The 115,343-nt window shown below is 70.5% G+C and carries 93 protein-coding genes, 4 tRNA genes, 1 rRNA gene and 2 pseudogenes; 34 read left to right on the forward strand and 66 right to left on the reverse strand.

Features of this window, described 5'->3' with window-relative positions:
• Positions 1–105: ribosomal RNA gene (locus QP089_RS33690) — 16S ribosomal RNA — on the reverse strand; the annotation flags it as partial.
• A 757-nt stretch (positions 106–862) separates the two neighbouring features.
• On the opposite strand from QP089_RS33690, the gene QP089_RS33695 reads away from it, so the two are divergent.
• Positions 863–1,840 carry an ATP-binding cassette domain-containing protein gene (locus tag QP089_RS33695; RefSeq protein WP_285917209.1) on the forward strand — a complete coding sequence of 326 codons (978 nt, stop codon included), beginning with the start codon at positions 863–865 and terminating at the stop codon, positions 1,838–1,840.
• On the forward strand, positions 1,837–2,655 hold the full coding sequence (locus QP089_RS33700) for an ABC transporter permease (RefSeq protein WP_285917210.1): 819 nt from the start codon (positions 1,837–1,839) through the stop codon (positions 2,653–2,655). The genes QP089_RS33695 and QP089_RS33700 overlap by 4 nt, the downstream gene beginning before the upstream one ends.
• Before the next feature lie 152 nt (positions 2,656–2,807).
• Here QP089_RS33700 and QP089_RS33705 read toward each other — a convergent pair whose 3' ends face one another.
• The gene (locus tag QP089_RS33705; RefSeq protein WP_285917211.1) at positions 2,808–6,053 is read right to left on the reverse strand and encodes an AfsR/SARP family transcriptional regulator; all 3,246 of its coding nucleotides are present in this window, start codon (positions 6,051–6,053) and stop codon (positions 2,808–2,810) included.
• Between the two features lie 78 nt (positions 6,054–6,131).
• On the opposite strand from QP089_RS33705, the gene QP089_RS33710 reads away from it, so the two are divergent.
• The 4 genes from QP089_RS33710 to QP089_RS33725 are packed head-to-tail and all read left to right on the forward strand — an operon-like array spanning position 6,132 to position 8,414.
• A complete protein-coding gene (locus QP089_RS33710; RefSeq protein WP_285917213.1) occupies positions 6,132–6,389 on the forward strand; it encodes a DUF7218 family protein in 258 nt (85 codons plus the stop codon).
• A complete protein-coding gene (locus QP089_RS33715; protein ID WP_285917215.1) occupies positions 6,389–6,748 on the forward strand; it encodes a VOC family protein in 360 nt (119 codons plus the stop codon). The genes QP089_RS33710 and QP089_RS33715 overlap by 1 nt, the downstream gene beginning before the upstream one ends.
• The gene (locus tag QP089_RS33720) at positions 6,745–7,254 is read left to right on the forward strand and encodes a DUF1360 domain-containing protein (RefSeq protein ID WP_285917216.1); all 510 of its coding nucleotides are present in this window, start codon (positions 6,745–6,747) and stop codon (positions 7,252–7,254) included. The genes QP089_RS33715 and QP089_RS33720 overlap by 4 nt, the downstream gene beginning before the upstream one ends.
• Positions 7,255–7,313: 59 nt before the next feature.
• The gene (locus tag QP089_RS33725) at positions 7,314–8,414 is read left to right on the forward strand and encodes a baeRF2 domain-containing protein (protein ID WP_285917218.1); all 1,101 of its coding nucleotides are present in this window, start codon (positions 7,314–7,316) and stop codon (positions 8,412–8,414) included.
• 177 nt (positions 8,415–8,591) lie between these two features.
• Here QP089_RS33725 and QP089_RS33730 read toward each other — a convergent pair.
• The 9 genes and pseudogenes from QP089_RS33730 to QP089_RS33770 form a co-directional block, all read right to left on the reverse strand.
• Positions 8,592–8,664 (reverse strand) — tRNA-Ala (locus QP089_RS33730).
• An 87-nt stretch (positions 8,665–8,751) separates the two neighbouring features.
• A complete protein-coding gene (locus tag QP089_RS33735) occupies positions 8,752–9,201 on the reverse strand; it encodes a hypothetical protein (protein ID WP_285917219.1) in 450 nt (149 codons plus the stop codon).
• Between the two features lie 225 nt (positions 9,202–9,426).
• On the reverse strand, positions 9,427–9,657 hold the full coding sequence (locus QP089_RS33740; RefSeq protein WP_285917221.1) for a hypothetical protein: 231 nt from the start codon (positions 9,655–9,657) through the stop codon (positions 9,427–9,429).
• Between the two features lie 276 nt (positions 9,658–9,933).
• Positions 9,934–10,006 (reverse strand) — tRNA-Ala (locus QP089_RS33745).
• Positions 10,007–10,086: 80 nt separating this feature from the next.
• On the reverse strand, positions 10,087–10,749 hold the full coding sequence (locus tag QP089_RS33750; RefSeq protein ID WP_285917222.1) for a histidine phosphatase family protein: 663 nt from the start codon (positions 10,747–10,749) through the stop codon (positions 10,087–10,089).
• Positions 10,742–11,155 (reverse strand): ribosome silencing factor, encoded by a 414-nt coding sequence (rsfS, locus tag QP089_RS33755; RefSeq protein WP_285917224.1) that lies wholly within the window; start codon positions 11,153–11,155, stop codon positions 10,742–10,744. Before rsfS ends, QP089_RS33750 begins: the two co-directional genes overlap by 8 nt.
• Positions 11,156–11,312: 157 nt before the next feature.
• Positions 11,313–11,909: a nicotinate-nucleotide adenylyltransferase gene (gene nadD, locus QP089_RS33760; protein WP_285917226.1), complete on the reverse strand. Its 597-nt coding sequence runs from the start codon at positions 11,907–11,909 to the stop codon at positions 11,313–11,315.
• A gap of 58 nt (positions 11,910–11,967) precedes the next feature.
• Positions 11,968–13,254: a phenylacetate--CoA ligase family protein gene (locus QP089_RS33765; protein ID WP_285917227.1), complete on the reverse strand. Its 1,287-nt coding sequence runs from the start codon at positions 13,252–13,254 to the stop codon at positions 11,968–11,970.
• 101 nt (positions 13,255–13,355) lie between these two features.
• A pseudogene (locus QP089_RS33770) lies at positions 13,356–14,573 on the reverse strand (RNA-guided endonuclease InsQ/TnpB family protein); the annotation flags it as partial.
• A gap of 119 nt (positions 14,574–14,692) precedes the next feature.
• On the opposite strand from QP089_RS33770, the gene QP089_RS33775 reads away from it, so the two are divergent.
• Positions 14,693–15,712 (forward strand): M48 family metallopeptidase, encoded by a 1,020-nt coding sequence (locus QP089_RS33775; RefSeq protein WP_285917229.1) that lies wholly within the window; start codon positions 14,693–14,695, stop codon positions 15,710–15,712.
• A gap of 178 nt (positions 15,713–15,890) precedes the next feature.
• On the opposite strand, the gene QP089_RS33780 is transcribed toward QP089_RS33775, so the two are convergent.
• The 18 genes from QP089_RS33780 to QP089_RS33865 form a co-directional block, all read right to left on the reverse strand.
• Positions 15,891–17,648, reverse strand: a complete 1,758-nt coding sequence (locus QP089_RS33780) for a TIGR03767 family metallophosphoesterase (protein ID WP_285917230.1) — start codon at positions 17,646–17,648, stop codon at positions 15,891–15,893.
• 70 nt (positions 17,649–17,718) lie between these two features.
• Positions 17,719–18,990, reverse strand: a complete 1,272-nt coding sequence (locus tag QP089_RS33785) for a glutamate-5-semialdehyde dehydrogenase (protein ID WP_285917231.1) — start codon at positions 18,988–18,990, stop codon at positions 17,719–17,721.
• A gap of 13 nt (positions 18,991–19,003) precedes the next feature.
• Positions 19,004–20,116 carry a glutamate 5-kinase gene (gene proB, locus QP089_RS33790; protein ID WP_285917233.1) on the reverse strand — a complete coding sequence of 371 codons (1,113 nt, stop codon included), beginning with the start codon at positions 20,114–20,116 and terminating at the stop codon, positions 19,004–19,006.
• 31 nt (positions 20,117–20,147) lie between these two features.
• Complete coding sequence (gene obgE, locus QP089_RS33795) at positions 20,148–21,545, reverse strand: GTPase ObgE (RefSeq protein ID WP_285917235.1); 1,398 nt, start codon at positions 21,543–21,545, stop codon at positions 20,148–20,150.
• 109 nt (positions 21,546–21,654) lie between these two features.
• Positions 21,655–21,912 (reverse strand): 50S ribosomal protein L27, encoded by a 258-nt coding sequence (gene rpmA / locus QP089_RS33800; protein WP_151544591.1) that lies wholly within the window; start codon positions 21,910–21,912, stop codon positions 21,655–21,657.
• Positions 21,913–21,926: 14 nt separating this feature from the next.
• Positions 21,927–22,241, reverse strand: a complete 315-nt coding sequence (gene rplU, locus QP089_RS33805; protein ID WP_285917237.1) for a 50S ribosomal protein L21 — start codon at positions 22,239–22,241, stop codon at positions 21,927–21,929.
• 306 nt (positions 22,242–22,547) lie between these two features.
• Positions 22,548–25,706, reverse strand: a complete 3,159-nt coding sequence (locus QP089_RS33810; RefSeq protein WP_285917239.1) for an Rne/Rng family ribonuclease — start codon at positions 25,704–25,706, stop codon at positions 22,548–22,550.
• A gap of 205 nt (positions 25,707–25,911) precedes the next feature.
• Complete coding sequence (locus QP089_RS33815; RefSeq protein WP_285917240.1) at positions 25,912–26,769, reverse strand: TIGR03936 family radical SAM-associated protein; 858 nt, start codon at positions 26,767–26,769, stop codon at positions 25,912–25,914.
• Between the two features lie 178 nt (positions 26,770–26,947).
• Positions 26,948–28,870, reverse strand: a complete 1,923-nt coding sequence (locus tag QP089_RS33820; RefSeq protein WP_285917242.1) for a TIGR03960 family B12-binding radical SAM protein — start codon at positions 28,868–28,870, stop codon at positions 26,948–26,950.
• A 56-nt stretch (positions 28,871–28,926) separates the two neighbouring features.
• Complete coding sequence (gene rodA / locus QP089_RS33825; RefSeq protein ID WP_285917244.1) at positions 28,927–30,111, reverse strand: rod shape-determining protein RodA; 1,185 nt, start codon at positions 30,109–30,111, stop codon at positions 28,927–28,929.
• A gap of 46 nt (positions 30,112–30,157) precedes the next feature.
• On the reverse strand, positions 30,158–32,230 hold the full coding sequence (mrdA, locus tag QP089_RS33830; protein WP_285917245.1) for a penicillin-binding protein 2: 2,073 nt from the start codon (positions 32,228–32,230) through the stop codon (positions 30,158–30,160).
• The gene (gene mreD, locus QP089_RS33835; RefSeq protein WP_285917247.1) at positions 32,227–32,826 is read right to left on the reverse strand and encodes a rod shape-determining protein MreD; all 600 of its coding nucleotides are present in this window, start codon (positions 32,824–32,826) and stop codon (positions 32,227–32,229) included. Before mreD ends, mrdA begins: the two co-directional genes overlap by 4 nt.
• Before the next feature lies 1 nt (position 32,827).
• Positions 32,828–33,838, reverse strand: coding sequence for a rod shape-determining protein MreC (gene mreC / locus QP089_RS33840; RefSeq protein ID WP_285917249.1), 1,011 nt, complete (start codon positions 33,836–33,838; stop codon positions 32,828–32,830).
• Between the two features lie 37 nt (positions 33,839–33,875).
• Entirely contained in the window at positions 33,876–34,910 is a 1,035-nt protein-coding gene (locus QP089_RS33845) for a rod shape-determining protein (RefSeq protein WP_285917250.1), read from the reverse strand.
• A 210-nt stretch (positions 34,911–35,120) separates the two neighbouring features.
• Complete coding sequence (ndk, locus tag QP089_RS33850) at positions 35,121–35,531, reverse strand: nucleoside-diphosphate kinase (RefSeq protein WP_285917252.1); 411 nt, start codon at positions 35,529–35,531, stop codon at positions 35,121–35,123.
• Between the two features lie 45 nt (positions 35,532–35,576).
• On the reverse strand, positions 35,577–37,070 hold the full coding sequence (locus QP089_RS33855) for a hypothetical protein (protein ID WP_285917254.1): 1,494 nt from the start codon (positions 37,068–37,070) through the stop codon (positions 35,577–35,579).
• Between the two features lie 121 nt (positions 37,071–37,191).
• Positions 37,192–37,569: a DUF4233 domain-containing protein gene (locus QP089_RS33860; RefSeq protein WP_285917256.1), complete on the reverse strand. Its 378-nt coding sequence runs from the start codon at positions 37,567–37,569 to the stop codon at positions 37,192–37,194.
• Positions 37,570–37,574: 5 nt separating this feature from the next.
• Complete coding sequence (locus QP089_RS33865) at positions 37,575–38,996, reverse strand: bifunctional folylpolyglutamate synthase/dihydrofolate synthase (RefSeq protein ID WP_446474108.1); 1,422 nt, start codon at positions 38,994–38,996, stop codon at positions 37,575–37,577.
• 78 nt (positions 38,997–39,074) lie between these two features.
• Here QP089_RS33865 and QP089_RS33870 point away from each other — a divergent pair, with 78 nt between their 5' ends.
• Positions 39,075–40,298, forward strand: coding sequence for a folylpolyglutamate synthase family protein (locus QP089_RS33870; protein ID WP_285917257.1), 1,224 nt, complete (start codon positions 39,075–39,077; stop codon positions 40,296–40,298).
• On the opposite strand, the gene QP089_RS33875 is transcribed toward QP089_RS33870, so the two are convergent.
• Together QP089_RS33875 and QP089_RS33880 are read right to left on the reverse strand one after the other, a co-directional pair.
• Entirely contained in the window at positions 40,255–41,289 is a 1,035-nt protein-coding gene (locus QP089_RS33875) for a hypothetical protein (RefSeq protein WP_285917259.1), read from the reverse strand. The two genes, QP089_RS33870 and QP089_RS33875, sit on opposite strands and share 44 nt — an antisense overlap.
• 136 nt (positions 41,290–41,425) lie before the next feature.
• Positions 41,426–44,047 carry a valine--tRNA ligase gene (locus tag QP089_RS33880; protein ID WP_285917260.1) on the reverse strand — a complete coding sequence of 874 codons (2,622 nt, stop codon included), beginning with the start codon at positions 44,045–44,047 and terminating at the stop codon, positions 41,426–41,428.
• Between the two features lie 185 nt (positions 44,048–44,232).
• Between QP089_RS33880 and QP089_RS33885 the strand changes: the two genes are divergently transcribed.
• Together QP089_RS33885 and QP089_RS33890 are read left to right on the forward strand one after the other, a co-directional pair.
• Complete coding sequence (locus tag QP089_RS33885; RefSeq protein WP_285917261.1) at positions 44,233–45,030, forward strand: sensor histidine kinase; 798 nt, start codon at positions 44,233–44,235, stop codon at positions 45,028–45,030.
• A 21-nt stretch (positions 45,031–45,051) separates the two neighbouring features.
• The gene (locus QP089_RS33890; RefSeq protein WP_285917263.1) at positions 45,052–45,702 is read left to right on the forward strand and encodes a response regulator transcription factor; all 651 of its coding nucleotides are present in this window, start codon (positions 45,052–45,054) and stop codon (positions 45,700–45,702) included.
• Positions 45,703–45,853: 151 nt separating this feature from the next.
• Here the strand turns inward: QP089_RS33890 and clpX are convergent, their stop codons facing one another.
• From clpX to tig, 4 genes are all read right to left on the reverse strand, one after another.
• Positions 45,854–47,128: an ATP-dependent Clp protease ATP-binding subunit ClpX gene (gene clpX / locus QP089_RS33895; RefSeq protein WP_285917265.1), complete on the reverse strand. Its 1,275-nt coding sequence runs from the start codon at positions 47,126–47,128 to the stop codon at positions 45,854–45,856.
• A gap of 171 nt (positions 47,129–47,299) precedes the next feature.
• Positions 47,300–47,962 (reverse strand): ATP-dependent Clp protease proteolytic subunit, encoded by a 663-nt coding sequence (locus tag QP089_RS33900; RefSeq protein ID WP_285917543.1) that lies wholly within the window; start codon positions 47,960–47,962, stop codon positions 47,300–47,302.
• A 61-nt stretch (positions 47,963–48,023) separates the two neighbouring features.
• Positions 48,024–48,656, reverse strand: coding sequence for a ClpP family protease (locus QP089_RS33905; protein ID WP_285917545.1), 633 nt, complete (start codon positions 48,654–48,656; stop codon positions 48,024–48,026).
• Between the two features lie 219 nt (positions 48,657–48,875).
• Positions 48,876–50,393, reverse strand: coding sequence for a trigger factor (tig, locus tag QP089_RS33910; RefSeq protein WP_285917267.1), 1,518 nt, complete (start codon positions 50,391–50,393; stop codon positions 48,876–48,878).
• Between the two features lie 304 nt (positions 50,394–50,697).
• On the opposite strand from tig, the gene QP089_RS33915 reads away from it, so the two are divergent.
• On the forward strand, positions 50,698–51,906 hold the full coding sequence (locus tag QP089_RS33915) for a DMT family transporter (protein WP_285917269.1): 1,209 nt from the start codon (positions 50,698–50,700) through the stop codon (positions 51,904–51,906).
• Between the two features lie 102 nt (positions 51,907–52,008).
• On the opposite strand, the gene QP089_RS33920 is transcribed toward QP089_RS33915, so the two are convergent.
• Positions 52,009–54,570, reverse strand: a complete 2,562-nt coding sequence (locus QP089_RS33920) for a Tex family protein (RefSeq protein ID WP_446474111.1) — start codon at positions 54,568–54,570, stop codon at positions 52,009–52,011.
• 214 nt (positions 54,571–54,784) lie between these two features.
• Here QP089_RS33920 and QP089_RS33925 point away from each other — a divergent pair, with 214 nt between their 5' ends.
• Both QP089_RS33925 and QP089_RS33930 read left to right on the forward strand, forming a co-directional pair.
• On the forward strand, positions 54,785–56,074 hold the full coding sequence (locus QP089_RS33925; RefSeq protein WP_285917271.1) for a sensor histidine kinase: 1,290 nt from the start codon (positions 54,785–54,787) through the stop codon (positions 56,072–56,074).
• Positions 56,026–56,670 carry a LuxR C-terminal-related transcriptional regulator gene (locus QP089_RS33930; protein WP_285917273.1) on the forward strand — a complete coding sequence of 215 codons (645 nt, stop codon included), beginning with the start codon at positions 56,026–56,028 and terminating at the stop codon, positions 56,668–56,670. The genes QP089_RS33925 and QP089_RS33930 overlap by 49 nt, the downstream gene beginning before the upstream one ends.
• A 7-nt stretch (positions 56,671–56,677) precedes the next feature.
• Here QP089_RS33930 and QP089_RS33935 read toward each other — a convergent pair whose 3' ends face one another.
• A complete protein-coding gene (locus QP089_RS33935; RefSeq protein WP_285917275.1) occupies positions 56,678–57,094 on the reverse strand; it encodes a cupin domain-containing protein in 417 nt (138 codons plus the stop codon).
• 61 nt (positions 57,095–57,155) lie between these two features.
• Here QP089_RS33935 and QP089_RS33940 point away from each other — a divergent pair, with 61 nt between their 5' ends.
• On the forward strand, positions 57,156–57,635 hold the full coding sequence (locus QP089_RS33940; protein ID WP_285917278.1) for a MarR family winged helix-turn-helix transcriptional regulator: 480 nt from the start codon (positions 57,156–57,158) through the stop codon (positions 57,633–57,635).
• A gap of 206 nt (positions 57,636–57,841) precedes the next feature.
• The gene (locus QP089_RS33945; RefSeq protein WP_285917281.1) at positions 57,842–59,677 is read left to right on the forward strand and encodes a glycosyl hydrolase family 18 protein; all 1,836 of its coding nucleotides are present in this window, start codon (positions 57,842–57,844) and stop codon (positions 59,675–59,677) included.
• A 104-nt stretch (positions 59,678–59,781) separates the two neighbouring features.
• On the opposite strand, the gene QP089_RS33950 is transcribed toward QP089_RS33945, so the two are convergent.
• From QP089_RS33950 to QP089_RS33960, 3 genes are all read right to left on the reverse strand, one after another.
• Complete coding sequence (locus QP089_RS33950; RefSeq protein ID WP_285917282.1) at positions 59,782–60,651, reverse strand: nucleotidyl transferase AbiEii/AbiGii toxin family protein; 870 nt, start codon at positions 60,649–60,651, stop codon at positions 59,782–59,784.
• A complete protein-coding gene (locus QP089_RS33955) occupies positions 60,648–61,268 on the reverse strand; it encodes a hypothetical protein (RefSeq protein WP_285917284.1) in 621 nt (206 codons plus the stop codon). Before QP089_RS33955 ends, QP089_RS33950 begins: the two co-directional genes overlap by 4 nt.
• Before the next feature lie 64 nt (positions 61,269–61,332).
• Complete coding sequence (locus tag QP089_RS33960; protein WP_285917285.1) at positions 61,333–62,127, reverse strand: SDR family NAD(P)-dependent oxidoreductase; 795 nt, start codon at positions 62,125–62,127, stop codon at positions 61,333–61,335.
• A gap of 84 nt (positions 62,128–62,211) precedes the next feature.
• On the opposite strand from QP089_RS33960, the gene QP089_RS33965 reads away from it, so the two are divergent.
• The gene (locus QP089_RS33965; protein WP_285917286.1) at positions 62,212–62,811 is read left to right on the forward strand and encodes a TetR/AcrR family transcriptional regulator; all 600 of its coding nucleotides are present in this window, start codon (positions 62,212–62,214) and stop codon (positions 62,809–62,811) included.
• Complete coding sequence (locus QP089_RS33970; protein WP_285917287.1) at positions 62,808–63,500, forward strand: HAD family hydrolase; 693 nt, start codon at positions 62,808–62,810, stop codon at positions 63,498–63,500. Before QP089_RS33965 ends, QP089_RS33970 begins: the two co-directional genes overlap by 4 nt.
• On the opposite strand, the gene QP089_RS33975 is transcribed toward QP089_RS33970, so the two are convergent.
• The 3 genes from QP089_RS33975 to QP089_RS33985 form a co-directional block, all read right to left on the reverse strand.
• Positions 63,460–63,843 (reverse strand): helix-turn-helix domain-containing protein, encoded by a 384-nt coding sequence (locus tag QP089_RS33975; RefSeq protein WP_285917289.1) that lies wholly within the window; start codon positions 63,841–63,843, stop codon positions 63,460–63,462. The two genes, QP089_RS33970 and QP089_RS33975, sit on opposite strands and share 41 nt — an antisense overlap.
• Before the next feature lie 26 nt (positions 63,844–63,869).
• Complete coding sequence (locus QP089_RS33980; RefSeq protein ID WP_285917292.1) at positions 63,870–66,428, reverse strand: ATP-binding protein; 2,559 nt, start codon at positions 66,426–66,428, stop codon at positions 63,870–63,872.
• 87 nt (positions 66,429–66,515) lie between these two features.
• Complete coding sequence (locus tag QP089_RS33985; RefSeq protein ID WP_285917293.1) at positions 66,516–67,094, reverse strand: YceI family protein; 579 nt, start codon at positions 67,092–67,094, stop codon at positions 66,516–66,518.
• A gap of 121 nt (positions 67,095–67,215) precedes the next feature.
• On the opposite strand from QP089_RS33985, the gene QP089_RS33990 reads away from it, so the two are divergent.
• Both QP089_RS33990 and alaS read left to right on the forward strand, forming a co-directional pair.
• Positions 67,216–67,596, forward strand: coding sequence for a winged helix-turn-helix transcriptional regulator (locus QP089_RS33990; RefSeq protein WP_285917295.1), 381 nt, complete (start codon positions 67,216–67,218; stop codon positions 67,594–67,596).
• A gap of 236 nt (positions 67,597–67,832) precedes the next feature.
• Complete coding sequence (gene alaS, locus QP089_RS33995; RefSeq protein ID WP_285917297.1) at positions 67,833–70,451, forward strand: alanine--tRNA ligase; 2,619 nt, start codon at positions 67,833–67,835, stop codon at positions 70,449–70,451.
• Positions 70,452–70,496: 45 nt separating this feature from the next.
• Here alaS and QP089_RS34000 read toward each other — a convergent pair whose 3' ends face one another.
• Together QP089_RS34000 and QP089_RS34005 are read right to left on the reverse strand one after the other, a co-directional pair.
• A complete protein-coding gene (locus tag QP089_RS34000; RefSeq protein ID WP_285917299.1) occupies positions 70,497–71,537 on the reverse strand; it encodes an NAD(P)-dependent alcohol dehydrogenase in 1,041 nt (346 codons plus the stop codon).
• A 66-nt stretch (positions 71,538–71,603) separates the two neighbouring features.
• Positions 71,604–73,901 (reverse strand): Orn/Lys/Arg family decarboxylase, encoded by a 2,298-nt coding sequence (locus QP089_RS34005; protein WP_285917301.1) that lies wholly within the window; start codon positions 73,899–73,901, stop codon positions 71,604–71,606.
• Between the two features lie 346 nt (positions 73,902–74,247).
• Here QP089_RS34005 and QP089_RS34010 point away from each other — a divergent pair, with 346 nt between their 5' ends.
• Positions 74,248–74,589, forward strand: a complete 342-nt coding sequence (locus QP089_RS34010) for a hypothetical protein (RefSeq protein ID WP_285917303.1) — start codon at positions 74,248–74,250, stop codon at positions 74,587–74,589.
• Positions 74,590–74,611: 22 nt separating this feature from the next.
• Here QP089_RS34010 and QP089_RS34015 read toward each other — a convergent pair whose 3' ends face one another.
• Positions 74,612–74,902 (reverse strand): hypothetical protein, encoded by a 291-nt coding sequence (locus QP089_RS34015; protein ID WP_285917305.1) that lies wholly within the window; start codon positions 74,900–74,902, stop codon positions 74,612–74,614.
• Here QP089_RS34015 and QP089_RS34020 point away from each other — a divergent pair.
• On the forward strand, positions 74,855–76,045 hold the full coding sequence (locus QP089_RS34020) for a radical SAM/SPASM domain-containing protein (protein WP_285917548.1): 1,191 nt from the start codon (positions 74,855–74,857) through the stop codon (positions 76,043–76,045). The two genes, QP089_RS34015 and QP089_RS34020, sit on opposite strands and share 48 nt — an antisense overlap.
• Positions 76,045–76,614: a Cys-every-fifth RiPP peptide CefA gene (locus tag QP089_RS34025; protein WP_285917307.1), complete on the forward strand. Its 570-nt coding sequence runs from the start codon at positions 76,045–76,047 to the stop codon at positions 76,612–76,614. Before QP089_RS34020 ends, QP089_RS34025 begins: the two co-directional genes overlap by 1 nt.
• 72 nt (positions 76,615–76,686) lie before the next feature.
• Here QP089_RS34025 and QP089_RS34030 read toward each other — a convergent pair.
• Positions 76,687–76,760 (reverse strand) — tRNA-Pro (locus QP089_RS34030).
• Positions 76,761–76,927: 167 nt separating this feature from the next.
• Here QP089_RS34030 and QP089_RS34035 point away from each other — a divergent pair.
• Positions 76,928–76,998: transfer RNA gene (locus tag QP089_RS34035), tRNA-Gly, on the forward strand.
• Positions 76,999–77,054: 56 nt separating this feature from the next.
• On the opposite strand, the gene QP089_RS34040 is transcribed toward QP089_RS34035, so the two are convergent.
• From QP089_RS34040 to QP089_RS34075, 8 genes are all read right to left on the reverse strand, one after another.
• A complete protein-coding gene (locus QP089_RS34040) occupies positions 77,055–78,221 on the reverse strand; it encodes a tyrosine-type recombinase/integrase (RefSeq protein ID WP_285917308.1) in 1,167 nt (388 codons plus the stop codon).
• Entirely contained in the window at positions 78,221–78,469 is a 249-nt protein-coding gene (locus QP089_RS34045) for an excisionase family DNA-binding protein (protein ID WP_285917310.1), read from the reverse strand. Before QP089_RS34045 ends, QP089_RS34040 begins: the two co-directional genes overlap by 1 nt.
• Positions 78,466–80,151 (reverse strand): replication initiator, encoded by a 1,686-nt coding sequence (locus tag QP089_RS34050; protein WP_285917312.1) that lies wholly within the window; start codon positions 80,149–80,151, stop codon positions 78,466–78,468. The genes QP089_RS34045 and QP089_RS34050 overlap by 4 nt, the downstream gene beginning before the upstream one ends.
• Positions 80,148–81,614 (reverse strand): FtsK/SpoIIIE domain-containing protein, encoded by a 1,467-nt coding sequence (locus QP089_RS34055; protein WP_285917313.1) that lies wholly within the window; start codon positions 81,612–81,614, stop codon positions 80,148–80,150. The genes QP089_RS34050 and QP089_RS34055 overlap by 4 nt, the downstream gene beginning before the upstream one ends.
• 91 nt (positions 81,615–81,705) lie before the next feature.
• Positions 81,706–82,131: a plasmid replication, integration and excision activator gene (locus tag QP089_RS34060; RefSeq protein WP_285917315.1), complete on the reverse strand. Its 426-nt coding sequence runs from the start codon at positions 82,129–82,131 to the stop codon at positions 81,706–81,708.
• 129 nt (positions 82,132–82,260) lie between these two features.
• Entirely contained in the window at positions 82,261–82,995 is a 735-nt protein-coding gene (locus tag QP089_RS34065) for a GntR family transcriptional regulator (protein WP_285917550.1), read from the reverse strand.
• Positions 82,996–83,212: 217 nt separating this feature from the next.
• On the reverse strand, positions 83,213–83,437 hold the full coding sequence (locus QP089_RS34070) for a hypothetical protein (RefSeq protein ID WP_285917317.1): 225 nt from the start codon (positions 83,435–83,437) through the stop codon (positions 83,213–83,215).
• Positions 83,437–83,814 carry a hypothetical protein gene (locus QP089_RS34075; protein WP_285917319.1) on the reverse strand — a complete coding sequence of 126 codons (378 nt, stop codon included), beginning with the start codon at positions 83,812–83,814 and terminating at the stop codon, positions 83,437–83,439. The genes QP089_RS34070 and QP089_RS34075 overlap by 1 nt, the downstream gene beginning before the upstream one ends.
• Positions 83,815–84,232: 418 nt before the next feature.
• Between QP089_RS34075 and QP089_RS34080 the strand changes: the two genes are divergently transcribed.
• The 3 genes from QP089_RS34080 to QP089_RS34090 are packed head-to-tail and all read left to right on the forward strand — an operon-like array spanning position 84,233 to position 87,596.
• A complete protein-coding gene (locus QP089_RS34080; RefSeq protein WP_285917320.1) occupies positions 84,233–85,714 on the forward strand; it encodes a helix-turn-helix domain-containing protein in 1,482 nt (493 codons plus the stop codon).
• Positions 85,711–86,298 (forward strand): flavoprotein, encoded by a 588-nt coding sequence (locus tag QP089_RS34085; RefSeq protein ID WP_285917322.1) that lies wholly within the window; start codon positions 85,711–85,713, stop codon positions 86,296–86,298. Before QP089_RS34080 ends, QP089_RS34085 begins: the two co-directional genes overlap by 4 nt.
• Positions 86,295–87,596, forward strand: a complete 1,302-nt coding sequence (locus tag QP089_RS34090) for an ApeA N-terminal domain 1-containing protein (RefSeq protein WP_285917324.1) — start codon at positions 86,295–86,297, stop codon at positions 87,594–87,596. Before QP089_RS34085 ends, QP089_RS34090 begins: the two co-directional genes overlap by 4 nt.
• A gap of 343 nt (positions 87,597–87,939) precedes the next feature.
• Here the strand turns inward: QP089_RS34090 and QP089_RS34095 are convergent, their stop codons facing one another.
• Positions 87,940–88,233 carry a MafI family immunity protein gene (locus QP089_RS34095; protein ID WP_285917326.1) on the reverse strand — a complete coding sequence of 98 codons (294 nt, stop codon included), beginning with the start codon at positions 88,231–88,233 and terminating at the stop codon, positions 87,940–87,942.
• 1,412 nt (positions 88,234–89,645) lie between these two features.
• Between QP089_RS34095 and QP089_RS34100 the strand changes: the two genes are divergently transcribed.
• Complete coding sequence (locus QP089_RS34100; RefSeq protein ID WP_285917328.1) at positions 89,646–90,140, forward strand: hypothetical protein; 495 nt, start codon at positions 89,646–89,648, stop codon at positions 90,138–90,140.
• Here the strand turns inward: QP089_RS34100 and QP089_RS34105 are convergent.
• A complete protein-coding gene (locus QP089_RS34105) occupies positions 90,137–90,910 on the reverse strand; it encodes an integrase core domain-containing protein (protein ID WP_285917330.1) in 774 nt (257 codons plus the stop codon). The genes QP089_RS34100 and QP089_RS34105 overlap by 4 nt on opposite strands.
• Positions 90,911–91,202: 292 nt before the next feature.
• Between QP089_RS34105 and QP089_RS34110 the strand changes: the two genes are divergently transcribed.
• Positions 91,203–91,742, forward strand: a complete 540-nt coding sequence (locus QP089_RS34110; protein WP_285917331.1) for a hypothetical protein — start codon at positions 91,203–91,205, stop codon at positions 91,740–91,742.
• A gap of 141 nt (positions 91,743–91,883) precedes the next feature.
• On the opposite strand, the gene QP089_RS34115 is transcribed toward QP089_RS34110, so the two are convergent.
• Positions 91,884–92,333, reverse strand: coding sequence for a hypothetical protein (locus QP089_RS34115; RefSeq protein WP_285917332.1), 450 nt, complete (start codon positions 92,331–92,333; stop codon positions 91,884–91,886).
• A 439-nt stretch (positions 92,334–92,772) separates the two neighbouring features.
• Here QP089_RS34115 and QP089_RS34120 point away from each other — a divergent pair, with 439 nt between their 5' ends.
• Positions 92,773–93,138 (forward strand): transposase, encoded by a 366-nt coding sequence (locus QP089_RS34120; protein ID WP_353070661.1) that lies wholly within the window; start codon positions 92,773–92,775, stop codon positions 93,136–93,138.
• Positions 93,139–93,411: 273 nt separating this feature from the next.
• On the opposite strand, the gene QP089_RS34125 is transcribed toward QP089_RS34120, so the two are convergent.
• Both QP089_RS34125 and QP089_RS34130 read right to left on the reverse strand, forming a co-directional pair.
• Positions 93,412–100,428, reverse strand: coding sequence for an RHS repeat-associated core domain-containing protein (locus QP089_RS34125; RefSeq protein ID WP_285917337.1), 7,017 nt, complete (start codon positions 100,426–100,428; stop codon positions 93,412–93,414).
• Positions 100,429–100,533: 105 nt separating this feature from the next.
• Complete coding sequence (locus tag QP089_RS34130) at positions 100,534–104,034, reverse strand: LamG domain-containing protein (protein WP_285917339.1); 3,501 nt, start codon at positions 104,032–104,034, stop codon at positions 100,534–100,536.
• Between the two features lie 539 nt (positions 104,035–104,573).
• Between QP089_RS34130 and QP089_RS34135 the strand changes: the two genes are divergently transcribed.
• Positions 104,574–105,391 (forward strand): IS5 family transposase gene (locus QP089_RS34135; RefSeq protein WP_446474109.1). Its coding sequence is split into 2 segments (ribosomal slippage): positions 104,574–104,921 and positions 104,924–105,391, totalling 816 coding nucleotides; the frame shifts between segments, so codons are not numbered across the junction.
• On the opposite strand, the gene QP089_RS34140 is transcribed toward QP089_RS34135, so the two are convergent.
• The 3 genes from QP089_RS34140 to QP089_RS34150 all read right to left on the reverse strand — a co-directional run bounded on the left by QP089_RS34140 (position 105,380) and on the right by QP089_RS34150 (position 108,352).
• Positions 105,380–105,928, reverse strand: coding sequence for an ATP-binding protein (locus tag QP089_RS34140; protein ID WP_285917341.1), 549 nt, complete (start codon positions 105,926–105,928; stop codon positions 105,380–105,382). The genes QP089_RS34135 and QP089_RS34140 overlap by 12 nt on opposite strands.
• 450 nt (positions 105,929–106,378) lie before the next feature.
• On the reverse strand, positions 106,379–106,621 hold the full coding sequence (locus QP089_RS34145; RefSeq protein ID WP_285917343.1) for a hypothetical protein: 243 nt from the start codon (positions 106,619–106,621) through the stop codon (positions 106,379–106,381).
• Positions 106,622–107,587: 966 nt separating this feature from the next.
• Positions 107,588–108,352 (reverse strand): TetR/AcrR family transcriptional regulator, encoded by a 765-nt coding sequence (locus QP089_RS34150; protein WP_285917345.1) that lies wholly within the window; start codon positions 108,350–108,352, stop codon positions 107,588–107,590.
• Positions 108,353–108,544: 192 nt separating this feature from the next.
• Here QP089_RS34150 and QP089_RS34155 point away from each other — a divergent pair, with 192 nt between their 5' ends.
• Positions 108,545–110,131, forward strand: a complete 1,587-nt coding sequence (locus tag QP089_RS34155) for a carboxylesterase/lipase family protein (RefSeq protein ID WP_285917347.1) — start codon at positions 108,545–108,547, stop codon at positions 110,129–110,131.
• Between the two features lie 182 nt (positions 110,132–110,313).
• On the opposite strand, the pseudogene QP089_RS34160 reads toward QP089_RS34155, so the two are convergent.
• From QP089_RS34160 to QP089_RS34170, 3 genes and pseudogenes are all read right to left on the reverse strand, one after another.
• A pseudogene (locus QP089_RS34160) lies at positions 110,314–110,936 on the reverse strand (IS1634 family transposase); the annotation flags it as partial.
• 105 nt (positions 110,937–111,041) lie between these two features.
• The gene (locus QP089_RS34165; RefSeq protein ID WP_285917349.1) at positions 111,042–111,605 is read right to left on the reverse strand and encodes a dihydrofolate reductase family protein; all 564 of its coding nucleotides are present in this window, start codon (positions 111,603–111,605) and stop codon (positions 111,042–111,044) included.
• 188 nt (positions 111,606–111,793) lie between these two features.
• Positions 111,794–112,105: a helix-hairpin-helix domain-containing protein gene (locus QP089_RS34170; RefSeq protein WP_285917351.1), complete on the reverse strand. Its 312-nt coding sequence runs from the start codon at positions 112,103–112,105 to the stop codon at positions 111,794–111,796.
• Positions 112,106–112,573: 468 nt separating this feature from the next.
• On the opposite strand from QP089_RS34170, the gene QP089_RS34175 reads away from it, so the two are divergent.
• From QP089_RS34175 to QP089_RS34185, 3 genes are all read left to right on the forward strand, one after another.
• Entirely contained in the window at positions 112,574–112,945 is a 372-nt protein-coding gene (locus tag QP089_RS34175) for a hypothetical protein (RefSeq protein ID WP_285917352.1), read from the forward strand.
• A gap of 110 nt (positions 112,946–113,055) precedes the next feature.
• The gene (locus tag QP089_RS34180) at positions 113,056–114,132 is read left to right on the forward strand and encodes a hypothetical protein (protein ID WP_285917353.1); all 1,077 of its coding nucleotides are present in this window, start codon (positions 113,056–113,058) and stop codon (positions 114,130–114,132) included.
• A gap of 75 nt (positions 114,133–114,207) precedes the next feature.
• Entirely contained in the window at positions 114,208–115,305 is a 1,098-nt protein-coding gene (locus QP089_RS34185; RefSeq protein WP_285917355.1) for a serine hydrolase domain-containing protein, read from the forward strand.
• The last annotated feature ends 38 nt before the right edge of the window (positions 115,306–115,343 follow it).

Consider the following 115,343-nt stretch of genomic DNA (forward strand, 5'->3'; position numbering starts at 1 on the left):
CCCGTTCGCCGCTCGAGTACCCCCGAAGGGGCCTTTCCGCTCGACTTGCATGTGTTAAGCACGCCGCCAGCGTTCGTCCTGAGCCAGGATCAAACTCTCCATCAAGGCCCAACGACCACCCCAAGGGGCGAACCCCAGAGCAGCCAAACCTCAGAAGAAAATCCCAGCAAACGATCCCGAAGGACCGTATTGCCTCAAAGAAATCCCCACCATCCCCGAAAAACGAGAACGGCCACGGGGCGATCCGACCAAAAAGCCGGATCGATAAAGGCACTGGCTTTTAACACGCTGTTAAGTTCTCAAGAAACGGACACCCACCGCGCCAGACCCGCTTCCGCGGCCCTCGCTCCGGGGCAACCCTACTAACTTACCGGAACTTTCGATCCTGTCAACCGGCTCGCTGGAGTCAATCTTCAGGCTCTCGGCCCGTCCCCCGCGCGCCATCACAGGCGATGATCATCGCCTGTGGGTGATCGTGCGGTGGAGTCCCCAGGGCCGGCCACCTTGCGGCGTCCTGCATCCCTTCTCGGGCCATCCACTCAAGAGTACCTCGCTCCGAAGCAGGCTTCGAACCGTTTTTTCTCTCGGTGGGTTCCCCGGGGCCGTCCGCCTCTCGGCGTCCCGCATCCCCTTGGGGCAGGAAGAACATTAGGCAGGCTCGTACGGTCCGTCAAATCGACGGCGCCACCGCCCGGACACTTGGCGGCCGTCTCCAGGAAACCCGCTGGTCACGGGGCTTGCGGGCCGTCGGCGTCAGTGGCGCGTCAGCCCGGCGTCAGCGTCCGGGCGCCGATGTGCGCGCCGTGTCAGGGCCCTCACGGACGCTGGCGATGTCAGCACGACGACCTGTGAGGAACGACCGATGGACTATGTGATCCAGGCCGAGGGCCTGCGTAAGAGGTTCGGGGAGACGCTGGCCCTGGACGGGGTGGACATCGCGGCGAAGCGCGGCACCGTCCTGGGGGTGCTCGGTCCCAACGGGGCCGGGAAGACGACCGCCGTCCGGGTGCTCGCGACACTGCTCAAGCCGGACGCGGGGCACGCTTCGGTGTCCGGCTACGACGTGGTCAAGGACCCGGCGCGGGTGCGGGCGATGATCGGGCTGACCGGGCAGTACGCGTCGGTAGACGAGGAGCTGACCGGCGGCGAGAACCTGGTGATGATCGCGCGGCTGCTCGACTTCGGGCGGGCCGACGCGAAGGCGCGGGCGCGGGAGCTGCTGGCCCGGTTCCGGCTCACCGAGGCGGGGTCGCGCGCGGTGAAGACCTATTCGGGCGGGATGCGCCGCCGGCTGGACCTGGCGGCGAGCCTGATCAACCGTCCCGACGTCATCTTCCTGGACGAGCCGACGACGGGCCTGGACCCGCGGGCCCGCAACGAGGTGTGGGACACGGTCCGCGAGGTGGTCGCCGAAGGCGCGACCGTGCTGCTGACCACGCAGTACCTGGACGAGGCCGACGCGCTCGCCGAGCGGATCGCGGTGTTCGACCACGGCCGGGTGATCGCGGAGGGGACGTCCGACGACCTGAAGTCGCGGATCGGGCGGCAGACGCTCGCGGTCCGGGCGACCGAGATGTTCCGGACGGCGCAGCTCGGCGCGATCGTGGCGGAACTCACCGGGGAGCGGCCCGAGGTGCAGGACGCGACGGGCCTGGTCACCGCGCCGGTGCAGGACCCGAAGCTGCTGTCGGCGCTGGTCCGGCGGCTGGACGAGGCGTCCATCGTGGCGGCGGAGCTGTCGCTGCGGCTGCCGAGCCTGGACGAGGTCTTCCTCACACTGACCGGCCACGTCGCCGAGGAGCGGCCGGCCGACCTGATCTCCGAGGGGAGCATGGCATGACCACGATGACCGTCGACGCGCCCGCCACGTCCGAGCCGCCCGCGCGGATCAGCCCGAGAAGGACGCTGCGGCACGGGCTGACGCTGGCGTGGCGCAACATCTCGCAGTTGAAGCACTCGCCGGAGAAGCTGCTGGACACGACGCTGATGCCGATCGTGTTCCTGCTGCTGTTCCTGTACGTGTTCGGCGGCGCGCTCGCCGGCGACACGCACACCTATCTGCAGCAGCTGCTTCCCGGGCTGGTGGCGCAGATGGCGATGTTCGCCACGATGGGCCTCGGAACGGCGCTGAACGAGGACATCCACAAGGGGGTGTTCGACCGGTTCCGGAGCCTGCCGATCGCCCGGTCGGCGCCGCTGATCGGGACGGTGCTCGGCGACACGGTGCGATTCCTGACCGTGATGGTGGTGCTGGTGGGCTTCGGCTCGATCCTGGGGTTCCGATTCCACACCGACCCGCTGTCGGTGCTGGGCGCGTTCGCGCTGGCGTACGTGTTCTACCTGGCGGTGTGCTGGATCTCGGTGCTGGTCGGGCTGGTGGCGCCGTCGCCGGAGACGGTCCAGGGCCTGGCGTTCATCTGGGTGATGCCGCTGACGTTCGGCAGCAGCATCCTGGTGCCGAACACCTCCACGATGCCGGGCTGGCTGGAGGCGTGGACGAAGGTGAACCCGGTCACGCACCTGGCCGACGCGGTGCGGGCGCTGACCGTGGGCGGGCCGGTCGGCAACCACGTCTGGTACACGCTGGCGTGGGCGGCGGGGATCGTCATCGTCACGTTCCCGCTGGCCATGCGGATGTACTCGCGCCGCACCTGAGCACGATGGCGGGCGTCAGCGCGCGTCGGGGACGTCGGTCCGGAAGCGGAGCTCCGGGCCGGCGTCCTCGGCGTCTCGTCGGTGGGGACGGCGGCGGGGTCGGCAAGGGTGGGCCGCTGCGGTTCCGGGCGCCGGGAGTGTGGCGGGGCCGCTCAGACCGAGTCGACGAGGTCCGGCACCACCGCGAAGACCTCGTCGCGGGTGACGCGGCGGCCGCGCTCGTAGGCCTCCGCGAAGCCGTCCTCGCCGATCTCGCGCTTCACCGCCGGCTCGACGCGGCGGACCTCGTGCGAGCCCTCGTGCCGGAAGCCGAGCAGGCCGTGCGCGGTGCCGAGCAGCTCCGCGGCCCGGACGTGGTGGCCGCGCGCCGCCGCGAGCGCCGCGAGGCCCTCCAGCAGCGACGCCAGCAGCGGGTTGCCCATGATCCAGTCGTTGGGGAGGTCGTCCCAGGCGCGGGCGTGCCAGGCGGCGGCCTCGTCCAGGTCGCCCTCCTCCTCGGCGAGGCAGCCGAGCCTGCAGTAGGTCAGGCGCACCTCCCGGCTGAAGTCGGGACGGCGCCGGCGCGGCTCGACCCACTTGTGGGCGCGGTCGGCGTAGTCGCGAGCGGACGCCAGGTCGCCGTCCCACAGCGCCAGCTCGCTGCGCAGCAGCAGGGCGGACGCGGCGTCGGCGAACTCGCCGACGCGTTCCATCGCCGCGGTCGCGGTGTCCAGGTCGCGGCGGGCCTGCTCCAGGTCGCCCAGCATCGCGCGCACCCGCGCGAGCCCGGTGAGCATCCCGGCGCTCGCCTCGGGGCTCATGCCCTCGCGGGCGTACCCGAGCGCCTCCTCGCCGTACCGGACCGCCTCGGCGAGCTCGCCCCGCGCGACGGCGACCTGCATCATGCCGCCGAGTCCGATGATCAGGCCCCACCGGTCGCCGAGCCCGCGGAACTCGGCGCAGCCCTCGGAGGCGTCGGCGGCGGCGCGGTCGATCTCGCCGGCGTTCAGCGCGATGTGCCCGAGGACCACCCGGACGATGGCGTGCACCCACGGGTCGGGGTGGTCCTCCACGGCGCGCAGCCGGCGCCGGGTGTCCTCCAGGTCGCCGGCGAAGATGCTGCTCGCCGGGCCGGCCAGGGCGAGGGCGGGGTGGCGCGGCGACTCCGGGACGTGGCGAATCACGCGGTCGAGGGCCGCGCGCAGCGACTCCTTCGTCGTCCCCTCGCCGGAGGCCATCTCGGTGACGAGGTCGGCGGAGATGACGCACATGGCGTACTCCTCCTCCATCCCCGGCGGCGCGGTGTCGCCCGCGATCTCGCGGACGGACCGGGCCCAGCCGCCGGCCTCCAGTTCCATGTCGCGCATCATCCAGAACCACACGAGGGACGCGAGGAGGCGCAGCGCCCCCGGCACGTCGCGGACGGTGGTCAGGTGGCGGAACGCGGCGGTGCAGTTGTCGCGTTCGGCGGTCAGCCGCGCGGCCCAGCGGAGCTGGTCGGCGCGGCGCAGTTCGGGTTCGGCGCGCTCGGCGAGGTCGACGCACCACGCGGCGTGCTCGGAGCGGACGCGGCCGGCCTCGCCCGCCTCGTCCAGCCTCTCCGCCGCGTAGACCCGGACGGTCTCCAGCAGCCGGTACCGCACCTCGGCGTCGCCGTCGGCCATCACCAGCGACTTGTCGACCAGCGCGGCGATGACGTCGATGACGTCGTCGGGGTGGGGGGCGTCCGGCGCGTCCAGGCCGCACACCCGCACGGCGCCGTCCGGGGTGGCGCCGCCCGCGAACACCGACAGCCGGCGCAGCACGGTGCGCTCCGCGCCGTCCAGCAGGTCCCAGCTCCAGTCGACGACGGCGCGCAGCGTCCGGTGCCGGGGCAGCGCGGCGCGGCTGCCGGCGGTGAGCAGCCGGAACCGGTCGCCGAGCCGGTCGGCGACCTGCCGCGGCGTGAGCGAGCGCAGCCGGGCGGCGGCCAGTTCGATGGCGAGCGGGATGCCGTCGAGCGCGCGGCAGATCGCCACGACGTCGCCGACGGTGTCGGCGTCGACCGCGAAGCCCGGGCGCACCGCCGCGGCCCGGTCGGCGAACAGCCGGACCGCGGCGTATCCGAGCGCGTCCGGCGGCTCGGGCTCGCCGTCCTCGGGCGGCAGCGGCAGCGACGGGACGGGGCACAGCGACTCGCCGGTGATGCCGAGCGGTTCGCGGCTCGTGGCGAGGACCCGCACGCCGGGGGCCTGGGCGAGGATGTGGGCGGTGAGCTCGGCGACCGCGTCGACGAGGTGCTCGCAGTTGTCGAGGACGATCAGCATCCGCTTGGCGGTCAGGAAGTCGGTGAGCCGTTCGAGGGGGCGCGGGACGGTGCGGGCCTCCCCCTTGCGGACGGTGTCGGGGACGCCGAGGGCGGTGAGCAGGGTCTGCACGAGGTCGCCGGGATCGCTGACCGGGGCGAGCGCGACGAACCACACGCCGTCCGGCATGCCGTCCAGCAGCCCGGCGGCGGTCTCGCCGGCGAGCCGGGTCTTGCCCGCGCCGCCCGGCCCGGTCAGGGTGACGAGCCTGGTCTCGCGCAGCAGCTTGCCGATCCGGCGCGATTCCTCCTCCCGCCCGACGAAGCTGGTGAGCTGCGCCGCCAGGTTCGTGCGCGGCAGCTCCGGAGGCTCCGGCGGGCCCGCGGGCGCCTCGGCTGCGGCCGGAGCCGCGGCGTCGCGGCGCAGGATCGACAGGTGGACGGCGGCCAGTTCCGGCGACGGGTCGACGCCGAGCTGGTCGGCGAGCGCGTGCCGCGTCTCCTCGTACACCCGCAGGGCGTCGGCCTGCCGTCCCGCCGCGTACAGCGCCCGCATGAGCTGGCCGCGCAGCCGTTCGCGCAGCGGGTGCGCGGCGGCCAGCGGCTCCAGCTCGGCGACCGGCGGGACGGGCCGCCCGGCGGCGGCCTCCGCGTCCACCCGGTCCTCGACGGCGGCGAGGCGCAGCCCGTCCAGCCGGCCGATCGCGGCCTGGGCGTAGTCGGCGTCGGCGACGTCCGCCAGCGCGGGGCCGCGCCACAGGTCCAGGGCGCGGCGCAGCCCGTCCGCGCGGCGCGCCGGGTCGCCCTCGCGGCGGGCGGCGGCGACGGCGCGCTCGAACGCGACCGCGTCGACCTCGCCCGGGTCGATCCCCAGCCGGTAGCCGCCCGGGCCGTGCTCGACCAGGTCGCGGCCCGCGACGCCGCGCAGCCGCGACACCAGCGCCTGCAGCGCGTTTCCGCCACCGGCGGGCGGCGCGCCGTCCCACAGGTCGTCCAGCAGGCGCTCGGCCGACACCGGCCGCCCGGCCTCGGCCGCCAGCCGGACCAGCAGCGCGCGCAGCCGCGGGCCGCTGACCTCGACCGGCCGCGCGGCCTCGTCCCGCACGGACAGCGGGCCCAGGATGCCGATGCGCACGTGTCCCCTTTCCGGCTGCCATTGTCCCCGATCGCGGGAGTCCATGTGTGGACGGCGCATACCGGGTAGTCACCTCGTATGCCCAGAGCACAGATCAAGGACGAGAAGAAGTACCAGAAGCTCCGCGACAAGGGCGAGAGCAAGGAGAAGGCGGCCCGCATCGCCAACGCGTCGGCGAACCAGGGCGGCGAGAAGGTCGGCCGCAAGGGCGGCAAGAACCCCTCCTACGACGACTGGACCAAGGAAGACCTGATGAAGCGGGCCCGCGAGCTCGGCATCGAAGGCCGCTCGTCGATGAACAAGTCGCAGCTCGTGAAGGCGCTGCGCGACCACTGATGGAGCTCGTCTTCGTCCTGGACTGCGCGGACCCCGACGCGCTGGCGGACTTCTGGTCCGCCGCCCTCGGCTACGAACGCGGCGGCTACGACCCCCCGTACGTCGTGCTCACCGACCCCCGCGGCCAGAACCCGCGCCTGCTGCTGCAGCGGGTCCCCGAACCGAAGGTCGCCAAGAACCGCATGCACCCGGACCTGCGGGTCGCCGACATGGACGCCGAGCTGGCCCGGGTCACGGCGCTCGGCGCCACCGTCGTGCGCGGCCCGTTCGACGACGACGGCTGGCTCACCACGGTGTGCGCCGACCCGGAGGGCAACGAGTTCTGCGTGATCGTCCCGCCCGGAAAGGAACAGGCATGAACACCGTCGTCGACACCGCCCGCAAGCAGAAGGACGAGTACGCCGGAGACGCCGACCGCCCGCTCGGCTCCTACCTCGGCACCATGGCGGTGTACGCGGTGACCACCGGCGCGGTGGCACTGCTGGCCTGGCGGCGGCGCGGCCGCGCCCCCGCCGTCGGGCTCGGCGACCTCGCGCTGATGACGATCACCACGCACAAGCTGTCCCGGCTGATCGCCAAGGACCCGGTGACGAGCCCGCTGCGCGCCCCGTTCACCCGCTACTCCGGCACGTCCGGGCCCGCCGAGCTCGCCGAGGAGGCCCGCGGGCACGGCGTCCGGCACGCCGTCGGCGAGCTGGTCACCTGCCCGTTCTGCACCGGCCAGTGGGTCGCGACGGCCTACGCGGCGGGGCTGGTCTTCGCCCCCGACGCCACCCGGCTGGCCGGCGCCACCATGACGGCCGTCGCGGGCTCCGACTGGCTCCAGCTCGCTTACGCCCGCCTGCAGCAGGCCGCCGAGGGTTAGAACGCCCCAACCGCCACATTCTTTACGTTTGCCCCTACGGGATCGGGTACGGCGACCCTATGGAGCTGTCATTCCTCAAGACGCTGTACCAGCACCCCGGCCCCTACGCGTCGGTGTACGCCGATCTCACGCGGACGACCGAGGACGCGTCCAAGGCCGCCGAACTGCGGTGGCGGGCGCTGCGCGCGGACCTGGAGGCCCAGCACGCCCCGGAGGCCACGCTCCGCGCCGTCGAGGAGGTCGTCCTGGGGGAGATGGCGCGGCGCCGCTCCGAGGGCCTGGTGGTCTTCGCGGCGGACGGCGAGGTGCTGCACATCGACCGGCTCCCCGACCCGCCCCGCGTCTCGCAGGCCCGCGTCTCCCCGCTCCCCCACGTGCTGCCGTACCTGGCCGACCGCGGTGAGCGGTTCCCGCACCTGCTGGCCGTCGTGGACCGCCGCGGCGGCACCATCGACTGCGTCCGCGCCGACGGACGCCACGAGCACATCGACGTCCAGGGCGACGAGGAGTACCCGATCCGCAAGACGAAGGCGGGCGACTGGAACCAGTCCCGCTTCCAGCGCTCCTCCGAGAACGTCTGGAAGCACAACGCCAAGAAGGTCGCGCACGCGATCGACCGGGCCGCCGAGCGCTGCGGCGTCGAGGCCGTCCTGATCGCCGGGGACACCCGGGCCCGCAACGCCGTCCTGGAGGAGGTCTCGGAGGGCGTCCTGGAACACACGGTCGAGACCGACAAGAACACCAATGTCGGCGACCCCGACCTCGACGCCGAGCTGCGCCGCATCCTGGAGCTGAAGACGACCGAGCGCGTGATGGCCGTCGCGGAGCGCTTCGACCGCGAGCTCGCCAACGGCCAGCGCGCCGTCGCGGGCCTCCCGGCGACGGTCGAGGCCGTCCGCCAGGGGCAGGTGGAGACGCTCCTGCTCGACGACGACCCGGACTCCCCCGCGCGCCTGTGGGTCGGCCCCGAGCCGGGCCAGGTCGCGGCGGACCCCGACGAGCTCCGCACCGAGTTCGGCGTCACCGACCCCACCCCCGACCGCGCGGACGCCGCCCTGGTCAGAGCCCTCACCGCCACCGACGGCGACCTGGTCGTCCTCCCGTCGGACGGCCCCAACGCCAACCTCCACGTAGGCGCCGTCCTCCGCTACACCGCCTGACCAACAAAGGCCCAGCCCCAAGGGGTGTGGGGGGCGGGAGCCCCCCACACCGGGGGGCACGGGGTGTGGGGGCGGAGCCCCCACAGCCGGGGGGCACGGGGGGTCGCCCCCCCGATAAAAAAACAGCGGGCCACCGGAAAGACGCCCGAAGGGCGTCGAACACGATGGCCCGACTCGTGGAGCTATGGGGATTCGAACCCCAGACCTCCTCCATGCCATGGAGGCGCGCTACCAACTGCGCCATAGCCCCGCGGTTGAGGAAAAGCTTAGTGCACGTTGGGAGCACTTCGGACGCCGCGGGCCACGGAGGGAGCACCTCCGTGGCCCGCGGTGGGCGTCACTGCTTCGACTGGAAGACGTACCAGTGGTCGTTGATGGTCGGGACGTGCACGGTGAGGCTTTTCGGCCACTCGATGGGCAGGCCGAGGAGGTTGTACTCCTGCGGCTTCTGCGCGGACTCGGCGGAGGCGTCGGCGGCGGGCCGCTGGGCGCTGCCGGCGGCGGGCGCCTGCTCCTTGCCTGCGGCGGGCGCCGCCTGCTCCTTGCCGCCGGTGTTCACCGAGCACAGGACCTTGCTCAGGTCCGGGGTGCCCGGGAGGAGCTTCAGCACCGACAGGACGCGGACGGCCTTGGCGCAGTCGTCGTTGTCCGCGGGCGTCGAGGTCGTCGTGGTCGCAGGGCCGGGCGGCGGCGCCGCCAGGGCCGACGCGGGGGCCGCGACGGCCACGACCGAGGCCGCCGCCAGCGCGGTGGGCAGCAGCCTTCTTCCGGAGATCCGGCTTCGCATAGGTACAACCCTCATCTCGATCACATCGCCACTACGTGGCGTGTTCCCGCGTGATCGAGGCGGCGAAGCGCGGCCCGGGGAAAGGTAGCCGCCGCCATGGCCAAGCCTTTGCGCTCGGCGCCGGGCGGGCACCGACGCAGCGCCTCATTCCAAGAGAAGACCCCCTGGCGCCCGCATCCCTCTCAACCATGGGTAGATCGCCGCGAACACCCCGACTCCGGCATCTCACGTCCAGCCGAGCCGGTCGCCGACCTCGTCGGGCGCGTAGCCGCGCTGCCCGGCCTCGCCGATCCACACCATCCCGTCGGCCTCGGTCACGGCGCCGACGGCGTGCTCCTGCGGCATCCGCGGCTGGATCGCCAGCCGCACCTCGAGCCGCGGATCGAACCGGCGCAGCTCGTCGATGAGGTCGGCCACGGTGACCTCGCGCTTCACTCCCCTGCGGTGTCTGCCCATACCCCGCATGAAACCATCCCCGCCCCACCACCCAGACCATTCGTCCCACAATGTCCGTTTGAACTTTACGAACCAAGAGAGAGCCACAAACCCCGGAGGGGGCAAGGGGGCGAAGCCCCCAAGGGGGCAAGGGGCGAAGCCCCAAAAAGCGGGCGAAGCCCGCAGGGGGCGTGGGGGCGGAGCCCCCACATCGGGGGTCCGGGGGTCGCCCCCCGGGGGAAATGACGAGGAGAGGCGGCCCGCGCTTTCCGCGGGCACACCTCTCCCATCTCCGAGTGGAGCTATGGGGATTCGAACCCCAGACCTCCTCCATGCCATGGAGGCGCGCTACCAACTGCGCCATAGCCCCGTGCGTCTGCGTGGACGTTCATCCCGCAGCGCTCCGCCAGTGTATAGGACGGCGGGGGTGGGTCTCGAATCGTTTGGGCGTCAGGCTCCGTTGTCGGTGCGGTCGTCGCCGAGGACGGGTTCGGGGAGGGTGCCGGCGTTGTGCTCGGCGAGGCGCCAGCCGCCGTCGCGCATCTCGGTGATGACGGACCAGCAGCAGTTGGACAGGCCGCCGAGGCGTTCCCAGACCTCTTCGGGGAGGCCGAGGAGGTGGGACATGCCGAGGCGGAGGGCGGCGCCGTGGGAGGCGACGACGAGCCTGCCGGTGGGGGGCAGCTCGTCGAGGGCGCGTTCGAGGGCGGCGCCGACGCGCTTGGCGACCTGGGCGCTGGTCTCGCCGCCGGGCGGCTGCCAGGCGGCGTGCTCGGCGGGGTAGCGTTCGCGGATCTCGCGGGCGGTGAGGCCCTCCCATGCGCCGCCGTCGCGTTCGATCAGGTCCTTGTCGTACTGGACGGGGAGTCCGGTGACGTCGGCGAGGGCCTGGGCGGTGTCGGCGGCCCTGCGCAGCGGTGAGGCGAGCAGGGCGGTGGGGCGGAGCCCGGCGAGGAGCCGGGCCGCGCGGTGCGCCTGGGCCACGCCGGTGTCGTCCAGCGGGATGTCGGTCTTGCCCTGGAAGCGGCGTTCGACGTTCCAGGCGGTCTGCCCGTGCCGCCAGAGCAGGAGGGTGCGCTTGCCCGGCTCGCGGGCGGGGCGGGCGTCACTCACTCGGGCTCCCGACGGCGCGGGCGCGCTGCCGCATGTGGGCGTTGACGTCGTCGGGCAGGTCGATGAGGGGGCAGTCCTTCCACAGCCGCTCGAGGGCGTAGAAGAGCCGGTCCTCCTCGTGCTGGATGTGCACGATGACGTCGGCGTAGTCGAGCAGGACCCAGCGTCCCTCGCGTTCGCCCTCGCGGCGGACGGGCTTGGCGCCGGCCTCTTCGCGCAGGCGCTTTTCGACCTCGTCGACGATGGCGCGGACCTGGCGGTCGTTGGGCGCCGAGCAGAGCACGAACGCGTCGGTGATGACGAGCTGCTCGCTCACGTCGTAGGCAAGAATGTCGTCGGCCAGCTTGTCGCCCGCCGCCTCGGCGGCGATCCGGACGAGCTGCGCCGCCCTGTCGGATGCGGTCACGATGCGCTCGCGATCCTCCCTGTAGGGGTCGTCTCGGCTAACACCTTCTCATGGGTGGCGGCCGGCGTCCCTGTTCGTCGGTGTGCGGGCCGGTACGGGCGTCCAGCCCCCTGTTCCAGGGTATGCGGCGCTCCGGACCGATCGGCCGCGCCGGCGATCAGGCCGCGCGGTAGAGGTCGCGCTTGTTGATGTACTGGACGATGCCGTCGGGCACCAGGTACCAGATCGGTTCGCCGGAGTGGACGCGCTCGCGGCATTCGGTGGAGGAGATCGACAGGGCGGGGACCTCCATCAGCGAGACGCGGCCGTCGGGCAGGCCGGGGTCGGCGAGGCGGTGCCCGGGGCGGGTGACGCCGACGAAGTGCGCGAGTTCGAACAGCTCGTCGGTGTCGTGCCAGGTGAGCATCTTCTCCAGGGCGTCGGCGCCGGTGATGAAGAACAGCTCGGCGTCGGGGCCGTGGATCTGCCGCATGTCGCGGAGGGTGTCGACGGTGTAGGTGGGGCCGGGGCGGTCGATGTCGACGCGGCTGACCGAGAACCGCGGGTTGGACGCGGTGGCGATCACGGCCATGAGGTAGCGGTCCTCGGCGGCGGCGACCTTGCTGCCCTCCTTGTGGGAGGACAGCCCGGTGGGGACGAACACGACCTCGTCGAGGGAGTAGAAGTGGGCGACCTCGCTGGCGGCCACCAGGTGGCCGTGGTGGATCGGGTCGAACGTCCCGCCCATGATCCCCAACCGGCGCTTTTGCGTCATGGCGACGAGAATAGCCAGCCGGGTGGGGGCCCTGAACGTCCGGCCCCCGGCCGCGCGCTCAGCCCAGGCCGGGCAGCGGCGGGTGCCCGCCGTCCCAGGACACGACGCGGACGGCCTTGCCGACCTCCACCCGCGGAACGGTCCCCTCGGGGAGGACGGCGACCTCGGCGGTGAGGCCGAGCGCCTCGTGCAGCTCGTGGACGAGGCGCTCGCGGGGGTCGCCGGAGACCGCCTCGCAGGCGACCAGGAGCCGGACGGCGGGGCTGCGGCGGTCCACGACGAGCTGGTAGTGCGGGCGGACGAGCCCGGATCCGAGCAGCACCCGCTCGACCTCGCTGGGGTACACGTTGACGCCCCGCACCACGATCATGTCGTCGGCCCGCCCCACGACCTTGCTCATCCGGACGAGCGTCCGGCCGCAGGGGCATGCGCCGCGGGTAAGGGAGGCGATGTCGCCGGTGCGGTAGCGCAGCAGTGGCAGCGCCTGCTTGGTCGGCGTGGTGAAGACGAGCTCGCCGGGAGTGCCGTCCTCAACGGGCTCGCCGGTGGACGGGTCGACGGCCTCGACGATGAAATGGTCCTCGTTGACGTGCAGGCCGTCCTGCTGGAGGCATTCGGCGGCGACGCCGGGGCCGATGACCTCCGACAGCCCGTAGACGTCCATCGCCTTGATCGGAAGCACGGCCTCGATCGCGGTGCGCAACTCGTCCGACCACGGCTCGGCGCCGAACAGCCCGGCCTTCAACGCCGGCAGTTCGACGCCCGCCTCGGCGACGGCCTCACCGAGCCGCAGCGCGTAGGCGGGGGTGCAGGTCAGGAGGTCGGGGCGCAGGTCGGCGAGCATCCGGACCTGCCGGTCGGTCATCCCGCCCGACATCGGCACCACGGTCGCGCCGAGCGCGACGGCGCCCTGGTGGATGCCGATCCCACCGGTGAACAGCCCGTACCCATAGGCGTTGTGCACGATGCTGCCCGGCCCGGCGCCCGCGCACGCCAGCGACCGCGCGCACATCGCGGCCCACAGTTCGAGGTCGGCCTTGGTGTAGGCGACGAGGGTGGGCCGCCCGCGCGTCCCGCTGGACCCGTGCACGGCCGCGACCTGGTCGCGCGACACGCTGAGCATCCCGAACGGATAGCCGTCCCAGAGGTCCTGCTTGGTGGTGAACGGAAGGCGGCGCAGATCGGCGAGCGTGACGTCCGCGCCGCCGCCGACACCGGCCTCCTTCAGCCGCCGCCCCTGCACGCCGTCCGCCGCGATGAGCCGGTCGACCAGCCCCCACAGCCGGTGCCGCTGCAGCGCGGCCCGCTCGTCGGTCGACATCGCCTCGGCATGGGGATCGAACACGCGCGCCTCCCGGGCAGGCCACAGCCGGACGCGGGCTCCGCACCGGGGAACCCTCCGGCGAAGTGGTTCGTCGGAACTACCATGCCAGACTTGGCATCTCCCCCATGGGAAGGAGATTCCTGCTTCGTCGCCGATCGCCCGCCCGGAAAGAATCTCCGTTGAGGTCTGACATCAGCTCCACAGGCGTTTCACCTCTCCGCCAGCCCGGCGGCGAGGATGTTGCGTGCCGCGTTGACGTCCCGATCATGGTTCGCCCCGCACGGACATGTCCAGGTGCGCGCTCTCAACGGCAGGCTCTCCCGGACGGCGCCGCAGGACGAGCACCGTTTGGACGAGGGGAACCATCGGTCGATCACTACGAGCTCACGCCCGTACCAGGCGCACTTGTACTGCAGCATCGACCGCATCTCGGACCACGCCGCGTCCGATATCGCGCGGGCGAGGCGATGGTTGCGCATCATGCCGCTGCAGTTGAGGTCCTCGATCACGACCGTTTGGTTATCGCGGACGAGACCGGTGGTGAGCTTGTGCAGAAAGTCGCGGCGCCGGTCGGCGACCTTGGCGTGGACGCGCGCGAGCCGCTGCCGCGCCTTGTGATGATTCGACGAACCAGGGGCCTTGCGGGACAGGGCGCGCTGCGCCGCCCTCATTCTCCGGCGCTCCGCCTCCTCGTGCCGCGGATTGCCGACCTTCTCCCCCGTCGACAGCACGGCGAGTGCGGCGATCCCGGCGTCCACTCCGACAACGTCCCGCGTCGGTTCGAACGGCCGGACCTCGACCCGGCAGAGCAGGCACACGAACCAGCGTCCGGCGGCGTCCCGGCTGACCGTCACCGTGGAAGGCGTCACGCCGGCCGGCAGCGGCCGGGACCACACGATGTCGAGCGGCTCGCCCACCTTGGCAAGGCTGAGGACCCCATCCGTGTACCGGAACGCCGACCGGGTGTACTCGGCCGACGCGCGCGATCGTCTCCGCGATTTGTACCGAGGGTGTTCGGCCCGCTTGGCGAAGAAGTTCCCGAAGGCGGTTTGCAGGTGCCGCAATGCCTGCTGAAGAGGCACGCAGGACACCTCGTTCAGAAACGCGAGTTCAGCACTGCGTTTCCAGGCGGTAAGGGCAGCGGACGAATCCCTGTAGGTCATCGAGCGCCCGCTCCGCCGAGCCCGAGTGCGCTCCTCCAGCGCCTTGTTATAGACAAAACGGACGCAACCGAAGGTCCGGTTCAGCTGCTCCGCCTGCGCCGGCGTCGGGTAGAAGCGATACCCGAACGACCGCTGCACACTCTGCGTCACGGCAAGGACGCTATACGAACACACCATCGACTGCCGGGCAATCGTTCATTTCCAGTCGTTCGAGGTCGCCGCCTCCTTCCGGGGCGCGTGGCAACGCCGTTCCTCCCTCGTAGCCGCGGGGGCATGCACGCTTCAGGAGGTCAGTCATGACGGAGAACACACCGGATCGGGCACGGACGCGCTTTCCCGGGATCAGTTCCCGGGCCTACGAACACCCGGCGGATCGTTCGGCGCTGGTCGCGCTGCGCTCGCTGTCCGGGTTCGACGTCGTCCTGCGCAAGCTGTCGGGGCTGGTCAACGAGCGGTCGCTGCGGCTGATGTTCCTCGGCGGGACGGTCCGCGTCGGCGACGACCAGTTCCACCACCTGAACGACATGGTGCGCGACGCCTGCTACATCCTGGACATGCCGGAGGTCCCGGAGGTCTACGTCCGGCAGGACCCGACGCCGAACGCGATGGCGCTCGGTTCCGACCACCCGTTCATCGTGGTCAACACCGGGCTGCTGGACCTGCTCGACGACGAGGAGCTGCGGTTCGTCGTCGGGCACGAGGTCGGGCACATCCTGTCCGGGCACGCGGTGTACCAGACGATGATGCAGATCCTGCTGCAGCTCGGGTCGCGGCTGGCGTGGCTGCCGCTCGGCAACATCGGCATCGCGGCGATCATCATCGGGCTGCGCGAGTGGTTCCGGAAGGCGGAGCTGTCGTCGGACCGGGCGGGCCTGCTGGCGGGCCAGGACGTGGACGCGGCCAAGCGGGTCAACATGAAGCTCGCCGGCGGGACGCGGCTGCACGAGATGAGCAGCGAGGCGTTCCTGCAGCAGGCGCGCGAGTACGACGCGGCCGGCGACGTGCGGGACGGGCTGCTGAAGTTCCTGAACCTGCTCGGCCAGTCGCACCCGTTCGCGGTCATCCGGTTCGCCGAAATCGACCGGTGGGCGCGCAGCGGCGAGTACGAGCGGATCCTCGCGGGCGACTACCCGCGCCGCGACGACGACGGCAGCGCGTCGGTCACCGACGAGATGAAGAACGCGGCGAAGTCGTACCGCGAGTCGTGGGAGCGGACCGCGGACCCGTTCGTCGGGAAGGTGCGCGACATGGCGGACGCGGCGGCGAACGCGGCGGGCGGCCTGTTCGACCGGATCAACCGCCGCAACGGTTCCTGACGACAGGACCCGCTGGGAAGACCAGGGCCGCCGTGACACGGACACGGCGGCCCTGTTTATCGGGCTCGACTCACGGTGCTGGGCGAACGCGGCATCGCTTCGCGATCTTCGCGGGGAGGCTCGCCTTCGGCGTCGCCTCCCCGCTCATGTCACGCGTTCGCGTGCCGGTTGAGGTCGTTTAGAACGGGGCGGGGACCAGGAGTTCGACGTTGCGGTCGGCGGGCTCGCCCCGGCGGTTCTCGGTGCGGTCCTGCCAGTCGTTGCCCGCCAGCTCGCGCGACAGCGACGCCAGATGGACGGGGTCGGCGAGGCGTCCGCCGTAGGAGGCGGGGCCGGCGGAGTCCAGGATCGTCGCGAAGATCGACAGGGTGCCGTCGCGGTTGTCGGCGAGTTCGACGATGCGGCTCTGCTGCGGGAAGTCGATGTGCGCGGCCGTGTTGACCTCCCAGAACCCGCCGCCGGCCTTGCGGGCGTGCGGGATGACCTGGTTGCGGTGCGTGTGCCCGTTCACCCACAGCACGACGTTCGGGTAGCGCAGCAGGAGTGCCTCGACCTCGTCGCCGAGGACGCGCCCGCCGCCGAGCGGGTTCGTCAGCGAGGCGATCGGGTGGTGGCTGAACAGGACGAACAGCCGGTCCTTGGCGGCGTGCCGGACGGTCGAGCCGTCGGGAGACAGGTAGCGGCTGCTGCCCGCTTTGAGCTGGGCTTCGAGCCACGCGAGCTGGGCCTTGTCGAGGGAGCCCTCGGAGTAGCCGTTCGGGTTGACGGTGTCGAGGACGAGCCCGCGGACGACGCCGCGGTCGAAGGCGTAGTAGGCCGTCCCGTCGCGGAGGTTGGCCTGGGTGAAGCCGTGGCCGTGCAGCGACGCCGACGTGCGGAAGTGCTCGGCGACGACCTCGGCGCGCGACAGCATCCGCCGGTTCGGGTCGGGGGTGACCTGGCGGAACAGGCCGCCCGCTCCGCCTTGCTCGCGGCTGAGCCGGACGAGTTCGGCGGCGTCGGCCTTCTGCATCATGCGGGCGAGGCGCTGCGCCTGCGCGTCGTCCGCCGGGGCGCCGATCTTGATGCCGCCGGTCGCGAGACCGGAGACGAGCGGGTTCACCGGCAGGTTGCCCTGGACGAGGCCGTCGTGGTTGCCGAAGGCGGCGAGCCACGGCATGGTCAGGCCGGTCGCCTGGAACGGGCGGCGCGCGGCGTCGATCAGGCCCTTGACGCGCGGGAACCCGTACTTCGCCATGGGGACGTCGGGCTGCGCGCCCGGCGGCGGTCCGTCCGGGTGCCAGAAGGCGCGGTCGTAGGACGCGAGGTCCATGACGCCCTCGTACCGGTTCGGGTCGCCGGAGTCGGGGCGGATCCGGCCGCCGTCGAGCAGGTCGATGATCCAGCGCAGCTCGTTGTACTGGACGTTGTCGGCGGCGTCGCCGGTGTTGATGGTGAACGACAGGCCGAGCCCGGTGGCGGGGCCGCGCCCGACCTTGTTGATCGCGCGGACCATCGCCTCGGCGACCTGGGTGGTGAGGATCTCCTGCGGCCGGTAGGCGCCCTCGACGGGCAGCATGCCGACCGCGTCCTTGAGCCGGTCGGCGAACTCCACCCGCGCCGGGGACTGCGCGTCGACGATGTGCACGTCGGTGAGCTGCCCGAACGCCAGGACGCCGCGCCGGGCGGCGGCCCGTCCCGGGGAGGCGGTGCCGCCGAGGTCGCGGCGGAGCAGGTGCGGCTCACCCGGCCCGGCGGTCACCGGCCGGTAGCCGCCGGCGCCCGGCCTCCCGAGCACGTAGGTGCGGTCGAGGGTGGTGCCGGCGGCGGGGCCGCGCAGCGGGGGCGCCGCGGCGGCGGCCGGGCGCGCGGGGAACGCGGCGAGTCCGGTGGTGGCGATCCCCGCGCCGAGGGCGGCGCCCTTCAGGACGCGGCGGCGGCTGATCTCAGGAGTCACACGCCGCATCAGACCATGCCGGCCAACGTGACATCAAGGGTCAGAGTGTCACAATCCGGCGCCCGTCCGGTCAGCCGCGGGTGTGGCCCTCCCCCGTCACGACGTACTTGGTCGAGGTCAGCTCCGGCAGCCCCATCGGCCCGCGCGCGTGCAGCTTCTGCGTGGAGATGCCGATCTCCGCGCCGAACCCGAACTCCTCGCCGTCGGTGAACCGCGTCGAGGCGTTCACCATCACCGCGGCCGAGTCGACCAGCGCGACGAACCGCTTCGCGGCCGGCTGCGACGTGGTCACGATCGCCTCGGTGTGGCCGGACCCGTACGTGCGGATGTGCGCGACGGCGTCCTCGAGGGAGTCGACGACGCGGGCCGCGATGTCCAGCGACAGGTACTCGGCGAACCAGTCGTCCTCGGTCGCCTCCACCACGTCGCCGCCGTACGAGCGGATCCGCTCGTCGCCGTGGACCGTGACCCCGGCCTCCTTGAGCGCTTCGAGCGCGCGCGGGACGAACGCGTCGGCGATGCCGGCGTGCACCAGGAACGTCTCGGCGGCGTTGCACACCGACGGGCGCTGCGTCTTGGCGTTCAGCAGGATGTCGACGGCCATGTCCACGTCGGCGGCGGCGTCCACGTACACCGCGCAGTTCCCGACGCCCGTCTCGATCACCGGGACGGTCGACTCCTCCACCACCGAGTTGATCAGCGACGCGCCGCCGCGCGGGATCAGCACGTCCACCAGCCCGCGCGCCCGCATCAGGTGCTTCACCGACTCCCGCGACGTGCCCGGGACGAGCTGCACCGCGTCCGCCGGCACCTCGGTCCGCGCCAGCGCCGCCTGCATCACCTGGACCAGCACCGTGTTGGAGTCGTGCGCCGACGACGAGCCGCGCAGCATCGCCACGTTCCCGCTCTTCAGGCAGAGCGCCGCGGCGTCGACCGTCACGTTCGGGCGGCCCTCGTAGATGATCCCGACCACGCCGAGCGGCACCCGGATCTGCCGCAGCTCCAGCCCGTTCGGCAGCACGCTCCCGCGCACCGACTCGCCCACCGGGTCGGGCAGCACCGCGACCTTGCGGACCGCGTCGGCGATCCTGCCGATGCGGTCCTCGTCCAGGCTCAGCCGGTCGATCATGTACTCCGACGTGCCGTTCTCGCGGGCCCGGGCGACGTCCGACTCGTTCGCCTTGACGATCTCCGGGGCCGCGGCGACCAGCGCGTCCGCGATCGTGTGCAGCGCCGCGTCCTTCGCCGCCCGCGGCAGCGGCGCCAGCCCGGACGCCGCCTCCCGGGCGCGCCGCGCCACCCGCAGGAACTCCTCGCGCTCGCTCATCGGCGCACTCCTCACTGCTCGGTCAGCATCACTGCTCGGTCAGGACGACCAGGTGGTCGCGATGGATGATCTCCCGCTCGTACTCGGCGCCCAGCTCGCGCGCCAGCCAGCGGGTCGAGCGCCCCATCAGCTCGGGGATCTCGGACGCGTCGTAGTGCACCAGGCCGCGCGCCACGACCCGGCCGGCGGGGTCGCACAGGTCGACGGGGTCGCCCGCCGCGAAGTCGCCCTCGACGCCCGTCACGCCGGCGGGCAGCAGCGACTTGCCGCGCAGCACCACCGCGTCCACGGCGCCGGCGTCGAGCGTGACGCGTCCCTGGCCGGTGGTGGCGTGCGCGAGCCATAGCTGCCGGGTGGACATCCGGCGGCCGTCCGCCGGGTGGAACAGCGTGCCGACCCCGTCGCCCGACAGCGCGTGCGCGGCGGACGCGGCGTTCGTCAGCACCACCGGGATCCCCGCGATCCGGGCCGCCTCCACCTTGGTGATCATCCCGCCGGTGCCGACCCGCCCGGACCCGCCGAGCTCGACCCGCGCGAGGTCGTCCGGGCCGTGCACGTCGGTGATGCGGCGGACGCCGGGACGGCGCGGGTCGCCGGTGTAGAGCGCGTCCACGTCCGAGAGCAGGACCAGCGCGTCCGCGCGGACCAGGTGCGCGACCAGCGCCGCGAGCCGGTCGTTGTCGCCGAACCGGATCTCGTCGGTCGCGACGGTGTCGTTCTCGTTCACGATCGGCAGGATCCCGAGCGTGATCAGCTGCTCAAGCGTGCGCTGCGCGTTGCGGTGGTGCGAGCGGCGGATCATGTCGTCGGCGGTGAGCAGCACCTGCCCGACCGTCACCCCGTACCGGGCGAACGAGGAGGTGTAGCGGGCGAACAGCAGGCCCTGCCCGACGCTCGCCGCGGCCTGCTGCGTCGCGAGGTCGCGCGGCCGTCGGACCAGCCCGAGCGGGCCGAGCCCCGCCGCGATCGCGCCGGACGACACGAACACGATCTCCGCGCCCCCGGCGCGGCGCGCGGCGAGCACGTCCACCAGCGCGTCGATGCGGTCCGCGTCGATCGTGCCCTGCGGGGTGGTCAGCGACGACGACCCCGCCTTCACCACGATCCGGCGGGCCTTGGCGATCGCCTCGCGCTCGCTCATGGACGCCTCTCTCCTCGGGGGTGCTGCGGTACTACAGGTAGCCGTCGAGACGGCGATCGGTGCCGCGGGGGCCGAGACCGGCCTCGCCTGCGGGGATCTCCGGCTCCCAGTCGAACACGATCGAGTCGTCCGGCGTGCCGATCAGCACCGTCGCGCCCGCGCTCGCCCCGGCCTCGGTCAGCGCGTTCTCCACGCCGAGCCGCGCCAGCCGGTCGGCCAGGTACCCGACGGCCTCCTCGTTGGCGAAGTCGGTCTGCCGCAGCCACCGCACCGGCTTCGCGCCGGTGATCAGGTAGGTGTTGTCGCCGAGGTCCTTCACCTCGAAGTCGGCGTCCCCGCCGACCGGCTCCGGCCGGATCACGATCCGGGTCGGCTCCGCCGGCGGCAGCGACGCCCGGTGCTCCTCGACCATCGCCGCCATCGCGAACGACAGCTCCCGCAGCCCCTCGTGGGAGGCCGCGGACACCTCGAACACCTTCAGCCCGCGCGCCTCGAACTCGGGACGGATCATCTCGGCGAGGTCGCGCGCGTCCGGCACGTCCACCTTGTTCAGCACCACGATGCGGGGGCGGTCCGACAGCGGCCGGTCGCCGAGGACCCGGTCGTAGGCCTGCAGCTCGCGCTCGATGACCTCGAAGTCGCTGACCGGGTCGCGGCCCGGCTCGGGCGTCGCGCAGTCCAGCACGTGCGCGAGCGTCGAGGACCGCTCGATGTGGCGCAGGAACTCCAGGCCGAGGCCGCGGCCCTCGCTGGCGCCCTCGATCAGCCCCGGCACGTCCGCGACGGTGAACGTGGTGTCCCCCGCCGAGACCACCCCGAGGTTCGGGACCAGCGTGGTGAACGGGTAGTCGGCGATCTTCGGCTTGGCCGCCGACAGCGCCGCGATCAGCGACGACTTGCCGGCGCTGGGGAAGCCGACGAGCGCGACGTCCGCGACGCTCTTCAGCTCCAGCACCACGTCGCGCTCCTCGCCCGGCTCGCCGAGCAGCGCGAAGCCGGGCGCCTTGCGCTTGGCCGAGGCCAGCGCCGCGTTGCCGAGCCCGCCGTGCCCGCCGCGCGCGATGACGAACCGGGTGCCCTCCCCGACCAGGTCGGCGAGGATCGTGTCGCCCTCCTTCACCACGGTGCCGTCCGGGACGGGCAGCACCACGTCCGCGCCGTCCGCGCCCGTGCGGTGCCCGCCCTGCCCGGGACGCCCGTTCGCCGCCTTGCGGTGCGGGCGCCGGTGGTACTCCAGCAGGCTCGCCGCGTTGGAGTCGACGACCAGCACGACGCTGCCGCCGCGCCCGCCGTTGGCCCCGTCCGGACCGCCGAGCGGCTTGAACTTCTCCCGGTGGATCGACGCGCAGCCGTTGCCCCCGGCGCCCGCGGCGACGTGCAGCACCACCCGGTCGACGAACTGCGCGCCCGAACCCGCTCCAGCGGCCACGGTGGATCCTCCTCGGTGTACGGCCCTGAACAGGGCGGCGGCCCATGAACAGGGCAAAGGGGCGGACCATCAGCGGTCCGCCCCTTGGAAAACGTCTGATGCAGGCGGACTACTCCGCCGGCGGGACGATGCTCACGGCGTTGCGGCCGCGGTACCGGCCGAACTGCACCGCGCCCGCGACCAGCGCGAACAGCGTGTCGTCGCCGCCGCGGCCGACGCCCGGGCCGGGGTGGAAGTGGGTGCCGCGCTGGCGGACGATGATCTCGCCGGCGTTGACGACCTGGCCGCCGAACCGCTTCACGCCCAGCCGCTGGGCGTTGGAGTCGCGACCGTTACGGCTGGACGATGCGCCCTTCTTGTGTGCCATGTGACCGCTCTCCCTTACTTCCCGGAGCCGATGCCGGTGATCTTGACCTCGGTGTACGGCTGACGGTGCCCCATCCGCCGCTTGTACCCGGTCTTGTTCCGGTAGTGCATGATGTTGATCTTCGGGCCCTTGACCGCGCCGAGGATCTCGGCGGTCACCTCGTACCCGGCGAGGTCGGCCGCCTTGCTGACGACGTTGTCGCCGTCCACGACCAGCAGGGCCTGAAGCTTGACGGTCGAGCCGACCTCGCCGGTCAGCTTGTCGACGGTCAGCACGTCGTCGACGGCGACCTTCTCCTGCCGACCGCCTGCGCGGACAATCGCGTACACCGCGGAAACCTCTCGTCTGCGCGCGCTTCCGGACTGAACCGGTCCCGCGCGTGGCTTACACCAGCCCCCGGATGGGGGCCTACCCCCGGCACCGGGCCGAGGGCGGCACGCCGGGGGCGGGCCCCTGGCGCTCTCTGCTCGTCCTCACCGGATCGGCGAGGTGCGCGCCGGACGAACCCCGGACGGTGCTCGCGGCGCTGTATCGGGTGGCGCGTCGTCAAACGCGCCGACCTCCGAGTGTACTGGACGCCCGGACCCCAAAGCGAACCTGCGCCGGCCCGGGGCCTCCCCCGGGCCGGCGCGGGATCACTCGCTGTCCGCCTGCGCCGTCGCGCGGCGGCGGGTGCGGCGGCGGCGCGGGGCCTCCTCGTCGCCGGACGCCGCGTCGGGACCGGCGCCGTTCTCGGACGCGGCCGGCACCGGGGCGGCGCCGTTCGCATCGGCCGGGACGTCGGCCGGCTCGTCGGCCAGCTCGTCGGCCGGAACGTCGACCGGCTCGTCGTCGAGGATGCCGGGCGAGGTGCCGGCGACCTCCTCGGCGGCGTCCGCCGCCTCGACCGCGGCCTGCGCCGGCGGCTCCTCGCCGTCGACCTCGGGCGGCGGGCCGGCGGGGCGCTTGGCGGGGCGGGACCTCTTCGGCCGCGACCGTGCCGGCTCGGGCCGCGCGGCCTCCGGCTCCTCGGCCGGGACGTCGGCCGGCTCGGCCGGCTCCTTCTTCGCCTCGTGCCGGGCCAGCTTGTCCTCGACGGCCTTCTCGACCTCGCCCTTGCGCTTGCGGCGGCGGCCGGACTCCTTGCCCGCGGCCTTCTCGGGCTTCAGCTCGACCGGGCTGAGGTGGACGTGGATGCCGCGGCCGTTGCACGACTCGCAGGTCTCCGAGAACGCCTCGACCAGGCCCTGGCCGACGCGCTTGCGCGTCATCTGGACCAGCCCGAGCGAGGTCACCTCGGCGACCTGGTGCTTGGTACGGTCCCGCGACAGGCACTCGACGAGGCGGCGCAGCACCAGGTCGCGGTTGCTCTCCAGCACCATGTCGATGAAGTCGATCACGATGATGCCGCCGATGTCGCGCAGCCGGAGCTGGCGGACGATCTCCTCGGCCGCCTCCAGGTTGTTGCGGGTGACGGTCTCCTCGAGGTTGCCGCCCTGCCCGGTGAACTTGCCGGTGTTGACGTCGATGACCGTCATCGCCTCGGTCTTGTCGATCACCAGCGAGCCGCCGGACGGCAGCCACACCTTGCGGTCGAGGGCCTTGGCGATCTGCTCGTCGATCCGGAACGCGCCCAGCACGTCCTGGTCGCCGGTCCAGCGCTCGACGCGGTCGGCGAGGTGCGGCGCGACGTACTCGACGTAGTCCGAGACGGTGTCCCAGGCGCCGTCGCCGGAGACGACGAGCTTGGCGAAGTCCTCGTTGAAGATGTCGCGGACGACCCGGATCGTCAGGTCGGGCTCGCCGTACAGCAGCGACGGCGCCGAGGCGGTCTTGACCTTCTTCTGGATGGTCTCCCACTGGGCGGCCAGGCGCGAGACGTCGCGGCCGAGCTCCTCCTCGGTGGCGCCCTCGGCGGCGGTGCGGACGATCACGCCCGCGTGCTCCGGCATGACCTTCTTCAGGATCGACTTCAGCCGGCTGCGCTCCTTGTCGGGCAGCTTGCGGCTGATGCCGGTCATCGAGCCGTCCGGCACGTACACCAGGTAGCGGCCGGGCAGCGAGACCTGGCTGGTCAGCCGGGCGCCCTTGTGGCCGAGCGGGTCCTTGGTGACCTGCACCAGCACCGACTGGCCGGACTTCAGCGCCGACTCGATCCGGCGCGGCTGGCCCACCAGGCCGGCGACGTCCCAGTTGACCTCGCCCGCGTACAGCACGGCGTTGCGGCCCTTGCCGATGTCGACGAACGCCGCCTCCATCGAGGGCAGCACGTTCTGCACCTTGCCGAGGTAGACGTTGCCCACGTACGACTGGTGCGTCGCGCGGTTGACGTAGTGCTCGACGAGGACGTCGTCCTCCAGGACGGCGATCTGCGTGCGGTCGCCCTCCTGCCGCACGACCATGACCCGCTCGACGGCCTCGCGGCGCGCCAGGAACTCGGCCTCGGTGATCACCGGCGGGCGGCGGCGGCCCTGCTCGCGGCCCTCGCGGCGGCGCTGCTTCTTGGCCTCCAGCCGGGTCGAGCCGCGCACGGACTGGACCTCGTCCTCGGCGGCGGCGCGCTCCTCGCGGGCGGTGCGCACGTGCACGACGGTGTTCGGCGGGTCGTCGGGGGTGCCGGCCTCGGTCTCGACGCCCGACCGGCGCCTGCGGCGGCGGCGCCGGCGGCTGCCGGCCGGGCCGCCCTCGCCGTCGTCGTCCTCGTCGTCGTGGTCGGCCTCGGCGGCCTGCTCTTCCTTGTCCTTTTCCTTGTCCTTGGCCTTGGCGGACTTGGACCGGCCCCTGGCGGGCTTGGCGGCCTCGGCGTCCTTGTCGGCCTCCTTGTCCGCGCCCTTGGCGGTGTCCTTGCCGGTGTCCTTGGAGGCGTCCTTGTCCCGGGCCTCGGGGGCCTCGGTCTCGTCGGCCTCGTCCTCGCCGCCCTCCTTGCCGCCGCGGCCGCGGCCCCGGCCGCCCCTGCGGCGGCGCCGGCGCGAGGGCCGGTCGTCGGAGTCGTCCTCGTCGGACGGGCCGTGGTCGCCCTCGTCCTCGCCGGTGTCCTGGTCCTGGTCGGCGGGTTCGGCCTTCGGCTCGGCGGCGCCCGGCGCCGGCGGCTCGGCCTTCGGCTGCGGCGGCTGGAACACGACCATGGGCGGCTGGAACGTCACGCCCGGGACGCCGACGCCGCTGGCGGGCTCGGCCTCCGACACCTGGCCGGCGTCCGGCTCGGCGCCGGCGACCGGGACGGAGGGCACCTCCGGAACCGACGGCACCGCCGGGACCCTCGGCGCCGCGGGCGGCGCGGAGGCGTCCTCCGCGGCGGCCTTCTCACTGGCGGCCGTGGTGCGGCGGGCGCGGGTACGGGTGCGGCGTGCGGGCTCGGCGGGGGCCTCGGCGGCGGGCTCACCGGCGGGCTCGGCGGCCGTGGGCTCGGCGTCCTGCGCGGGCTCGGCGGCGATCTCCGGGGACGTCTCGGCGCCCGTCGGAGGCACGGGCTCGGCGGTCTCGGCGGCCTTCGCGGCGCGGGTCCTGGTGCGGGTCCGGGTCGCCTTCTTCGCGGGCGGCTCGGCCGCGGGCTCCGGCTCGGCCGCCGGCTCCGAGGCCTCCGCGGGGGCCGCGGCGGCGGGGGACTCGGCCGCGGGCGCCTCCTCGACGTCGGGCGGCGGGCCGGCCGGGCGGCTCGCCCGGCGGCGCGGGCGCGACGTCACGCCCGAGGCCCTGCCATTGCGCGGACCCGTCTCCTGCGGGCCGCTCTCGGTGGCCGCGCTCCCAGGCGCGGCGCCGTCGGTCTGTTCATCGGTGCCTTCGGCGCTGGCCGCATCGGCTTCGTTATCAAGCATCCGGGCAATCTCCCGTCAGGCTCCCGGGCGCGACCGCTCGTTCCGCCAGGGGGCGGACCGGGCGGTGCGCCGCGCGGGAGCGCTCCGTCAGTCATCGGCGTCGTCACCGCCGGACGGTGGTCCGGTCGTGACGACGAAGTCGTCGGGGGTGCGCCCGTCGTCCCCTGCGGACCGGTTCCGTGTCGCCACGGCTTCGGTCTCACGATCAGGCGCTGACGGCATCCGCGCTCGCGGGGTCCCCGGGCCGCGGCCGCACGCCGCCGGCCGTTCCGGCGTCGTCGCCGGACGGCAGGCCGGTCTCCCGGTCCGGATCCAGAGGATCCGCGAGGCCACCGGTGGCCGCGTCCAGGGGCCCCTGCGCCAGCCTGGTCACCAGTGGCGGTGACGGCGGCGCGAGGTCGGCGACCTGGCGCAGTCCGGTGAGGATGTCGTCGGGTCGTACGGCGGGTGTGGAATGCCGAACAACCATTCGAAGTATCGCACAAGGGGCATCCGCCGCCTCCGCGGCGCGCCGGTCCAGCTCGCAGGAGGACACGGCAGCGCGCACGTCGAACCTGCGCCGCCCCTTCTTGGTGAGGCGCTCGACCTCGATCTCGCCGGCGGCCATGAAGGCGGCCACGGCAGCGGCCACGGCGTCGCGTGACACCCCGTCCAGCCGGATCCGCCATTCGGACGCCTCGAGCCGATCGGCGAACGCGGCGGGCCTGACCGCCGCGTCCCCGGCGCGTCCCGTCCCGGCCGGCACGACATCCAGGATGTCGAGCCCGGGGGGCAGGGCCGCGTCGAGATCGGCCCGTACCCGCGCAGGGTCGCGGGTCTCGGTGAGCCCGATCTCGAGGTATTCCGCCTCGCTGGCCACCCCTGTCGCCGCCGCACCCGCGTACGAGATCTTCGGGTGCGGGGTGAATCCGCCGCTGAACGCGACCGGGATCCCGGCGCGCCGTACGGCGCGTTCCACGGCCCGGGAAATGTCGCGGTGGCTCGTGAACCGCAGCCTGCCGCGCTTGGCATAGCGCACGCGCAGTCGCTGGATCACGGGGGCCGGCGCCGGACCCTCCGGCATGGGTGCCAGGGTTCTGGTCCTTCCTACTCGTGCCGAGTCGAAAAACAACGTCTCTCTATAGAGTACGGGTCGGCGGGCATCGTTGCGCCGGGCCCCGCCCCCGGAGCGGCCGCGCCCGCGCAGGCCACAAGCCCGAAAAGCCCGGTTTCACCGGGGGTTCGGGGCCGTCCGGGCCCGGTCAGACGACCGAAAGCGGCAACAGTTTCTTGCCCGTCGGACCAATCTGGATCTCCGTGCCCATGGTGGGGCACACACCGCAGTCATAGCAGGGGGTCCAGCGGCAGTCCTCGACCTCGGTCTCGTCGACGGCGTCCTGCCAGTCCTGCCAGAGCCACTCGCGGTCCAGGCCCGCGTCGAGGTGGTCCCAGGGCAGGACCTCGACCTCGTCGCGCTCCCGCACGGTGTACCAGTCCAGGTCGACGGGCTCGCCGGCCAGGGCCTCGCCGGCGCAGGCCGTCCAGCGCTCGTAGGAGAAGTGCTCGCTCCAGCCGTCGAACCGGCCGCCGTCCTCCCAGACGGCCCGGATGACCTTGCCGACGCGGCGGTCGCCGCGCGACAGCAGGCCCTCGACGATCGACGGCTGCCCGTCGTGGTAGCGCAGCCCGATCGCGCGGCCGTACTCCTTGTCGCCGCGCAGCTCGTCCTTGAGGGCCTTGAGGCGGCGGTCGACGGTCTCGTGGTCGCACTGCGCGGCCCACTGGAACGGGGTGTGCGGCTTCGGCACGAACCCGCCGATCGACACGGTGCAGCGGATGTCCCTGCGGCCGGTCGCCTCGCGGCCCGCCTGGATGACCCGCTTGGCCATGCCCGCGATCGCCAGGACGTCCTCGTCCTCCTCGGTGGGCAGCCCGCACATGAAGTACAGCTTGACCTGCCGCCAGCCGTTCTCGTAGGCGGTGGTGACGGTGCGGATCAGGTCGTCCTCGGTGACCATCTTGTTGATCACCTTGCGCATCCGCTCGGAGCCGCCCTCCGGCGCGAACGTCAGGCCGGACCGCCGGCCGCCGCGGGAGAACTCGTTGGCGAGCGTGATGTTGAAGGCGTCCACGCGGGTGGACGGCAGCGACAGCGAGGTGTTGGTGCCCTCGTAGCGGTCGGCGAGGCCCTTGGCGACCTCGCCGATCTCGCTGTGGTCGGCGCTGGACAGGCTGAGCAGCCCGACCTCCTGGAAGCCCGACTCCTTCAGCCCCTGGTCGACCATCGCGCCGATCGTGGTGATCGACCGCTCCCGCACCGGACGGGTGATCATCCCGGCCTGGCAGAACCGGCAGCCGCGGGTGCAGCCCCGGAAGATCTCCACGCTGAACCGCTCGTGCACCGTCTCGGCCAGCGGCACCAGCGGCTTCTTCGGGTACGGCCACTGGTCGAGGTCCATCACGGTGTGCTTCTCGACCCGCCACGGGACGCCCGGGCGGTTCGGCGCGACCCGCTGGATCCGGCCGTCGGGCAGGTACGTCACGTCGTAGAAGCGCGGCACGTACACCCCGCCGGACGCCGCGAGCCGCAGGAGCAGCTCGTCGCGGCCGCCGGGCGACCCCTCGCCCTTCCACTCGCGGATCACCTCGGTGATCGCCAGCGCGATCTCCTCGCCGTCGCCGAGCACGGCGGCGTCGACGAAGTCGGCGATCGGCTCGGGGTTGAACGCCGCGTGGCCGCCCGCGATCACGATCGGGTGCTGGTCGCCGCGGTCGGCCGCCTCCAGCGGGATGCCCGCGAGGTCCAGCGCCGTCAGCAGGTTGGTGTAGCCGAGCTCGGTGGAGAACGACACGCCGAACACGTCGAACGCGGCGACCGGGCGGTGCGCGTCCACGGTGAACTGCGGGATGCCGTGCTCGCGCATGACGGCCTCCATGTCGGGCCAGACCGAGTAGGTCCGCTCCGCCAGCACGCCGTCGCGCTCGTTCAGGATCTCGTAGAGGATCTGGACGCCCTGGTTGGGCAGCCCCACCTCGTAGGCGTCCGGGTACATCAGCGCCCACCGGACGTCCGCGCCGTCCCAGTCCTTGATCTGCGAGTTCAGCTCGCCGCCGACGTACTGAATCGGCTTCTGCACGCTCGGGAGCAGCGGCTCCAGGCGCGGGAAGAGCGACTCGACAGGCATGGCGATGTCCTCCGTGCTGCAGACGTGGGATGAACGCCCAGCCTACCGCCGCACCGCTAGTCGAACGGGCGGCGGCGGATGTGCACGGCCTGCAGCAGGCCGAAGGCGATCATGTTGGCGAACGTCGCGGAGCCGCCGTAGGACACGAACGGCAGCGGCAGCCCGGTGATCGGCATGATGCCGAGCGTCATGCCGACGTTCTCGAACGTCTGGAACGCCAGCCAGCACACCACGCCGGTCGCCACCAGCGTGCCGAACAGGTCGGCGGCCTGGGAGGCGATCCGCAGCCCGCGCCACAGCACGACGCCGAGCAGCAGGACGATCACGGCGGCGCCGACGAACCCCAGTTCCTCCCCCGCGACCGTGAAGATGAAGTCGGTCTGCTGCTCCGGCACGAAGTGCCCGCCGGTCTGCTGGCCCTCGAACAGGCCCTTGCCGAACGGCCCGCCCGAGCCGATCGCGATCCGCGCCTGCTGGGCGTTGTAGCCGGCGCCGCGCGGGTCCGCGGTCGGGTCCAGGAAGGCGGTGAACCGGTCGATCTGGTACTTCTTCAGCAGCCCGAGGAAGAACACCGCGGCCCCGGCCGCCGCCCCGCCGGCGACGAGCCCGACCAGCCAGCGCTTCTGCGCGCCGGAGACCGCCAGCATGCCGAGCACCACCGCGATGAACACCAGCGTGGTGCCGAGGTCGGGCTGCAGCATGATCAGCAGGCCGGGCACCCCGGCGAGCGCCAGCGCGAGCAGCACGTCCCGGCGGCCCGGGCCGATCTCCCCGTCCCGCGGCTCGCCGAGGATCATCGCCAGCAGCACCACCAGGCCGACCTTGGCGAACTCCGACGGCTGGATCTGGAACCCGCCGCCGAGGACGATCCACGAGTGCGAGCCGTTGATCGTCGAGCCGAGCGGGGTCAGCACGGCCAGCAGGCCGACGCAGGCCAGCGCGTACAGGATCGGGACGTAGGCGCGCAGCAGCCGGTAGTCCAGCACGGTGACGACGCCGCCCAGCACGAACCCGATGATCAGGTTGAGGACGTGCCGCTTCAGGAAGCCCTCGGGGTCGTCGCCGTGCTCGGCCGCGAGCTGGAACGTCGCCGAGCGCACCAGCAGCGCGCCGACCACCGACAGCACCAGCACGGTGATCGTCAGCGGCCAGTCCAGCTTGCGCAGGCCGGCGAGCCGGCCCTGCCAGAGGCTCCGGTCGCCGTAGCCGCCGACGGATCCGACTCCGGTGCTGTTCAGCATCGTCCCGCCCCGCTCCCCCGCTCACGGCTCCCCGCCACCGCGGCGATCACGGCGCCGCTCCCTCGACGGGGGCCTTCGGCAGCTCCGAGGGGAGCTTGCCGTCCTTGAGCAGCGGCTTCTGCTTCTTCGTGCCGTACATGGCCTCCCAGATCTCCCGGACGGCCGGGGCCGCCGTCACGGCGCCCTGCCCGCCCTGGGCGACCATCACGATCACCGCGAAGCGCGGGTGCTTCACCGGGCCGAACGAGGCGAACCACGAGTTGTCGTCCTTGCCGTAGACCTCGGCGGTACCGGTCTTGCCGGCCACGTCGACCGTCTTGAAGTCGAAGCCGTTGAAGGCCCCCGCGGCGGTACCGCTCTTGGTGACCCCGGCCAGGCCGCTGCGGATGTAGGCCAGCACCTTCGGGTCGACCGGCAGCTTGGCCGGCGGCGGTGCGGTGATCCGGCGCTCGACGGTGCCGTCCGGGCGCAGCACCGCGACGCCGAGGCGCGGCGTGAACAGCTTGCCGCCGTTGGCGACCGCCGCGTACGCGCGGACGAGCTGCAGCGGCGTGACCAGCACGTCGCCCTGCCCGACCGAGAAGTTCGCTGCGTCACCGGCGCGCCACACGTAGCCGTCGACGCAGTTTTCCGCCGCGACCGCCTTCAGGTACGCAGCCCGCGCCGGGTCGGTCTTCTGCACGTCGGGGTAGCCGGCCTTGGCGGCCTTGCAGTCGGCCTTCTTGGTGGCGTTCCAGTAGTCCCGCTTCCAGCCGCGGTCGGGAATGCGCCCGGTCGACTCGTTCGGCAGGTCGAGGCCGGTGGCCTTCCCGAACCCGAAGTTGCGGGCCATCCGCACCATGGGGTCCGACGGGTTCTTCTTCGGGTGCATGCCGCCGTCGCGCAGCCACTCCTCGTAGGCGAACTTGTAGAACACCGTGTCGCACGACTTCACCAGCGCCGTGTGCAGGTTCATCGAGCCGAGCGCTTCGCCCTCGAAGTTGTGGAACGCGCGGCTGCCGACGTCGAACGAGCCGGGGCACTGGTAGGTGCCGTTCAGCGGGTAGCCGTCCTTCACCGCCGCCGACACCGACGAGATCTTGAAGGTGGAGCCGGGCGCGAACTGGCCCTGGGTGACCCGCGAGATCAGCGGCTCGCCCTTCTTCTTGCCGAGCAGCGCGTCGTACTCGTCCTGGGAGATGCCGCCGGTCCAGATGCTCGGGTCGTAGGTCGGGTAGCTCGCCATCGCGACCATCCGGCCGGTCTGCACGTCCATCACCACGGCGGCGCCCGCGTCGGACGGGTGGCCGGCCTTGCGGCCGTTCTCGACGGCGTGCTTGAGCGCCTTCTCCGCCGCGCCCTGCACGCCCGCGTCGAGGCTGGTGACGAGGTTGCCGCCCGGCTCGGCCGCCTTCTCCTCGGCGGTGCCGGTGACGCGGCCCTGGCTGTCGACCAGCACCCGGCGGAACCCGGGCTCGCCGCGCAGCGCCGCGTCGTACTGGGCCTCCAGCCCGTCCCGGCCGATGAGGTCGACGCCGCTGTAGCCGGTGACCTTCAGGCCCTTGCGCTTGTCGAGCTCCTCCTGGGTGATCGGCTGCAGGTAGCCGAGCGCCTGCGCGGCGGTCGCCCCGTCCGGCCGCGGATACTCGCGGACGGCCTGGACCTGCGCGGTCACGCCGGGGAAGTCCTCCTGCCGCTCCATGATCTGCAGGGCGCGCTTGGGGTCGACGTGGTCCTCGACGGGGATCGGCTGGTACGGCGAGCCGGGCCAGCACGGGCGCTTGACGTCGGGGCCGCACAGCCGGGTCCGGTTCGCCACGTCCTGGTAGGTGGTGCCGAGGACGCCGGCGAGGCGCTGCAAGACGGCCCTGCCGCCGTCCTTCTGCCGCGACAGCGTGGTCCGGTCGACCGACACCACGAGCGCGCTGCGGTTGCGGACCAGCGGGACGCCCCGGTCGTCGAGGATCATGCCGCGGACGGCGGGGACGACGATGTCGCGGGTGCGGTTCTGGTCGGCGAGCTGCTGGTAGTGCGAGCCGTCGAGGATCTGCATCGTCCACAGCCGGCCCATCAGGACCAGCAGCAGCAGCCCGACGAGGACGTACAGGACGACGAGGCGGAAGTGCGTTCTGGGGTTCACAGGCCGCCGCCCCGCCCCGACATCGCGCGGTAGCGGGCGGCGGGCACCGACAGGCGGTCCCCGCGCGAGCGCTCGCCGCGCTCGTACCTGCGGGTCACGCGCAGCACCGCCCACACCACGAACGGGCTGGCGACCACGTCGTAGCCGACCTGGAGCGGCACCATGCTGGACACGGTGTCCCACTGGGCGCGCGGGTCGCCGAGGATCATGCCGGTCACCGCGTACAGCACGGTGCCCGCCAGGGCGCCGGCGGCGACCGCGAAGAACGGCACGAGCGTCTGCCGGTCCATCTCGGCGGACGCGATGCCGCACAGGTACCCGATCAGGCAGTAGACGAGCGCGTAGCGGCCGATGGTGTGGTCGGCGGGCGGGACGATGTCGGCGGCGAGGCCCGCCAGGAACCCGGTGACCATGCCGGTCATCGAGCCGAACACCAGCGCGAGCGCCACCACCGCCAGCAGCACCAGGTCGGGCTGGACGCCGCCGGGCAGCGGCAGCCGGTTGGCGACCGACACCTGCAGGATCAGCGCCACCACGATCACCACCGCGGTGGTGAGGGTGCGGCCGGTCTGTGACGCCTCCGGTGGGTTCAGCACGTCATCCCCCCGAGCTCGGGTTCGCGGACGGGGTGGCGGTGCCGTCCGCTTCGGTCTTGGGTCCCTTCTTGCCCTTCTTCTTCTTTTTGTCGCCGGGCGAACCGCTGGGGGACGGCGTCGGGCTCGGCGGCGGCGCGGGCTTGGCCGGCAGCACCGCGTCGCGCGGGTCGGTCTTCGGCGGGGCCACCACGACGGCGACCACGTCCAGGCTGGTGAAGTGCACGAAGGGCTTGACGTAGGCGGTGCGGGTCAGCCCGCCGGTGGCGGCGTCGATGCGCTCGACGGTGCCGATCGGCACGCCCGGCACGTACGGCCGCTCGCCCTGCGAGCCGAGCGTGACCAGCCGCTGCCCGACCCGCATCGGCGCGCTCGCGTCCAGCAGCTGGAACTTCAGCGGGGTGTTGCCGCCGCCGAGGCCGCGCCGGCCCGAGCCCTGCACGATCCCGATCTCCTTGGAGTCCTCCAGGCGGGACCCGACGGTGGAGGTCTGGTCGGTGGCCAGCAGCACGGTCGCGGTCGCGGGCCCGACCCGGGTGACCCGGCCGACCAGCCCGTCGGCGCTCATCACGGTCATGTCGGCCCGGACGCCGCTGCCGCTGCCCACGTCGATGGTGACGGTGTCCTCGAAGCCCTGGCCGGCGGAGATCACCTGCGCGGCGAGGATCTTGTAGCCGCCCATCCCGGCGGAGCCGAGCAGCCGCTGCAGCTGCGCGGCGCGGTCCTGGTCCAGCCGGGTGGAGCGCAGCTGCTCGCGCAGCCGCTGGTTGTCGCGGGCGAGCCGGTCGGCGCGGCGCTTCTCGCCCGGCGCGTCGGTGATCGCGCCGAAGGTGTTGCCGACCGGCCGCACCACCGCCGCCGACGCCCGCTCGACCGGCCCGAACACGGCCGCGCCGAGGCTTCTCAGCCCGCCCAGCGGCGAGTGGTCGCCGCCGCGGTAGTCCACGGTGATCATCGCGAGTGCCGCGACGAGCAGCACGCCGAGGACCGTGCGGGTGCGCCGGGTGTCCTTCACCCACCGACCTCCGGATTCTCTGGTCGCCGCCCGTGGTTCAGTGCCGCGACTCCGGTACGAGGACCTGCCGGAGCGACTCGAAGTCCTCCACGCACTTGCCGGTGCCGAGCACCACCGAGTCGAGCGGGTTGTCGACCAGATGGATCGGCATCCCGGTCTCCTCGCGGAGCCGCTCGTCGAGGTTCTTCAGCAGCGCGCCGCCGCCCGTCAGGGCGATCCCGCGGTCCATGATGTCGCCCGAGAGCTCGGGCGGGCACTTGTCGAGCGTGGTCTTCACCGCGTCCACCACGGCGTTGACCGGCTCCTCGATCGCCCGCCTGACCTCCTCGGCGGAGATCACGACGGTCTTCGGCAGGCCGCTGACCAGGTCGCGGCCGCGGATCTCGGCGTGCGGCTCGTCCTCGCCGCCGGGATAGGCCGACCCGATCGCCATCTTGATCTCCTCGGCCGTCCTTTCCCCGAGCATCAGCGAGTACTCCTTCTTGGAGAAGGAGATGATCGCCTGGTCGAGCTCGTCGCCGCCGACCCGCACCGACTGGCTGGTGACGATGCCGCCGAGCGAGATGATCGCCACCTCGGTGGTGCCGCCGCCGATGTCGACGACCATGTTGCCGGTCGGCTCGTAGACGGGCAGCCCGGCGCCGATCGCGGCGGCCATCGGCTCCTCGATGATGTAGACGCGGCGGGCGCCGGCCTGGTAGCCCGCGTCCTTGACGGCGCGCTGCTCCACCCCGGTGATCCCGCTCGGCACCGCCACCACGATGCGCGGCTTGGCGAAGTGCCGCCGTTTGTGGACCTTTTGGATGAAGTAGCGCAGCATCCGCTCGGTGACGTCGAAGTCGGCGATGACACCGTCCTTGAGCGGGCGGACGGCCACGATGTTGCCGGGCGTGCGGCCGATCATGCGCTTGGCCTCGATGCCCACCGCGACGATCTTGCCGGTGTTGGTGTTGATCGCCACCACGGAGGGCTCATTGAGGACGATGCCGCGTCCCCGGACGTACACGAGCGTGTTCGCGGTGCCAAGGTCGACCGCCATGTCACGGCCGAGAAACGACAGCTTGTTACCCATGAAGAAAGGGAGCCCTTCATGATTGTCGGGCGTGTGCAGCGGCGTGTCCATCGTAACGTGCGGGCCCGCTCGCAGGCAGTGGCGCCCGCTCCGCGCGTCGTCCAAAAAACGGGTCCTGAGCAGCCCGCTTTTGGCTAAAGCAACGCGGGCCGGATCGCTCCGGCCCGCGTGTCGGCCGTGACGGGGTCCCCGGGGTCGCCCCCGGGCGGTTCAGCCGAGCTCGGGGAAGAACAGCTTGATCTCGCGCTCGGCGGAGTCGGGCGCGTCCGAGCCGTGCACGATGTTCTCGCCGATCTCCAGCGCGAAGTCGCCGCGGACGGTGCCGGGCGTGGCGGCGACCGGGTCGGTCGCGCCGGCCAGCGCGCGGAACGCCTCGATGGCGCGCGGGCCCTCGACGACCATCGCGACCAGCGGCCCGCCGGTGATGAACTCGACCAGCTCGCCGAAGAACGGCTTGCTGGAGTGCTCGGCGTAGTGCGCCTCGGCGGTCTCCCGCGACAGGGTGCGCAGTTCCAGCGCGACGAGCGTCAGGCCCTTGCGCTCGATCCGGGAGATGACCTCGCCGACGACTCCGCGGCGAACGCCGTCGGGCTTGACCAGGACGAGAGTGCGCTCGGACACGTGTGTTTCTCCTTGCGGAATTCAGATTGGGTGAGCGCGCGAATCCTACCCGGCTTCGGGCACCGGAACGGATTCGGCGGCGCGGCCGTGCCGGGCGGTGAGGCGCAGGGTGAGGACGGCCAGCAGCACGGCCGCCGTCCCGGCGACGAGGAGCCAGGCGCGGTAGCCGTCGGCGAGCGCGTCCAGCCGCTGCTGGTCGGAGTGCGCCGGACGCAGCCGCGCCGCCTGCAGCGAGAGCACGGCCAGCTGCCCGGCGAGGACGGCGGGGAAGCACAGCGAGAGGCCGAACAGGGCCGCGCCGACGTGCGCGTCCCGCAGCGAGGCGGCGAGCGCGAGCCCGGCTCCCATGCCGACGGGGACGAGCAGGAGCAGCGGCGTCCAGGGTCCGGCGGTCCCGTCGGCGGGGCCGAGGCCGAGGCCCAGCCCGATGCCGGCGGTCATGAGGGCGTATCCGGCTCCCACGGCGGCGCGGGGACGGGCGCGGGCGGCGACGAGCGCGCCGGCCACGGCGGCGAGCGCGGCGGTGGCGAAGGGCGGCAGCGGGGCGCCGGGCGCGCTCGCGGCGGTGAGGCCGGACATCGGCGCAGCGAGCGGGTAGGTGAGCAGGCCGGCGGCGACCATGACGACCGCGCAGCCGAACGGGCCGTCCTCCGGGCCGCCGGCCAGCGCGAGGCCGGCGAGCGCGGCGAGCGCCGACCCGGCCACCACCAGGCGGGCCCCCGGCGACCAGCCGTCCGCCGCGACGACGGCGAGGAACGCGAAGGCCGCCACCGGCGCGAACGGCAGGGCGAGCCGTCCCCGTTCGGCGAGGCGCGGCGGCGGCAGCGTCCACGGGGCGCGCCCGCGCAGCAGGACGCCGAAGACGGCGGCGGCCGCGGCGGCCCCGGCGAGCCACGGGAACGGGGCGAGCGCCGCGTGCCAGTCGCGCGCCGCCGCGCCCGGACGCGGCGCCGGGACGGCATGCATCGCCAGCGGCATGGCGAGCAGGAGGGCCCCGGCGAGTACGCCCGCCCAGACCGCGGAGAGCGCCGCGTTCCGCCGCTCCCACACCAGGACGAGCGAGGCGGGCAGCGCGAGCCCGGCGCCGGCGCCCTGCGCGATGCGGATCGCGGCGACCTGGGGCACCGAGCCGGCGAACCGGACGGCGCCGAGCCCGCCGAGCAGGACGACGAGGCCGGTCGCCAGCACCGTCCACGCGGGGAAGCGGCGCGCGGCGACGCCCGCGAGCGGGACGGCGAGCGCGAGCGCGGGCAGCGACAGGCCGGTGGCGCGCAGCAGCGCGGGGACCCGGCCGCCGCCGAGGCCGAGCGCGTGCGCGGCGGCGGGCAGCACGCCGGCGGTGGTGTCCGGCACGACGAGCACGACCGCGGGGAGCACGGTGACCGCCGTCAGCAGCGCGCCCAGCGCCGGGCTCCACCGGCGCGCGCCGGCGCCGTCCAAGGCGGTGCCGGCGGCGGTGCCGTCCGGGGCCGGGAGCGGGACGCCCGGGTCGTGCGCGTGGGAGGACTGCGCGTGGGAGGACTGGGCGTAGGAGGACACGGTGCGCTCCTTCGGAGGTCGCCCCCGCCGGACGCGCTATTTCCCAATAAAGAAGAATGTCGGAATTGGCGGTTCACCGGCACGCGGGAATCGGCGGAGGAATGGTGCCGTCCCCGCGAACTTAGCGCGCCGCGAGCCGCTCCACCTTGCGTCCCATCCAAAAGGCCGTCCCCCAGAGCGCCCCGAAAAGGACGCCGAGGAAGAACATGGCCGGCACCATGAACCCGGTCGCGATGATCGCGACCTGCAGCACGGTGCCCGCCGCGAACGCCCACGGGAACCGCAGCAGCCCGGCCATGAGCAGGCACAGCACCGCCAGCCCGCCGCACACCAGCCCGGCCGTCGCGCCGGACACGTCCAGCACCGAGATCGCCACCGGGATCGCGAGCGCGATCACGATCGCCTCGCAGGTCAGCACGGTGGCGTACAGCCGCCGCACCGGATCGGGGGCCCGGCGCCCGGCCGGCTGCGGCGCGTCCTCCGTGGCTTCACCGGTCATGGCGCTCACCTGCCCTCCCCTACCCGTAGCAGCGTCCTGGCGTCCCCGACGGTGACCACCGATCCGGTGATCAGCACGCCGGCGCCCTGGTACTCACCGGTCTCCTCGGCCAGCCCGATGGCGCGGTCGATGGCGTCGTCCAGCCGCGCCACGATGTGCACCCGCTCCGGCCCGAAGATCCCCTCAGCGATCTCCGCGAGCTCCTCGGGGGGCAGCGAGCGCGGCGAGGAGTTGCGCGTCACGACCAGCTCCTCCAGGACCGGTTCGAGCTGGTCCAGGATCCCGGCGACGTCCTTGTCGGCGGCGACCGCGAGGACGCCGGCCAGCCGGGTGAAGCCGAACGACTCGGTGATCGTGGCGACGGTCGCCGCCATCCCCGCCGGGTTGTGCGCGGCGTCCAGCAGCACGGTCGGGCCCGTCCGGACGACCTCCAGCCGCCCCGGCGACGCCGACTTGGCGAACCCGCTGCGCACCAGCGCCGGGTCGAGTTGGCCCTCGGAGCCGCCGAGGAACGCCTCGCCGGGCGCGATCCGGGTCGCGGCCTCCAGGTTGGGCTCCCCGCGGGTCGGAGCGCCGCTGGCGAACGCCTCGACGGCCGCCAGCGCGGTCGCGGCGTTGCTCGCGTGGTGCTCGCCGAACAGCGGCAGGAAGACCTCCTCGTAGTCGCCGTGCAGGCCGCGCAGGCCGATCCGCTGGCCGCCCACCGCCACGTCGCGGTCCAGCACGCCGTACTCGATGCCCTCGCGCACCACCGCGGCGCCGGTCTCCACGACCCGCCGCAGCAGCACCTCGGCCGCCTCGACGGGCTGCTGGGACAGCACCGCGACGGCGCCCGGCTTGATGATCCCGGCCTTCTCGCCGGCGATCTCCTCGACGGTGTCGCCCAGGTAGCGGGTGTGGTCCAGGCCGACGGGGGTCACGACGGCGACCGTCCCGTCGGCGACGTTCGTGGCGTCCCACGTCCCGCCCATGCCGACCTCGACCACGGCCACGTCGACCGGCGCGTCGGCGAACGCGGCGAACGCCATCGCGGTCAGCACCTCGAAGAACGACAGCCGCGTCTCGTGCTTGCCGTCGATCAGCTGCACGTAGGGCAGCACGTCCTGGAACGCCTCGGTGAACCGCTCCTCGCTGATCGGCTCCCCGTCGATCGCGATTCGCTCGCGCAGCGTGGTCATCTCCGGGCTGGTGTAGAGCCCGGTGCGCAGGCCGCGCTCGCGCAACAGCGACTCGATCAGCCGCGCGGTGCTGGACTTGCCGTTGGTGCCCGCGACGTGGATCACCGGGTACGTGCGCTGCGGCTCGCCCAGGACGTCCACGAGGTCGCGGATCCGGTCGAGGGTCGGGTCGATCTCCCACTCGACGCCCCGGCTCATGATCGCGCTCACGGCGCCGCGGTAGTCGAGCGGCTCGGATGCCTGGCTCACGCTGAGAGCCTACTCGGCGCGACCGGGCGCCCCGTCCCTACCCGGTCGCCCGGACGCGGACGGTGGAAGCATGGGGGTATGCGGGCTGACGAGGTTTTCTTCCGCGAATGGGAGCGGCGCCGTCCGGGCGAGACGCGCAGCCTGGCCCGCGCGCGCGAGCTGGCCCGGATGCTGGACGTCCTGCCCCCCGGCGCGCCGGTGCTGACCGTCGTCGGGTCCAAGGGGAAGGGCACGGCGGCCACGTACGCGTCGGCGTTCCTCGTCGCGGCGGGACTGCGCGTGTGCACCGTCACCAGCCCCGGCCTGCGCACCAACCGGGACCGGATCAGGATCGACGGCCGGGCGGTCACCGAGGCGGAGCTGGCGTCGCTCGGCAGGCTGCTCGACGGCGCGATGGCGGAACTCGACCCGCCGGCGGACGGCTACCTGTCGCCCTCCGGGCTGTTCACGCTCGCGGGCGTGCTGCACGCGCGGCGGGCGGGCGCCGAGGCGCTCGTGCTGGAGGCCGGAATGGGCGGACGGTCGGACGAGGTCTCGCTCTTCCCGCCGGACGTGGCCGCGATCACGCCGATCTTCCTGGAGCACGCCGGGGTCCTCGGCGACACCCCGGCGGAGATCGCCGAGGAGAAGCGGGGCGTGGCCGGCCCCGCCACCCGGCTCGTGTCGGCGCCCCAGACCCCGGAGGTCGCCGAGGTGCTCGGGCCGGTCGAGTACGTCCGCGACGGCGGCGTCCCCGCCGACCTGCTGCCCGCCGGGCTCGGACGCGCCGCCGCCGCGGTCGGCGTCGCCGCAGGGCGCCTCATCGGGGGTGAGGTGCCCGAGGGCCAGTTGCGCGAGGTGCTGTCCACGGTCGTCCTGCCCGGCCGCATGTCCTGGCACACGGTGCCCGGGACGGCCACGACGCTGCTCGTCGACTCCGCCATCGACGGGACGGGCATCGCCGCCGCGCTCGCCGCCGCCCGGGACCGCTGGGGCGAGGTCGACCACGCCGTCGTGTGCCTGCCCGACCACAAGGACCTCGACGGCGCGGTCCGGGCGCTCGGCGACCTGCCGGTCACCTACGTCCGGCTGCCGCAGCCGCACCTGCGCTTCACCCGTCCCCTGCCGCCCGCCTGGGACGTGGTCGGCTCCGCCGCCATCACCCCGGAGGCCTTGGCCACCCTCGGGTACCGCGTGGCCGTCCTCGGCACCGTCTACTTCACCGGGCTCGTCCTCGACCGGATCGACGCCGCCACCGACCGGCTGTTCCTGCCGCCGGCTAGCGTGCCGGCTTCTCGACGTCCTTCCGGATCCGGCGCATGACGTCGTCCATCAGCGAGAAGTCCGGGTTCCGGGTCGGGACGTCGGAGGCGACGACGCCGTAGGAGTCGCGGGTCGCCCAGGCGCAGTAGGTGTGCGTCCCGGCGAGCACCGCGAACGTCCCGCACTCGGCCTTGCCGCCGTTCTTGCCGGGATTGCCCTCCTCGCCGGCCAGGAACGTGCTGGGCCGCAGCCTGCGCAGGAACCCGCCCGGATCCCCGGCCGGACGCGTCCCGCCCACGAACAGCACGCTCACCCGCCCGGCGGGCCGGTCGGTGTAGACGGCCATGCCGTTCCCGGCGGCCGCGACCCCGGCCGTTTCCACCGCCGCCATGACGAACGGATAGGCCGCGCTGGCCGCGGGCGCCGTCGCGTCCTTGACCATCCCGCCGGCGCGCGGCACGGCGGTGATCCTCCGGGTGGACTCGGCGGCGGCCGTGGCGTTCTTCGCCCGCTTCCCGGCGGAGTCGTCCGGCCGGAACGCCAGGACGCCGACCATCAGCACCGCGACCAGCGCCGCGCCGATCCCGGCGCCGAGCAGCAGCCCGGAGACCTGCCGGCGCTCCCGCTCCGGCGGCGCCCCGCCGGGCGTCGCCGCTCCCAGCGGCGCCCGCGTCCCCTGCGGGCCGGACCCGTCCGGCAGCGCGAGCGGGCCGGTCCCGTTCGGCAGCGGATGCCCGCCCGTGCCGCCGGGCAGGGCGTGCCCGCCGGTGCCGCCGGGCAGCGGATGGCCGCCGGTACCGTTCGCCGGGGCGGGCAGGCGATGCCCGCCCGTCCCGCCCGCGAGCGGCTGCGGCCCGGTGCCGGTCACGATGATCTGCGGACCCGTCCCGTCCCTGGCGTCCGCCGACCACCACGGCGGCGAGGTGCCCCAGGGCGCCGGGGCGGCGGTGAAGCCCCCGGACGGCCCGCCGTCCTCGACGACCTGCTGGCGGCCCGGATCGTCGTCCGGCACCGCCCCGGGCGCGTCGGGGCGAGAAGGTGATTCGGCCATTGCACTCCCGAGGATTCCATACCGCCTGAAAGCCCGCGGATCACCCGGATCGTAACCGGGTGGCCGGGCCCGCGCCGACCGTTCGCGTCAGGCCGGGCCCGCGCGGCCCGGCCGGGCGCCGCCGGCACGCCGCACGTCAGGCCGGCGGCAGCGCGGCGAGCTGTGCCTCCAGCCGCCCGATGGCGGCCTCCGCCTGCGCCAGCCGGTCGCGGTTCTTGGCGACGACCGCCTCGGGCGCCTTCGCCATGAACGCCTCGTTGCCGAGCTTGCGCCACGCCTGGTCGGCCTCCTTGCGGGCCGCCGCGAGGTCCTTGTCGAGCCGCTTGCGCTCGGCCGCAACGTCGATCACCCCGGCGGTGTCGAGCCGGACGGTGACGCCCTCGACGGGCAGCGACGCGGTGGCGGCGAACCCGTCGCCCGGCGCGGTCAGCCGCAGCAGGGCGCGGACGCCCTCCTCGTGCGCGGCGAGCGGCGAGCCGCCCCACTCCAGCGCGGCGGCGACCTTCTGGCCCGGCTTGAGCCCCTGGTCGGCGCGGAACCGGCGGACCTCGGTGACGAGCCGCTGCAGCGACTCCACGGCCGCCTCGGCGTCGCGGTCGGCGCGCGCGGCGTCGGCCGACGGCCAGGACGCGGTCACGATCGTGTCGGCGCCGGTCAGGGACGTCCACAGCTCCTCGGTGACGAACGGGATGACCGGGTGCAGCAGCTTGAGGAGGTTGTCGAGCACCTCGCCGAGCACCCGGCGCGTCGCGTCGGCACGCTCGTCGGCAAGCTGGACCTTCGCCAGCTCCACGTACCAGTCGCACACCTCGTCCCACGCGAAGTGGTACAGCGTCTCGCACGCCTTGGCGAAGTCGTAGGACTCCAGCTGCGCGTCCACCTCGGCGATGACCGCGTGCAGGCGCGACAGGATCCACGCGTCGACCCTCGACGGCTCCGCCGGGACGTCGCCGCGCACGTGCGCGCCGTTGATCAGCGCGAACCGCGTCGCGTTCCACAGCTTGTTGCAGAAGTTGCGCGACCCCTGCGCCCACTCCTCGGCCACCGGGACGTCGCCGCCCGGGTTCGCGCCGCGCAGCAGCGTGAACCGCGTCGCGTCGGCGCCGTACCGCTCGATCCAGTCGAGCGGGTCGACGACGTTGCCGAACGACTTCGACATCTTCTTGCCGTGCTGGTCGCGGACCATCCCGTGCAGCGCGATGGTCTGGAACGGCTCGGCGCCGTCCATCGCGTACAGCCCGAACATCATCATCCGGGCGACCCAGAAGAACAGGATGTCGTAGCCGGTGACCAGCACCGACGTCGGGTAGAAGCGCTCCAGCTCCGGGGTCTTGTCGGGCCAGCCGAGGGTGGAGAACGGCCACAGCGCCGAGGAGAACCAGGTGTCGAGGACGTCGGCGTCCTGCGTCCACCCGGCGGGCGGCTCCTCGCCCGGGCCGGGGCAGGCGGTCTCGCCGTCCGGGCCGTACCAGACCGGGATGCGGTGCCCCCACCACAGCTGCCGGCTGATGCACCAGTCGTGCATGTTGTCGACCCACTCGAAGTAGCGGGACGCCATCTCCGGCGGGTGGATCGCCACCCGGCCGTCGCGGACCGCGTCGCCCGCCGCCTTCGCCAGCGGCTCGACCTTCACGAACCACTGCAGCGACACCCGCGGCTCCACCACCGTGGAGCAGCGCTGGCAGTGCCCGACCGAGTGCTCGTACGGGCGGATCTCCTTGACGATCCGGCCCTGCTCGCGCAGCGCCGCGACGACCGCCGGACGCGCCTCGAACCGGTCCAAACCCTCGAACGGGCCGGGCGCGGTGACCACGCCCCGCTCGTCCATCACCGACAGCGACGGCAGCGAGTGCCGGCGGCCGATCTCGAAGTCGTTCGGGTCGTGCGCCGGGGTCACCTTGACCGCGCCGGTGCCGAACGCCGGGTCGACGTGCTCGTCCGCCACGACCGGGATGCGGCGGCCGGTCAGCGGCAGCTCGATCTCGCGGCCGACCATGTGCGCGTACCGCTCGTCGTCCGGGTGGACGGCCACGGCGGTGTCGCCGAGCATCGTCTCCGCCCGCGTGGTCGCCACGACGATCTCGTCGTCGCCCGACCCGTACCGGATCGACACCAGCTCGCCGTCGACGTCCTCGTGCTCGACCTCGATGTCCGACAGCGCCGTCAGGCAGCGCGGGCACCAGTTGATGATGCGCTCGGCGCGGTAGATCAGGCCGTCGTCGAACAGCCGCTTGAAGATCGTGCGGACGGCGCGGGCGCGCCGGTCGTCCATCGTGAACGCCTCGCGCGTCCAGTCGACGGAGTCGCCGAGGCGGCGCATCTGGCCGAGGATCCGGCCGCCGGACTCGGCCTTCCACTTCCACACCCGGTCGACGAACGCCTCGCGGCCGAGGTCGTGCCGGGACAGGCCCTCCTTGGCCAGCTCCCGCTCCACGACGTTCTGCGTGGCGATGCCCGCGTGGTCCATGCCGGGGATCCACGCCGTCTCGTACCCCTGCATCCGGCGCCGCCGGATCAGGGTGTCCTGGATCGAGTGGTCCAGGGCGTGCCCCATGTGCAGCGAACCGGTCACGTTCGGCGGCGGGATAACGATCGAGTACGCGGGGCGGGACGGGTCGCGGGAGGCGTCGGCGGTGAACAGCCCCGCCGATACCCACCGCTCGTAGAGCCGGCCCTCGACATCGGCCGGTCGGTACTGGGTGGGCAGGTCGACGTCCGCGGCGGCCCCCTGGCCGCGCTCACTGCTGGGCTGTGTCACGGCCAACGATTCTACGGGGACCGCGGCGGTCCCACGGCCCGTCCCGCGAGGTCCGCCGGGCCGGGCGGCGTCCCAGAGAGCGTTTTCCCGCCGCGGACGGGACACAGGTCACCTGACACCGGGTCGCCCCCGCGGAAAGGGTGATGCCGGACGGCCTCGGCGCGGGGCGAAAGGAGTGGGACGGGATGCGAGCGGTACTGGCGCGGACCGCCGTGCTGGCCGGCGCTTTCGCCGCGGGGGCCGTGGCCGCGCAGGCGGCGGCGATTCCGCACCTGCTGCGCATCACCCGCGACCTGCAACGCTCCCGCGAGCGCATCCTCGCCAGCCGGGAGGAGGAGCGCCGCCGGCTCCGGCACGACCTGCACGACGGGCTCGGCCCGACGCTCGCCAGCCTCGCCATGTCGCTGGACGCCGCCCGCATCACCCTCGCCGGCGAGCCCGAGCGGATGGACCCCGTGCTCGCCGACGTCCGGGACCGGCTCGCCACCGCCGTCGGGGAGATCCGCGACCTCGCGCACGGGCTGCGCCCGCCCGCCCTCGACGACCTCGGGCTCGTCGCGGCGATCGAGTCGTTCGCCGAGGGCTGCGCCGAGCGGGTGGACGTGCGGTTCGACGGCGGCGCCGCCGACCTGCCCGCCGCTGTCGAGGTCGCCGCCTACCGGATCGCCCAGGAGGCGCTGACGAACGTCCGGCTGCACGCGCCCGGCAGCACCGCGATGGTGCTGCTGCGCCGCGACGCCGACCTGCACCTGATGGTCGCCGACAGCGGGCCCGGCCTGCCGGACTCCGCGCGCAACGGCGACCGGCCGCGCCCGCGCCGCGGCCTCGCCGCGATGAAGGAGTGGGCGGCGGAGATCGGCGGCGGCTGCACGGTCACCTCGCGGCCCGGCGGCGGCACCGTGGTGTCGGCCCGGCTGCCGCTGCCCGCGCCCGGCGCCGCCGGGTACCATCATGCTCCGCCCGGACGAAGCGGGCGCTCCTGAGCGCGTGAGCGGAGGCCGCCGATGACCGACGCGATCCGGGTCCTCATCACCGACGACCACCCGGTGTTCCGGCAGGGTCTGAAGGGCCTGCTGCAGGCGCTGGGCGTGGAGGTCGTCGGCGAGGCCGAGTGCGGGCCCGACGCCGTCCGGATGGCGGCCGAACTGCAGCCCGACGTCGTCGTGATGGACCTGCACATGCCGGGCGGCAACGGGATCGAGGCCACCCGCACCATCACCCGCACCAGCCCGCGCATCGGCGTGCTGGTGCTGACGATGTTCCGCGACGACGACTCGGTGTTCAACGCGATGCGCGCCGGCGCCCGCGGCTACCTGCTGAAGGAGTCCGGCGCCGAGGAGATCGCGCGGGCGGTGCGGGCCGTCGCGGCCGGCGAGGCCATCTACGGGCCGGAGATCGCCCGCCGCGTCCTCACCTACTTCAGCGACATGCCCGACCCCCGGCGCGCCGCGTTCCCGGAGCTGACCGACCGGGAACGGGAGGTCCTGGAGCTGATCGCGCAGGGCCGCAGCAACGCCGAGATCGCCGGCACGCTGTTCCTCAGCCAGAAGACCGTCCGCAACCACGTGTCGAACATCTTCATGAAGCTCCACGTCGCCGACCGCGCCCAAGCCATCGTCCTCGCCCGCGAAGCGGGTCTCGGCGAATCACGCTGAGTTCCCACTACCCCGGCCCAAGAACTGGCTCGCCTTCGGCTTCGCCCCCACCGGTCAGACAACGCGCTCGCGTGACGGCTCAGGCGCGTTGAGACGAGCGGTGACGCGAGAACACCCCGGACCCGAAGGGCCGGGGCGTTCTCGAGCGGACTCAGGCGCTCTTCTCGCGCGGTTCGCGTTTGGGGCGGTCGCGCGGGACGAGGGTCGGGTTGACGTGCTCCAGGACGGCCTCGCGGGTGATGACCACGCGTGCGACGTCCTGGCGGCTCGGCACCTCGTACATCACCGAGAGCAGGACCTCCTCCATGATCGCGCGGAGGCCGCGGGCGCCGGTGCCGCGCAGGATGGCCTGGTCGGCGATCGCCTCCAGGGCGTCGGAGGTGAACTCCAGGTCGACCCCGTCCAGCTCGAAGAGCCGGTGGTACTGGCGGACCAGCGCGTTCTTCGGCTCGGTGAGGATGTTGATCAGCGCTTCCCGGTCCAGGTTGTGCACCGAGGTGATCACCGGGAGCCGGCCGACGAACTCGGGGATCATGCCGAACTTCAGCAGGTCCTCGGGCATCACGTCGCCGAGCACGGCCGAGGACACCTCGAAGTCGGCCTTGGAGCGGATCTGGGCGCCGAAGCCCATGCCCTGCTTGCCCACCCGGGACTCGACGATCTTCTCCAGGCCGGCGAACGCGCCGCCGCAGATGAACAGCACGTTCGTGGTGTCGATCTGGATGAACTCCTGGTGCGGGTGCTTGCGGCCGCCCTGCGGCGGGACGCTCGCGGTGGTGCCCTCCAGGATCTTCAGCAGCGCCTGCTGGACGCCCTCCCCGGAGACGTCCCTGGTGATCGACGGGTTCTCGCTCTTGCGGGCGATCTTGTCGACCTCGTCGATGTAGATGATCCCGGTCTCGGCCTTCTTGACGTCGTAGTCGGCCGCCTGGATCAGTTTGAGGAGGATGTTCTCGACGTCCTCCCCGACGTATCCGGCCTCCGTCAGCGCCGTGGCGTCCGCGATGGCGAACGGGACGTTGAGGAGTTTGGCGAGCGTCTGCGCGAGCAGCGTCTTGCCGGATCCGGTCGGGCCGAGCAGCAGGATGTTGGACTTGCCCAGTTCCACCTGGTCGTCCCGGCCCACGTCACCCGACTGGATCCGCTTGTAGTGGTTGTAGACGGCGACCGACAGGGCCTTCTTCGCCGTCTCCTGCCCGATGACGTAGGAGTCCAGGAACTCGTAGATCTCCCGCGGCTTGGGCAGGTTGTCCCACTTCAGGTCGGAGGTCTCGGAGAGCTCCTCCTCGATGATCTCGTTGCAGAGATCGATGCACTCGTCGCAGATGTACACGCCCGGACCCGCGATGAGCTTCTTGACCTGCTTCTGGCTCTTCCCGCAGAACGAGCACTTGAGCAGATCACCACCGTCGCCGATGCGTGCCACCCAACTGTCTCCTTTTCGTGGGGCCGCCCGTCTGAGAGGGTGCGGCGCGGCCTGCTGGCGTCCCGAGGGCTCTCGACGTAGGACTCGACGTTACCGCCTCCAACGGACTTGGTAAGCCCCTCGCCCGGAAGTGTGGCGACCGGGCTCGGGGACTCCCGCGTCCTGCCGTCCTCAGGACGACACTACCTCGGCCTTGCGCTTCCTGCTGGCGAAGACATCGTCGATGAGACCGTACTCCTTGGCCTCGGCGGCGGTGAGGATCTTGTCGCGCTCGATGTCGTGCTGGACTTCTTCCATGCTCTTGCCGCTGTGCTCGGCCAGGATCGACTCCAGCAGCTCGCGGATCCGCATGATCTCGCGCGCCTGGATCTCGATGTCGCTGGACTGGCCGTAGGTGCCCTCGGTCGCGGGCTGGTGGATCAGGATCCGCGAGTTCGGCAGCGCCGCCCGCTTGCCCTTCGTGCCCGCCGCGAGCAGCACGGCGGCGGCCGAGGCCGCCTGGCCGATGCAGACCGTCTGGACGTCGGGCTTGACGAACTGCATCGTGTCGTAGATCGCCGTCATGGCGGTGAACGAGCCGCCGGGCGAGTTGATGTAGATGCTGATGTCGCGGTCGGGGTCGATCGACTCCAGCGTGATCAGCTGGGCCATCACGTCGTTGGCGGACGCGTCGTCGATCTGCACGCCGAGGAAGATGATCCGCTCCTCGAAGAGCTTGTTGTACGGGTTCATCTCCTTGACCCCGTACGTGGTGCGCTCGACGAAGGACGGGATGATGTAGCGGTTGTCGACCGGCAGCGCCGATCCGCCCGCCTGGACGCCGGGCCGGGCCAGATCGCTGAAACCGGGTCGGATGAGGTCGCTCACTGTGTGCCTCCGATAGGTGTTCAGGTCGTCAGGAGACGGTGCCCTCGGAGGGCACCTGGGTGGCACTCAGCACCACGTGGTCGACGAACCCGTAGTCCTTCGCCTCGTCGGCGGTGAACCAGCGGTCCCGGTCGGAGTCGCGCTCGATCTGGTCGAGGGACTGGCCGGTGTGCTCGGCGATCTTCTCGGCCAGCGTCTTCTTGACGTACAGCATCTGCTCGGCCTGGATCTTGATGTCGGAGGCGGTGCCGCCGATGCCGCCGGACGGCTGGTGCATCATGATCCGGGCGTGCGGCAGGGCGTAGCGCTTGCCCGTGGTGCCCGCGCACAGCAGGAACTGGCCCATCGAGGCGGCCAGCCCCATCCCGACCGTCACGATGTCGTTCGGGACGTACTGCATGATGTCGTAGATCGCCATGCCGGCGGTGACCGAGCCGCCTGGCGAGTTGATGTAGATCGTGATGTCGCGGCGGCCGTCCTCGGCCGACAGCAGCAGGAGCTCGGCGCAGATGCGGTTGGCGATGTCGTCGTCGACCTGCTGGCCGAGGAAGACGATGCGTTCGCGCAGCAGCCGCTGGAACAGCTGGTCGCCCAGGGGCAGCAGGGGCGCCTCGGCCACCCGCGCCTGGATCCGCGACGACTCGTCGAAAGTCGGAGGCATGCTCACCGGGTGTTCCTCCGGTCCTTTTAATCGGTTCGGATGATTGGACAGTAACGCGCTCACGACCCCGGTTAAGCCCGGGGGGCCGCCTTTTCGCCAGGGGCGTACCCACGCCTCCGCGAGGTATGGACGATCTCCGCGAACGCGACACGCCCCGCACCCGGGGCGCGGGTGCGGGGCGTGTCGGGAACGCTCAGAACGTCCTGGAACGCGGTGGGCCTACTTGGCGTCGCCGTCCTTGGCCTCGGCGGCCGGGGCCTCCTCAGCGGCGGCCTCCGCCGCCGGGGCGGGGGTCTCCTCCGCGGCCTCGTCGCCGGGGGCGTCCCCGGCGGTCTCGGCCTCGGTGCTCTCGGCGGTCTCCGCCTCGGTGCTCTCGGCGGTCTCGCCCTCGGTCCCGGCGTCGGCGGTCTCGCCGTTCAGCTCGCGCTGGACGGCCTCGACGTCGATCACGTTGCCGGACTCGTCCTTGATCGTGACGTGCTCGACCACGAGGTTCAGCGCCTTGCTGCGCAGCACCTCCGACACGATCGCCGGGAGCTGGTTGTTCTGGGTGAGGTACTCGGCGAGCTGCTGCGGCGCCACGCCCATCTGCATGGCCTGCGTGACGACGTACTCGCTGAGCTCCTCGTTCTCGACGTTCAGCTCCTCCTGGACGGCGAGCTGGTCGAGGACGAAGCCGCCCTTGACGGCGAGCCGGGCCGCGTCGGCGACCTCGGTGTCGAACTCCTCCTCGGACTTCTCCTCGTCGGAGAGGTAGTCCTCCTTGGACATCCCCGCCATCTGGAGCTGCTGCTCCAGCTGCTGGTTGCGGCGGCTGATCTCCTCCTCCACCACCTTCTCGGGCAGCGGGATGTCGATCTTCTCCAGCAGCGCCTCGAGGGCCTTGTCGCGGGCCTCGGACAGCTGCTGCAGCTTCACCTGCCGGCCGAGCCGGGCGCGGACGTCCTCGCGCAGCTCGTCGATGGTGTCGAACTCGCTGGCCAGCTGGGCGAAGTCGTCGTCCAGCTCGGGCAGGTTCTTCACCTTGACGCTCTGCACCGTGACGGTGATCTCGGCCTCCTCGCCGGCGTGCTCGCCGCCGACCAGGGTGCCGGTGAAGGTCTTGTCCTCGCCGGCCGACAGGCCGACCAGCGCCTCGTCCAGCCCCTCGATGGCGGACTTGCTGCCGACCTCGTAGGAGTAGCCGGTGGTGGAGGCGTCCTCGACCTCCTCGCCGTCGATCCGGGCGACCAGGTCGACGGTGGCGAAGTCGCCCTCCTCGACGGGGCGCTCGGCGGCGGTCAGCGAGGCGAACCGCTCGCGCAGGTTGCCGACGGTCTCCTCGACCTGCTCGTCGGTGACCTCGGCGTCGTCGACGACGACCTCGATGCCGTCGTAGTCGGGCACCTCGAACTTCGGCCGGATGTCGACCTCGGCGGTGAAGGCGAACTGGGTGCCGTCGTCCAGCTCGGTCACCTCCACCTCCGGCTGGCCGAGCACGAAGATCTCGGTCTCCTCGACGGCGCGGCCGTACAGCTCGGGAAGCGCGTCGTTGACCGCCTCCTGAAGGACCGCACCCCGGCCGACGTACTTGTCGATCAGCGGGGCGGGGACCTTGCCGGGCCGGAAGCCCTTGATCCGCACCTGCTGCGAGATCTCCTTGTACGCCTTGTCGAGGTTCGGCTTGAGCTCGTCGAACGGAACCTCGACGGTGAGCTTGACCCGGGTGGGGGTCAGCTCCTCGACATCGGTCTTCACTGGGGTAGGTCTCCTTGATCGGGCGCTGTCTCGGCCGCGGCGTTCGACGCGTGCTCTCTTCTGCCTGCGAGCGCCCGGCCTCGACGCACACGGCCGTCGTGCCGCTGCCCGTCTGCGTCTTCTCAGCCGGTCGGTCTTCGCGGGCGCGGGCATGCCGAGATGCGGCTCCGCGCCCTCGCGCGCCAAGTCTATGGGGTAGCGGCGGCGGCTGCGGACATCGCGGTGGGCTTGGACCGGCGAATCGCTGTCAACAATCCCGTACAGGCAGTGACATTTGGCACCCGACCCCCCATACTCGTCCGGGATGAACGGGATAGCCGCGGCCTTCAGCGCGACCGGTCTGTACTACCTGGGGTTCGCCGTCTTCAAACTGGCGGCGGACCGGATGGCCCCTGTCCGGGGCAACCGCATCCTGCACATGATCTGGACGATCGTGAGCAACTGGATATTCCTCATCGGCCTGGCCTTCGTGCTCGGCGGCCTCAGCCTGCAGATCGTGGCGCTGGGGAAGCTCCCCCTGTCCACCGCGGTGCCGATCTTCATGTCCGGGGTCGTGCCGCTGCTGCTGATCGCGATGGTGTTCTTCGGCGAGCGGCTCACCGCCCGCGAGTGGCTCAGCCTGCTGCTGATCGCCGCCGCGATCCTGCTGCTCACCACCTCCATCAGCGGCCACGAGCCGATCGGCTCGGCGGACGTGCCGCTGTGGAAGATCGCGGTGGTGGTGGCGCCGGCGGTGCTGGTGCCGGTGCTGATCCTCGTGCTGGGCGACTACCGGCCGGACGGCCGGCACGCCCGCCCGGTGACCGGCATCGCCTACGGGCTGAGCTCGGGGTTCCCGGTCGGCACCGCCGAGCTGGCGATCAAGGGGTGGAGCGACGACGCGCACGCCACCAGCCTGCGGATCACCGCGACGCCCTGGCCGTACCTGACGGTGTTCGCAGCGGCGATCGGCTTCGGGATCATGGTGATGGCGTTCCAGCGCTGCCGGGTGTCGATCGTGTCGACGGTCATGACGGTGAGCGCCAAGTCCTACCTGCTGACCATGGGCACCTTCATGTACGCCGAGGCGTGGCCCAAGGACATGGGGCACTCGGCGATGCGGTTCGGCGCGCTGCTGCTCGGCGCGGTCGCCGTCGTGCAGTTCCCCCGGCACCGGCCGGTCGAGGAGGACGAGCGCCCGCACGAGGAGGTCTCGCCTGCGCAGGACCCGTTCGGCGGTCCTGCCCTGGGCGGGCCGGTGCTCGGCGGGCCCCAGTTCGGCCGGCAGGCGTCCCACCCGCCGGTACCGCAGCAGCCCGGTCCGCCTCAGCAGGGCGTTCCGCCGCAGCCGCCCGTTCCGCCGCAGCGCAGCCCGTACGCCCAGGATCCGCTGGGCACGGGCCCCTACAACCGGCCGGGTGTGCCGCCGACCGGTCCGCAGGGCGCTCCCCCGCAGGATCCCCGTCAGTCCTCCGCGCCCGACCGGCACACCGAGAGCGGATCGGACGGCCGCTGGCGCGGGTCCGGTCGCTGACCGGAACGGGCCACGCGCCGGCGCACTGCGTTCAGCGTCGGCGTGCCATTCCCATGGAGGAGTCCATGGGAATGGCACGCGCGCGTTCGTCGGGTCCGGGCGTCAGCGGGACTTGCGGTCGCCGCCGGGCAGGCCCTTGTCGAGCCCGGCGCGGCGAAGCGCGTCGGCCATGGCGCCGCTGCCGGAGCCGCCCTGACCTGAGCGGTCACGGCCGCGCCCCTCGCCCCGGCCGCCGCGTCCGCCGCCGGCCTGGTTGCGCCCGCCCTGGTTGCGCCCGGACTGGCCGCGTCCGCCCTGTCCGCCGCCCTGGCGGCCGCTCTGTCCACCGCCCTGGCCAGCGCCTTGGCCGCCGCCCTGTCCGCCGCGGGCGGCCTTGCCGCCGCGTCCCGGGCGGCGCTGGTCGCGGTCGCGGGCGTCGCCGCCGCGGCCGCCCCGCTGGTCGCGGCCCGGCTCGTCGTCCAGCCGCAGCGTCAGCGAGATCCGCTTGCGCTGCAGGTCGACGTCCAGCACCTTCACCCGGACGATGTCGCCGGGCTTGACGACCTCGCGCGGGTCCTCGACGTACTTGTCCGACATCGCGGAGATGTGGACGAGCCCGTCCTGGTGGACGCCGACGTCCACGAACGCCCCGAACGCGGCGACGTTGGTGACGACGCCCTCCAGCAGCATCCCTGCCTCGAGGTCGGAGATCTTGTCGACGCCCTCCTTGAAGGTGGCGGTCTTGAACGCCGGACGAGGGTCGCGGCCGGGCTTCTCCAGCTCGGCGAGGATGTCGGTGACGGTCGGCAGCCCGAAGGTGTCGTCGACGAACGCGGCCGGCTTCAGCGACCGCAGCACGGCGGTGTTGCCGATGAGGCCCTTGATGTCGCTGCCGGCCGCGTCCAGGATGCGGCGGACGACCGGGTAGGACTCGGGGTGCACGCTGGAGGCGTCCAGCGGGTCGTCGCCGCCCGGGATGCGCAGGAAGCCCGCGCACTGCTCGAACGCCTTCGGGCCGAGCCGCGGGACCTCCTTGAGGCCGGTGCGGCTGCGGAACGGGCCGTTGGCGTCGCGGTGGGCGACGATGTTCTCCGCGAGCCCCTCGCCGATGCCGGACACCCGGGTGAGCAGCGGCGCGGACGCGGTGTTGACGTCCACCCCGACCGCGTTCACGCAGTCCTCGACGACGGCGTCGAGGGAGCGCGACAGCTTCACCTCGGACACGTCGTGCTGGTACTGGCCGACGCCGATCGACTTGGGGTCGATCTTGACGAGCTCGGCGAGCGGGTCCTGCAGCCGGCGGGCGATGGAGACGGCGCCGCGCAGCGAGACGTCCATACCGGGCAGCTCGCGGCCCGCGTACTCCGAGGCCGAGTACACCGAGGCGCCCGCCTCCGACACCATGATCTTGGTGAGCTTGAGGTCGGGGTACCGGGCGATCAGGTCGGCGGCGAGCTTGTCGGTCTCGCGCGAGGCGGTGCCGTTGCCGATCGAGACCAGGTCGACCTTGTGCTCGCGGGCGAGCTTGGCGAGCGTCTCGATCGACTCGTCCCACTTCCGCCGCGGCTCGTGCGGGTAGATCGTGTCGGTGGCGACGACCTTGCCGGTGGCGTCGACGACGGCGACCTTCACGCCGGTGCGCAGGCCCGGGTCCAGGCCCATGGTGGCGCGGGTGCCGGCGGGCGCGGCGAGCAGCAGGTCGCGCAGGTTGGCGGCGAACACCCGGACGGCCTCGTCCTCGGCCTCCTGGCGCAGCCGGGTGCGCAGGTCGATGCCGAGGTGCACGAGGATGCGGGTGCGCCAGGCCCAGCGGACGGCGTCGGCCAGCCACCTGTCGGCCGGGCGGCCCTGGTCGGCGATGCCGAAGCGGCGCGCGATCTCCGCCTCGTAGGAGCTGCGGGCGGACGGGTCCTCGGGCTCGTCCTCCGGCTCGAGGTCGAGGTCGAGGACTTCTTCCTTCTCGCCGCGGAACAGGGCGAGGACGCGGTGCGAGGGCAGCTTGGTGAACGGCTCGGAGAACTCGAAGTAGTCGGAGAACTTCGCGCCGCTCTCCTGCTTGCCGTCGCGGACGCGCGAAACGATCCGGCCGCTGTTCCACATGCGCTCGCGCAGCGCGCCGATCAGGTCGGCGTCCTCGGCGAACCGTTCGACCAGGATGGCGCGGGCGCCCTCCAGCGCGGCGGTGGCGTCGGCGACCCCCTTCTCGGCGTCCACGTACGCGGCAGCCTCGGCCTGCGGGTCGCGGGACGGGTCGTCCAGCAGCAGCTCGGCGAGCGGTTCGAGGCCGGCCTCGCGGGCGATCTGCGCCTTGGTACGCCGCTTGGGCTTGTACGGGAGGTAGATGTCCTCCAGCCGGGCCTTGGAGTCGGCCGCCATGATCCGGGCGCGCAGCTCGCCCGTGAGCTTGCCCTGCGACTCGATCGACTCCAGGATCGCGGCGCGGCGCTCGTCCAGCTCGCGCAGGTAGCGCAGCCGCTCCTCCAGCGCGCGCAGCTGCGCGTCGTCGAGGGCGCCGGTCGCCTCCTTGCGGTAGCGGGCGATGAACGGGACGGTCGCCCCGCCGTCGAGCAGGTCCACCGCGACCCGCACCTGGCCCTCGCGGACGCCGATCTCCTCGGCGATGCGCTCGGTGATGGGCCGGATCGGGGGCTCGGCGCCCTCGGGCCCGGCGGACGTCTGGCTGATGGTCGCTGTCACAGCTTGGATTCGCTTTCTCCCCTGGGTGTCGCCTGTGCATTGTCCAGGGATCGGGGCCGCTTGTCTTCTCACCGCTCGAATGACGGTAGGTCCAGCACTACCGGCTCGGCCGCGAAGAGTGGGCCTAGCACCACCGAGCCGTCGAGTGCGACCGCCCACAATGGTGGAGATCCACCGCTATGGCGATCCCTTGGAGGAAAAGGTGAGCGAGCTAGTGCGCGAATACGGGCGGAGAGCCCTCACCGGCCTGCTCCGCGGGGTCGTCCAGATCGTCGTGGCGTTCGCGGTGAACCTGCCGCTGTTCATCCTGGCCGTGCTGTCGATCGCGTTCATCCCACTGGGCGCGGGCGTCGTGCTCGTCCCGGTGGTCTTCCAGGCGATCCGGGCGATCGCCGACCAGCAGCGCACGTGGGCGGCCGAGTGGTCCGGCGTGAAGATCCCCGTCCCCTACCGGGCGGAGCCGCCGGGCGGGCTCGGTCCGTTCGGGCGGCTGCGGTGGCTGCTGGCCGATCCGGCGTCCTGGCGCGATCTGCTGTGGACGGTCCTGAACGTGCCGGTCGCGCTCGTCCTCGGCGTCCTGTCGGGCGGTCTGGCGCTCTACGGGCTGGAAGGGATCTTCGTCGCGCCCTGGCTGTCGCTGATCACCGACTACGGGTGGGGCCCGTTCTGGCCGTTGAGCGACTGGGGCGTGGCCGGGTTCGCCGGGTCCATCGTGCTGGGCGCCGTGCTGGTGGTGGTGTCCGGCCCGGTGGGGCCGGCGTTCATGAAGGCGCACGCGGTGTTCTGCCGGTCGCTGCTGGCGCCGACGCGGGCCGCGCTGGCCGAGCGGGTCGAGCAGCTCACCGAGACCCGGTCGCAGACCGTGGACGCCTCGGCGGCGGAGCTGCGCCGCATCGAGCGCGACCTGCACGACGGGGCGCAGGCCCGGCTGGTCGCGCTGAGCATGAACATCGGGCTGGCCGAGGAGATGATGAAACACGACCCGGAGATGGCGCAGAAGCTCCTCGCCGAGGCCCGCGAGTCCAGCGGGACGGCGCTGACGGAGCTGCGCGACCTCGTCCGGGGCATCCATCCGCCGGTGCTGGCCGAACGCGGCCTCGACGGCGCGGTCCGCGCGCTCGCGCTGACCCTGCCGCTGCCCGTGGACGTCCACATCGACCTGCCCGGACGTCCCGAGGCTCCGGTGGAGTCGGCGGCGTACTTCGCGGTGGCGGAGATGCTGGCGAACGTGGTCAAGCACTCCGCTGCGCAGCGGGCGTGGCTGCAGATCGAGCACTCCGGCGGCCGGCTGCTCATGATCATCGGTGACGACGGGACGGGCGGCGCCGACCCCGCGGCGGGCGGCGGAATGCGCGGGATCGAACGCAGGCTCGCGGCGTTCGATGGGACGATGGCGGTGACGAGCCCGCCCGGAGGGCCGACCGTCGTGACCATGGAGCTGCCGTGCGCGTTGTCATCGCCGAAGACCTGGCCCTCCTCAGGGACGGCCTGATCAGGCTGCTCGGGGCGTTCGGCTTCGAGGTCGTGGAGGCGGTCGACAACGGCCCGTCGCTGCTGCGGGCGCTGACGACGCACCGTCCGGACGTCGCGGTGGTGGACGTCCGGCTGCCGCCGACGTTCACCGACGAGGGGCTGCGGGCGGCGCTGGACGCGCGCAAGCAGGTGCCGGGGCTGCCGGTGCTGGTGCTGTCGCAGCACGTGGAGCAGCTGTACGCGCGGGAGCTGCTGTCCGACAGCTCGGGCGGCATCGGCTACCTGCTGAAGGACCGGGTGTCGGACGTCAAGCAGTTCGTGGAGGCCGTGCGGCGGGTCGCGGGCGGCGGCACCGCGCTGGATCCGGACGTGGTCGCCCAGCTGCTCACCCGGCACGCCCGCGAGGAGCCGCTGCAGCAGCTGACCCCCCGCGAGCGCGAGGTGCTCGGGCTGATGGCCGAGGGCCGTTCGAACGCGGCGATCGCCGCGCAGCTGTTCGTGACCGAGAAGGCGATCAGCAAGCACACGAACAACATCTTCGGCAAGCTCGGGCTGCCGCCGTCGGAGGACGACAACCGCCGCGTCCTGGCGGTCCTGGCCTATCTGGGCGCCTGAGCGTCCCTCATCGGGCCCAGGGCGGGACGATGCGCTCGTCGCCCTGCGGCGCCAGCTCGCACTTGTCCGCGCTGACCACCGCGTCCGGATCGAAGACCAGGCAGCCGGCGTGGCCTGCGACGACGGCGGTGAAGCCCGTGTCCGCGCCGGTCATCTGGCGGGGCAGGCCGGGCGGCAGGACGACGGTGTCGCCGGGCCCGGCCTCGATCTTGCGGCCGTCGAGGTCGATGGTGACGGCACCGTCCAGGAACGTCCACACCTGCTCGGTGTCGAAGGCGTGCAGCGGGCCGGTCCTGCCGGGCACCCAGTCGACGCGCCAGACGGCGATGCCCTCGGTGCCGCCCTGGGTGGGCGTGGCCAGGGTGGTCATCACGCCGTTCGGAGTCTCGGTGCGGCGGTTGTCGGCGTTGCGCAGCAGTGTCATGGTTCCCCATCCCGTAAATTCGTCAATGTGGTTGTCCATATAGTCAACGAGGTTGTCTTTCATGTCAAGCGCTCCCACCGACCCGCCCGGCTTCGAGCTGCCGCTGCGCCTGTTGCTGGCCTTCCAGGCGATCGTCGATGAGCTGCACGCCGAGCTGGCCCGCGAGGGCCATGCCGCCATGCGGCCCATGCACGGCTTCGTCTTCCAGGCGATCGGCCCGGACGGCACCACCGCCGTCGAGCTGGGCCGCCGGCTCGGGGTGTCCAAGCAGGCGGCGGGCAAGATGGTCGAGTCGCTGGAGCGCGCCGGGTACGTCGAGCGCGCCGCCGATCCGGCGGACGCGCGGCGCAAGATCGTCCGGCTGACCGCGCAGGGCGTCGACGCGCTGGCCCGGTCCGCGCGCATCTTCGACCGGATCCGCGGCGACTGGGTCCGGCGGCTCGGCGCCGAGCGGGTGCGGGCGCTGGAGGGCACCCTGCGCGCGATGACGCCGGAGGACCCGTGGCGCCTGGACGTGCCGGGCTGGTTCGGGACGTCCTGAACCGCCTTTGCGGTCTTTCTCCGGCGGGCCGTCCCGTACGACCCCAGGCAGGCGCCCGGACCACCGGACGCCCGCCGCCCCGGCCGCCCGGAAGGGCTTGAACGGCCCTGTCCGCGCGGTTACCATCACCCCAATTTCTTAGGAAACTTTCCTAAGAGAAGAGCGGGGATTCCTGTTGGTTCGGGGGCACGGACGAACGGAGAATCATGACCGGACAGAGCGGAAGGCGGGCCGCCGCGCTCGCCGCCGCGGCCACCCTCGCACTCGCGACGGCCCTGCTCGCGGCGCCACCGGCGCCGGCCGCCGGGACCGTCACCGCGACGTGCGCCAAGACCTCGGACTGGGGCACCGGCTTCGAGGGCAACTGCACGATCAGCAACGGGACGGGCGCCGCCATCAGCGGCTGGAAGGTCGAGGCCGACCTGCCGTCCGGCACGTCCGTCACCTCGGTGTGGAACGCGACGAAGACCGTCTCCGGCGACCACTACACCTTCGCCAACGCCGGCTGGAACGGGACGGTCGCCGCCGGGGCGACCACGAGTTTCGGCTTCGACGGCACCGGCTCCGGCTGGTTCACCGGCTGCACCGTCAACGGCGCCGCCTGCGACGGGTCCGGCACGCCGCAGAAGGACACCGAGGCCCCCTCGGCTCCCGCGAACCTGCACTCGACGTCCAAGACCGCCACCAGCGTCTCGCTGGCGTGGAACGCGTCGACCGACAACGTCGGCGTCACCGGCTACGACGTCTACAACGGCACCGCCAAGGCGGCCACGGTCAGCGGCACCAGCGCGACCGTTTCCGGCCTGTCCGCCAAGACCGCCTACAGCTTCACCGTCAAGGCGCGCGACGCCGCCGGCAACGTGTCCGCGGCGTCCGGCGCCGTGTCGGTCACCACCGACGAGAGCGGCGGCGGCGACCCGAGCGGCGGCGGGAACAAGGTCGTCGGCTACTTCACCGACTGGGGCGTCTACCAGCGGGCCTACTACGTCAAGAACGTCGACACCAGCGGGTCCGCCGCCAAGCTCACCCACCTCAACTACGCGTTCGGCAACGTCACCAACGGCCAGTGCGCCATCGGCGACGCCTACGCCGACTACCAGCAGACCTACACCGCCGCGAACAGCGTCGACGGCGCCGCCGACACCTGGGACCAGCCCGTGGCCGGCAACTTCAACCAGCTGCGCAAGCTGAAGAAGAAGTACCCGAACCTGAAGATCATCTGGTCGTTCGGCGGCTGGACCTGGTCGGGCGGGTTCGGGCAGGCCGCCGCCAACCCCGCCGCGTTCGCCGACTCCTGCTACAAGCTGGTCGAGGACCCGCGCTGGGCGGACGTCTTCGACGGCATCGACATCGACTGGGAGTACCCGAACGCCTGCGGGCTCTCCTGCGACACCAGCGGCCCCGACGCGTTCAAGAAGCTGATGGCCGCGCTGCGCGCGAAGTTCGGGTCGAGCAACCTCGTGACCGCCGCGATCACCGCCGACGCCAGCGACGGCGGCAAGATGGACGCGACGGACTACGCGGGCGCCGCCCAGTACGTCGACTGGTTCAACCCGATGACCTACGACTACTTCGGCGCCTGGGACGCCCAGGGCCCGACGGCGCCGCACTCGCCGCTGACCTCCTACCCCGGCATCCCGCACGCGGGCTTCAACACCAGCGACACCATCGCCAAGCTCAAGGCCAAGGGCGTGCCGGCAAGCAAGCTGCTGATCGGCATCGGCTTCTACGGGCGGGGCTGGACGGGCGTCACCCAGTCCGAACCGGGCGGCACCGCGACCGGCGCCGCGCCCGGCACCTACGAGGCCGGCATCGAGGACTACCGGGTCCTCAAGGGCAAGTGCCCGCCCACCGGAACCGTCGGCGGGACCGCCTACGCCAAGTGCGGCAGCGAGTGGTGGAGCTACGACACCCCGTCCACCATCGGCGGGAAGATGGCCTACGCCAAGGGCCAGGGCCTCGGCGGCGCCTTCTTCTGGGAGCTGAGCGGCGACACCACGGGCGGCGAGCTGATCTCCGCCATCAGGAACGGCCTCGGCTGACGCGGCTCCCCGGGGCGCGACCTCCCAGCGTCCCCTGAAGCGCGGCCGAGCCCGATGGGGCCCCTGACCGAAACCGGACGCCGGTCAGGGGCCCCACCACGCGCTCACTCCGCGGCCGGCCGGGGCGTCTCCGGCGAGCCGAACGCCGGCCGGAGCACCTCGTCCATGACGGCCGCCGCATAGTCCTCCGCCGAGCCGCGGACCATCGGGTACCGAGCACGGAACCCGTCCCAGTCGACCTTGTCGGCCGAGATCCACGAGGCGCAGAGGGCGGGGCCCATGTCGTCGGTGCCGGACGTCTTGTCCAGCAGGTGCGGGGACGGTTTCGCGTTCCTGAGCAGCCACGCGTCGTACAGGTCCTTGCCTTGCGGCTGCGAGTCGATCCACAGCCAGTACAGCTTCCAGCACAGCGCCTGTTCCGGCAGGACGGCATTCACGAACAGCGGCGCGTCCCCCGACGGGCGCGGGACGGCGGTACGGCGCGGCGGGACGTGAAGGCGCTCGTCGAAGGCGAAGTCGACCTGGACCTGCCCGCTCGCCCCGTCGCAGTGCCAGGGCAGCGCCAGCCGGAACCCCCAGCGGTCGTCCTCGCGGTCGCGGATCATGGTCTCGCGCGGGCCGTAGGCGCCGATCGACGACCGCTCGGCCCGGCTGGGGACGAAGCGCAGGCCGTCCATCAGCCCGGTGCACGGCCAGGCGTCGACGGCGAGGAAGAGGTCCTCGAAGATCTCGTCGGTCTGGTTCTCGTCGTCCTTCCAGACCCGCGAGTCGACCACGAAGTCGAGGTCGTGCGGCCGGCGGGCGTCCTGCCCGTACCAGGCGCGCATCAGCGCGCTCCCGCGCAGCACCAGATGGTCCCGCCACCTGGACCGGGAGATCGCCGCGAGGACGTGGTCGAGCGCGCCCTCGTGCGCCAGCTCCTCGAACGTGGGCTCGTGCGGCTCCATGCCCAGGAGCGGCGGTCGCGGCGTCATCGCACCTCCTCCTCGATCCAGCCGTCGTCCAGGAACGGGGCGCCGTCGTGCACGACGAACTCGCGGTCCACCGAGACGATCTCGTGGCCGCGCGCCCGCAGCGCGGCGGCCAGCGCGTCCAGGCGGCGGCCCGCCGTGCGGGAGCCGACGCACCGGCAGCGCTGCGTGACGAACCGCTCCTGCCGTCCGTCGGAGCGGACGCGGCGGGCGTTGCGCGAGACGTGCGCGGCGTGCGGGCGCGCGGCGCCGGCCAGCGCGCCCGCGTCGAAACCGGGGTCGAGCAGCAGCTTGAGGTGGTGCTCGAAGTAGTACTCGGGGCCCAGCGCGTCGGCGTCGCCGGCGGGGACGCCCGCGTTCCAGGGCGCCGCCTCGACCTTGACGCGCACCGGCTGGAGACCGTCCCCGCGCAGGTCGGCGGCGGTGCGCGCGGCGTCGGCGAGCGCGTCGTCCAGCGTGCCGCGGGTGCGCAGCGTCAGCATCGGCTGCGAGGCGGTCCGGCCGCGCGCCAGGACGATGTGGGCGAACTCCAGGCCGCGCGCCTCCGCCCACCCCGCGAGCCGCTCGGCGGCCGCGGGGCGGGCGGTCAGGTGCGTCTCGAAATCTCCGGAGAAGTCCACACACGGATGGTCGCAAAACCGCTCCGGGGCGGCATCCGATTTCGCCCTCGCCGGGAGCCGGTCCTCAGAGGGTCTGGCCGCCGTCGAGGGTGAGGATCTCGCCCGACACGTACGGGTTGGCCATGAGGAACAGCACGGCGGACGCGGCCTCGTCGGCGGTCCCCCAGCGGCCGAGCGGGGCCTGCAGTCCCGCCGCCGCGACGGCCCGGTCGCCCGCCTCGTCCGCGCCGGCGCCGATGCCCCCGCGGGCCAGCGGCGTGTCGATCATCCCGTAGCGGACGGTGTTCACGCGCAGCCGGCGCGGCGCCAGCTCGACGGCCAGGGCCCTGGTGAGCGTCTCGATCCCGCCGACCACCCCGACCGGCACCGCCAGGCCGGGACGCGGCCGGGTCACGAGCCCGCCGGAGGTCAGCGTGAACGAGCCGCCCGGGGCCATCGCGGGCACCGCCGCCCGCACGGCGGACAGCACCGACCACAGCCGCGTCTCGAACGCCCCGCGCGCGGCGTCCCGGGTGACCTCGGTGACCGGTCCGGCGCCGCCGAGACCGCCGGCGGTCACCAGGACGTGGTCGGCGGCGCCGGCGCGCTCGAAGACCTCCGCGACCGCGTCGTCGTCGGCGACGTCGCCCGCGACGCCGAGGACGTCGCCGTCCGGCCCCGCGGCGCGGGCGCGGTCGACGGCGGCGCCCAGCCGGGCCTTGTCGCGGCCGGTCAGCACGACGCGCGCGCCGAGCGAGGCCAGCATCGCGCCGGCGGCCAGGCCGATGCCGGAGCTGCCGCCGAGAATGACGGCGGTCTGCCCGGCGAGGCCCTGCGGCAGCGGCGAGCGGACCGGGATCGGCGCCTCGGTGGTGGTCATCGCGTTCTCCTCAAATAAAACATCTGGTTGGTTTACCCTGGCCCTCCGGAGGCGCCCTGTCAACCGGCTGGTTTAATTCGGGGCATGACGTACGACGCGGAGGCCACCCGGCGGCGGATCTTCGACGCGGCCGTCACCGAGTTCACCGCGCACGGGCTGGCCGGCGCCCGCGTCGACCGCATCGCCCGCCAGGCCCGCGCCAACAAGCAGGCGATCTACCTCTACTACGGCGGCAAGGAGCAGCTGTTCGGCGAGGTCGTGCGGTGCAAGGTCGACGAGATCTGCCGCGGTGCCGACATCTCCCCCACCGCGTTCGCCGACGGCGTGGGCCTGCTGTTCGACTGGTACCAGCAGAATCCCGAGCAGATCCGCCTGCTGCTGTGGGAGGCGCTGGAGACGCGCGGCGAGGTGCAGGGCGAATGCGAGCGCCGCGCGTCCTACCGGGAGCGGGTCCGCGAGTTCCGCGCCGCCGGGGTCGCCGCGGGACTGCCCGAGGACGAGGCCGTCAAGGCGACGCAGGACCGGATGTTCACCATCCTCGGCCTGGTCGCCTGGAACTTCGCCGTCCCGCAGCTGTGCCGGCTCATCCTGGACGAGGACGACGAGGCCGCGGCGCTGGCGCGGCGCCGGGAGTCCGTCGTGCAGACCGCGCGGGTCCTCGCCGACGCGGGGCGCTTCCGTTGATCCGCGCCGCCCGGGCCGTGCTGTTCGACCTGGACGGGACGCTGCTCGACCATGCCGGCGCGGCGGCCGAGGCGATCTCCGCGTCGTTCCCGGGCGAGGATCCGGAGCGGCTCGTCCGGCGCTGGTTGGAGCTGACCGAGGCGTCGGTCGACCGGTACCTTGCCGGCGAGCTGACGTTGGCCGAGCAGCGGCGCGCCCGGATCGTCCCGCTCGCCCGGGAGCTGGGCCTCGGCGACTGGGACGACGCGCGCGCCGACGCGTGGCTCGCCGGCTACCTGGCGCGGTACGCGGCCGCGTGGCGCCCGTTCCCGGACGCGCCCGGCGCGGTGGCGGCGCTGGCGGAGCGCGGGCTGCGGCTCGGCGTGATCACCAACGGGGACGCCGGGCAGCAGCGCGCGAAGATCGAGCGGATCGGGCTGGCGGACCGGCTGCGATACCTGGTGACCTCCGGCGAGACAGGCACCGCCAAGCCGGACCCGGAGATCTTCCACCTGGCCTGCACCGGGCTCGGCCTGGCGCCCGGCGACGTCGTGTACGTCGGCGACCGGCTGGACATCGACGCGCGGGGCGCGGCGTCCGCCGGGCTGGCGGGCGTGTGGCTCGACCGCTCGTCCGAGCCCGTCCCAGGCGGGTTGGACGTGCCCCGCATCACGACGCTGGACGAGCTGCCCGCCCTGCTCGCACCGTGATGCCGGCGAGCGCCGACCGCGTCGGCTCGATCGCGATGATCTCGTAGCGGACGCGTCCGGTGCGCAGGAACGGATCCTCGGCGGTGATCTCCTCGATGCGGGCGCGGTCGGTCCCGTCCGCGAGGATCACCCCGCCCGCGCCTCCGGCAGCAGCGCGGCCCCGTGCCGGGGTCAGCTCCATTCCGGCGGCCGTCCGGTCGAACAGCGCGGCGCCCAGCTCCCGTTCGAGCCCGCGGGCCTGCTGGCTGAGCGACGGCGAGCGCAGCCCGAGCCGTTCGGCGGCGCGGGTGAGGTTCGCCTCCTCCGCGACCGCGACGAAGTACCTGAGCTGCCGCAGTTCCACGGCCCCAGTCTCCCGGACCTCCGGCGCTAGCCCTGCGGCGGCCCGGTCCGGGCGAGGACGGCGCGGGCCCGGCTCTCCCCCGCCGCGTTGCCGAGGCTGCGGTACAGGTCGAGGGCCTCGCGGGCGGGCCGCCGCGCCGCCGCGCGGTCGCCCGCGTCCAACAGGATCTCGGCGAGCGTGCGGCGCCCGCGCGCCTGCCACCAGCGGTCGCCGAGCCCGTCGAACTCCGCGACCGCCAGCCGGACGGTGTCGGCGGCCTCCGCGTGCCGGCCGAGCCGGGCGAGCGCGTTGGCCTCCGAGACGCGGGTGCGCGCGACGCCCCAGACGTCGCCGAGGTCGGCCAGCACGCGGCCCGCGTTCCGGACGAACGTCAGCTCGCGCAGCCCGTTGCGGGGATCGCCGACCTCCCCGGCCGCGCGCAGGCACCGGGCCTCCTCCCACTGCTCGCCGCGCAGCCGGAACGCCTCCGCGGCGCGCTCGAGCGCGGGCGCGGCCAGGCTGTACTTGACCTCGGCCGCCGCGCCGTCGCCGGACGCGCGCAACGCGCGGGCCTCCGACGCCAGCACCTCGCCGAGCGCGCGCAGCGTCTGCGCCTCCGAGTACCGGTTGCCATTGCGCTGGAACACCTCCAGCGCGGTCTCCAGCAGGTGGCGGGCCTCCTCGTAGCGGCGCTGCGCGAGCCGCAACTCCGCGAGGTTGCGGCGCGTGCGCGCCTGCCACCACGCGTCGCCCTCCGCCCCGAACGCGTCGATGGCCTCGATGAGATAGCGCTGGCCCTCGTCCAGGTTGCCCGCGTCCCGGAGGCACATGCCGGTGGAGCGCAGTGCCCGCGCCCGCCACCACATCTCCCGGTTCCCGGTGAAGACGCGGAGCGCCGCCGAGGCGTCCTCGTAGGCCAGGTCCACCCGGCCCTGGTTCCCGCGCACCGCCGAACGCTCCAGCAGCGCGATGCCGAGCGCGCGGTCGTCCAGGTGGCCGGCGGCGGTGTGGGTCAGTTCGGCCGCCGCCTTCCACTCCGGCCAGAACACGCGCAGCGAATGGAACAGCGAGCACGCCGCCCGGCCCAGCCGCCACACCAGCGTCCACATCTCCCGCTCGGCGCCCTGCCCGAGCAGCGCCAGCAGCGCCGGACGCTCGCTGGTCACCCAGTCGATCGCCGAGAACCCCAGATCGGGCACCTGCCCCGAACCGCGGTGCCAGTCCTGCGGCCACCGGCTCGCCGCGACCCGCTCCGCCCGCTCCCGGTAGCCGTCCAGCACCCGCTCGACCGCCGCGTCCCGCTCCTCCTCCGCGTCCTCCTGCTCGGCCCGCTCGTGCGCGTACAGCCGGACGAGGTCGTGCAGCCGGTAGCGCATCCGGCCCGTCGCGTCCGTCCCCGAGCACTCGGCGAGCTGCGCGTCCACGAGGGCCTCCAATAGGTCCTCGCCCTCCAGGTCCGACAGCCCGAGCAGCGCGCCGGCCGTCCACGCCTGCACGTCCGGTGCCGCCTGGACGCCGAGGGTGCGCAGCAGCCGCCGCTGCGTCGGGCTGCAGTCGTCGTAGCTGAGCGCCAGGCTCGCCCGGACGCCGTTGTCGATGCCGTGCTCCAGCTCACCGAGCCTGCGCCGCTCGTCGCGCAGCCGATCGGCCAGCACGCGCAGCGTCCACGTCTCGCGGGCCGCAAGACGGCCACCGCAGATGCCGATCGCCAGCGGCAGCCGGCCGCACAGCTCGGCGATCTCGGCCGCGGCGTCCGGGTCCGCGCGGACGCGGTCCCGCCCGGCGAGGCGGCCGAGCAGCTCCACCGCGTGCTCCGCGGTGAACTCGCGCAGCCGCCGGTCGACGTCGTTGAGCAGGCCGAGCGGCTGCCGCGACGTCACCAGCACCGCGCAGCCGCCGCCCGGCGGCAGCAGCGCCCGCACCTGGCCGGCGTCGTGCGCGTTGTCGAGCAGCACGAGCAGCCGCCGCCCGCGCGTCCACGTCCACCACAGCTTCTGCAGCTCGGGCAGCCCGCCCGGGTCGGTCGCCAGCCGCACCCCCAGCGCCTGCAGGAACGCCGGCAGCACGTCCTCCGGACGGACCCGCGCCCCGGCCGCGCCGCGCAGGTCGAAGTACAGCGCGCCGTCCGGATACGCGTCGGCGATCTCGTGCGCGAACCGCGCCGCGAGCGCCGACTTGCCGACGCCCGCCGGGCCGTGCACCGACACCACCAGCGGCGACGCCGGCGACCCCGACCCGGTCTCGACGGCGCGGCGCAGCTCGGCCAGCGACTCCTCCCGCCCGGTGAAGTGCGCGATCACCGGCGGCAGCTGCGCCGGCGCCACCCCGCCCGCGATCCGCTCCGGCGCGTCCCGTCCCGGCGTCCCCTGCGCCTGCTGCGCGCCCCACGCCGCGACCCCGGCCAGCGCGGCGACGCCGCAGGTCAGGGCGATCTGCGCCGGCGCGGGCAGGCTGAGGGCGTCCAGCGACGTGGTCACCGCCGTGATCACCGCGGTCAGTCCGCCGACGATCCACGGCGCCGCCAGCCGCGCCCGCCCGTCCGCCGGGGCCGGGGCGGCCTCGTCCGGGGCCCGCCGCGCGCGGGCCTCGGACGTCCCGTTCGGCATCCGCGCCTCCGTCCTGTCCCCTCCGATCATGGAGCGCCCGCCGCGCGCGGCGGCTGAACCGGCCGGGAACAGGCGGTTAACAGCGGGTCACTCCGTCCGCAGCACCGCCTCGATCTCCAGGACGATCTCGATCCTGTCGCCGAGCCCGAGTTTCCCGCCGGGCACGGTCGCGGCGTCCCCGACGCCGAACTCCAGCCGGCTGATCTCGCCGGTCGCGGTGAACCCGGCGCGGGCGCCCTTGAACGGGTCGTCCTGCCGGAACACGTCCGGCCCGAACCCCTCGACCACCAGGTCCAGCGAGACCGGCCTGGTGACGCCGTGCAGGGACAGCTCGCCGTCCAGCACGAAGCCGTCGCCGTTCGCGCGCACGCCCGTCGAGCGGAACGCCATCTCCGGGTACTTCTCGACGTCGAGGAAGTCGGCGGATCTCACGTGCTCGTCGCGCTGCGCGTTGCCGGTGTCGATCGACGCCAGGCCGACCGTCGCGGTCACCGACGACTCCAGCGGGTCGTCGCCGGTCACCACCGTCCCCTCGAACGTCCCGAAGCGGCCCCGCACCTTGCTCACCATCAGGTGCCGGACCGTGAACCCGACGCCGGAGTGCAGCGGGTCGATCGTCCAGGTGCCGGCGACGTAGCCCGGGATCTCGACAAGTTCCGCGGTCATCGTGTCTCCTTGGTTATGCACAGTAAGACGGTTCCTTTCCGGAACCGTCTCCATGGTGCGGATCCCCGCGCCGGCGGCACAAGAAGGCACTTTTTCCTGCCTCGGTCACCTGGAGATAACCATGAACTTCCCCGAGCACACCGTGGCCGGCTGCCGGGGCCGCGAGATCCTCGACCGCATCGGCGACAAGTGGTCGCTCCAGGTCATCGCGCTGCTCGGCGACCGCACCCTCCGGTTCACCGAGCTCAAACGCGAGATCGAGGGCATCAGCCAGCGCATGCTGACCGTCACGCTGCGCGGCTTGGAGCGCGACGGCATCGTCATCCGCACCGTGTACCCGGTGGTGCCGCCCCGCGTCGACTACACGCTCACCCCCATGGGCGCGACCCTCCTGGAGGCGGCGATCACCCTCGTCTCCTGGGCCGAGTCCCACCTGTCCGAAATCGACGCCGCCCGCGCCGCCTACGACGCCCGCACAACCGCCCCCCTCAATCCCGAATGAGCTCCTGCCTGACGTAGTCCTCGCCCTTGACGACGCGCGACGGCGGAATTTCGGGTGCGGGGGTCGGGGGGCGTCGCGTAGCGTTGTGGGGACGTATTCGCGGACGGGAAATCTTCCGATGGTCTTTCACGAGGTGGGGCGGCGAGCTAGCCGCGCCGAGCTGGGGAACGAGCAGTCGTGCCCGGCCCGGCTCGGCGGTGTGCGCCGTCATCCCATCGACCTCGTGAGGCCGTCCCATGCGCTCTTCTGATATCCGCTCCACCTTCCTGGAGTTCTTCCGGGAACGCGACCACCGCGTCGTGGCGTCCAGCTCGCTGATCCCGTCGGATCCGACGCTGCTGCTGACGAACGCGGGCATGAACCAGTTCAAGCCGTACTTCCTGGGCGAGACGGCGCCGGAGCATCCGCGTGCGATGTCCGTGCAGAAATGCGCGCGGACGTCCGACATCGAGAACGTCGGCCGGACGACCCGGCATTCGACGTTCTTCGAGATGCTCGGCAACTTCTCGTTCGGCGACTACTTCAAGGCGGAGGCGATCGCCTGGGCGTGGGAGCTGTTCACCCGCCATTACGGCCTCGACCCGGAACGCCTCTGGGTCACCGTCTACCTCGACGACTCCGAGGCGGAGGATCTCTGGCGGCGGGTCGGCGTCCCGTCCGAGCGCATCCAGCGGCTCGGAATGGCGGACAACTACTGGTCGATGGGGGTTCCGGGCCCGTGCGGGCCGTCGTCCGAACTGCACTACGACCGCGGGCCCGCGTTCGGGCGCGAGGGCGGGCCCGCGGTGGACGGCGAGCGCTACCAGGAACTCTGGAACCTGGTGTTCATGCAGAACCTGCGCGGCGAAGGGCCCGGTAAGGGGGATTACCCGATCCTCGGCGAGCTGCCCGCGAAGAACATCGACACCGGGCTCGGCCTCGACCGGCTCGCGGCGGTCCTGCAGGACGTCGGCACCGTGTGCGAGACGGACCTGCTGTCACCGACGCTCCGGCGCGTCCAGGAACTCGCGGGACGCGAATACCCCGGACGCGACGGCAGCGAGGAGTCCATGTCGTTCCGGGTCGTCACCGAGCACGCGCGGTCGATCGCGTTCCTGATCGCGGACGGCGTGCTGCCCGCGCGCGACGGGCACGGCTACGTGCTGCGCCGCCTCATGCGCCGCGCGATCCGGCACGCGCGCCGGCTCGGCATCGACGAGCCGGTCCTGGCGCCGCTGACCTGCAGCGTCATCGGCAACCTCAGCGAGGCGTGGCCGGGGCTGGAGCGGCAGTCGGAGCTGATAGAGCGGGTCGTGACGGCGGAGGAGGACGGGTTCGAGCGGACGCTCCGCCAGGGCACCCGGCTCCTGGAATCGGCGATCTCCCGGGCGGACTCCACCATTTCCGGGCAGACCGCTTTCGAGCTGCACGACACCTACGGCTTCCCGATCGACCTGACCCTCGACGCGGCGCGCTCCGCGGGCCTGACCGTCGACGAGGACGCGTTCGCGCAGTTGCTGGACGACCAGCGGCGCCGGGCACAGCGGGCGGGCCGGGACCGGAAGGGCGGCGCGGTCGCGCGGCAGGACCTCTACCGGCGCGTCGTCGCCGAACACGGCCGCACCGACTTCGTCGGCTACTCCTCCACCACCGCGGAGGCGCGGGTGGTCGCGCTCCTCGACGGCAGCGGCCTCACGCCGGTCGCGGGCGAAGGCGACGAACTGGACGTGGTCCTCGACCAGAGCCCGTTCTACGCGGAGGGCGGCGGCCAGGTCGGCGACACCGGCACGATCCGCACACAGGGCGCCGTACTCCAGGTGCTGGACACCCGCTCCGGCATCGACGGCCTGCACGTGCACGCCGTCCGGATCGTGGACGGCGAGGTACGTCCCGGTGAGGAGGCGGAGGCGGTCGTGGACGCGGACCGGCGCGCGGCGACCGCCCGGTCGCACAGCGCCACGCACGTCCTGCACGCGATGCTCCGCCGCGTCCTCGGCGACCACGCGGCCCAGCGCGGATCCCGCGTCGAGCCAGGTCGGCTGCGGTTCGACTTCGCGCACTTCTCCGCGGTGCCCGAGATCGGGACGGTCCAGACGCTCGTCAACGAGTACCTGGCCGACGACCCCGAGGTGCGCGTGTGGGAGGCGTCCCGCGCCGACGCGGAGGCGGCGGGCGCGCTCGCGCTGTTCGGCGAGAAGTACGGCGCGGACGTCCGCATCGTGGACATCGGCGACGCGTCCCGCGAGCTGTGCGGCGGCACCCACGTCGGGCACGGCTCCCAGGCGGGGCCCGTGCACATCGTCGGCGAGTCGTCCATCGGCACCGGGCTGCGCCGCGTCGAGGCGCTCACCGGCCCGGACGCCCTGCGGCACTTCGACCACGAACGGGCGCTGCTGACCGAGCTCGCCGCGCTGCTGGACGTGCGCCCCGACCAGGCGCCCGACCGGCTGCGGCAGCGGCTCGACCTGCTCGCCGAGACCCGGCGTGAGCTGGACGCGCTGCGCCGCGCCGACCTCGACGCGCGGGCGCGGACCCTGGTGTCGCTGGCCGAGCCGGTGCCCGCCGGCTGGCTCGTCGCGCGGCAGGTCGACGCGATGCCCGCCGCGGACCTGCGGACCCTCGCGTCCGCGATCGTCGCGACCGGCGACGGCCGCGGCCTGGCCGTCCTCGGCACCGCGTCCGGCGGGAAGGCGCAACTCGTCGCGGCGGCGGGCCCGCGGACCGGCGTCCGGGCGCGCGACCTGCTCATCGACGCGGCGCGCGAGGTCGGCGGCGGCGCGGGCGGCAAGGGCGCCGTCGCGAACGCGGGCGGCCGCCGGCCGGAGCGCCTCGCCGAGGCGATCGCGGTCGCGGCGGCGCACGCCCGGACCCTCTGAGGACCACCGGCGCACCGGCATCCGCTCCGGCCGGTGCGCCGGTGATCACCCGTTCGGCACGATCACCGCGCGGCCGTTGATCCGGCCCGCGTGCAGCCGCTCGTACGCCTCCGGCGCCTCGTCGATCGAGTACGTCTCGACGTGCACGTCCACGATCCCGGCCCGCGCCAGCTCCAGCACCTCGACCAGCTCGGCGCGGCTCCCCCAGTACGGCGCCCGCACGGACGCGTCGTACGGCACGACCCCGAACCCGACCTGCGCGACGCCGCCGCCGATCCCGACGATCACCACGTCCGACTCCACCGACGCGACCCCGGTCGCCGTCGCAACTGTGGGCCCCACCCCGACGAAGTCGAACACCGCCTGCGCCCCGAGGCCGCCGGTCAGCTCCCGCACCCGCGCGGTCGCCCGCTCGTCCGACAGCACCGTCTCGTGCGCGCCGACCGTCCGGGCCAGCTCCAGCTTGTCCTCCGACACGTCCAGCGCGATCACCCGCGCGGGGCTCAGCGCCCGCAGGATCTGGATCGCCACGTGCCCGAGGCCGCCGGTCCCGATCACCACCGCGGCGCTGCCCGGCACCAGCTTCGGCAGCGCCCCCTTGATCGCGTGGTACGGGGTCAGCCCCGCGTCCGTCAGCGGGACGTTGCGCACCGGGTCCAGGCCGTCCAGCGGCACCAGATGCCGCGGATCGTCCACCAGCAGGTACTCGGCGATCGCGCCCGGCGCGCCGAGCCCGGGCGGCCGGATGCCCAGCCCGTCCGCGCGCAGGCAGTAGTTCTCCTTGCCCTGCGCGCACATCACGCACGCCCCGCAGCCCCACGGCCCGTACACCGCGACCGATGCGCCGAGCGCCACGCCCTCGACGCCCTCGCCGACGGCCTCCACCATCCCGGCGCCCTCGTGCCCGAGGGTCAGCGGCAGCGGGAACGCCAGCTGGTCCGCCGGCCAGCTCATCACCGCGATGTCGGAATGGCACACGCCCGCCGCGGTGACCTTCAGCAGCACCTGTCCCGGCCCAGGCTCGGGATCCGGCACGGTCACGACCTCCGGCGCCCCGCCCACCTCGCGATACTGGACCGCTTTCATGCTCCCCCTCACCACGGCCGCCGCCCACGCCGCAGGCATGCCCCGAACGGCCGCGCCCCACCCCTCTCAGGCGGACGGCGGCGCCTCCGGCCGGTCGCCGTCCGCGGCGGACCGGCGGACGCACTCGATCCAGTACCGGCCGTCGGCGTCCCGGTGCGCGCCGTGGATGTCGGTGGCGATGTCGGGGAACGCCCGGTCGAACTCCTCCAGGGCGCGCAGGTAGGCCATCACCGCCCCGTCGTCGGGGCCGACGGCCTCCCCCGGCATCAGCATGGGGATGCCGGGCGGGGTGACCACGACGGTGGCGGCGGCGGTCCGTCCGGCCAGCCGCTCCAGCGGCACCCGCTCGGTGCCGGCGCGGATGAGGCGCTGGTAGCAGTCGCCCGGCGTCAGGACGGGCTCGGGCAGGTCGGTGAAGACGCGGTCGAGCAGCGTCCCCAGCCCGGACGCGCGAAGCCGCAGGTGGGCCTGGCCGCAGTAGCGGCGCAGGCCGATGCCCTCGGGCCCGAAGCCGGGGATCATCTCCCGCAGCGGCACATCGTCGTCATAGCCGTTCTTGAAATCGACCAGAGCGTCGATCAGCGTCCCCCACTTGCCCTTCGTGATGCCGATCGAGAACAGCACGAGCAGCGTGTAGTCGCCCGTCTTCTCCACCACGATCCCGCGTTGCCGCAGGTAGGCGGCCACGACCGGCGCCGGTATCCCCCAGTCGGCGACCCCGCCGGCGGCGTCGGCGCCCGGGCAGGTGATGGTCACCTTGATCGGGTCCAGCAGGCAGTAGCCGTCCTCGAGGCCGTCGAAACCGTGCCAGGACGCGTCCGGCTCCAGCGTCCAGCACCCCGGCTCGGTGCACAGCAGCTCCGGGTCGGCGTCCTTGAACGGCACGGTTACGCCGGTGCGCGGATCGGTGACGGTCGGCGGCTGCCACACGCCGAAGAACCACGGCGGGCGGGCGTCGTCGGCGCGGATCTGCGCCGCCACCCGCACCATCGCCTGCCGGAACCGGACCGCCTCCAGGATCGCCTCACCGGTGAGGAACGGCCCGGACGGCCCGTCCATCATCGCCGCCGCCACATCCAGCGACGCGATCATCGGATACAGCGGAGACGTCGAGGCGTGCATCAGGTACGTCTCGTTGAACCGGTCGTAGTCGACCGGTGCGCGCTCCGACGAGCGGACGTGCAGCATCGACGACTGCGACAGGGCCGCCAGCAGCTTGTGCGTCGACTGGGTCGCGAACACGGTCGGACGCTCGGGGCCCGCGGTGGCGTCGTCCACCGCCATCCCGTACCGGCGCTCGTACAGCCGGTTGAACCGCGCGTACGCGAACCACGCCTCGTCGAAATGGACGCGCGGGACGCTGTCGCCCAGCATCCGCGCCACGCGCACCGCGTCGTAGCACAGCCCGTCGTACGTCGAATTGGTGATCACCGCGTAGGAGGGCTCGGTCGCCGCCGCACCGCCGGCGAGCGGATGGCCCGCGACCCGCTCCCTCACGGCCCCCGCCCGCAGGGCGCCCGGCGGCACGGGCCCCGCCAGCCCCAGCCCATTACGCTCGGGCACCAGGTAGACCGGTCGCGCGCCGCTGAGCGTCAACGCGTGCTGGATCGACTTGTGGCAGTTGCGGTCGACCAGCACCAGCTCATCGCGGGCGATCGCATGGTGCCCGACGACGCGGTTGGCGGTGGAGTTGCCGTTGACGACGAAGAACGTCCGCTCGGCGCCGAAGACCCGCGCGGCGTTGTGCTCGGCGTCGCCGATGGGCCCGGTGTGGTCGAGCGGCGACCCGAGTTCGCTCACCGAGATCGACAGGTCGGTGCGCAGCAGGTGCTCCCCGAAGTAGTCGAAGAACGCCCGCCCCACCCCCGTCTTCAGGAACGCGACGCCGCCCGCGTGCGCCGGAGTGTGCCAGGAGTAGCGGTGAGCCTCGTCGAACCGGCGGAGCGCGCCGAAGAACGGCGGCAGCCTCCGCTCCGCGTGCTCCTCCGCCGCCCGGCTGATCCGTCCCGCGATGAACGCGGGCGTGTCCTCCAGCGGGAACACAAGCCCGCAGATCACCTCGTACACCCACAGCGGGACGTCCCGCACGGCCCCGTCGCGCATCATCAGGAACACCGGCAGGCCGTGGAAGCGCCCGGTGATGCCGCCGAGCACCTGGTCGGCGTCCGGCACCGCCCACTCGGCGAGGACGGCCGCGAGCGTCGCATCCGAGCGCAGGACGGCCAGCGCGTCGGCGGTGCGGTGCGTCCACCGCACCCGCAGCCCGTGCCGCTCCACCTCCCCGCGCACGTCCCGCAGCTGCTCCGCGGCCACGGAGTCGGCGTCGGCCCGCTCACTCGCCGCGATGAGAACCGTGTGCTCCAAGGGGGCTCCTAGGCTCGTGCGAGAACCCGGTCGCCGTCAGTAGTACCTCACTCACCCTGCGTGTCGACATAGCCCGCCAGCGAACCCTCACCTGCCGGCCTCATCCGACCCCGGACGCCTCGCGATCTCCCCGGGATGATCCTTTTACCGAGCCGATGAAAGGTCGGTGATGACAATTCCTCCGCCCTGTTGCACAAGATCCGCAATCAGTCGACCTGCGAGGCACATTCCGGCCACCTACATCAGATCTTGAAATATTTCCGCTACCTTGAGCACGAGCCGGACTTCCGGAGTCATCGTCCCGGCCGGCTCTTCGCTCAGCGAACCGCCACGGAGGTGGACGCCTGTGACCGACACCAATGCGAGTCGCCAGCCGGGTCGACAGATCGTCATCGATGTGGCAGGGGTCGAGGCGGAAACGCCGATCACCGACCTCACCGTGGGGCAGCTCGTCCAGCTGCTCGCCCAAGTCATCGCCCAGATTCCCGTAAAGACCAGGGCGCCCGATGCGGCCGAACTGCGCGTGACGCTGCAGCAGGTTCGCGACACACTCGAACGCACCGGCGACGACAACGAATCCGTCATTCTCAAAACGGTGCGCGACACCCAGGACGCGATCCTCCGGCGGCTGCCCGAGTTCGCGGACGAGGCGTCACGCGCAACGGCCGAGAGCGGCCCCGGCGAATGAACGGCCGGTACGTCTCGTCCGACTACAACATCGCGAGCTCGCCGACGGCCGGGCTCTCGTCCACAACACGGTCAGCGGCGCCACCGCTCTCCTCGCCCCCGACGAGTTCGCCCTGCTGAACGACCAGGGGCGGAACGGCGCAGAGGAATCCGCGGCCGAGCTCGCAGCCGGTGGTTTCCTGCGCCGCAGCGACGTCGACGAGCTCGCCGCACTGGAAGTCGAGTACTGGAACACGCGCAACAACCCTGCCAATCTGGTCGTCACCATCGCGCCCACCCTCGCGTGCAACTTCGGTTGTGATTACTGCTTCCAAGGGGCCGACAAGCCGGTCGGCCGGATGACTCCGCAGGTGCAGGACGCGCTGGTCTCCTTTATCGGCGACTCATTGGCCCCAGGGCGCCGCCTCGGCGTCAGCTGGTACGGCGGCGAGCCGCTGATGGCCAAAGAGGTCGTATTCCGCCTGTCGGACCGCTTGGCAGAACTCGTACGTGAGACGGAGGGCGCCGCGTACGAGGCAATGATCGTGACCAACGGGTACCTGCTGGACGAGGCCACCGCGAGTTCGCTGTGGCAGCGAGGCGTGAAAACGGCGCAGATCACCATTGACGGCCGCGCCGACTTCCATGACAACAGGCGCGCCCTTTTGAAGGGGACGGGCACCTACGACAGGATCCTCCGCAACATCCAGACCACGGTCACGACGACCGGAATGCATGTCGCGATCCGCGTGAACATCGACGACCGGAACCGCGACAGCATCGAGGACCTCCTGTGGGACCTGGCCGACCGCGGGCTCGGCAAGGCCGGCAACCTCAGCGTGTACTTCGCCCCCGTCGAAGCGATCACCGAAGGCTGCCATTCGGTGTCCGACGCGACCATGACCAAGCGCGACTACGCCGCCCTGGAGACGAGCCTGCAACGCCTGGCGTTCGAACTCGGACTCGCCGGCCTGCCCTACCCCCGCCGGTTCATCGGCATCTGCGGCGCCCTGCGTCCCAACGGGCTCGTCGTCGCCGCGAACGGCGACCTGCACAAATGCTGGGACACGATCTCGATGCCCCATCTCAAGGTCGGATCGCTGCTCGACGGCCGCGCTTCCTTCCACACGGATCGGATGGGCGAATGGTCGGGCTGGAGCCCGTTCGACCAGGCCGCGTGCCGGAACTGCCGCATGCTGCCGTCCTGCGGCGGCGCGTGCGCCCACAAGTTCGTCAACCCGGAGCAGACCTCGGGCGAAGCCGCGGCGCTGCCGTGCCCGTCCTGGAAATACGACATCAAACGGCGCCTGCTGACCCGGGCCGTCGCCGCCGGGCTGATCAGCGGCTCCGACGCCGCCGCAGCGGACCACGAGACCCGCCTGACCGACGTCGTCGTCGACCGGAACGGAACACTCGCGCACGAGGGTCTCAAGGCGTCGGTCGGAGGCCGCAAACTGCTTCCGCTGGTGGTGATCTGATGCGCTTCCTGGTGACACCCCGGTATGACCTGGACCGCATTTACCCGACCGCCGAGGGGCCCTGCGGAAGCAACGTGTGCGGAGCCGACCAATGCGGCCAGAACGCCTGCGGTGGCGATGCCTGCGGTACCGACGGATGCGGCGCCGACGGTTGCGGCGCGGACGGTTGCCCCGCCAACACGTGCGCCGCAACCGTCGGCGCCGACGGTTGCGGCGCCGACGGTTGCGGCGTGAACGCGTGCGGCGGCGATGCCTGCGGCATCGACGCGTGCGGGGGAAACGGATGTGTCGCCGACGGATGCGCCGTTCAGGTATGCCCCATTGACGGCTGCGTCGTGGACAGCTGTGTGGTCGACGTGTTCGACCCCGAAGCGGAATCAGCGGTGAGCATCCCCCGCTACGTCCCGCCGGCGGGAGGCTGCCCGGTCGTCCTCCCGGTCGTGGACCCGAGAGCCGACGGCGAACGGTTCCTCATCACCGAGGCGGGCTCCCCGAGCATCGTCCCGGTCACCGAGATCGAACGCGGCCGCATCGACCTGCGACAGGTCCGAATCGACGTCCCCTGGTAAGCCCGGCGGAAGACCACCCGACCACCGTGCCGGCTCCCCCACGTGAAGGAGCCGGACCCGGCGTGAGCTGGGTCGGGCTGGCGGGATTCGAACCCACGACCCCTGGCACCCAAAGCCAGTGCGCTACCAAACTGCGCTACAGCCCGCGATCCGCCGCCGTCCCCGGCGACCCGTGAAGTCTAATGCCGATCAGGGCCGTCCGCCTCGCTCAACCCGGCATTCCACCTGCCGGACCGCCCCGCAAACCCGTTCGCCCCCGCCACCCTGTACGCTACCGTTGGCGATCGAGGGCCACCGCCGCCCTCCATCCCTCGCGGGCGTAGCTCAATGGTAGAGCCCCAGTCTTCCAAACTGGCTACGCGGGTTCGATTCCCGTCGCCCGCTCCCACTGAGAAGGCCCAGGTAGGAGCCCTGTTTTCCCACCTGGGCCTCGCTTTTCCTCAAGCTCTCTTCGGCTTCCGTGCCCGTTGCGTGCCCGATCGTTTCGGGGTGCCCTTGTCACCCTTGTCACTGGCCCGAGCGACCTTGAACGCCTCCCCCAGCGCCTCCGCGATCGCCTTGTCTCGATCCTGGCTGGCGTGCTGGTAGATCAGCGCGGCGCGGGACGAGGCGTGCCCCATGCGGGACATCAACTCTTTGAGACTCGCGCCCGTGGTGGCCGCCAGGGTGTTGCCGACGTGGCGAAGATCGTGGAAGTGCAGATCAGGAAGGCCGACGTCCGCCCGCACCTTGTTCCAGATGCGCCGGAACCCCGAGCGCCGCAGCGGACCGCCACGGGGACCGACGAACACCCGGCCGTCCGGACCGTCCTCGGCGAACTCGTCCAGATGCGCTTGCAGGTCCGGGACGATCTCCGGCGGGATCGACACCACGCGCCGACCGGCCCGGGACTTGGGCGTGTCCTCCAGGAGCCTGCCGCCGTCCAACTCGGCCAGCGAGCCCGCCACCCGAACGACGCACGCGTTCAGGTCGAGATGCTTGCGCCGCAGCGCCGCCAGTTCACCCCACCGCAGACTCGCGAACGTGCCGAGCAGCACGAGCGCCCGGTACCGCTCGGGAATGACGGTGAGGATCTCGATGACCTTGGTGAGCGGGATCATCTCCCGCTCTGGCGTGTCCGGGGTGCCGGCGCCCTTGATGCGGCACGGGTTCCGGCGGATCAACTCGTCATCGACCGCCGTGTTCAGGATGGACTTGAGGAGCTGGTACGCCTTGGCGACCGTCGATTGCCCGACCACGCCGAGCCGTTGCTTCCGCCAGCGGCGCACGTCGGCCTCCCGGATGTCCGCGAGATCGTAGTTGCCGAAAGTCGGGCTGAGGTGATTGCGGAGAAGACTGCGGTAGAGCCCCTCAGAGCGAGGCTTGAGCACGCGGTCATCGATCCACTGCTTGGCGTAGACGTCGAATGGCACCTTGCCGGCGTTTGGGTCGATCCACTCGCCCCGCGCGATCTCCGCCTCCTTGAGGACGAGCCACTGTTCAGCGTCCCGCTTGGTCGCGAAGGTGTTCGGCGCCGGACGGTCGAGGCCATCCGGTCCCGGATACCGAGCCTGGAACCGTCCGGACGGAAGCTTGCGGACACGTCCGAAGCGTCGCTTGCCAGCCATTAAGCAGCCCTCCTTGTGTGCCTGCCGCGCAGGGTGACCGGCTCGACGAGCCCGGCCGCGATGAACTCGCGAAGCGCGGATTCGGGGATGCGGACGAACCGTCCGACCTTGACGAAACGGATGCGCCGTTCCTCCACCAGACGGCGCGGGAACCGCGGAGTCGTGTTGAGCAGCTCGGCCGCCTGGACGTAGGTCAGGAGCCGGTCATCAGGATCGAAGGCCGTCATCTGCTTACGCCGGTCGGTCACGCTGCCTCCGCAGTTGCCGAAAGTTCGGGAGTGGTGTTCTGGGTCGCGGCGTCGAGTTGGCGGCGCCGTTGGATGCGTTCGTTGATCAGGAGCAGGAGCCGATGTTCGGTTGGCCGGACGTCGGGGTCGCCGGGTCCGGCGCGTTCCCAGACGTAGGCCGCTTGAGGACCGGCAGGGTTCGAGACCGGGATGCCTGCCTCAGCCAGTCGAGCGAGCGCCCAGGCTTTGCGGTCGGCCTTGTGGTCGGCGAGGGTCTTGCCGGACCACTTGCGGGAGACCAGGACGCGGCGGCCGCCGTAGCCGAGGTGTTCGCGTCGGTGTGCCTTGCCCTTGCAGTAGCCGGGTGCGAGGCCCTTGCGGGGGTTCTTGGGCTGGACGCCGTAGCGCAGCCAGTTCGCACAGGTCGGTGAGCACGGTTCGTAGCGCAGTGCTTCGGCCATCCGGTCGACGTGCTCACGCTGCGCGGGCGTCTCGGCCTGGTGGCACTCGGCGACGCCCTTGACCAGGTACTTGGTCAGGTAGCCGATGCACCGCCGCGAGTCCGCCGAGTCGGCCAGGACGCCTTGCGCGTCGATCTGGCGCCCGAAGCGGACCACGTGCAGGGGTTCGGCGTCGTCGTCCAGCCCGATGGCGTCCAGCGCGTCATCCCAGGTCGGCAGGACTTCACCCGTAGTCGGGTCGAGGTAGCCGCCGTTCTCTCCCGCTGCGTCATCCCAGACCGGCAGCCGGTCACCGGAGTAGACGACGCGATCCGTGGAGGGCCACCACACCTGGTGATAGGTCGCGGCGACGACTTGGCGCAGTTCGGTGCGGGAGATGGTCCCGCGGATCGCCATGTGCAGGTGCGGAGCCAACCGCCGCTGCGGCTCGACGGCCGCGAAGTACTGCACGTCATACCCGACGAACCGGCGCAGGTTCTGCACGAACCGGTCCACCAGCTTGGAGAAGTGCAGCGCATCACGAGCGGCCCGCGTGTAGTCGTACGAGTCCGGGTCGACCGGCGTCCCGTCCGAGCGCACCCGCCCGTAGGAGTCCAAGGTCAGGGTCAGGAACAGCGACGGCCGGAACGTCTTCCCGTCCTTGCCCCGGAAGACCTTCCCGACCGTGCGGGAGTCGACCGGACGCCGAGGAAGGTCCGGCGCGTCCTGCCGCCGCCGCGTGGAGCGAGTCCGCCGGCCCCTGGCATCCTCACCGGTCTTGAGTGAGCCCCGCACGCCGGTGCGTTCGATCTCGATATCGAGGTCCCGCACGACGGCGTCCCAGAACTCCGGCCCCTCCCCGTCCGCCGTCCCGTCCTCGGCTGCGCGGTCACGGGCCGCCTGTGCCTGCGAGCGCAGTTCCATCCACGCCCGTTGTTCCTCGTCCGGGTCGGCGCGTGTGATGACGGGTTCGTCGGCCAGGTGCCAGCCTTGACGGCACTGCACCGCCCGAAGCTTGCGCTTCCGCTCCGCACACGACGGGCACACCGAGGCGAGGGTGTGACCGCACGGGACGTACACCACCTCGGCCGCACCGGTGTGCAGGTCGACGCGCCGCATCGGCACGGGCCGGACGCAGACGCCGTGTTCGACCGCGACCGCTTCCAGCACCCCCCGCGCCAGCGGGGCGAGGGTCTTGACCACCGGTTCCGACGTCGACTCGGCCGCGGGCGTCTCCGAGCCGTCGAGGGAGAGCTGTGTCATGCAGCCTCCCCGGTGTTGAGGACGGGGAGGCCGAAGGCGACCATGTCGCGGATGTCGTCGTCGGAGACGTACGCGGCCCGGACGCGGACCGGATCGGGGACGGTCTCCAGCCGGACGAACCCGACCCCAGCGCCGATCTCCGGAACGGACGAGATCTGATCAGCGAGCGCGCCACGGTCGCGGGCACCGTCGCCCAACACCATGTCGACCTGTTCGTCTTCATCCAGCCGCAGGGCGATGCGGTCGGGGAACAGGTTGCGCAGGTTGTTGACCTCTTTGCGTGCGTCCTGCTGCGCGCCGATCACGCAGTACCCCACCGAGCGGCCCTGACTGGTGAGCACAGCAAGCGCCGACTCGGCCCGCTTGCGTAGATCCCGTTCGGGGCAGTAGGCGGTCAGGAACGCCAGCTCATCCACGATCACGACCCGGAACGGGTGCTCATGCGTCGGGGTGAACGAGCGCGTCACGCCCGCGAACTGTTCGGCGCGGGCGTTCATGTCCTCGGCCGCCGCCTCCAAGAGTTCGACCATGCCGCCTTTGGGATCATCGCTGTATCGGCCGTAGCGCTCGAAGAGGGGACGGCCAAAGCTGAGTTCCATGCGCTTGGGGTCGACCGCCCACACCTCGACCAGGCCAGCCAGCATCAGCGGCAGCAAGGCCCGGACCGCCGACCAGATCACCGACCCCTTGCCGGCCCCCGTCGCCCCCGCGATCAGCACGTGCGTTCCGAGCAGCCGCAGCCGCCAAGGGGACCCGTCCTCGGTCCGTCCGATCTCCAGCGCCCGCAAGTCGACGGCCGCAGCGTCGGGGACGGGCAGGCCGGGGATCGGGACGGCGAGAGCGTCTTTGCGGACGAACTCCAGCCAGATCCGCCCCGGACGGTCCCCCTCCCGAACCCGGACCAGCGTCGCGCCGAAGCCGTGCGCGAGATTGACCGCGACACGCTCCCACGCGTCCGGCGCCTGCCCCTTGAGCATCTTCACCAGCACCCGATCCGACGTCGGACCGCAGCGGACCCGGACGAGGCTGGGCAGGTACTCGCGGCCCTTGTGTGTCTTGGTCAGACCCGCCGTGACCAGGACGGGTTGCCAGTCGCGGCGGTACACCATCACCAGCCGCCACTGGGCACGAGCCGGACGAGCGAGGTAGCGGACGAACGACGGACGGTCCGCCATCGCCCACACGGCCAGGCCGACCGCGACCAGGACCAGGACGACGAGCGGGACCGCCCAGCCGAACCGGACACCGAGCCAGCCGAGCCCGGCCGCGATGGACACGGGGACGATGTTGCGGACCAGGAACACCACGGTCCGGACGACGGCCCGGACGAGGTTGACGAGCAGGACCAGGCCCTCGGGCATGTGCCACACCGGAGGCGCCCACTTGGGCGCCGCGAACGGGTCACGCTGCGCCTCGACGGCGACGTTCTCACCGGGACCGAGCTTGCGGAACTCCCAGGACATAGCCTGGACACCTCTTCTCTTCGTGTGGTTCGAGGGAGAGAAGCGGGGCGGCCGGAGGTACCAGCTCCAGCCGCCCCACCCATTTCGGGGATCAGGCCGCGTCCTTCGCCGCCGTGTCCTTGCTCGAAGTCCGGCCCGCGCCACCCTTGAAGCCAGCCGGACGCATCCCCGCCGCCTTGAGCGAGTAGGCGAGCCGGTTGTTCTGGCTGTTGACGTACGGCGTCACGGTCAGCCCGTCGAACTCGACCGGCACGAACGGGAACCCGGCCGGAGCTTCGGGGAGCACCGGCTGGACGGGCGCGATGAGCTTGACCTTGAACGTGCCCTTGGACGCCGGGTCTGCATCGAGGACCTCGACCGACCAGACCAGTTCGCCGGTGTCCTTGTCGCGGCCCTGCACGAAGTTCTCCCGGCTCGACCGGTCGAAGTCGCGGACCGGCTCGACGCCGCCCTTGACGAACGCGCCGTAGGGGAACACGTCACCGAACGCGACCTTGAACGGACCCTGCACTGCCATGGCAGATACCTCCAGACGTTCACCTGACCGCTTGTTCGGTCAAGTGGATGTGGATTGAATGTACCTCGCCCACTCGACCGAACAACCATCGAAACGAGTGACCTGCGTCACATTGACCGAAGGGGCAGGTCAGTCCGGGACGCTGTACACGTCCTCCAGCTCATGCAGCGACCCCGGCAACACGACCTCGGCCACGAAGCAGACCGTGTCGGAGGCGTCATGCATGCTCGCCAAGACCGTCAGCACCGGCTCACTCTCCTTGAGCTGCAACGCCTCCGCCTCGCCCTTGACGCCCAGCCGAGCCGAGAGCCGTTCAGCGATGTGGTCCACTCGCAGTCCCTTGACGGTCCGCAGGTGATCCCGGAGCCCGACCGGCAGCGCCGTTTCCTTGTCCAGGTCGGTGCCGTACCCCAGCTCTTGCGGAAACCAGCACGTCACCAACTCCGAGACGATGCCCTCCCGCACGGTCGCCCACCGACGCACCAGCACCCGCGCTCCGCCATCGAGGCCGAGCAGGCCGGCGACCGGTGCAGGAGCCGGAACCGTGCCGACCTCCAAGAGGCTCACGCCCGGCGAGGTCTCCGGCTGGTCCAAGACAGCCAGACCCGGACGCGAGGCCCGCGCCGCAGGACCAGGACGCCCCTTCACGAACGAGCCGCGCCCGTGCTCACGAGTGATCCACCCGTCCTGCTGCAACATCTGCAAAGCACGAACCACCGTGGTCCGGCCGACCGCGAACTCTCGCACGAGCTGCGACTCAGACGGCAGCATCACCCCAGGCGGGTAGTCCCCGTTCTCGATCCGGCGCCGCAACTCCAGCACCACCCGCGCGTACTTCGGGGGCTCGAACTCCAAGCTCGACATCTCGACCACCTGACGACTCTCACGCTTGACCGCATAAGCGAATCTCTCCGGCACTGTAGCGTCCCTCCGTTCCTACGTCACGCCCATGACCACGGCCCCGAACTGCGTCTCCGTCCCAGCCGCAACGAGCAAAGCCCCCGAGCCCGACCGCCGAAACCACCCAGCAGACAGGCCCGAGGGCACCCAACTCGCCACCACCATCCCGGCGAGCCTCGTGTCATCGGGGCCAGGGCCAGCCCCGCGCGCGGACGATCGCGTTCCGCAACTCCTCCGGGTTGCGCGCCTCCACCAGCCGCCCGCCACGACCGAGCCGGACCATCGCCCACCACGAACCGGTGGCTTCGCCGTACCAGGCCCAGACACCGGAGAACTCGCGTTCGATCTGCGCGGCGACCGGCCGCCCGCTCATCCCGTCCGGCAGCACCACCGGAACCACACCCATCACGACCCGCCGTCCGGCGAGCTGACGAACGGCACCGCCAGGACCCGAGCGATCCGGTCCGCCGCCCTGTCGGTCTCCAGCAGCGGGCACAACGGCTCCAACTCCGGCGGCGACTGGCGGGTAGGCCCGGCCCACACCCACAGCCACCACAACACGCCCTCGTGCCGACGGCACAGCACCTCTTGCCGCATCCCCGGATGCATCAACGCCCCACGCGGATCGTCCGGGTCGGGTTCACCGGCCGGGTTGCTCGCCCGCACCGCACCGTGCCCGTACACCTGCGCGTCCAGGCCCCGCCGCTTCAACGCCTCGACCAGCGCCAGCGCAGCCGGACGCCATGCCGTGTCCTGAAGGGGCCGCAAGCTCACCACGTTCATGACCGAGAACTCCCAGGGGTTGAGCGGGACCGGCGGACGAGCAGGCGACCGAACCCCACCCGGCCAAGCGCAGCCGCCACGGGGGCGAAGCGACCGCGCTTCCAGTCGCCCGCCACGCCCGCCGGCCCCGCGGCTTCACCTACGCCGCACGCGTCTTGCGCGTCGGCGCACACCAGCGGCACGGCTTCCGCCGCACCTGCGGACCGGAGTCACCCGGCGTCCCTACGAACACCACACGGAGGGGAGAGACGAACTTCCAGCCACGGCCACCGCACGAGCGGCACCCCGGCTTGCCGGTTCCCTGCTGCTGCGTCATGCCGACCAAGATCCGCCAAATCCAGGACGGCACCCATTCCCAGGCGATATCCCGCGACGGGATATACGCTCAGCGAAGACCGGTTACGCGGAGGGAGACCCGATGTCGGGACGGGCGTCAGACCCGATCGTCATCCCGGACTCACTGTGGCAGCGCCCGCAGATGATCGAAGCCCTGACCACCCGCGACATCCGAACCGTCTTCCACTTGTTGCGCCAGTACGCAGGCGCCAGCCAAACCCAAATCGCGATCGCCTGCGGCATGTCGCAGGGCAAGGTCAGCGAGACCATGAAGAAGGGCGGCCGCCAGGTCACCACCCTGGAGGTCTTTGAGCGCATCGCCGACGGCCTCCAGATGCCCGACCCCGCCCGCATGACCCTGGGCCTGGCCCCGCGCACCCTCCCCACGTTCACCTCGCCGACCACCACGAAGGCGACGATCATCACATCACGGGATGCCCCCGCGGACATGGTTCCGCCCGCATTCCTGGGTTCTCTGGACATAGATGCCGATGTCGAGGAAGGGGACCCCGTGCACCGCAGAACCTTCGGCAAGCTCGCCGGAGCCAGCGTGTTCAGCGCCATCCTCGCTGACCTACCGTCCGACGGCGCACCGCTGGAAGGCGTCGAGGCATTCGCCGCCGCCCTGGCCGGATACCCCTCCAGCAGCGACGACCCGTCCCCGGCTGCCCTCAGCATCGCCCGCCTGGACGCCGCCGTAGCCGCAGCCAAACGGAGCTACCAGGACTGCAAGTACTCCACCGTCATCAACTCCCTGCCCGCCCTGCTGGCAGACCTGCGCAACGCCTGCGCCATCTACGAGGGAGACGCCCGACTCCAGGCCGAAGCGCTCTCGGCCGAGGCCCACCACGTCGCCGCGAGCATCCTGCTCAAACTCGACCACGAAGGGCTTGCCTGGCTCGCAGCCGACCGCAGCATGCAGGCCGCCCGCCGCAGCCAGGACCTCACGACCATCGGGTCAAGCGCCCGCATCATCACCCACGCCCTGATGAACGACGGCCACCACGGCGCCGCCACCAAGACCGCCAGCACCTACGCCGAACGCATCGACCACGACATCGACCAGCGCACGCCCGACTTCCTCTCCGTCTACGGCGCACTCCTCCTACGCGGCGCGGTCGCCGCCGGCCAACGCTCTGACCGGCACACCGCCGCCACCCTCTTGGACGAGGCCGAAGCCGCAGGCCGCGAACTCGGAGGCGACTACAACCACCGATGGACCGCGTTCGGCCCTACCAACGTTCAACTCCACCGCGTCAACATCGCCCTCAAGCTCGGCGACGCCGGAGCCGCCATCCAGCACGCCCGCACCGTCGACCTGGGCCGCATCCCCCTCACCGAACGCAAGGCAAAACTCCTCGTCGACACCTCCAGCGCCCTCACCCAATGGGGCAAGCACGAGAAGGCATACGAGGTCCTGCGCTACGCCCACCAGCTCGCGCCCGAGGAGATCTCAGCCCGCCCCGCCGTCCACCGCATGCTTGGCGACCTCATGGCCACCGCCCCGCCTAGCGTCAAGCGGCAGCTCAAGGAGTTCACGACAGAAATCGGGGTGCGCTTGTGACCGACGCCGGAGCCGACGACGAGCGCCGCCGCGTCCTCTACATCATCGTCTGCGCAGCAGGCCCCGCCAGCGACGTCGGAAAACTCGTGACACTCGCCCGCCAACGAGGCTGGGACGTCCAGATCATCGCCACACCCTCAGCCCTGGACTTCATCGACGCCGAAGCCCTCGAAACTCAAACCGGCCGCCCCGTCCGCAGCCAATACCGCAAGCCAGGTGAACCCCGCTCACCCAAAGCAGACGCCATCATCGTCGCCCCCGCCACCTACAACACCATCAACAAATGGGCCGCAGGCATCAGCGACACCTACGCCCTAGGCATCCTCGCCGAAGCCCCCGGCCTAGGCATCCCCGTAGTAGTCCTCCCCTTTGTCAACACCGCACTAGCAGGTCGCACCGCCTTCCGGCGCAGCGTTGAAGATCTCCGTGCAGAAGGAATACATATCTTACTCGCCCCCGGCCAATTCGAGCCACACCCTCCAGGCGCAGGCGGAAAAATGGCAAGCATATTTCCGTGGGACCTTGCGCTCTTTGAAGTCCATAAGGTGATCCCTGGACGAAGCAAGCAGGTGCATGGACAATGACGTCAAGTATTGATGATGTCCTCGGCGGCTGCATCGGATTCTTTCACCCGATCATAGAACGCAAGGATCTAAGAAAAGAAAGCCAGCGAGGGTACATACAGCTAGCTGAAGACGGATTTCTTCGGATCGATACCCTTGAAGAAGATCTACTCTCCGGATTCTCTACATCGAATCGTAGAATTCCGGAATGGATAAAGGGGCGGACCCAGCATGCAGGGATCTTAATCACGAACATGGTCGGCTTTGGTTCATCCTTTAACATTGGAGGAACCAAAGCATCGGTGCATCGCTATCGAGGTCAAACGCTGATATTTGGCATCGACCCAAGACTGATCGATACTCCAAAAGTGACAAGCATTTCAGCTTTCTTTCCTGACGTAACGAACTGGGCGGGAGTATCTGCACTGAAGATCGCAAGAGAGGTCGGGGAGGACAATCGCTACAAAGGTATGTCCATGAAAGTCGAGTCCTCTCCGCCTGCGAAAATACAGCTAAGTCGAGCACTGACTCTAGAATTGGGAACCCACTGGGAAGTTTCCGGCTCGGAAAGCCGGAAAACCGTATATGCACCCCTCAAGGTCACATGTAGCTCTAGTCGCGGCAAAGATATCCACGAGCTAATCGGTCCAATATTTCACCTGCAGAATCTCATTAATCTTGCACATCAGGGTCTAGTGGCCGCGGACGGAGGGCAAGCTTTTACGGTCAAGGGCACGGGTGATCGCAATCCAGAGTTCTGGAACCATGCCTTGATGTTCCGACCGCCGAGTTCCGTCGCTCCGAAATCAATGACGGAAACCCCCCTATTTAGCTTGTCCCACGTCGGAGGGATAGAAGGTCTTCGCCGATGGATCAACATCAGCAAAAGGCACTCACGGTCGGTGATCCCGGCTACGCGATCTTTTCGCACCGGTAAAATATCGCCAGAAGTTCAGATGATGGATATCGCAGCAGGTATCGAGTACTGGACCGCTGCTCATGCGCGCACCGCGCGCTGGAGTCGAGAGCGCCCTCAATCTCTTGCGGTGGCAAGGCAAGCGGGAGAGCATTTTGCTGAATGGGTTGGCGACATCCAGAAGTGGGCCGATATCTTTTGGAATGAATACAACGCCATTAAGCATCGCCCGAATCACCTTGTCGATCCTTACAAGGCTAGAATTCTCGCCGACAGTGGCCAGGTCCTACTAGCTTGCGTATTACTTAGAAGGGTTGCACGAAGTAAATCAATTGTGGCAAATGTTCTTGACTCTCATCAGCTTAACCGCCTGGGGCATGACATCAGGCACATAGTCCTGTGATCAGCCTGCTCAGAGATTGCACTTCACGCGCATACTGTGCGGGACCGAGTCCACTGCCGAATTGGGCTGTTTGGGATCAAGGGGCGGCGGCGCCTACGCCGCCGCCAGCAGCCCTTGTCCGCGATCAGCGAGTCGCGGGTACGAAGCCCCCGCTCGGGCATCTAACCGAAGCATAGTGCCGTCCTGGTAGGGGCGGCGGCGCTTGGGCCGCTGGCGCGGCCCCGCGCCTGGCCGCCCGGCGCGTGCGGCGTGGGCGCCGGTCACCGGGCGGCCGCGCCGGGCCGCGCATCGCGACGCGTCCGCCGGCCCCGCTCCATCCGGCCTCTGCGGGGTCGCGCCGCCGCTACAGGCAATGGCCAAGGCTCCGCTCGACGCGGGCATGTACATCCGCACCCAGCTCACCCGCCAGAGCCGTCATCTCTGCCCGCTCAGCCGCGGTGAGGGACCGGTCTTCCTCCGCCAGCCAATCCGCAACCGATTCGATCGCCAAGCCGTACTCAGCATGCGCAAGGAACTCCATGCCCCAGCGGAGTTGGTCATCAGTCAGCCGATCCGCCACCAGACGCAACAGCGCAGCCATGCGCGTCTCCCATGCACGGACGGCGATGTAGTCCTCATGCCTGCGGTACAAGCCCATGAGGCATCCCTATCGGCATCACGCGCCACCGCCAAGTGGGTGAGGTGTGCCGCCGGTTGAGCTGGAAGGGTGCGGGGCTCCCCCCGACCCCGAGCTGTCGAGGATGGCGGCGGCCGGAACCTGTCAAGGGCGCCCTTCGGACGTCACTACGTGATGGCTTCGCCACCCTTGACAGAACCCGTCCGCCGCTAAGTGCAGGTCTCGTCGGGGCCGGGGGAGGAAGGTGGGGGAAGAACAGCGGCTACGCCGCACGCCCAGGTGGCCACGTGGCGAGGGCATCACGCGTGTGCAGGCTCAGCCACCCGTGCGTTCAGGAGCGGTCGCCAGGCAACGAGAACGGTCACTCGAAGGCTATGGATCGCCCAGGTCAAGGAAGTGATCAGGGCTGATCCCGCAGGATGCCGTGACTTTAAGTAAGCAGGTTCCGTTGTCTCCAGGAACAACGGAACATCATGCTCAGAGCAGCATCCTCCAAATCAGCAGGCCCAGATGTCTGACCTGCTGATCTGTTCATTCCCTCAGGCCAGATGACCCGTTGCGGACCGTGACCGAGCGCACGTCAGTTGATGTTCCGTTGTCGGGGGAGACTATCCGCGTTGCTCGCGGCCCGATGAGAAGCGTGCCCTGATCGTGCCCGTTGGGGTGGTCGGCAGCGGGGTGCTACGGTCGTTTGCGGGGCACGGGATGTGGCTGCTGACCTGCATCTTCGCTGGTTTCAAGATCGCGGCCCGAAATCTTCCAAACTGGCTACGCGGGTTCGATTCCCGTCGCCCGCTCCAACGTTTCCGCAGGTCAGAGGCCATGTGAACGCAATCTTGGAGCGACTCCAAGATTTTCTATCACAGTTTCTATCACTGGGCCTGTATGTGATCATGGCGAATCCGATCACCTGACCCGGCACGCGAGAGCACTCCCTAGACCCTCCTGTTGGACATCGCCTCGCCCCGACCGACCGCCCCGGCCCGCAGCGGACGGGGGCCGGCGCAGCCTGGCACACGTCGCCGGCCTCCTGCAGCACCAAGAACAGCAGCGCCAACTAGGGACATCGTTCGCTTCACGCCTTAGCTCGCCCGGTGGCACCGTAGATGCCACTAGGGAAGGGCAGCTATGACCACCTACGCCTTCGACAACGACCGCCATGCAATCGTCGCGGTGCAAGAAACCGGCTCGGGTTGCACCGCCTCCACCTTCGCCGAGCTCCCGCGCCCGCGCGATGTTTCGGGCGACGCGATTGGGCACCTCGCTCAGGCCATGACCCGAGTGTCCGCCCACGCTTGGCGCACCTACACCCACCCCGCCTCCGCCGCAGACGAGCAAGAGCTCAACTCCGAGGGCTGGCGACGCACGCAACACCGGAAGGCATTTACGACCGTGGAGAAGGCCCTCGTCCAGCCGAACCTCCCTCCGGCGGCGTGCTGGACGTGTCCTACAACCCAGTTGAGGAGAGCGCCCACCGCGTCGGCCGCGCCCTGCACAACATCAACAACGCCGACCTGAACACACGGGTCATGGCCGAAGTGCGTGCCGAATTGGACGCCATCGAACGGGCCGAACAGGGCGACCTCACCGGCCGCGCGCGGCAAGCCCTGGCTCTTACTCGCGCCGACGCCTCGCCCGCTCAGGTCCAAGCCGCCGACAAGATTCTCCACGCAAACCTGTTCGGCGACCCGAGCCTATTCACCGAGACCGAGCCTGCGGCCGTCGCTGTAGCAACGGTGCACTGGCTCCAGGCCGCCGCGGATGTCACCAGCCAGACAGCCGGCTACGCGACCACAGAGATCGTTCAGGAAGCCGACGATATCGAGGCACTCGCACACGAGACCCCGACCATCGTGCTCGAACATCTCGAGCTCGGCCTCAGCCTGTCCCGCTTGAATACCCGGCTACGTGACCTGACCTGCGGCTAAGCGGCGTGGTGATACTCGCTGATCATGCCTTTGACGACGCATTTTCGGCGGATGCGGCGCAGGTCGACGGGCCCGGGAGCGTCCCGGGTCGGTTGCGTTTCGATGTCCGGTGGGCGCTGCTGCCGGGACTGGTGCGGCCTGTGGCGGTTGTAGTGGATCAGATACTCGCTGAGCACCATCGTCTGGTGGCGTTCGCCGAGGAGCAGGGTCCGGTCCAGGAGTTCGCGGCGGAGGGTTCCGATGACGCGTTCGCAGATGGCGTTCATCCGTCGGGCCCGCGGCAGGGTGGTGATGATCCGCAGCCCGTCGGCTTTGAACACCTCGGCGAACGCGGTCGTGAAGAGGGGATCGCGATCGTGAATCAGGAACAGCAGCGTGTCGACGCGCTCCCCCAGGTCGATGGCAAGGTTGCGGGCCTGCTGCACCGCCCATGCCCCGGTCGGGTGCGCCGTCACACCGCCCAGGTGGAGTCTGCGGGTTCCGTGCTCGATGAACACCAGCACGTACAGCCGCTTTAGCAGCACCGTCTCCACCACCAGGAAGTCACACGCGATGATCGCGTGAGCCTGGGCGGTCAGGAACTGCCGCCACGTCGGGCCCACCCGGCGGGGTGCGGGGTCGATGCCGGCGGCGTGGAGGATCTCCCAGACGGTGGACGCGGCGATCGTGTACCCGAGCCGGGCCAGCTCATCGCCGATCCGGCTGCCGAGCAGTTGTGGCGCATGGTGATGCGCGCCGAACACGCGGCAGGCAACACCGCCGGTGTCCACGAAGCCTGGACGAGCTGCCTACGTGAACTCGCCGCCGTGGACACCGACCTCGAACCGCATCCAGATACCGTCCAGCTCTATCGCCGGCTCACCGGCAGACCAGCGAGCACCGCCTCGTGACGCCAGACCCGGCCGCCGGACGCGTCTTGCTGTCTGCCCGTCTGCATCGGTCCGCTGGCGCAGACGTGCAAATCGACTCCCGATCGTCCATCATGGTCACAGCTCAATACGTCCAACTTGCCGATGATGCCCAATCGGCTTGATGGCATCCACTCAGCCGAAGGGGACGCCCATGCCGCCCAAGCCCCCGTCCGACGACGAGTCGACCTCGCCGACTCCCGGACGCACGTCCCGGGCGAGAAAGTCCACCACGGGCAAGACCGGCGGCGGCACCCGCAAGTCCGCTCCCCACAAGAGCGCCCCAGCGAAGAAGGGCAGCGAGCAGCCCCCCACAGTCGGTGTCATCCGCTCCGACCCCCTTCATCTCGGCGAGGACGCCTACACCTTCCGCGACGGAGATCAGCAGAGAGTCACCAAGAGCGTCTACATACCGCGGGGAACCGTCGAGCGTGCCCGCGCCGCGGTCGCCTTCTGCAAGGCCTTCACCTACAACCACCCCGAGCTCGAGGATCAGCTGCCCACCAGCCTGGCCGCCCTCTTCCACAATGCGATCAACCAGATCGTGGATCAGATTGAGGACCAGTTCAACGACGGGCAGCCGCTCCGGCGGGTCTACAAACTCCAGGTCGGCCCCAGCCGTTCCGGCGCCGCGCGGGGAGCTGCGGCCCGAGCTGCAGCCCGCGAGGACAGTACCGAAGAAGGCTCTGACTGACCTCTCCTGTTAACGTGATTATCCGCTACCGCATTTTAGTTCTGATCACAGATGAATCGGGCGGACAGCGACATCCTTCGCTCACCTGACCGTCGCACTGCCCGGCCAAAACAACTTGCTGGCAGCCTGGGAGGCGACTGCTCAGCCGGTCTGCAACCTCTCGAGGATTGGTGCAACGACCCGGTTCATCTCGCAGACGAGTTCAGCGACGGCGCGACGCACGAGTTCAACCAGTGAGTTGTCGTCCGGCAGTTCGTTAGGCAGTTGCGGTAGCCCATCGATTGGGAGCAGGAATGTCACTGTTGACCGGCTTAGCAAAAAGGGCATCTTGACCGCTCCCCGGTCATAAGGTGAGACGTAACGCACAACATCGGCGTCACGGTGGTCGCCGGGTTTCGGCTCGGTGAGCCAGTCTCGCCACTCTCCCCCACCGCGCCAGTCATCCGATTCCTCCAGGACTGTAGGCCAAGGTGACACCAGTTCGGCCTGCCCGACCAAAGACGTGTCCCACAAGGAAGGCGCAACGCCCGCACTGAGCACCCGTCCATGACGGTGGACGTACCACAGCGCGTCGACCTGGACGTTTGCCACAGCCCAAGCCAATGCAGCAAACTCTAATATCCTAACCTGGGGGTCATCATGGTGCTCCCATACCTCAGCGAACCGAGTCCGACGCCCCTGCACATGGGCAATAAATCGGCTAAGCTGGTCGGGCGTGCCCGGCCGATCGCGTTCCTCATCAATCCAGAATGCTTTCATCGCGAGTACGTCTCTCTGTAAAAGAATCGCAGCCTGCTGCGATTACACGTAAAGGGCATTATAGCCGGTAGGTGGCGCCAGATGTGGAGCGTCCAGCCGGTTATGGTTCTAAACTTGATCAAATGCATGGGTGGACGGTTCCAGGTGGGTGTCGGTCGACTAGAGCGCGATGCGGCCAACACAAGAGCGTGTTCCATGTGGTTTATCGGTGATCAGTCGGGATGATATCGGACTATGGTCTTGTCAGAGCTTGCGCGCTGGTTGGTTCCTGATGAGCTGTGGGAGATCGTCGAGCCCCTTGATCCCAGGGTTATCGCCGAAGCCGCAAGGTGGTGGGACGGCGTCGCTGGACGAGCGGCTGGTGCTCATCGCGATCGTGTACATGCTGACCAGCGGCTGCACCTGGCGGCAGTCACCCGGCGAGTTCGGCATCACCCGATCGACGGCGCATCGCCGGTTCGCCGCCTGGACCAGGATGGGCTGTGGTCGCGGTTGCACCGCGCCGTGCTGGACGAGCTGGGCGGCTGCGGCACGGTCGACCGGATCAGCGCGATCGTGGACGCCGCCGCCGTCTCGGCGAAAATGGGGGCACGCTGACCGGCCCCAATCCGGTCGATTGCACTATGAAGGACAGTAAACTCCCCGTCCTGTCCGACGCCCTGGGGCTGCTTGTGGGCGTCTCCGCCGCCAACGTCGCCGACATCGAAGCGCTCAATCCGCTGTTCATGGCAGTCCCGCCGATCCGCTCCCCGGCACGGTCCGCGCCGCCCACTCACCAGGTCTCCACCGTCAACCACGGGGCCGGCCTACGTGCTCATTGGGCCTACGACACCATGCTGGCTGCGGCGCTTGAACAGGCCGTGTTCCATTCTGCACGTTGCTCCGCAGCACCGTTTCTCGCTGTCCCATTTTATCGCTCTCGTATGTCGAACACTTGCGCACCTTCGACTGCGTTCTCTACTAGTACTTCGTTCTCGTGGTGCGCGTCTTCGCCATATAGCCACATCTGACGAAGCGGGTTGTTCGGGGTCGGCAGCTCGATTCGCAGAACCACACCCGGAGTTTCGCCTGGATATCTTCCGGAAGCGTGCTTTTTCGCGGTCCAAGGAGTGGTGGTCCAGGAGGTGTAGGGACTGTCGGTGTTTCCCCCGTTGTGCTCGACCGGGGTACTCGATCCCCCGCGGGGCTCAGCCCTGCCTTGTAGGGCGTTGTCGAATCCAGGGTGGCCCTCTGGAACGCCTCTGTAGAGGAACTTATTGTCGCGGTGCTCCCTTAGAAGCTTCTTCCATTGGTCACAGTTATGGACAAGGACAGGCGCATTTCCTGCGACCACGTAGTACGTGTGGTGGTCAGCGATGGTGAGGTTGTGGGTGCGCTGGTGGTGGGCTGTCCAGTGTTTGGTGGCCGTGACTTGAACGTAAGTGCCGGCGCTGGTGCGCAGCCACATGCCAGGCTTGAGTTCGCTTGCGCTGACCCAGGTGTTGAGGTCTCCGGCCACCCAGAAGAGGTGGTGATCGGTGGCGATGATGGCGCCTTGTTTATGGGCCTTGCGGGTCAGTGAGCTGGTGTGCTCAGGCCGGTTCTTGGTTGCCCATGATGGGCGTGGCTGGTCGGTGTCAACCGTGATCTGTACGAATTTCTTGTCGTTCTCAGTGGTGATGGTATCGAGGACAGGCTCGGTATTGGTCTCGCCTGTTTCGGGATCGGTAGCGATTACTTCATCGCCGACTTTGATGTCTTCTATATTTCGGCGACTGCCGTCTGCGAGGACCACTTGGGTACCGGGAACGAAGCTGTCGCATTTCTTGAATATTCGTGCGGCTCGATCAACTACTTTGCCGGCTCTTTCGGACCGCGCGATCGTTTTTATCAGCTTGGCTCCCGGTTTGGTCACCTTCCCTCCGACCGGAACGTACTGGAGTGCGAATATTATGCATGCGCCCAGACTCTTACCCTTGGCGCAGGTTACGGCGTCACTCCAGTCGAAGACAAGATCGAGTGCATCCGCCCAGATCTTCAGAGCTCCCTTGAGACCTCCAGGTACGGGAGGTGGCTTGGGGAGGCTGTCGATGAACATCTGTTCCATCATGTCTCCGGGCTTTTGGCAGATGCCAGCCGCGGCGGCCATGATGATATTGCAGTCATTCTGCCCCAGGGTGACTGGCCTTGAGGTGTAGTTGCGGTGGCGCCTGTAGTAGCCCCTGGAGGAATTGCCGGATCCGCCGGATCCGCCGCCGCCACCGTAGGAGTCGCGTGAATGGTTATTGCAACTGTTGCCGCAGCCACCACCGGGGTCGACGATCATGGCGCCGTCGGGGTCGCTTTTGGTGATGGGGCTGTTGTTGGCGTAGGTGTAGCCGTTCATCTGCTGGGGGTCGGCCGGGTCCATGAGGGGGTCGACGGAGATGAAGCGGCCGGTGTCGGGGTCGTACTGGCGGGCGCCGAGCGTGGTCAGGCCTGAGGGCTGTTGTGTGCCGCCGACGAAGCCCTTGTCATTGGGCCAGGTGGCGTCGTCATCGAGGCCGCGTACAGCACCGAAGGGGTCGAAGCGGCGGACCGTGGATTGCAGTGTGGAGGCGTTGATGGCGACTTGGGCGGTGCCTTGGGCGTCGGCGGTGAGGTAGGTGAGGGTGCCGTCGGAGGTCCGCATCGCCACGGTCTGGCCGGCGAAGGTGTAGTAGCGGGTGCCGGTGGCGGTGGCGGCGCCGGTCGACGCGCGGAGTTCGGTGCCGTCGGGCAGGTAGAGGGTGGAGCCGGTGGCGTCTTTGCGGATGAGGGTGCTGCCGTCGGCGTCGTAGATGTAGTTGGTGGTGGTGCCGTTTTCGGTGACCTTGGTCAGTTCGCCTTCGGTGTCCCAGTCGAGGGTTTGGCCGGTGTTGGTGGGGCTGTAGCCGATGGCGCGGGTGGTGGTGTTGCCGGCGTCGTCGTATTGGTAGGTGTCGGTGCGGTCGCCTTGGCCGCCGGTCTGGACGACCTTGTTGAGGCGGTTGCCGTGGCCGGGGTCGGCGTAGGTGTAGGTGCGGGTGGTGTCGGTCTTGCCGCCGATGCCGTGGAGGGTTTCAGTTTTGCGGTTGCCTGCGGTGTCGTAGGTGTAGGTCTGCCAGTAGGGTGCGGGTCCGCCGATCAGCGAGGTGGCGGGGCTGTCGGCGCAGGCGTCACTGGTGCCTTGGGTCCAGGCGTCGCTGAGGCGTTGGAGATGGTCATAGCTGAAGCACTGGTTGTCGACGCCGTCGAGGGAGGTGTCGGTGATGGAGGTGATGGTGCCGGCATCGGTGTAGTGGTAGGTGGCGTTGTGGTCGGCGCCGTTGATGCCCGCGCGGTTGGTGCGGACGTTGTTCAGGCGTTGGGTGCCGTGCTCGTAGCCGAATCTCTGCCAGGTCTGCTTGGCGGGGTCGGATCCGTATTCCAGGACGGTGAGTTTGCCGGTGGGGGTGTACTCGGCGGCGTTGATGTAGGTGGTGTTGCCGGTCACTCCTGTGGGGCGCTGCCAGCTGTCGTAGCTGTAGACGATGGCCTCGCTGGGGAGCCCTCCGGCTGCGGGCATGCCTTGGCCCTTGACGGTTCCGTCGGCGTTGTAGGTGGTGGTGAAGGCGTACTTGCCCTGGAGGGCCCCCTGGGAGGCGGGCACGGTGAGGAGAGAGCCTTGGGGACGTCCGAGGGTGTCGTACTTGGGGTAGCTGGTGACGTAGTCGCCGTCGGCGGTGTGGCGAGTGGCTGAGGCGAGTTGGCCCTTGCCGCGGGTGGCGGTGTCGTAGGTCCAAGACGCCAGGACCGGCCCGTTGGCAGCCCCGTCATGGGTGGCGGTTTTGCGGCCTTGCCCGTCGTAGTCGGTGAAGATTTTCTTGCCGCGGGCGTCGGTGGTGGAGGTGACCTGGTCCAGGTCGTTGTAGGTGTAGCTGGTGGCGCCCTTGTCAGGATCGGTGGTGTGGATTGTGCGGCCGCGCAGATCGTAGGTGGTGGTGAAGGTGTTCCCGGACGGGTCGGTGATCGAAGCGAGCTCGCCGGCCGGGGTGTAGGTGTATTTGGTGGCGTCGTAGTCGCCAGTGGGGGTGGCGGCCTTGTACTGCCGCTTTTCGACGACCTGCCCGCGGGCGTCGGTGATCTGCGCGGTGGGCATGCCGCCGTTGGGTGGGGTGACCGAGACGCGGTTGCCGCCGCCGTAGTCGTAGGTGGTGCGGAACAGTTCGCTGGCGGGCTGGTCACCGTTCTCGGTGCTCAGGCTTTCGACGGTCTTGCGGCCCAGCCCGTCGTATTGGGCGTGGGTCTGGGTTTCGATCTTGCCAGGGACGTCAACGCCGAACAGGGTCGCTTCGGGAGCACCCGAGGCGGTGTAGGTGGCGTAGGTCTTGGCGACCTGGCCGCGGTCGTCATAGAAGGTTTCGGAAATCAGCCGACCATCGGGTCCGGGGGCTTGGACCTGCCGGGGGCGCAGCAGACCGTCCAGCAGCTCGATCTGAGCGAGTTTCTGATGGCCGTCGGCGGTGAGGGACTTGCTGGTGACCGCGACGATCTGCCCGTCGGTGAAGCGGTAGGAGTATTCGTAGGTGGGGTCGTCGGTGGCTTTGCTGCGGTCGGGCAGCCACACCTTGGTCAGCCGACCGAGCGGGTCGTAGGTCAGGTCGGTGCGCAGGTTGCCGTTGGAGACGTCCAGGCTGGTGACGGGCTCTCCCCAGGCCGGGTCGAGTTGCTGGGTGGTGGTCAGCGAGGTGGTGGAGTCTCCCGGCTTGGCGGGCGGCCCGGTCGTGGTCACCTGGGTGGTGAGGCCTTGAGGATCGGTGTAGACGGTGGTGGTGACATGCCCGGCGGCGTCGGTGGTCTGCGTGGTCCGCCCGTAGGCGTCGTAGCGGCTTTCGGCCTGGGTCACATAGGTGGCGGTGGTGCCGTTGTGGGAGGCGATCTCGTCAGTCTTGGTGACATTGCCGACCGTCGGGCCGTCCCCGAAGCCGCCGTTGTCATAGTAGGTGCGCGTATCGGAGATGACCTGCTTAGAGCGGTCGGGAGTGGTCGAGCAGTTCACCGCGACGGTCTCGACGCGGGAGGGATAGTTCAGCATCCAGGCGCCGGCATTGTCGGCGTAGCTGGTGCGGGCGCACCTGTCGTCGGTGGCGGTGGTGACGTCACCCAAGTCTTCGACCATGGTGACGCGGCCGACACCGGACCCGGAGTTGGCGTAGGTGTTGTTGGTCTTGGTCTGGGACCAGCCACCGCCGTCCTTGGCGGTCCAGGTCTGGGTGGAGCCGATGGCGGTGACGTTGGCGGTGGTGGTGCCCCACGACCGGGTCCGCGACGCGGTCTGCGCCTTCCAGGGGGTGTTGACGGTCTTGGAGTAGACGGCGCCGCCGGGCTTGTCGTAGGTGACGGTCTTGAGGGAGAAGCCGACATAGGCCTCGTGGTCGGCGTGAGTGCCGCCTTCACCGTCGGAGACGGTGACCGTCTTGGTGCCGCCATCCTTGTTCTTGCGGTCCCCGTCCATCCCCCGCAGGTAGAAGGCGTCGGACTGGGTGGCGGGGTTGGCGTAGGGGCCGGTGAAGGTGCGGACCTGGCCATAGCCGCGCCACTGCGACCAGGTCTTGTTCTTCTCCTTGGTGAGCCCGTCATCGTCGTCGTAGTGCCAGGCGGCGCCACCCAAGTACTCGTACTTGGTGACCATTTCCGGCGATCCGCCGGTGCGGTCGGACTGCATCACGCTGGTCACCACGTATTTGTGGAACCAGTCGGTGATCGGGTCGTCCTTGCCGGCTGGTTGCCAGATCACCGGCATGCAGCGGCTGGTATTGGTCTCCGGTGTCGGCAGGTCTGACTGCGAGCAGTTCGTTTCCGGCTTGGAGTAGCTGATGTCGATCTGTCCGCCGGACTCGTCATCGATCGCGCCGACCCGGTAGCGGACGTACTTCAAGATGTCGTCGCCGATCTTGTCCAGCCGGTTGGGCAGCTGCACGTTGGCGAAGGTCACCTTCGGCAGCGTGGCGGTCGTTCCGTCGGCGGCGTGCCCGGTGTGCTGGATGCTGGTCAGCAGCAGGTCACGTTCGATGTCGGCCAAGCCCCAGTCATGGGTCAGCGCCCAGGAGTCCACCGGCCGATATCCTGAGCCGTCCGGCTTGAGGATCTGGGTGGTCACGCTCGTGAGGCGTTTGCGGGACCAAAACGTCGGCGCGAGGGTGCCGTGGGTGTCCTTGCATTCCTGGCCGGAGTCGCAGTGCACGTCCCAGGGGACGTCCCACCAGTAGTCCGGCTTGTCGCCGATCTTGGCCGGGTCGCAGTTGAAGTTCGCGTCAGGGATGCAGCGCTCGGAGGTGTCGAAGCTGACCTGCGCGGGAGCCTTGGCGAACAGAGTGTCCTTGCGCAGCCCGTAGGAGATCGTCTTCAGGTAGCCACCGCGGGTGTAGGGGGTTTCGTCTTCGGCCTTGAGGTTGCGGCCGTAGTAGTTGGTCTCCTTGGCGTAGCTGTAGACGATGGCGTTGCCGGCCGGGTCGACGACGTAGTCCAGGTTCCACCGGTAGGCCTGCTGACACCAGGAGTCGGCGAACGTCGACTTGTGGCAGGGCTCGTCATCGTCGTCGCCGTACACCGGCGAGGTCCAGGTGGAGTCGGTTTCGGGCTTGCCCGAGGCCCAGCCGGGGACGCGGTTGAGGCCGAAGAAGTACTGGGTGCCGTCGGTCGTGGTGACCTTCCAGTACTCCCCATCGTTGTCGCCATTGCCGGTCGAGGAGCTGGTGAGCTTTTCGAACTTGGTGCCGTCGTCGTCCTTGAGCCTCCAGGTGCCATCGGAGGCTTTGATCAGTTCGCCGCCCTTGCCGTTCCAGGTGATGGTGGCGTTGTCATACCCCCAGCACTGGTCTCCCGGGGAGTTGCCCCACTGATCCTTGGGGGCGCCGTCGTCTTCGCAGGACTTGTAGCCCCGCTGGATGTATCCCGGCCACAGGTCGAATCCTTCACCGACCCAGGACGGCTGCCCGTTGGTGTTGGCGGTGCGGCCGTCCACGCTCCCCGAGTCGTAGGTGACGGCCACATTCGGGGTTAGGCCACCGGGCACTGCCGGCACCCGCATCGGATATGACCAGGTGAAGGCACCGCCGCTTCCACCGGCCTGCCAGGTTGCCGACGCCTCCAACGAAGTCGCCTTGTAATCGCCCTGGGAGCCGGACGAGCCAGCTGCCGCCACCAGTAGCGTTCCTACTGCCTGTGTAGCCGCTGCAGGGGCGGACGATGTAGGGGGCGATGTGCTGGCGGGGGCAGCGGTCACCTGCGCAGTGAGCGTCTGCTTGGTGCCGTCGTTGGTGGCCTTCAGCGGTGCCGCGAGGTGGCACTCGGGTTTGTCGGGGGTGCTGAGCGCGCACGCGGGGACCTGAAACAGTCGCAATCGGGATCCGTACGCGCCACCAAACGCTTGCGCGAACTGCGAGTAGTCGACTTCGACACCGACCTGCCCGGCTTGCGGTTGATCGGTCCGGGCCATGGTGAACGCCACCCCGTCCAACCCCGTCTTGGCGGCCGCGGCCCGGTCCAGGATCGACACCCGCACCTTCCCCGCAGCCTCTATCTGGCTGCGGGTTTTGCTCTTGGCGGCGGGCAAGACCCGCACCGGTAGAGAACCAGCTCGCACTCCCGGCTTGGATCCTGTCGGAAGGGACACCTCGCTGGAGCCAGCTTTTGGCCAGGCGGCCTTGGCGGCAGGCCCCGGCTTCAAGGTTGAGCTCTTGCGTGGCCGGACCTTAAGGTCGTGCCCCTTGATCGGATCCTCGTGCTCGAGAGCGGCCGGACGCTGCGAGGACGGAGCGGCCAGCGCGGGCGGAGGGGCTGACAACAACCCGGCAGCGACCGCGACGGCCATGACCGCGGCAACGGCGCGCGCCTCCCGCGGACGGGACAGCAGCAGGGTCTTGCGACCTGTAATCACGTCATTCCTCCCGCGCACACGCGCCTGCACCGGCCCCGCCAAATCCGGGGCGCGATCACTATTCGTCGCCGTCGATGAACAGAGGTCGGGCGGCCGCACCAGTTACCGAGGTGTGCGCCGCGCATTGTGTGCGGTTTAGGGCCCGTTGCCGGTATCGAGCTCGATCTGCTGTCCGAGCAGCGTGATCTGAGTGGGCGTCAAAACCCCGCGGTACAGCCAGACGTCATCCAGCGCTGTAGGCCAGAAGTCCGATCCCGCACCGCTGCCGCCGAGTGCGTTCCGGCCGACCTGCAGGCCGCCGGTGCCCTTGAAGGTATGGACGTTTCCGGCCGCCGAGTCACCGTCCCGACCGTTCGTCGCGGACCCGTTGATGTACAGGGTCATCGTCCGGTTGGTCGCGTCGTAGACGATCGCGATGTGGTCCCAGTCGTCCTCGGTGTAAGCGGAGTTGCTAGTCAGCACCTGTGGCTTGGAGGCATCGGTGGCCGGCAGGTCGGCGTTGTTCATTTCCAGTTGCCAGACACCCAGATCGGCTGGTTCCTTCGCGTCCGGGACGTAGCGGAGCGCGAATGCGTTGGCTGTCTTTCCTGGGAGCGAGAACACTGTGGCGGTCTTCTGCGGACGGGAGGCGAGGTTCTGCACCCAGCCGGTCAGGGTGAAGCTCTCGTCGGTAGAGATGGGCGGTGTGTCGGTCGAGGCGAAGGCGCCCAGCCCGTCCAGCTGCAGTCCTGCTGCCGAGGCGTACGGGTCCTTGAAGCCGGCGCCTTCGACGATGGCCGCCTTGTTTTGCAACGTCAGCGGCGGCACCGTTCCCCCATCGCGGCTTTCGCCGGGGCTGAGCGCGCCAGTCGCCGCGTTGAGCTTCCAGCGGGCCATAAGGATCGGGGCCTGCTGGTACAGGGCTGCGATCTCCGGGCCGGAGATGATCCGGTCGAAGACCTGCACGTCGTCGATCGATCCCGTCCACTGGTCGGCGTTGTTGCCCAGCCATTTGCTGCGACCGATTTGGAACCCGCCGGCGGCGTTCCACGCCGCCGGCACCGCCGGGCTCGCGGTGCCGCGTTCACCGTTGACGTAGATCTGCAGATGGTTGGTCTGGTCGTACACCCCGATCAGATGGGTCCAGGTGTTCAACTCCGCCGGTTTCGCCGACACCGCCTGGTAGGAGCCGGTCTCCTCAGAGTCGGACTTCACCATCGACAGGACCCACTTGTTCAGCCCGCCTTCGTACTTGAGGTAGAAGCCGCTCTTGGACGTCCCGTCCTGGCTGAGCACGGTGCGGGTCACGCCCGCCTGGGTCAGCCGCACCCACACCGACACCGCGAACTGCTTGCTGGTGTCCAGCACCGGTCCGTCAGTTCCGGCGTAACCGGAACCGTTCAAGGCCAGAGCAGTGTCGATCTGCCCCTTGCCCCCGAAAGTCGCGCTGCCGTGAACGGTCGCGGTGATCGTTGGTTCCCCGTCGCGGGTTTGCGCCGCCGCCGTGGTTGAGCCGGCACTTTCGTCCAGCTTGAAATGCGCCTTGGCTGGAGTTCCCTCGTTGACCAGGAAGTTGATGCTCGCCGTCGCGGAATCCTGCCCCGACGGGGCGAGCGCCAGCACGGTCACCGAGTTGGGTCCGTACCGGTTCGGGGCGAGCTTGACGGTCCGGGCGGCACCGGCAGTGGTCGCCACCGTCATCAGCACCACCTGGTTGAGTCTGACCTCGTACCGGTCGGCCACCTTCTCCGGGTCGGTGATCGTGAACGAGCCCACCTGCCCGACGCCACCATGCCATTGATCGTCATCGGGGTAGTCGGTAGAGGTGATGGTCGGCGCCGGTTTCGCCGGGTCGTAGGTGAAGTAGCAGGCCGGCGCCGTCCCGGTCGAGGACCAGGGCCCGTACTGCTCCCCGTCCCACGCCCGCGCATGCCAACCGATCAGGGTCTTCTGCGGAATCGTGCTCGGCAGGGTGACATGCCGCTGAGTACCGGTCTTGGTCGGCGGTGCGATCAGCCCCGATGTCCACCGCTGGACGAAGCCCTTGCCGTCACCGGTGTCCCAATTGGCGGCAAACTCCGGCTCAACCTTGTTGGCGTCCTCGTCATCGGGGTCGGAGAAGAACGCGTTAAGGGTCGGCACCTTGTTGATGACGACCGGATCGCTTTGCGGCGCGCAGCCTCCACCCGGCGTGGTGCTCATCGTCTGGTAGTTGGGGGTGTTGGGCGGGTTGTTGTACTGAATCGACAGGTAGGCGTCGTCGGAGAACCGCTTCCACCAATCCATCGACGACTCGCTGTAGGCCTTCAACCCGAACGTGATGTCGCCGTAGCCCTTGTCCAGCGCCGACTGCACATGCTGCTGCAGCAAAGACCCGCCGAACTCCACCGCCGTGCTCGAGCAGTGCGCAACATCACGCGAGTCCAGATGCTCACCCCAGGCGCCGCCGTCGTTCCATCCCCCGACCGTGTTGTTCCAGGTGGCATACGACTTCAACTGCAGGGTCCGCCACAACTGGATCGAGGTGGGGTTCTTGCAGTCATAGGCGCCGGTCTCGAAAGCGGTGAACTCCACCGACTGGACGTAGCGGCCCTTCAGCGACGGCAGCGCCACCTTGTAGAACAGCCGCTTGGTCTGGTTGATGACGCAGTTGCCGTCCTTGGCCACCTCACAGCGACCGACGCCCTCGGTCGACTTGCCATTGAACTGGTGGTAGCTCTGGTTCGGATACCCCGACGACACCATTCCCCAGTCAGAGGCCTTTTTGGCGCCCCACACCGGGTCGATGTACACCGGGAACGTGGTGTCCGCCGCCGTCAGCAGGTTCTGGTCGGGAGCCAGGGTGAGCTTGCCGTCGGAAACCGCGACCTTGACCGGTGCGCTCTTGGCGCCCTCCGCCGGTCCCTCGCTGGTGTCCATGGCGCGTGCCTGCGGGGTGGTCGCCGTCGCCGATCCCTGGCTGGGCGTCGGCGCCTTGGTGGAGTCCCACATCATCGGGGACGGCGCATCGAACACACCCATCCCGGCGGACGTCTTCGCGGTCAGCACCCCGCTGGATGCTTCCTGCGTCACCGACAGCCCCGGAGCCGACAGCGCCAACGCCAGCTGCGTGAGCCGCGGGTCCTTGGCGGCCTCGGCGGTCTTGACCACCAGCGTGTGGGCGAACCCGTCCGCCTGCGCCCGCAACTGCAGATCAACGCCGTCGCCAAGCACACCCTTGTAGGTGGCGGTGTCACCGGCGAGAGTCGGTTCGGGCAGCGGCTGCGGCCACGTCAACGCCAGCTTGCGGCCCGCGCGGGTCATCTGCACCATCGGGCCGCTGCCGCCTTCAGAAAACGACAGCCCGACTGCCGTCGCTGCCGGCACGATCGCATCCCCCGAACGGTGCAGGGTGGTGTCGATGTCGGCCCACCTGCCGTCCTTGCGGGTGCGGATCGGCTGGATGTGCTGCTCGACCTCCATCCGCCCGTTCGGCAATGCCCGAACCGTACGGCTCTCACCCCGCTCGGCCAGCACCTCCACGGGCTCGCCCGAATCCCGAGCCGCCTTCAACGCCTGCTGCTCGGTCGCCGCCGACGTCGGCACGGTGTCATCCGCTCGCGCGGCCGGCGCGGCCGCCAGGCCCGGGATCTGCAGCAGCGCCGCGACCAGCAGCACTGCCAGCGCCCCGACTGACCAAGCCGGACGCCGCAACACCAGCGACCTGGAACCGGGCGCACGGCGACGCACAGCACCGACAACACGAAGGCGCACAAAGACCCCAAGGACATAAAGGGCGGATAAAGCTCCCTCAAGGTAAGCGGTTAGTTAACCTTCGTAAAGATGCCAGATGATCTACGTTTTGTGATCTATATCACTAGCCGTCGTCGTAGCCCTACGTGACCGTCTAGGCGTCTTCTCTTGATTGCGATACACGCCTTCGCGACAGTCTGCGAAGTTTCCGCTGCTCAGCAACGCTCGTGCCCAACAATAGGCAGCAGGCCGTTACGTACCGTGATGACAATGGTGGTCGTAATCCTGTGGCCCTGGGAGCGGTCAGCGCGCTTACCGCTGCACCAGACCCTCGCTGTACACCAGGGCTTCCAGGCGGCTCTGACCCGCATCGGTCCGCGCCAGCTGAGTCCTCAACGAGCGCAACGCTGCCTAAGAGCGTGTCTCACGTGGGTTGCGTGTGTTCTGCGGGATAATGCGGGATCGTGTTGTCGGATCTTGCGTTGCGTCTGGTGCCGGATGAGTTGTGGGAGCTTGCTGAGCCGCTGATACCGGCGTTCAGGCCGCGGCGGCAGGGTGGCGGGACGGCGGCGGTGGATGATCGGGCGGTGTTCACCGCGATCGTGTACGTGCTGACCAGCGGGTGTGCGTGGCGGCATCTGCCTGCGGAGTTCGGTGTCAGTGTGCCGACCGCGCATCGCCGGTTCACCGCCTGGACGCGAGCGGGGTTGTGGCCGCGGCTGCATCGCGCGGTGCTGGACGAGTTGGGTGCGCGGGGGCAGGTGGACTGGGCGTCGGCGATCGTGGACGCCGCGGCCGTTCGCGCGAAAAGGGGGGCACGCTGACCAGCCCCAATCCGGTCGATCGAGGCAAGAAGGGCAGCAAACTCCACGTACTGTCCGACGCCGCCGGGCTGCCACTGGTGGTCGCGGTATCGGCGGCCAACGTCCACGACAGCCAGGCACTCAAGCCGCTGCTGATGGCATTGCCGGCGATCCGGTCCCGGCGGGGGCCGCGCCGGCGCAGGCCGGTCAAAGTCCGCGCTGACAAGGCTTACAACTCCGCCGAGCATCTGGCCTGGCTGCGCAGACGCGGGATCGTCCCGCGGATCGCCCGAGCGGGCGTCGAATCGAGCGAACGCCTGGGCCGCCACCGCTGGATGATCGAACGGACGCCGGCCTGGCTGTTCGGCTACCGGCGTCTGACCGTCCGCTACGAACGCCACGGCCACCTGTTCAATGCCTTCCTCGCCCTCGCCGCCGCCATCACCTGCTACAAGAAGCTCACAAAACTACCCACGTGAGACACGCTCTAAATCTCCCCGTTCCGATCTACTCAACAACTCATCGCTCGGAGCGAATGAATCGGGCATAAGGGCATCCCCATACTCGCCGAATTCGCTGCACGCCGGACCCGTGCAGTTTCGGTGCTGCCTGACACACATTCGCGCGAACATGTGCACTTTGCCGAAGGATTCGTTGGAGGCAACGGCGATGGCGGTCTCTTCTCGGTCGGCCAGGATCTGGAACAGCAGGTCGGTGCCGCGTTTGTCGAGTTCGAGGTAGCCGAGCTCATCGATGCAGAGCAGGTCGACGCGGCCGTAGCGGGTGATGGTCTTCTTGACGATCCGCTCGTCGGCGGCCTCGACCAGCTCGTTGACCTGCTTGCGCGGCGCGTCCAGATCCGCCCACAGCATCTGATCGATCGCCGGATTGAACGCATCCAGCCGCGACCGCGTCGGCGGCATCCGCTTGCGCTCCTTGGGCCACGCCGAGGTCAGCGCCTCGCGCACCATCCGCCGGTGCACCCCGTTCTTGCGGGCCAACGCGCGGATGCCCATGGCTTCCAGCCGAGCGTCCCGCCGTTCGCGGCAAACAGCTCCACCTCGGTCATCCGAGCCATCGGCGCTCCCTCACGCTCGGAGCACGCTCAGCGTCCCACCGCAACCCCTCAGGTGGGGTCAGAACAAGCTGGAACGGCATCGGTCGCTCCAGCGGTGGCGCCACAGCTCACGCCTAGGTGGGGCCGCGACTCGTTCTTGGAATCAGTCCGGCCCGTCCCAGGCCGGCGAACATGAAGCTCAGCCGGAAGATCGCGGCCACGGCGTTCGGCGTCCTCGCCCTCGGAGCCGCGGGCGCATCGCTCGCGTAGGGGAAGGAACAATCGGGACGAGGGTTGTCGGCGAGCAGATCGGTAGCGGTCATGACCTGGGCCAAGCCTTTGGCATCGTCCGAGAGGTAGCGGGAGCCGGAGGAGACAGCCCGTTCACTCCATGTGACGCTGTAGGTCATCAGTTGGTGAGCCCGAACCGGCGCCGCACCTCGTCTCGCGGGATCGCCGTCACCGTCCCCGTGTCCTGCTGTGCGCGGTACTCGGCCAGGGCCTCCGCCTCTTCCGCGTCGGCTTGCTCGGCGAGCTGCGCGCGACGTTCGAGTTCACGCAGCCGGCGGTACTCGTCGAGCGGGACGACCACGGCGGCCTCGCCGCCGAGGCGGATCACCTGATGATCGTCGCCTACCGGGAGTTCGGTCATGGCTGCCATGCTAGATGAGGAGTCCGACGCCCAGCGCGGAGCCGGAGCGCCGTGCCCTGATCGTGCCCGTTGGGGTGGTCGGCAGCTGGGGTGCTACGGTCGTTCGCGGGGCATGGATGTGGCCGTTGACCTGCATCTTCGCTGGTTTCAAGATCGCGGCTCCCGAGTTCGACGATGACGGGTTCCGCCCGCCGCACCGCCTGAAAGCAGTACGCCGCCAACCACTCCACCGATTCCGGGACATGGCCGTGGGCGTCGGCATGGCGCACGAGCTGGTTGAGGTTCACCCCGACCGCATTCACCTGACGGCTGGCATTCCGCAGTTCGCATGCAATGCGACGAGGGCCCCGTCCACCGGCCGCCGCTCGCGAATCGCAGTGCGAACCGTCTTCACGACGAAGGCACTACAGGCGAGACCGGTTCGCGTCGCCACATCGTAAAACTCTTCGTACTCCTGGTCGCAGAATCGGATTCTCAGTTCTCGCCTCGCCGCCCACCGCTGAGCTTCGCTCGGCGCTGCAGCGGCTTGGCCCCGTCGCGGCCTTCTTTTGGCGTGATCACATGCCTCCACTCCTGGCTTTTTGCTGGCGAATTTCTCACTATCCGGTTCGCGCGGCAGAACGAGAATCGCCGAGAACGTCTCCGATTCGGCCAGTCGATCCAATGAGGGGAGGCTTCACCCACACAGGATGCGAGGAGGGGCAGCCACGCCGGTCCTCCCACTGACGACCTTCCCATATTCTGCCTGACTTGGCTCAATTTAGTGCGCGCATTCCGGGCGGTGGATCTGTTTGAGCGCGTGGCGTAGTCGGGTCGTATAACAGACTACAGGTACGGAATCTGATGATCATGGCCCTTGACACAGTCCGTGATCTTCGAGGTGCTTCGTGTCTGCCGCGTCATCATGCCTGTTTGAGCATGAAAGGGAGCCCGTCGATCCCAAACGTCACTCACCCGCTCAGCAAATTAGCCGGCAGGGTCGGCGGTGTGGTGATTTCCGCTCCCCGGAAGGAGGCCGTCTATGCCGTCCAGAATTCGAGTTAGGCCGAAAGTCACGTCACTGTCGTCGATATCATCTGAATAATCACCGCCCAGCATCAAGGCCGCCACAATGGGATATCCGTGCTCGCGCAGCAATGGCAGCAGGAAATCCTGCACGGCGGTCGATTTTACGGAGCCCGCGCTGCTCTGCCTGAGGTCGCGGCGTATGCCGGCGATCCGGCGTGCATATACATCGAGCAGCAAGGCGCACTGAATTGCCTCCTTGGGGCTGAGCCCGGCGCCGGTAAGGGTTTCCAGAATGACCTCGGTCCAGCGCAGCAGGTTCGGCGTCATCGGCGCGCCCCGGACGGGCAGGTCCACCAGCCAGGGATGGACACCGCACCGGTCGATCATCGCCTGGGTCCAGGTCGTCGCCGCGGTTCGCCAGCGGTCGGCGCCCGACACCAGATCCGGTGCGGGGCCCCATCCGGTCTCGGCGACCAGCACCAGCAGCTCATCCCTGGATCTGACATATCGGTAGATCGCGTTGGCCGTGAGCCCGAGTTTCTTGGCGAGCTTCGGCATCGACAGCGCCGCGAAGCCATCCGCGTCGGCCAGGTCGATGGCCGCCTCGACGACCTGCTCGACGCTTTGGGACGGCGGCCTCCCGAGCTTGCTCGTCTTGATGGGCAGGCCCCAGGCGAGGGCCAACCCCGGCGGCAGCTCCTGCGGATCAACGCCAGTTGACATCAGTGGATCGCCCTCACAGATCTCGCCGAACGCTTGACTTTGTGCGTCCCTTACACTTTTATTCGTGTGTACCTTACACGAAGAGGATCGGGACGTGAACACTTGAGACGGCTCATGCAGGGCCCAACAACAGGCCGCGACCGTTCGCAGCCCACCGTGCCAGGTCACCTGCGGACACTACTCGCCACCGCGGTGCTCTTCGGCGCCTCGGCATGCGCCGGAGCGGCCGGTGCCACGTCGGCGAACCAGGCCGGGACGGGCCACGATCACTCCACGGTGATTTCAACCGATGCCGGCGCCGTACGCGGCACGCTCACCGCGAGCTCGCGGCTGTTCCAGGGAATCCCGTACGCGGCCCCACCGACCGGGCCGCTGCGCTGGGCCTCTCCACGGCGTGCCGCATCGTGGTCAGGCATCAGGGACGCGACCCAGCCCGGCAACCGGTGCGCGCAAGCGGAGGGATTGATCGACAAGGCCAGCATTACTGAGGACTGCCTCTACCTCAACGTCACGACGCCTCGCCACAGCAGCGCTCGCAAACTACCGGTGATGGTGTGGATCCACGGCAACGGCTTCATCAACGGCGCCGGAGGCCTCTATGACGCACAGCGCCTGGCGAGCACGGGCAACGTGATCGTGGTGTCACCCAATTACCGCCTGGGCATCTTCGGATTCCTTGCACATCCGGCCCTCGATCACGGTGCGGCCCGGCATCTTTCGGGCAACTTCGGGCTCGAGGACCAGCAGGCTGCGCTGCGATGGGTCCAGCGTAACGCCGCGGCGTTCGGTGGCGATCGGGCAAACGTCACCATATTCGGCGAGTCGGCCGGAGGTACAAGCGTCTGCTCCCATCTGGCGGCTCCCGGCTCGGCAGGGCTCTTCCAGAAGGCGATCGTGCAGAGTGCGGAATGCACTGGGAGAAAATGGTCACCGGGTCCACCGACCTGGTTCCCACTGCCGCGCACGGAGCGTGAGCAGCACGGACTCGACGTCGCCTCCGAACTCGGCTGTCCCAATGTCCGTACAGCCGCGGCCTGCCTGCGGGACATAAAATCAGTGGAGAAACTCGCCAAGTGGTCCGACGACGGCATCGGATCCGGGCCTACAACGGGTGGCGGCGTGCTTCCCCTCAGCCCGCAAAAGGCATTCGCCACAGGCCATTTCAATCGCGTGCCGCTCATCCAAGGCATCACGCGCGACGAACATCGCCTCTTCACCGCCGCCATCGAGGCCGCGACAGGCAAGCAGACGACCGATGCCAGCTACCAGGAGGAAATCCACACGCTCTTCGGGCCGACCGACGCCGCGCGGATCCTGGCTCGTTACCCCAGCGATCATTTTCACTCCGCTGGCGAGGCGCTTTCCACCGTCGTGACGGACTGGGCGTGGGCCTGCCCTGTTCTTGATCGAAACCGCGCACTGTCCGCACACGTACCCGTCTACGCTTATGAATTCAGCGACGAGAATGCCCCATGGTTCACCACCCTGTCGAAGCCGAATTTTCCCACCGGCGCATTTCACGGTGCCGAGCTTCAGTACCTCTTCGACGACGAGCAGCTTCCCGGGCCGGCAACAGGCGCGCAACGCAGGCTCTCGAATCAGATGATGCGTTACTGGAGTCAATTCGCGCATACGGGAAACCCGAATGGTCGCAACTTGCCGTATTGGCCGCCATTCCAAGGAGGCGAACAGGTCCAATCGCTGGCGCCGAGCGCAATCGGGTCAGCAGATCTCGCCCAGGAGCACAAGTGCACCTTCTGGGCCTCAATCGGCAACTGATCGCGTAATGCGGACCGCGCGCACGGGGATGGCCCGACGAACCGCTGACCGCTCCCGGCGTCCAGCGGCGCTCCCCGCACGCGTGGCGGGGAGCACCGACGGGGCACGGCGACACGCTGTAAGTGCTATCAGCAAATGGGGCGCGTGGGTCGTGTCGCAACGGGCTGCAGGCCGAACTCCGCCGTCGCGTCGAGGCTGGTGATGTAGCCCTTGAGCCCGGCCGGCGCCCGGGCCTTGGCGACCTGCTGATCGATCCCGCGCAGGGTCCGGCGGGCCCGGTCGGCACGGTACTGGTAGTAGATCACCTGATCCCGCCGGGCGCCGGTGGTGCCGACGGCCAGGGCTGGGTGAAGATGTGCCCATCGGGGATCCCGGCGTCGCAGTGCTCGCGCCGCCACTGTTTCACCACATACGGGACATCACCGATCTGCACGTTGAGGATGAACGACAGCCCCGCTTGCTCGATGGCCTGTTTGTTGGCGTCGGAGATCATGCCCGCGTCCGCGACGATGGTGACGTCGGCCAGGTGGTGGGTGGTCATGAACGCATCGGTCAGCAGCCAGATCGTAACCTGCGGGTCCAGCCTGCGCTCCTTGCAGAACCCCGGCTCGCGGAGCCCGTCGCCCTGATCGGTTCGAAATACAGCGTCGACACGTCATGCAGCACCAGGCAGGCCGGGCCCAGCCGGGCACGCCACCTCAAGCGGCTGCCGCCACGCCCGCTCGGCAAACACCGGCAGCCGCCGTTTCACCGTCGCATACGACGCCGCGTCGCCCCCCGCCTCCTCCAGCACGCGCAGGCTGTCCCTTACATGCAGGGCTTTGATCCGGGATGGGTGTCGCGATCGCCTTGGAATACAGCGCCACGAGATGCTTGGACGCCCGGAGCATGGGCGATCCAAGGTTTGTACTCAGCGCTTGGTCTCGTACCTGGTCAGGAGTACGCCGTCGGGGAACGTCCGTGTCTCCATCAGAGTCAGGTTCACCCAGTTGACCAGGGCCGTAAAGAACGGGGTGCCGCTGCCCACCAAGACCGGTGCGGTGACCAGCACGTACTCGTCGATCAGCCCGGCCCGCATCGCCGCTGCGGCAAGTGTGGCGCCGCCGATGTCCATGGGGCCGCCGTCCTCGGCCTTGAGCCGGGTGATCTCGGTGACCGCGTCGCCGGTGACCAGGCGGGTGTTCCAGTCGACCGTGCTGGTCGTCGAGGAGAACACCACCTTCGGCATGTCCCGCCAGCGGCGGGCGAACTCGATCTCCGCCGGGGTGGCGCCAGGCTGCTGGTCGGCAGTCGGCCAGTAGGAGCTCATCGTCTCCCACAACCTGCGCCCGTACAGCGACAGGCCGGTCGCCCCCACCCGGTCGGACCACCACTGGAACAGCTCGTCGCTCGGTACGCTCCAGCCGAGGTCGTCGCCGGGCGCTGCGATGTAGCCGTCCAGGCTCAGGTTCATGGCGAAGGTCAGTTTCCGCACGCGTCAGCCTCCTGTGAGTCGGTACTCGGCGTACAGACCAGCACGGCGCGGAAAAATCACCGGTCAGGCCACACCGAGGGCCGATTCACCACCACGCCAAGCGGATGTTGCGTAGGGACGGGGACTCCGTACGTACACCCGACCGGCAACCCGAAAGCGAGTTTTCTGTTCGCGGGTCGAACCGGGTTCTAGGCACCTTTGTTGCTGGGCCTGGTTGCGGCTAGTAGACGTTTACGCTCGGGGGTGTAGTGCCACCACGGACGGGCGGGGCGTCCTTCGGCCTGGTCAACGGCGGACATGATGGTGTCGAGCAGGCACGGGTCGAGTGCCTCACCGGAGGCGGCCGACATCTGCTCGTACAGCTCGACCGGGTCCCTGTCCGTCAGTTGGGTGATGCGGGTGATGCCGACGCGCTCGAAGTAGCCGGCCACCGCCCGGCCGACGTTGACCAGTTCGGTGAGGTCGGACCCTTTGAGGTCCGCTCGGTCGTGTGAGTTCACGGTGTCGCCTCCTTGCTCGGTGTGGTCCGGGCTTGTGCCACCGTCAGGCGCGCGGTGGTGTCCACGTCCGGCTGCCATGCACGCTGGACGCGGGCCACGGCCCGGTTGAGTGCCGTCCGCTCGTCGTCATACCTATGTTCACCAGGTCGGAAGACCCGGCCCGGAGATCTGTCCTTGCAGGGCAACGTAGTCCCGTACTTGACGGGGGTCTTGCAGGAATCGGACGTCGCGGGCCCCGCGCCTGGGTGCTCGGGGCATGTGGCGGTGGGCGCCGGGCCGTGCGCCGTACCGCACCGAACGGCTATCCGCCGCTTGGACGTCTGCGGGCGTATCGGCCGCTGACCAGGAAGTACGTCGAGTCCCTGTTGGCCCGGCCCCGGCAGGGACGAAGACGGTCACGCGTCTGCAGGCGCGTCGGGGCCGGACGACTCTCGGAAACGTGCCGTGCTGCCTCTAAGATCCGCTGCCATGGAGCCCAAAGCGTTCACGAGTTCTCCAGTGGTCTGGCTGGTGACCGAAGACATCCACCTCATCCGTGCGGACACCATCACCGGCATCGGCGTTACCGGCGAGCAACTCACCGTCTGGCAGGGTGACCGGGCTACCACCGTGGTGCAGGCAGGCGTGCGTCCGCAGTTCTCCGCGAGACACGCCGGCCTCTTGGCTCAGTGCCTCGCCGCCGCTGTCGGCAGTCCGCCGCTCGATCGTGGAGGCAAGCCCTTCCCCCTCGTCTACGTGTGGCTCTACCTCGATGACGCAGAAGATCCCTGCTGGCAGGTCGGGGTCGCGGGCGGCGATGAAGACTCCGAACCACCGTTCAGTGCCAGCGCGCTGGCCTGAATCGGCAGGTCAGGGCACGTAGCTACGCCTCATCACCGGTTCGGGGGCGGGGGTTGCGGTGTGTTCTGGGCTGGGCGTGGCAACGTAGTTGCTGGACCGGGAGGGGAGCCGTGACCACATATGCCTTCGACGAGGAGCGGCGCGCGATCGTCGGGGTCTGGGAGACCGGGTCGGGTAGTGCTGCTTTCAGCTTTGCCGGGCTTCCGCTTGATGTCCCCGTCGGCGCGGTCCAGCATCTCACTCTGGCTCTGACCAGGCTTTCTGCTCAGGCGTGGCGTACCTACACCCATCCGGCGTCCGCCGCGGACGAGCAGGAGGTGAACAGCGAGGGATGGCGACGCGCGCAGCATCGGGAGGCGTTCGCGGTCGTGGCGCAGGCTCTGGCCAAGCCGAACCTCCCCTCGGACGGCGTGCTGGCCGTGTCGTACAACCCGGTCGAGGAGTGCGCCCATCGAGTCGGACGCGCCTTGCACGACATCGGCGATGCGGAGCTGAGCAGGCTGGTCGGTGTTGAGGTGCAGGCCGAGTTGGACGCGATCGAACGGGCGGAGATCGGTGATCTCACCGGACGCGCCCGTCAGGCCCTGGCTCTCACGCGTGCCGACGCCTCCCCCGTCCAGGTTCAGGCCGCTGACAAGATCCTCAATGCGGACCCGCTCGGCAGCCCGAGCCTGTTCACGGAGGTCGAGCCCGCGGCTGCCGCCATTGCGGCGGCGCACTGGCTCCAGGCCGCCGCCGACGTCACGTCCGAGACGACCGGCTACGCCACCACCCAGATCATCGAGGAAGCGGACAGCATCGAGGCCGTCGCGCACGAGACCCCGACCCTCGTGCTGGAACAACTCGCGGTCGGCCTCAGCCCGTATGAGACGGTCACCAGCCTGATCCGGGGCGCGATGATCGTTGCCGAGGGCCGGATACCGGATCTCGACGAATTCCTTGAGCACGTCTCCGAAGCCGAGATGCTGGCCCGGAATCACCATGATCCGAAGTTCCGCAGCATGCTGCTCAAAGAACTCCGCACTACTCCCCTGGATCCGAAACGTCCGGCGCACGACCTTCTGGAAGATCTGCTCGACGGCATCCGCGGCTGCTGGCTCATTTATCAGGAAGACGCCTCGGACGACGACGACTTCGCCGAAGAGGTTCGCGCGGAGGCCAACGCCAATCGCGATCGGCTCACCTGACTCCCACTCGCCCGACGCCTTCGCCGTTGGAAAATCGGTTGCTTATGGTGGTGTGGGACGCGCTGAATACTGCGCATGGCCGATACTCAGGGCTCGTACGATGACCGGTTCGCCGCGGTGCCTCACGCGCTGGCCGGGTTGCTGGACGCCGGTGACGCGGGCGGATCGGCGGCCGTCTTCGTGGACGGCGAGCCCGTGGTGGACGTCTGGGGCGGGTTCGCCGATGCGGAGCGCACGACCGCCTGGCAACGGGACACCCTGACCAACGTCTGGTCGGTCACCAAGACGATGACGGCGTTGTGCGCGCTGGTGCTGGCCGACCGTGGCGAGCTCGATCTGGAGGCGCCGGTCGGCCGGTACTGGCCGGAGTTCGCCCGCGCCGGCAAGGAGAAGGTGCTGGTGCGGCACGTGCTCGCGCACACTGCAGGCCTGCCCGACTGGGACGGGCCGATCGAGGAGCTGTACGACTGGTCGTCCGCCACCGCGCGTCTGGCCGCGCAGGTTCCACAGTGGGAGCCGGGAAGCGCGGCCGGGTACCACTCGCTGACCCAGGGGTATCTGGTGGGCGAGGTCGTCCGCCGGATCACCGGCCAAAGTCTCGGCGACTTCTTCGCCCAGCAGGTGGCAGGGCCGCTGAACGCCGACTTCCACATCGGTCTGTCCGCCGAGCACGACCACCGGGTGGCGCTCACGGTTCCGCCGCCGTCCCGAAACGAGGACTATGCCGCAAGCGCGCCCGGCAGCAGCGCGGCCCCCGCCACCGCCACCGTCGTGCGGGTCCGTGACGGGAACAGTGCCGATTGGCGGCGGGCGCAGATCCCCGCGGCGAGCGGCTTCGGCAACGCCCGCTCGGTCGCCCTCGTGCAGTCGGTGATGGCCTGCGCGGGAGAGGTGCGCGGACGGCGGCTGCTGTCGCCGGCGGGCTGTGACCGTGCGCGGCAGGAGCACTTCCAGGGCATGGACCGCCTCCTGGGCATGCAGGTCCGATACGGCCTGGGCTACGGGCTGTTCGGCAGCTCCTTCGGGTGGGGCGGCTGGGGCGGCTCGATCATCATGGTCGACCCCGGCGAACGCATGGCCGTGGCCTATGTGACGAACCAGATGCGCGAACCCGCGGATGACGATCGAGGGCTGGAGATCATCACGGCCGCCTATGGCGGGCTCCTCGCCTGAGGTCGGTGGTCCGTGTCACAGGAGGTGCGGGTGGTGCG

It is taken from the genome of Actinomadura opuntiae (genome assembly GCF_030283205.1).
In the GTDB taxonomy this organism is placed as follows: domain Bacteria; phylum Actinomycetota; class Actinomycetes; order Streptosporangiales; family Streptosporangiaceae; genus Spirillospora.

Bases quoted from the DNA above. Each gene is read 5' to 3' on its own strand.
- QP089_RS33695 (WP_285917209.1), top strand. From the start codon at position 863: ATGGACTATGTGATCCAGGCCGAGGGCCTGCGTAAGAGGTTCGGGGAG.
- QP089_RS33700 (WP_285917210.1), top strand. From the start codon at position 1,837: ATGACCACGATGACCGTCGACGCGCCCGCCACGTCCGAGCCGCCCGCG.
- QP089_RS33710 (WP_285917213.1), top strand. From the start codon at position 6,132: ATGCCCAGAGCACAGATCAAGGACGAGAAGAAGTACCAGAAGCTCCGC.
- QP089_RS33715 (WP_285917215.1), top strand. From the start codon at position 6,389: ATGGAGCTCGTCTTCGTCCTGGACTGCGCGGACCCCGACGCGCTGGCG.
- QP089_RS33720 (WP_285917216.1), top strand. From the start codon at position 6,745: ATGAACACCGTCGTCGACACCGCCCGCAAGCAGAAGGACGAGTACGCC.
- QP089_RS33725 (WP_285917218.1), top strand. From the start codon at position 7,314: ATGGAGCTGTCATTCCTCAAGACGCTGTACCAGCACCCCGGCCCCTAC.
- QP089_RS33735 (WP_285917219.1), bottom strand. From the start codon at position 9,201: ATGCGAAGCCGGATCTCCGGAAGAAGGCTGCTGCCCACCGCGCTGGCG.
- QP089_RS33740 (WP_285917221.1), bottom strand. From the start codon at position 9,657: ATGGGCAGACACCGCAGGGGAGTGAAGCGCGAGGTCACCGTGGCCGAC.
- nadD (WP_285917226.1), bottom strand. From the start codon at position 11,909: ATGACGCAAAAGCGCCGGTTGGGGATCATGGGCGGGACGTTCGACCCG.
- QP089_RS33775 (WP_285917229.1), top strand. From the start codon at position 14,693: ATGACGGAGAACACACCGGATCGGGCACGGACGCGCTTTCCCGGGATC.
- proB (WP_285917233.1), bottom strand. From the start codon at position 20,116: ATGAGCGAGCGCGAGGCGATCGCCAAGGCCCGCCGGATCGTGGTGAAG.
- rpmA (WP_151544591.1), bottom strand. From the start codon at position 21,912: ATGGCACACAAGAAGGGCGCATCGTCCAGCCGTAACGGTCGCGACTCC.
- QP089_RS33810 (WP_285917239.1), bottom strand. From the start codon at position 25,706: ATGCTTGATAACGAAGCCGATGCGGCCAGCGCCGAAGGCACCGATGAA.
- QP089_RS33815 (WP_285917240.1), bottom strand. From the start codon at position 26,769: ATGCCGGAGGGTCCGGCGCCGGCCCCCGTGATCCAGCGACTGCGCGTG.
- QP089_RS33820 (WP_285917242.1), bottom strand. From the start codon at position 28,870: ATGCCTGTCGAGTCGCTCTTCCCGCGCCTGGAGCCGCTGCTCCCGAGC.
- rodA (WP_285917244.1), bottom strand. From the start codon at position 30,111: ATGCTGAACAGCACCGGAGTCGGATCCGTCGGCGGCTACGGCGACCGG.
- QP089_RS33845 (WP_285917250.1), bottom strand. From the start codon at position 34,910: ATGGGTAACAAGCTGTCGTTTCTCGGCCGTGACATGGCGGTCGACCTT.
- QP089_RS33860 (WP_285917256.1), bottom strand. From the start codon at position 37,569: ATGACCGGTGAAGCCACGGAGGACGCGCCGCAGCCGGCCGGGCGCCGG.
- QP089_RS33870 (WP_285917257.1), top strand. From the start codon at position 39,075: ATGCGGGCTGACGAGGTTTTCTTCCGCGAATGGGAGCGGCGCCGTCCG.
- QP089_RS33875 (WP_285917259.1), bottom strand. From the start codon at position 41,289: ATGGCCGAATCACCTTCTCGCCCCGACGCGCCCGGGGCGGTGCCGGAC.
- QP089_RS33885 (WP_285917261.1), top strand. From the start codon at position 44,233: ATGCGAGCGGTACTGGCGCGGACCGCCGTGCTGGCCGGCGCTTTCGCC.
- QP089_RS33890 (WP_285917263.1), top strand. From the start codon at position 45,052: ATGACCGACGCGATCCGGGTCCTCATCACCGACGACCACCCGGTGTTC.
- QP089_RS33905 (WP_285917545.1), bottom strand. From the start codon at position 48,656: ATGCCTCCGACTTTCGACGAGTCGTCGCGGATCCAGGCGCGGGTGGCC.
- QP089_RS33915 (WP_285917269.1), top strand. From the start codon at position 50,698: ATGAACGGGATAGCCGCGGCCTTCAGCGCGACCGGTCTGTACTACCTG.
- QP089_RS33935 (WP_285917275.1), bottom strand. From the start codon at position 57,094: ATGACACTGCTGCGCAACGCCGACAACCGCCGCACCGAGACTCCGAAC.
- QP089_RS33940 (WP_285917278.1), top strand. From the start codon at position 57,156: ATGTCAAGCGCTCCCACCGACCCGCCCGGCTTCGAGCTGCCGCTGCGC.
- QP089_RS33945 (WP_285917281.1), top strand. From the start codon at position 57,842: ATGACCGGACAGAGCGGAAGGCGGGCCGCCGCGCTCGCCGCCGCGGCC.
- QP089_RS33950 (WP_285917282.1), bottom strand. From the start codon at position 60,651: ATGACGCCGCGACCGCCGCTCCTGGGCATGGAGCCGCACGAGCCCACG.
- QP089_RS33960 (WP_285917285.1), bottom strand. From the start codon at position 62,127: ATGACCACCACCGAGGCGCCGATCCCGGTCCGCTCGCCGCTGCCGCAG.
- QP089_RS33965 (WP_285917286.1), top strand. From the start codon at position 62,212: ATGACGTACGACGCGGAGGCCACCCGGCGGCGGATCTTCGACGCGGCC.
- QP089_RS33980 (WP_285917292.1), bottom strand. From the start codon at position 66,428: ATGCCGAACGGGACGTCCGAGGCCCGCGCGCGGCGGGCCCCGGACGAG.
- QP089_RS33985 (WP_285917293.1), bottom strand. From the start codon at position 67,094: ATGACCGCGGAACTTGTCGAGATCCCGGGCTACGTCGCCGGCACCTGG.
- QP089_RS33990 (WP_285917295.1), top strand. From the start codon at position 67,216: ATGAACTTCCCCGAGCACACCGTGGCCGGCTGCCGGGGCCGCGAGATC.
- alaS (WP_285917297.1), top strand. From the start codon at position 67,833: ATGCGCTCTTCTGATATCCGCTCCACCTTCCTGGAGTTCTTCCGGGAA.
- QP089_RS34000 (WP_285917299.1), bottom strand. From the start codon at position 71,537: ATGAAAGCGGTCCAGTATCGCGAGGTGGGCGGGGCGCCGGAGGTCGTG.
- QP089_RS34025 (WP_285917307.1), top strand. From the start codon at position 76,045: ATGCGCTTCCTGGTGACACCCCGGTATGACCTGGACCGCATTTACCCG.
- QP089_RS34040 (WP_285917308.1), bottom strand. From the start codon at position 78,221: ATGGCTGGCAAGCGACGCTTCGGACGTGTCCGCAAGCTTCCGTCCGGA.
- QP089_RS34050 (WP_285917312.1), bottom strand. From the start codon at position 80,151: ATGACACAGCTCTCCCTCGACGGCTCGGAGACGCCCGCGGCCGAGTCG.
- QP089_RS34055 (WP_285917313.1), bottom strand. From the start codon at position 81,614: ATGTCCTGGGAGTTCCGCAAGCTCGGTCCCGGTGAGAACGTCGCCGTC.
- QP089_RS34060 (WP_285917315.1), bottom strand. From the start codon at position 82,131: ATGGCAGTGCAGGGTCCGTTCAAGGTCGCGTTCGGTGACGTGTTCCCC.
- QP089_RS34065 (WP_285917550.1), bottom strand. From the start codon at position 82,995: ATGTCGAGCTTGGAGTTCGAGCCCCCGAAGTACGCGCGGGTGGTGCTG.
- QP089_RS34070 (WP_285917317.1), bottom strand. From the start codon at position 83,437: ATGGGTGTGGTTCCGGTGGTGCTGCCGGACGGGATGAGCGGGCGGCCG.
- QP089_RS34075 (WP_285917319.1), bottom strand. From the start codon at position 83,814: ATGAACGTGGTGAGCTTGCGGCCCCTTCAGGACACGGCATGGCGTCCG.
- QP089_RS34080 (WP_285917320.1), top strand. From the start codon at position 84,233: ATGTCGGGACGGGCGTCAGACCCGATCGTCATCCCGGACTCACTGTGG.
- QP089_RS34090 (WP_285917324.1), top strand. From the start codon at position 86,295: ATGACGTCAAGTATTGATGATGTCCTCGGCGGCTGCATCGGATTCTTT.
- QP089_RS34095 (WP_285917326.1), bottom strand. From the start codon at position 88,233: ATGGGCTTGTACCGCAGGCATGAGGACTACATCGCCGTCCGTGCATGG.
- QP089_RS34110 (WP_285917331.1), top strand. From the start codon at position 91,203: ATGCCGCCCAAGCCCCCGTCCGACGACGAGTCGACCTCGCCGACTCCC.
- QP089_RS34120 (WP_353070661.1), top strand. From the start codon at position 92,773: ATGAGCTGTGGGAGATCGTCGAGCCCCTTGATCCCAGGGTTATCGCCG.
- QP089_RS34140 (WP_285917341.1), bottom strand. From the start codon at position 105,928: ATGGGCATCCGCGCGTTGGCCCGCAAGAACGGGGTGCACCGGCGGATG.
- QP089_RS34145 (WP_285917343.1), bottom strand. From the start codon at position 106,621: ATGACCGAACTCCCGGTAGGCGACGATCATCAGGTGATCCGCCTCGGC.
- QP089_RS34150 (WP_285917345.1), bottom strand. From the start codon at position 108,352: ATGTCAACTGGCGTTGATCCGCAGGAGCTGCCGCCGGGGTTGGCCCTC.
- QP089_RS34175 (WP_285917352.1), top strand. From the start codon at position 112,574: ATGGAGCCCAAAGCGTTCACGAGTTCTCCAGTGGTCTGGCTGGTGACC.
- QP089_RS34185 (WP_285917355.1), top strand. From the start codon at position 114,208: ATGGCCGATACTCAGGGCTCGTACGATGACCGGTTCGCCGCGGTGCCT.